The organism is Ruegeria sp. CG4 (assembly GCF_056537185.1).
On sequence record NZ_JBQFRB010000003.1, the window covers coordinates 394,201 to 509,134 of the forward strand.

At 59.5% G+C, this 114,934-nt stretch carries 109 protein-coding genes and 1 riboswitch (2 of these 110 running past the window's edge); of the genes, 64 read left to right on the forward strand and 45 right to left on the reverse strand.

All coding sequences use genetic code 11. The annotated features are described in order from the left end of the window. From miaB to trmB, 8 genes are all read left to right on the forward strand, one after another. On the forward strand, window positions 1-177 hold the final stretch of the coding sequence (gene miaB, locus ACR0J2_RS11360; protein ID WP_170678591.1) for a tRNA (N6-isopentenyl adenosine(37)-C2)-methylthiotransferase MiaB. It extends 1,143 nt beyond the left edge of the window; 177 of the gene's 1,320 nt are visible here — the last part of the coding sequence; the start codon falls outside the window, past its left edge; it ends in the stop codon at window positions 175-177. Between the two features lie 181 nt (window positions 178-358). Then, window positions 359-1,123, forward strand: a complete 765-nt coding sequence (locus tag ACR0J2_RS11365) for an outer membrane protein (RefSeq protein WP_480524926.1) — start codon at window positions 359-361, stop codon at window positions 1,121-1,123. 148 nt (window positions 1,124-1,271) lie between these two features. Further along, window positions 1,272-2,294 (forward strand): PhoH family protein, encoded by a 1,023-nt coding sequence (locus tag ACR0J2_RS11370; protein ID WP_170678305.1) that lies wholly within the window; start codon window positions 1,272-1,274, stop codon window positions 2,292-2,294. Between the two features lie 36 nt (window positions 2,295-2,330). Further along, a complete protein-coding gene (ybeY, locus tag ACR0J2_RS11375) occupies window positions 2,331-2,825 on the forward strand; it encodes an rRNA maturation RNase YbeY (RefSeq protein WP_480812622.1) in 495 nt (164 codons plus the stop codon). A 35-nt stretch (window positions 2,826-2,860) separates the two neighbouring features. Beyond that, window positions 2,861-3,748, forward strand: a complete 888-nt coding sequence (locus tag ACR0J2_RS11380) for a hemolysin family protein (RefSeq protein WP_170613450.1) — start codon at window positions 2,861-2,863, stop codon at window positions 3,746-3,748. Further along, window positions 3,745-5,250, forward strand: coding sequence for an apolipoprotein N-acyltransferase (lnt, locus tag ACR0J2_RS11385; protein WP_480812623.1), 1,506 nt, complete (start codon window positions 3,745-3,747; stop codon window positions 5,248-5,250). Before ACR0J2_RS11380 ends, lnt begins: the two co-directional genes overlap by 4 nt. A gap of 42 nt (window positions 5,251-5,292) precedes the next feature. Continuing rightward, window positions 5,293-5,341, forward strand: a riboswitch (SAM-SAH riboswitch). Between the two features lie 5 nt (window positions 5,342-5,346). Further along, on the forward strand, window positions 5,347-6,528 hold the full coding sequence (gene metK, locus ACR0J2_RS11390; RefSeq protein ID WP_170807696.1) for a methionine adenosyltransferase: 1,182 nt from the start codon (window positions 5,347-5,349) through the stop codon (window positions 6,526-6,528). 130 nt (window positions 6,529-6,658) lie between these two features. Continuing rightward, entirely contained in the window at window positions 6,659-7,366 is a 708-nt protein-coding gene (gene trmB, locus ACR0J2_RS11395; protein WP_480812624.1) for a tRNA (guanine(46)-N(7))-methyltransferase TrmB, read from the forward strand. Between the two features lie 3 nt (window positions 7,367-7,369). Here trmB and ACR0J2_RS11400 read toward each other — a convergent pair whose 3' ends face one another. Continuing rightward, complete coding sequence (locus tag ACR0J2_RS11400) at window positions 7,370-8,179, reverse strand: hypothetical protein (protein WP_480812625.1); 810 nt, start codon at window positions 8,177-8,179, stop codon at window positions 7,370-7,372. A gap of 178 nt (window positions 8,180-8,357) precedes the next feature. Between ACR0J2_RS11400 and aroA the strand changes: the two genes are divergently transcribed. Beyond that, window positions 8,358-9,704, forward strand: a complete 1,347-nt coding sequence (gene aroA, locus ACR0J2_RS11405; protein ID WP_480812626.1) for a 3-phosphoshikimate 1-carboxyvinyltransferase — start codon at window positions 8,358-8,360, stop codon at window positions 9,702-9,704. Beyond that, window positions 9,701-10,318: a (d)CMP kinase gene (gene cmk, locus ACR0J2_RS11410; protein WP_480812627.1), complete on the forward strand. Its 618-nt coding sequence runs from the start codon at window positions 9,701-9,703 to the stop codon at window positions 10,316-10,318. The genes aroA and cmk overlap by 4 nt, the downstream gene beginning before the upstream one ends. Window positions 10,319-10,335: 17 nt before the next feature. Here the strand turns inward: cmk and ACR0J2_RS11415 are convergent, their stop codons facing one another. Continuing rightward, window positions 10,336-10,815: a YHS domain-containing (seleno)protein gene (locus tag ACR0J2_RS11415; protein ID WP_480812628.1), complete on the reverse strand. Its 480-nt coding sequence runs from the start codon at window positions 10,813-10,815 to the stop codon at window positions 10,336-10,338. 216 nt (window positions 10,816-11,031) lie between these two features. Between ACR0J2_RS11415 and ACR0J2_RS11420 the strand changes: the two genes are divergently transcribed. Both ACR0J2_RS11420 and ACR0J2_RS11425 read left to right on the forward strand, forming a co-directional pair. Next, a complete protein-coding gene (locus ACR0J2_RS11420) occupies window positions 11,032-11,556 on the forward strand; it encodes a hypothetical protein (RefSeq protein WP_170807701.1) in 525 nt (174 codons plus the stop codon). Between the two features lie 314 nt (window positions 11,557-11,870). Beyond that, entirely contained in the window at window positions 11,871-13,556 is a 1,686-nt protein-coding gene (locus tag ACR0J2_RS11425) for a tryptophan halogenase family protein (RefSeq protein ID WP_170678278.1), read from the forward strand. Window positions 13,557-13,690: 134 nt separating this feature from the next. Here ACR0J2_RS11425 and ACR0J2_RS11430 read toward each other — a convergent pair whose 3' ends face one another. Continuing rightward, entirely contained in the window at window positions 13,691-15,169 is a 1,479-nt protein-coding gene (locus ACR0J2_RS11430) for a sulfatase-like hydrolase/transferase (RefSeq protein WP_480812629.1), read from the reverse strand. Window positions 15,170-15,329: 160 nt separating this feature from the next. Between ACR0J2_RS11430 and ACR0J2_RS11435 the strand changes: the two genes are divergently transcribed. The 8 genes from ACR0J2_RS11435 to ACR0J2_RS11470 all read left to right on the forward strand — a co-directional run bounded on the left by ACR0J2_RS11435 (window position 15,330) and on the right by ACR0J2_RS11470 (window position 23,002). Continuing rightward, a complete protein-coding gene (locus tag ACR0J2_RS11435) occupies window positions 15,330-15,656 on the forward strand; it encodes a DUF6525 family protein (RefSeq protein ID WP_480812630.1) in 327 nt (108 codons plus the stop codon). Window positions 15,657-15,900: 244 nt separating this feature from the next. After that, the gene (gene rpsA / locus ACR0J2_RS11440) at window positions 15,901-17,577 is read left to right on the forward strand and encodes a 30S ribosomal protein S1 (protein ID WP_170613425.1); all 1,677 of its coding nucleotides are present in this window, start codon (window positions 15,901-15,903) and stop codon (window positions 17,575-17,577) included. Between the two features lie 272 nt (window positions 17,578-17,849). After that, window positions 17,850-18,134 (forward strand): integration host factor subunit beta, encoded by a 285-nt coding sequence (gene ihfB, locus ACR0J2_RS11445; RefSeq protein ID WP_037310872.1) that lies wholly within the window; start codon window positions 17,850-17,852, stop codon window positions 18,132-18,134. A 7-nt stretch (window positions 18,135-18,141) separates the two neighbouring features. After that, window positions 18,142-18,492 carry a LapA family protein gene (locus ACR0J2_RS11450; RefSeq protein WP_170613423.1) on the forward strand — a complete coding sequence of 117 codons (351 nt, stop codon included), beginning with the start codon at window positions 18,142-18,144 and terminating at the stop codon, window positions 18,490-18,492. A gap of 5 nt (window positions 18,493-18,497) precedes the next feature. Beyond that, a complete protein-coding gene (locus ACR0J2_RS11455; protein ID WP_170613421.1) occupies window positions 18,498-19,142 on the forward strand; it encodes a phosphoribosylanthranilate isomerase in 645 nt (214 codons plus the stop codon). 47 nt (window positions 19,143-19,189) lie between these two features. Further along, the gene (locus ACR0J2_RS11460; RefSeq protein ID WP_480812631.1) at window positions 19,190-19,525 is read left to right on the forward strand and encodes a hypothetical protein; all 336 of its coding nucleotides are present in this window, start codon (window positions 19,190-19,192) and stop codon (window positions 19,523-19,525) included. Between the two features lie 67 nt (window positions 19,526-19,592). Further along, window positions 19,593-20,840 carry a tryptophan synthase subunit beta gene (trpB, locus tag ACR0J2_RS11465; RefSeq protein WP_170613418.1) on the forward strand — a complete coding sequence of 416 codons (1,248 nt, stop codon included), beginning with the start codon at window positions 19,593-19,595 and terminating at the stop codon, window positions 20,838-20,840. 506 nt (window positions 20,841-21,346) lie between these two features. After that, window positions 21,347-23,002, forward strand: a complete 1,656-nt coding sequence (locus ACR0J2_RS11470) for an Ig-like domain-containing protein (RefSeq protein WP_321251383.1) — start codon at window positions 21,347-21,349, stop codon at window positions 23,000-23,002. A gap of 87 nt (window positions 23,003-23,089) precedes the next feature. On the opposite strand, the gene ACR0J2_RS11475 is transcribed toward ACR0J2_RS11470, so the two are convergent. The 7 genes from ACR0J2_RS11475 to ACR0J2_RS11505 all read right to left on the reverse strand — a co-directional run bounded on the left by ACR0J2_RS11475 (window position 23,090) and on the right by ACR0J2_RS11505 (window position 29,110). Next, entirely contained in the window at window positions 23,090-23,464 is a 375-nt protein-coding gene (locus ACR0J2_RS11475; protein WP_170613412.1) for a DUF2237 family protein, read from the reverse strand. Window positions 23,465-23,473: 9 nt separating this feature from the next. Then, window positions 23,474-24,637 (reverse strand): serine hydrolase domain-containing protein, encoded by a 1,164-nt coding sequence (locus ACR0J2_RS11480; RefSeq protein ID WP_480812632.1) that lies wholly within the window; start codon window positions 24,635-24,637, stop codon window positions 23,474-23,476. Between the two features lie 79 nt (window positions 24,638-24,716). Beyond that, entirely contained in the window at window positions 24,717-25,400 is a 684-nt protein-coding gene (pth, locus tag ACR0J2_RS11485) for an aminoacyl-tRNA hydrolase (RefSeq protein ID WP_480812633.1), read from the reverse strand. A 151-nt stretch (window positions 25,401-25,551) separates the two neighbouring features. Then, window positions 25,552-26,202: a 50S ribosomal protein L25/general stress protein Ctc gene (locus tag ACR0J2_RS11490; protein ID WP_480812634.1), complete on the reverse strand. Its 651-nt coding sequence runs from the start codon at window positions 26,200-26,202 to the stop codon at window positions 25,552-25,554. A gap of 247 nt (window positions 26,203-26,449) precedes the next feature. Further along, window positions 26,450-27,616 carry an alpha-hydroxy acid oxidase gene (locus ACR0J2_RS11495; RefSeq protein ID WP_480812635.1) on the reverse strand — a complete coding sequence of 389 codons (1,167 nt, stop codon included), beginning with the start codon at window positions 27,614-27,616 and terminating at the stop codon, window positions 26,450-26,452. 138 nt (window positions 27,617-27,754) lie between these two features. Then, entirely contained in the window at window positions 27,755-28,546 is a 792-nt protein-coding gene (gene trpA, locus ACR0J2_RS11500) for a tryptophan synthase subunit alpha (protein WP_480812636.1), read from the reverse strand. 78 nt (window positions 28,547-28,624) lie between these two features. Further along, a complete protein-coding gene (locus tag ACR0J2_RS11505; protein WP_170613401.1) occupies window positions 28,625-29,110 on the reverse strand; it encodes an acyloxyacyl hydrolase in 486 nt (161 codons plus the stop codon). 198 nt (window positions 29,111-29,308) lie between these two features. Here ACR0J2_RS11505 and ychF point away from each other — a divergent pair, with 198 nt between their 5' ends. Next, a complete protein-coding gene (gene ychF, locus ACR0J2_RS11510) occupies window positions 29,309-30,406 on the forward strand; it encodes a redox-regulated ATPase YchF (RefSeq protein ID WP_480812637.1) in 1,098 nt (365 codons plus the stop codon). A 23-nt stretch (window positions 30,407-30,429) separates the two neighbouring features. Here the strand turns inward: ychF and ACR0J2_RS11515 are convergent, their stop codons facing one another. Continuing rightward, a complete protein-coding gene (locus tag ACR0J2_RS11515) occupies window positions 30,430-30,786 on the reverse strand; it encodes a YybH family protein (RefSeq protein ID WP_480812638.1) in 357 nt (118 codons plus the stop codon). 156 nt (window positions 30,787-30,942) lie between these two features. Between ACR0J2_RS11515 and ACR0J2_RS11520 the strand changes: the two genes are divergently transcribed. The 3 genes from ACR0J2_RS11520 to fdhF all read left to right on the forward strand — a co-directional run bounded on the left by ACR0J2_RS11520 (window position 30,943) and on the right by fdhF (window position 36,410). Continuing rightward, window positions 30,943-31,824, forward strand: a complete 882-nt coding sequence (locus tag ACR0J2_RS11520; RefSeq protein ID WP_480812639.1) for a LysR family transcriptional regulator — start codon at window positions 30,943-30,945, stop codon at window positions 31,822-31,824. Window positions 31,825-31,909: 85 nt separating this feature from the next. Further along, window positions 31,910-33,613, forward strand: coding sequence for an NAD(P)H-dependent oxidoreductase subunit E (locus tag ACR0J2_RS11525; RefSeq protein WP_480812640.1), 1,704 nt, complete (start codon window positions 31,910-31,912; stop codon window positions 33,611-33,613). Between the two features lie 13 nt (window positions 33,614-33,626). Further along, complete coding sequence (fdhF, locus tag ACR0J2_RS11530) at window positions 33,627-36,410, forward strand: formate dehydrogenase subunit alpha (protein ID WP_480812641.1); 2,784 nt, start codon at window positions 33,627-33,629, stop codon at window positions 36,408-36,410. Between the two features lie 218 nt (window positions 36,411-36,628). On the opposite strand, the gene ACR0J2_RS11535 is transcribed toward fdhF, so the two are convergent. From ACR0J2_RS11535 to ACR0J2_RS11545, 3 genes are all read right to left on the reverse strand, one after another. Beyond that, window positions 36,629-40,714, reverse strand: a complete 4,086-nt coding sequence (locus ACR0J2_RS11535) for a translocation/assembly module TamB domain-containing protein (protein WP_480812642.1) — start codon at window positions 40,712-40,714, stop codon at window positions 36,629-36,631. Next, a complete protein-coding gene (locus tag ACR0J2_RS11540; protein ID WP_480812643.1) occupies window positions 40,711-42,516 on the reverse strand; it encodes an autotransporter assembly complex protein TamA in 1,806 nt (601 codons plus the stop codon). The genes ACR0J2_RS11535 and ACR0J2_RS11540 overlap by 4 nt, the downstream gene beginning before the upstream one ends. Window positions 42,517-42,663: 147 nt before the next feature. Then, a complete protein-coding gene (locus ACR0J2_RS11545; RefSeq protein WP_480812644.1) occupies window positions 42,664-43,887 on the reverse strand; it encodes a urate hydroxylase PuuD in 1,224 nt (407 codons plus the stop codon). Between the two features lie 96 nt (window positions 43,888-43,983). On the opposite strand from ACR0J2_RS11545, the gene ACR0J2_RS11550 reads away from it, so the two are divergent. Beyond that, complete coding sequence (locus ACR0J2_RS11550; RefSeq protein ID WP_170807720.1) at window positions 43,984-44,904, forward strand: LysR family transcriptional regulator; 921 nt, start codon at window positions 43,984-43,986, stop codon at window positions 44,902-44,904. Window positions 44,905-45,116: 212 nt separating this feature from the next. Here ACR0J2_RS11550 and uraH read toward each other — a convergent pair whose 3' ends face one another. Further along, window positions 45,117-45,473 (reverse strand): hydroxyisourate hydrolase, encoded by a 357-nt coding sequence (gene uraH, locus ACR0J2_RS11555; protein WP_170678585.1) that lies wholly within the window; start codon window positions 45,471-45,473, stop codon window positions 45,117-45,119. A 169-nt stretch (window positions 45,474-45,642) separates the two neighbouring features. Here uraH and puuE point away from each other — a divergent pair, with 169 nt between their 5' ends. From puuE to ACR0J2_RS11570, 3 genes are all read left to right on the forward strand, one after another. Next, complete coding sequence (puuE, locus tag ACR0J2_RS11560; protein WP_480812645.1) at window positions 45,643-47,061, forward strand: allantoinase PuuE; 1,419 nt, start codon at window positions 45,643-45,645, stop codon at window positions 47,059-47,061. Beyond that, entirely contained in the window at window positions 47,058-47,543 is a 486-nt protein-coding gene (locus ACR0J2_RS11565) for an ureidoglycolate lyase (protein WP_480812646.1), read from the forward strand. Before puuE ends, ACR0J2_RS11565 begins: the two co-directional genes overlap by 4 nt. Window positions 47,544-47,606: 63 nt before the next feature. Continuing rightward, the gene (locus tag ACR0J2_RS11570) at window positions 47,607-49,034 is read left to right on the forward strand and encodes a uracil-xanthine permease family protein (protein WP_480812647.1); all 1,428 of its coding nucleotides are present in this window, start codon (window positions 47,607-47,609) and stop codon (window positions 49,032-49,034) included. 41 nt (window positions 49,035-49,075) lie between these two features. Here the strand turns inward: ACR0J2_RS11570 and ACR0J2_RS11575 are convergent, their stop codons facing one another. The 3 genes from ACR0J2_RS11575 to ACR0J2_RS11585 all read right to left on the reverse strand — a co-directional run bounded on the left by ACR0J2_RS11575 (window position 49,076) and on the right by ACR0J2_RS11585 (window position 51,365). Next, window positions 49,076-50,062, reverse strand: coding sequence for a type I glyceraldehyde-3-phosphate dehydrogenase (locus tag ACR0J2_RS11575; protein ID WP_480812648.1), 987 nt, complete (start codon window positions 50,060-50,062; stop codon window positions 49,076-49,078). Between the two features lie 54 nt (window positions 50,063-50,116). Further along, window positions 50,117-50,440 (reverse strand): hypothetical protein, encoded by a 324-nt coding sequence (locus ACR0J2_RS11580; RefSeq protein WP_170613375.1) that lies wholly within the window; start codon window positions 50,438-50,440, stop codon window positions 50,117-50,119. Between the two features lie 91 nt (window positions 50,441-50,531). Then, window positions 50,532-51,365 (reverse strand): bifunctional allantoicase/(S)-ureidoglycine aminohydrolase, encoded by an 834-nt coding sequence (locus ACR0J2_RS11585; protein ID WP_321251420.1) that lies wholly within the window; start codon window positions 51,363-51,365, stop codon window positions 50,532-50,534. Window positions 51,366-51,543: 178 nt separating this feature from the next. Between ACR0J2_RS11585 and ACR0J2_RS11590 the strand changes: the two genes are divergently transcribed. Beyond that, window positions 51,544-51,897 carry a hypothetical protein gene (locus ACR0J2_RS11590; RefSeq protein ID WP_170807724.1) on the forward strand — a complete coding sequence of 118 codons (354 nt, stop codon included), beginning with the start codon at window positions 51,544-51,546 and terminating at the stop codon, window positions 51,895-51,897. A gap of 14 nt (window positions 51,898-51,911) precedes the next feature. On the opposite strand, the gene ACR0J2_RS11595 is transcribed toward ACR0J2_RS11590, so the two are convergent. After that, window positions 51,912-52,847 (reverse strand): 2-hydroxyacid dehydrogenase, encoded by a 936-nt coding sequence (locus tag ACR0J2_RS11595; protein ID WP_480812649.1) that lies wholly within the window; start codon window positions 52,845-52,847, stop codon window positions 51,912-51,914. 167 nt (window positions 52,848-53,014) lie between these two features. Here ACR0J2_RS11595 and ACR0J2_RS11600 point away from each other — a divergent pair, with 167 nt between their 5' ends. From ACR0J2_RS11600 to ACR0J2_RS11610, 3 genes are all read left to right on the forward strand, one after another. Then, a complete protein-coding gene (locus ACR0J2_RS11600) occupies window positions 53,015-53,806 on the forward strand; it encodes a thioesterase family protein (protein ID WP_480812650.1) in 792 nt (263 codons plus the stop codon). Window positions 53,807-53,881: 75 nt separating this feature from the next. Further along, window positions 53,882-54,529 (forward strand): DUF1007 family protein, encoded by a 648-nt coding sequence (locus tag ACR0J2_RS11605; RefSeq protein WP_170807727.1) that lies wholly within the window; start codon window positions 53,882-53,884, stop codon window positions 54,527-54,529. Continuing rightward, window positions 54,514-55,443, forward strand: coding sequence for a nickel/cobalt transporter (locus ACR0J2_RS11610; RefSeq protein WP_480812651.1), 930 nt, complete (start codon window positions 54,514-54,516; stop codon window positions 55,441-55,443). Before ACR0J2_RS11605 ends, ACR0J2_RS11610 begins: the two co-directional genes overlap by 16 nt. Window position 55,444: 1 nt before the next feature. Here the strand turns inward: ACR0J2_RS11610 and truA are convergent, their stop codons facing one another. Continuing rightward, window positions 55,445-56,212, reverse strand: a complete 768-nt coding sequence (gene truA / locus ACR0J2_RS11615; RefSeq protein ID WP_480812652.1) for a tRNA pseudouridine(38-40) synthase TruA — start codon at window positions 56,210-56,212, stop codon at window positions 55,445-55,447. Between the two features lie 113 nt (window positions 56,213-56,325). On the opposite strand from truA, the gene ACR0J2_RS11620 reads away from it, so the two are divergent. The 7 genes from ACR0J2_RS11620 to ACR0J2_RS11650 all read left to right on the forward strand — a co-directional run bounded on the left by ACR0J2_RS11620 (window position 56,326) and on the right by ACR0J2_RS11650 (window position 64,388). Continuing rightward, a complete protein-coding gene (locus ACR0J2_RS11620) occupies window positions 56,326-57,741 on the forward strand; it encodes a YcjX family GTP-binding protein (protein ID WP_170613780.1) in 1,416 nt (471 codons plus the stop codon). After that, a complete protein-coding gene (locus tag ACR0J2_RS11625; RefSeq protein ID WP_480812653.1) occupies window positions 57,738-58,193 on the forward strand; it encodes an N-acetyltransferase family protein in 456 nt (151 codons plus the stop codon). Before ACR0J2_RS11620 ends, ACR0J2_RS11625 begins: the two co-directional genes overlap by 4 nt. After that, entirely contained in the window at window positions 58,186-59,175 is a 990-nt protein-coding gene (locus tag ACR0J2_RS11630) for a YcjF family protein (RefSeq protein WP_480812654.1), read from the forward strand. The genes ACR0J2_RS11625 and ACR0J2_RS11630 overlap by 8 nt, the downstream gene beginning before the upstream one ends. Before the next feature lie 59 nt (window positions 59,176-59,234). Then, window positions 59,235-59,945, forward strand: coding sequence for a VIT1/CCC1 transporter family protein (locus tag ACR0J2_RS11635; RefSeq protein WP_480812655.1), 711 nt, complete (start codon window positions 59,235-59,237; stop codon window positions 59,943-59,945). 249 nt (window positions 59,946-60,194) lie between these two features. Further along, complete coding sequence (ileS, locus tag ACR0J2_RS11640) at window positions 60,195-63,251, forward strand: isoleucine--tRNA ligase (RefSeq protein ID WP_480812656.1); 3,057 nt, start codon at window positions 60,195-60,197, stop codon at window positions 63,249-63,251. 134 nt (window positions 63,252-63,385) lie between these two features. Beyond that, the gene (locus ACR0J2_RS11645) at window positions 63,386-63,844 is read left to right on the forward strand and encodes a methylated-DNA--[protein]-cysteine S-methyltransferase (protein WP_480812657.1); all 459 of its coding nucleotides are present in this window, start codon (window positions 63,386-63,388) and stop codon (window positions 63,842-63,844) included. A 76-nt stretch (window positions 63,845-63,920) separates the two neighbouring features. Further along, the gene (locus ACR0J2_RS11650; protein WP_170613349.1) at window positions 63,921-64,388 is read left to right on the forward strand and encodes a hypothetical protein; all 468 of its coding nucleotides are present in this window, start codon (window positions 63,921-63,923) and stop codon (window positions 64,386-64,388) included. A gap of 2 nt (window positions 64,389-64,390) precedes the next feature. On the opposite strand, the gene ACR0J2_RS11655 is transcribed toward ACR0J2_RS11650, so the two are convergent. The 4 genes from ACR0J2_RS11655 to fsa form a co-directional block, all read right to left on the reverse strand. Further along, on the reverse strand, window positions 64,391-65,086 hold the full coding sequence (locus ACR0J2_RS11655) for a CDP-alcohol phosphatidyltransferase family protein (protein WP_170807735.1): 696 nt from the start codon (window positions 65,084-65,086) through the stop codon (window positions 64,391-64,393). 87 nt (window positions 65,087-65,173) lie between these two features. Continuing rightward, on the reverse strand, window positions 65,174-66,094 hold the full coding sequence (locus tag ACR0J2_RS11660) for a tyrosine recombinase XerC (RefSeq protein WP_480812658.1): 921 nt from the start codon (window positions 66,092-66,094) through the stop codon (window positions 65,174-65,176). After that, entirely contained in the window at window positions 66,091-66,798 is a 708-nt protein-coding gene (locus tag ACR0J2_RS11665; protein WP_480812659.1) for a DUF484 family protein, read from the reverse strand. The genes ACR0J2_RS11660 and ACR0J2_RS11665 overlap by 4 nt, the downstream gene beginning before the upstream one ends. Window positions 66,799-66,992: 194 nt before the next feature. Beyond that, a complete protein-coding gene (fsa, locus tag ACR0J2_RS11670; protein ID WP_170613342.1) occupies window positions 66,993-67,646 on the reverse strand; it encodes a fructose-6-phosphate aldolase in 654 nt (217 codons plus the stop codon). Between the two features lie 88 nt (window positions 67,647-67,734). Here fsa and ACR0J2_RS11675 point away from each other — a divergent pair, with 88 nt between their 5' ends. The 4 genes from ACR0J2_RS11675 to ACR0J2_RS11690 all read left to right on the forward strand — a co-directional run bounded on the left by ACR0J2_RS11675 (window position 67,735) and on the right by ACR0J2_RS11690 (window position 72,630). Continuing rightward, window positions 67,735-69,930, forward strand: a complete 2,196-nt coding sequence (locus ACR0J2_RS11675; protein WP_480812660.1) for a primosomal protein N' — start codon at window positions 67,735-67,737, stop codon at window positions 69,928-69,930. An 80-nt stretch (window positions 69,931-70,010) separates the two neighbouring features. Next, a complete protein-coding gene (locus ACR0J2_RS11680) occupies window positions 70,011-71,243 on the forward strand; it encodes an MFS transporter (RefSeq protein ID WP_170807739.1) in 1,233 nt (410 codons plus the stop codon). 66 nt (window positions 71,244-71,309) lie between these two features. After that, window positions 71,310-72,182 carry a 50S ribosomal protein L11 methyltransferase gene (locus tag ACR0J2_RS11685; protein WP_170807740.1) on the forward strand — a complete coding sequence of 291 codons (873 nt, stop codon included), beginning with the start codon at window positions 71,310-71,312 and terminating at the stop codon, window positions 72,180-72,182. A gap of 103 nt (window positions 72,183-72,285) precedes the next feature. Then, entirely contained in the window at window positions 72,286-72,630 is a 345-nt protein-coding gene (locus ACR0J2_RS11690) for a hypothetical protein (protein ID WP_170678184.1), read from the forward strand. Window positions 72,631-72,719: 89 nt separating this feature from the next. Here the strand turns inward: ACR0J2_RS11690 and ACR0J2_RS11695 are convergent, their stop codons facing one another. Beyond that, window positions 72,720-72,932: a DUF1127 domain-containing protein gene (locus ACR0J2_RS11695; protein ID WP_170613332.1), complete on the reverse strand. Its 213-nt coding sequence runs from the start codon at window positions 72,930-72,932 to the stop codon at window positions 72,720-72,722. 333 nt (window positions 72,933-73,265) lie between these two features. On the opposite strand from ACR0J2_RS11695, the gene ruvC reads away from it, so the two are divergent. The 18 genes from ruvC to ACR0J2_RS11785 all read left to right on the forward strand — a co-directional run bounded on the left by ruvC (window position 73,266) and on the right by ACR0J2_RS11785 (window position 89,687). Then, the gene (ruvC, locus tag ACR0J2_RS11700; protein WP_170613330.1) at window positions 73,266-73,763 is read left to right on the forward strand and encodes a crossover junction endodeoxyribonuclease RuvC; all 498 of its coding nucleotides are present in this window, start codon (window positions 73,266-73,268) and stop codon (window positions 73,761-73,763) included. After that, on the forward strand, window positions 73,760-74,437 hold the full coding sequence (ruvA, locus tag ACR0J2_RS11705; RefSeq protein ID WP_480524830.1) for a Holliday junction branch migration protein RuvA: 678 nt from the start codon (window positions 73,760-73,762) through the stop codon (window positions 74,435-74,437). The genes ruvC and ruvA overlap by 4 nt, the downstream gene beginning before the upstream one ends. A 4-nt stretch (window positions 74,438-74,441) precedes the next feature. Next, the gene (ruvB, locus tag ACR0J2_RS11710; protein WP_480812661.1) at window positions 74,442-75,461 is read left to right on the forward strand and encodes a Holliday junction branch migration DNA helicase RuvB; all 1,020 of its coding nucleotides are present in this window, start codon (window positions 74,442-74,444) and stop codon (window positions 75,459-75,461) included. 63 nt (window positions 75,462-75,524) lie between these two features. Next, the gene (locus ACR0J2_RS11715; protein ID WP_480812662.1) at window positions 75,525-76,148 is read left to right on the forward strand and encodes a hypothetical protein; all 624 of its coding nucleotides are present in this window, start codon (window positions 75,525-75,527) and stop codon (window positions 76,146-76,148) included. Beyond that, window positions 76,145-76,528, forward strand: coding sequence for a tol-pal system-associated acyl-CoA thioesterase (gene ybgC / locus ACR0J2_RS11720; RefSeq protein ID WP_480812663.1), 384 nt, complete (start codon window positions 76,145-76,147; stop codon window positions 76,526-76,528). The genes ACR0J2_RS11715 and ybgC overlap by 4 nt, the downstream gene beginning before the upstream one ends. A 105-nt stretch (window positions 76,529-76,633) precedes the next feature. Beyond that, window positions 76,634-77,329 carry a protein TolQ gene (tolQ, locus tag ACR0J2_RS11725; protein WP_170807745.1) on the forward strand — a complete coding sequence of 232 codons (696 nt, stop codon included), beginning with the start codon at window positions 76,634-76,636 and terminating at the stop codon, window positions 77,327-77,329. Between the two features lies 1 nt (window position 77,330). Then, window positions 77,331-77,807, forward strand: coding sequence for a protein TolR (gene tolR, locus ACR0J2_RS11730; protein ID WP_170807746.1), 477 nt, complete (start codon window positions 77,331-77,333; stop codon window positions 77,805-77,807). A gap of 9 nt (window positions 77,808-77,816) precedes the next feature. Further along, window positions 77,817-78,911 carry an energy transducer TonB gene (locus tag ACR0J2_RS11735; protein ID WP_480812664.1) on the forward strand — a complete coding sequence of 365 codons (1,095 nt, stop codon included), beginning with the start codon at window positions 77,817-77,819 and terminating at the stop codon, window positions 78,909-78,911. Continuing rightward, a complete protein-coding gene (gene tolB, locus ACR0J2_RS11740) occupies window positions 78,908-80,227 on the forward strand; it encodes a Tol-Pal system beta propeller repeat protein TolB (protein WP_170613314.1) in 1,320 nt (439 codons plus the stop codon). The genes ACR0J2_RS11735 and tolB overlap by 4 nt, the downstream gene beginning before the upstream one ends. 88 nt (window positions 80,228-80,315) lie before the next feature. Then, a complete protein-coding gene (gene pal, locus ACR0J2_RS11745) occupies window positions 80,316-80,819 on the forward strand; it encodes a peptidoglycan-associated lipoprotein Pal (protein WP_170678166.1) in 504 nt (167 codons plus the stop codon). 4 nt (window positions 80,820-80,823) lie between these two features. Next, entirely contained in the window at window positions 80,824-81,648 is an 825-nt protein-coding gene (ybgF, locus tag ACR0J2_RS11750) for a tol-pal system protein YbgF (RefSeq protein WP_170807817.1), read from the forward strand. After that, window positions 81,645-82,898, forward strand: coding sequence for a tRNA lysidine(34) synthetase TilS (gene tilS / locus ACR0J2_RS11755; RefSeq protein WP_480812665.1), 1,254 nt, complete (start codon window positions 81,645-81,647; stop codon window positions 82,896-82,898). Before ybgF ends, tilS begins: the two co-directional genes overlap by 4 nt. Before the next feature lie 75 nt (window positions 82,899-82,973). After that, entirely contained in the window at window positions 82,974-84,890 is a 1,917-nt protein-coding gene (gene ftsH, locus ACR0J2_RS11760; protein ID WP_170613308.1) for an ATP-dependent zinc metalloprotease FtsH, read from the forward strand. A 98-nt stretch (window positions 84,891-84,988) separates the two neighbouring features. Continuing rightward, complete coding sequence (locus tag ACR0J2_RS11765) at window positions 84,989-85,585, forward strand: MOSC domain-containing protein (RefSeq protein ID WP_480812666.1); 597 nt, start codon at window positions 84,989-84,991, stop codon at window positions 85,583-85,585. A gap of 144 nt (window positions 85,586-85,729) precedes the next feature. Beyond that, entirely contained in the window at window positions 85,730-87,406 is a 1,677-nt protein-coding gene (locus ACR0J2_RS11770; RefSeq protein WP_321251477.1) for a formate--tetrahydrofolate ligase, read from the forward strand. A 57-nt stretch (window positions 87,407-87,463) separates the two neighbouring features. After that, window positions 87,464-87,769: a chorismate mutase gene (locus ACR0J2_RS11775; RefSeq protein ID WP_480812667.1), complete on the forward strand. Its 306-nt coding sequence runs from the start codon at window positions 87,464-87,466 to the stop codon at window positions 87,767-87,769. A 52-nt stretch (window positions 87,770-87,821) separates the two neighbouring features. Then, the gene (gene folD / locus ACR0J2_RS11780) at window positions 87,822-88,712 is read left to right on the forward strand and encodes a bifunctional methylenetetrahydrofolate dehydrogenase/methenyltetrahydrofolate cyclohydrolase FolD (RefSeq protein WP_170678158.1); all 891 of its coding nucleotides are present in this window, start codon (window positions 87,822-87,824) and stop codon (window positions 88,710-88,712) included. A gap of 228 nt (window positions 88,713-88,940) precedes the next feature. Continuing rightward, the gene (locus ACR0J2_RS11785; protein ID WP_170613298.1) at window positions 88,941-89,687 is read left to right on the forward strand and encodes a LytTR family DNA-binding domain-containing protein; all 747 of its coding nucleotides are present in this window, start codon (window positions 88,941-88,943) and stop codon (window positions 89,685-89,687) included. A gap of 1 nt (window position 89,688) precedes the next feature. Here ACR0J2_RS11785 and pdeM read toward each other — a convergent pair whose 3' ends face one another. The 15 genes from pdeM to ACR0J2_RS11860 form a co-directional block, all read right to left on the reverse strand. Beyond that, window positions 89,689-90,351 (reverse strand): ligase-associated DNA damage response endonuclease PdeM, encoded by a 663-nt coding sequence (gene pdeM / locus ACR0J2_RS11790; RefSeq protein ID WP_480524812.1) that lies wholly within the window; start codon window positions 90,349-90,351, stop codon window positions 89,689-89,691. Window positions 90,352-90,391: 40 nt separating this feature from the next. Continuing rightward, complete coding sequence (locus tag ACR0J2_RS11795) at window positions 90,392-92,803, reverse strand: ligase-associated DNA damage response DEXH box helicase (protein ID WP_480812668.1); 2,412 nt, start codon at window positions 92,801-92,803, stop codon at window positions 90,392-90,394. 40 nt (window positions 92,804-92,843) lie between these two features. Then, window positions 92,844-94,151 carry an ATPase gene (locus ACR0J2_RS11800; RefSeq protein WP_170613292.1) on the reverse strand — a complete coding sequence of 436 codons (1,308 nt, stop codon included), beginning with the start codon at window positions 94,149-94,151 and terminating at the stop codon, window positions 92,844-92,846. A 117-nt stretch (window positions 94,152-94,268) separates the two neighbouring features. Continuing rightward, on the reverse strand, window positions 94,269-94,814 hold the full coding sequence (locus ACR0J2_RS11805) for a prepilin peptidase (RefSeq protein WP_170613776.1): 546 nt from the start codon (window positions 94,812-94,814) through the stop codon (window positions 94,269-94,271). Between the two features lie 3 nt (window positions 94,815-94,817). Then, the gene (locus tag ACR0J2_RS11810; protein ID WP_170678150.1) at window positions 94,818-95,669 is read right to left on the reverse strand and encodes a tetratricopeptide repeat protein; all 852 of its coding nucleotides are present in this window, start codon (window positions 95,667-95,669) and stop codon (window positions 94,818-94,820) included. 30 nt (window positions 95,670-95,699) lie between these two features. Further along, on the reverse strand, window positions 95,700-96,281 hold the full coding sequence (locus ACR0J2_RS11815; protein WP_170613288.1) for a tetratricopeptide repeat protein: 582 nt from the start codon (window positions 96,279-96,281) through the stop codon (window positions 95,700-95,702). Window positions 96,282-96,288: 7 nt separating this feature from the next. Next, window positions 96,289-97,263, reverse strand: coding sequence for a type II secretion system F family protein (locus ACR0J2_RS11820; protein WP_170807758.1), 975 nt, complete (start codon window positions 97,261-97,263; stop codon window positions 96,289-96,291). A 10-nt stretch (window positions 97,264-97,273) separates the two neighbouring features. Further along, entirely contained in the window at window positions 97,274-98,242 is a 969-nt protein-coding gene (locus ACR0J2_RS11825; protein ID WP_170613284.1) for a type II secretion system F family protein, read from the reverse strand. 12 nt (window positions 98,243-98,254) lie between these two features. Next, window positions 98,255-99,700: a TadA family conjugal transfer-associated ATPase gene (locus tag ACR0J2_RS11830; protein ID WP_170613282.1), complete on the reverse strand. Its 1,446-nt coding sequence runs from the start codon at window positions 99,698-99,700 to the stop codon at window positions 98,255-98,257. A gap of 24 nt (window positions 99,701-99,724) precedes the next feature. Then, complete coding sequence (locus tag ACR0J2_RS11835) at window positions 99,725-100,960, reverse strand: CpaE/TadZ family protein (RefSeq protein ID WP_480812669.1); 1,236 nt, start codon at window positions 100,958-100,960, stop codon at window positions 99,725-99,727. Window positions 100,961-101,157: 197 nt separating this feature from the next. Next, window positions 101,158-101,787, reverse strand: a complete 630-nt coding sequence (locus tag ACR0J2_RS11840) for an OmpA family protein (protein ID WP_170807759.1) — start codon at window positions 101,785-101,787, stop codon at window positions 101,158-101,160. A gap of 17 nt (window positions 101,788-101,804) precedes the next feature. Beyond that, window positions 101,805-103,211 (reverse strand): type II and III secretion system protein family protein, encoded by a 1,407-nt coding sequence (locus ACR0J2_RS11845; RefSeq protein ID WP_170613276.1) that lies wholly within the window; start codon window positions 103,209-103,211, stop codon window positions 101,805-101,807. 192 nt (window positions 103,212-103,403) lie between these two features. Next, window positions 103,404-104,285 (reverse strand): Flp pilus assembly protein CpaB, encoded by an 882-nt coding sequence (gene cpaB, locus ACR0J2_RS11850; RefSeq protein ID WP_170613274.1) that lies wholly within the window; start codon window positions 104,283-104,285, stop codon window positions 103,404-103,406. 251 nt (window positions 104,286-104,536) lie between these two features. Next, the gene (locus ACR0J2_RS11855) at window positions 104,537-104,776 is read right to left on the reverse strand and encodes a hypothetical protein (RefSeq protein WP_170678132.1); all 240 of its coding nucleotides are present in this window, start codon (window positions 104,774-104,776) and stop codon (window positions 104,537-104,539) included. A 302-nt stretch (window positions 104,777-105,078) separates the two neighbouring features. Next, window positions 105,079-105,312, reverse strand: a complete 234-nt coding sequence (locus ACR0J2_RS11860) for a hypothetical protein (protein WP_321251503.1) — start codon at window positions 105,310-105,312, stop codon at window positions 105,079-105,081. Between the two features lie 350 nt (window positions 105,313-105,662). Here ACR0J2_RS11860 and ACR0J2_RS11865 point away from each other — a divergent pair, with 350 nt between their 5' ends. Beyond that, window positions 105,663-106,529: a lytic transglycosylase domain-containing protein gene (locus tag ACR0J2_RS11865; protein ID WP_170613266.1), complete on the forward strand. Its 867-nt coding sequence runs from the start codon at window positions 105,663-105,665 to the stop codon at window positions 106,527-106,529. A gap of 41 nt (window positions 106,530-106,570) precedes the next feature. Here ACR0J2_RS11865 and ACR0J2_RS11870 read toward each other — a convergent pair whose 3' ends face one another. The 5 genes from ACR0J2_RS11870 to tldD form a co-directional block, all read right to left on the reverse strand. Further along, window positions 106,571-107,197, reverse strand: coding sequence for a 3-oxoacid CoA-transferase subunit B (locus tag ACR0J2_RS11870; protein ID WP_480812670.1), 627 nt, complete (start codon window positions 107,195-107,197; stop codon window positions 106,571-106,573). Then, window positions 107,197-107,901, reverse strand: a complete 705-nt coding sequence (locus tag ACR0J2_RS11875; RefSeq protein ID WP_170613262.1) for a CoA transferase subunit A — start codon at window positions 107,899-107,901, stop codon at window positions 107,197-107,199. The genes ACR0J2_RS11870 and ACR0J2_RS11875 overlap by 1 nt, the downstream gene beginning before the upstream one ends. Before the next feature lie 102 nt (window positions 107,902-108,003). Further along, complete coding sequence (topA, locus tag ACR0J2_RS11880; RefSeq protein ID WP_170807763.1) at window positions 108,004-110,625, reverse strand: type I DNA topoisomerase; 2,622 nt, start codon at window positions 110,623-110,625, stop codon at window positions 108,004-108,006. Between the two features lie 172 nt (window positions 110,626-110,797). Beyond that, a complete protein-coding gene (gene dprA / locus ACR0J2_RS11885) occupies window positions 110,798-111,940 on the reverse strand; it encodes a DNA-processing protein DprA (protein ID WP_170825134.1) in 1,143 nt (380 codons plus the stop codon). Between the two features lie 240 nt (window positions 111,941-112,180). Beyond that, window positions 112,181-113,602, reverse strand: coding sequence for a metalloprotease TldD (gene tldD / locus ACR0J2_RS11890; protein WP_480812671.1), 1,422 nt, complete (start codon window positions 113,600-113,602; stop codon window positions 112,181-112,183). 176 nt (window positions 113,603-113,778) lie between these two features. Here tldD and coxB point away from each other — a divergent pair, with 176 nt between their 5' ends. Then, a complete protein-coding gene (gene coxB / locus ACR0J2_RS11895) occupies window positions 113,779-114,690 on the forward strand; it encodes a cytochrome c oxidase subunit II (RefSeq protein ID WP_480812672.1) in 912 nt (303 codons plus the stop codon). Window positions 114,691-114,774: 84 nt separating this feature from the next. Beyond that, window positions 114,775-114,934, forward strand: partial view of a heme o synthase gene (cyoE, locus tag ACR0J2_RS11900; RefSeq protein ID WP_170807767.1) — the beginning only. Its footprint extends 797 nt past the window's final position; the window shows 160 of its 957 coding nt (coding positions 1-160); it begins with the start codon at window positions 114,775-114,777; its stop codon lies off the right edge, out of view.

Consider the following 114,934-nt stretch of genomic DNA (forward strand, 5'->3'; position numbering starts at 1 on the left):
GGCAGAAAAGTACGGGTTTTGTTTGAAAAACCAGGGCGTTTGCCGGGCCAGATGGTCGGAAAATCCGAGTATCTGCATTCGGTTCACGTTACGGGCACCGATATTGTGGCGGGCGATCTGAGGGACGTGCTGATCACCGAATCCGGCGCAAACTCGCTTGCGGGCGAACTGATCTGAGGCTGTCGTTATCCATGGCGCAGACACCATAACTGGTGTTTGTTTCCAAAATTTACCCTTGATTTATCGTTGCGAACTATGGTCGAGGAAACCCAGTCTTTCCTTGGGGCGGGTCCCACGCGCCTTTTTGGAGCGGATATGCGTTGGTCCGATGGTCCGTTCGGCGCAAAGGAGGGTACGAGTGAAAAAGCGAGCACATTCGGTTTCACCCAGGTTTTGGGCAGCATTGCCTTTGGCCCTTTTGATGGTGTTTCAAGCCGGTTCCAGCCCCGCCAGCGATCGCAACGGCGATGTTGCTGATGCTGAAGTGATCAGCGCAAAACGGTACGGCGATGATGTCAGCGCGTTCTACCTCGGGCTCAGCGCCGGATACGGGGGCGAGGGGGATGACAGGTTTGGCCTCAGAACTCCTGCTGGCACCACGACTGTCGGCGATCTCACCCTGAGCGGTTCTTATGGCGGAATTCGGGGCGGGTGGCGCGGCAGCCTGCCTATCAGCGGTCGGCGCAACTATGTCTACGGGTTAGAGCTTGGGTACGATTTCGGATCATTGGAAGACAGTGTTTCCACTCAAGTTGGGTCCGTTGCCGTCACGGGCAGCTCCGAAATTTCCGATATCCTGTCAGTCCGGTTTCGTAATGGCGTGACAAACCGGGGCGGAAATATTCTGTATTTTGTGTCCCTCGGGTACGTGCAGGGCGATGTGACCACCTCCAACAGCTTTGGCCCCGTATCCCGCATTCAGTCCTTTGAGGAAAGCGACCAGCGCGGCGGGTTCTCGGTCAGTGTCGGTGCAGAGCACTTCCTGTCCGATAACTGGTCGATTACCGGTGAATATGAATTTGTTCAGTTCCAGTCGAAAGACGTGACGTTCGACTCGGGCTTTTCCACAAAATCCACGCCCAAGTACCAGGGGCTTCGGTTCGGTCTGAATTACCGGTTCTGAGGGCGCATTCCACCAAACGCGACCCAAGGCGCAAGGGGACGGTCGGCGGCGCTTTTGCAATGCGTGGGGGAAAATTTGAAACTCTGTCTTGCGCCCGACAAGAATTGTTGTCTACGCTGATTTTGAAACGCCAAGACAGGAGAACGGATTGGCCATCGGTGCCCTGAACCCACCGCAAAATGACATGCCCCGTAACGAGGCGCTTGTTGAATTTCCCGACAACCGACTGTTGATTGATCTTTGCGGCGAATATGACCGCAATCTGGCCGATATCGAACAGAAGCTTTCTGTTCAGATCGTGCGCCGGGGAAATCAATTGGTCGTAATGGGCGATGAAGATGCGCAAAAGCAAGCCCTGGAGGTGCTGCAGGCCCTGTACACCCGGCTGGAGGGCGGGCGCGAGGTCATGCCGGCCGATGTCGACAGGGAACTGCGGATGGGCAATTCCGAGGCCGAGACCGGAACGCGCGACGGCGATCAGCTTGAAATGTTCAAAGGCGGCACTGTCGAGATCAAGACGCGCAAAAAGCTGGTCGAACCGCGCACTGATGCCCAAAAAGCCTATGTCCGCTCGTTGTTCAACAACGAACTGGCCTTTGGAATCGGGCCTGCGGGAACCGGCAAGACATACCTTGCTGTCGCCGCCGGGGTGTCGATGTTCATCGGTGGGCAGGTGGACCGGATCATCCTCAGCCGACCCGCAGTCGAGGCCGGTGAAAAGCTGGGCTATCTGCCGGGCGACATGAAGGACAAGGTAGATCCTTACATGCAGCCTCTGTACGACGCGCTGAATGATTTCCTGCCCGGCAAGCAACTGGCCAAGCTGATCGAGGAAAAGCGAATCGAAATCGCACCGCTGGCGTTCATGCGGGGGCGTACCTTGGCCAATGCCTTTGTAGTGCTGGACGAGGCGCAAAACGCGACCACCATGCAGATGAAGATGTTTTTGACCCGACTGGGCGAAGGCAGCCGCATGGTTATCACCGGGGACCGGTCTCAGGTGGACCTGCCGCGCGGTGTTCAGTCGGGTTTGCGGGATGCGGAACGGCTGCTCAAGTCGATTCCCAACATCAGTTTCAACTATTTCACTTCCAAGGACGTTGTTCGCCACCCGCTTGTCGCCGCCATCATCGAAGCGTATGAGGCCGACGCGGGCCGGGACACAGAGTGACCTAGGCGCCCGCTGCACAGGCATTGGGTGAAAGGCATGAACCTGGAAATAACGGTCGAAGACGCACGCTGGTCAGGGCTGGAGCCTTTGGCCCAAAGGGCGATCATTGGCACTCTGACCCATTGCGGGCTTGAGTCCGATGAGTGTGAAATCAGCCTGCTGGGTTGTGATGACGCCCGAATTGCCGATCTGAATTCGGAATTTCGGGGAAAGCCGGTGCCGACAAACGTGCTGAGCTGGCCCGCCGAGGATCTTTCACCGGAGGACCCAGGCGGAATCCCCGCGAAACCAAGTCCGGACTTTACGGGTGAGATCGTGCTGGGGGATATCGCCATAGCCTTCGAGACCTGCGAGCGTGAGGCCGCAGAGGCGGGCAAATCCATGGGCGATCACGTGACACATCTGATCGTTCACGGTGTGTTGCATTTGCTGGGGTATGATCACATTCGTGACCCTGACGCCACTTTGATGGAGGCGGTCGAGGTCGAGATACTTGGCAAAATGGGTATTGATGACCCATATAATGTATAAATGGGGCCTCGGGCCCGCACAGTTGGAACAGGATAATGGGCGATACAGACGGCAGTTCTATGGCGGCGCAAAGCGCGCAACCAGAGGATGGCAACATTGAAAGTAAAGATAAATCCGGACTTTTTTCCCGGATCGTTGATGCATTTACATCGCAGAGTGACGACACCGCTAGCGTGGCCAACGGACATGACACCGACATGATTCAGCCCCGCGGCATGATCAACCTTCGCCGTATGCGAGTCGAGGATGTTGCAATCCCGTCGGCGGATATCGTCGCGGTCCCGTCAACGATCAGCAAGGATGAACTGGCGCAGCTGTTTCGTGACAGCGGCTTGTCACGGATACCGGTTTACGACGGGACCCTGGATACGCCCTTGGGGTTTGTGCACCTCAAGGATTTTGCTCTGACCCACGGGTTCAATGGCGGATCGGCTGAATTTGACCTTGTTTCGATGCTGCGCACGCTTCTTTTTGTGCCGCCATCGATGCCGATCGGTGTTCTGCTGACAAAGATGCAGACAGAAAGACGCCATATGGCGCTGGTGATCGACGAATACGGTGGGGTTGATGGCCTGCTGACCATCGAAGACCTGATCGAACAGGTTGTGGGTGAGATCGCCGACGAACATGATGCCGATGAAAGCCAGTTGTGGGTTCAGGAGAAGCCCGGCTGCTATGTCGTTCAGGCCAAAGTCCCGCTTGAGGATTTCGAGGCCGAAATCGGACGCTCGCTGACCAGCCACGAAGATGTCGATGAAGAAGAGATCGATACGCTGGGTGGTCTTGTCTTCATGTTGTCCGGGCGTGTACCGACGAGGGGAGAGGTCGTACTGCACCCCGAAGGCCCCGAATTCGAAGTCATCGACGCCGATCCCCGGCGCATCAAGCGTTTGCGTGTCATGTTGCCGGATCAGGTTGCATGAACCCTGCCAAAGGCTGGCCCTTCCTTTTGAGGGTGGTGCTGGCCGGGTTGCTTGGGGCGCTGGCCGCGTTTGGCCTGGCGCCGTTCGGATATTGGCTGGCAACTCTGGTTGCCCTGATATTGATCGCGCCTTTGTTTCTGACAACAGAAACAAAGGCGCGCGCCTGTTGGATGGGATGGGCCTTTGGCACCGGCTATTTCGCGCACGCGCTGTCCTGGATTGTCGAGCCGTTTCAGGTTGACGCCGCGAGCCACGCCTGGATGGCGCCCTTTGCGCTGGTATTCCTGGCCGGCGGGCTGGCGTTGTTCTGGGCTTTGGCGTTTCGTGTCTCGCGGCACCCCGGCGCTCCGGCGATTATGCAGGCGTGTTTGCTGGCGACCGCAATTTCATTGGTGGAACTGGCACGCGGATATGTGCTCACAGGTTTTCCGTGGGCGGGGCTGGCGCAGATCTGGGTCGGTACACCTGTGGCGCAACTGCTGTCGCTGATCGGGCCTTACGGCTTGGGCGCGATGACTCTTTTTGCCACCCTGCCTTTGGGCGCGGGCCTGGCCAAGCGCGAAGACACTCGGGACCTGGCAGTGCCAATCGCGATGACGGCTGGGCTTGCGATTCTGGCCGGGGTATATGCGCTCAGCAGGCCCAATGTGACTGACACCGATCACGTCGTGCGTTTGGTGCAGCCCAATGCACCGCAACACCAGAAATGGGATCCGGATTTCACGCAGCTGTTTTTTGCGCGGCAGGTAGAATTTACCGCCGCTGAACCGCGCCCCGATCTGATTGTCTGGCCCGAAACATCCGTACCGGCGTGGCTGAGCGGGGCGCAACCTTATCTGAACGCCGTCGCAGATGCCGCCCAGGGTGTCCCGGTTGTTCTGGGTATCCAGCGCAGTGATGGTGCCCTTATCTACAATTCCATGATCTTGCTGGATCAGGATGGCCAGCAGCAGGGGTTGTATGACAAGCATCACCTTGCGCCATTCGGGGAATATGTGCCTTTCGGGAATCTGATGGCTCGTTTCGGAATTTACGGCATGGCCACGACTACGGGCAACGGTTTCAGTTCCGGACCCGGGCCAGCCCTGATGGATACGGGCATGCTCGGCCGGGCGTTGCCGCTTATCTGTTACGAGGCGGTGTTTACTCAGGACGTCCTGTCGGCCCCCGGGCGCGCGGATTACCTGCTGCAAATCACCAACGACGCGTGGTTCGGAACACGATCCGGACCTTACCAGCATCTGGCGCAGGCCCAGATGCGCGCGATTGAGACGGGCCTGCCGATGATGCGGTCAGCCAACACCGGAGTATCGGCCATGATTGACCCGCTGGGACGCATCACAAGCGCATTGCCCCTGGGGAAGGCAGGCTACGTGGATGCACGGCTACCGGCCCCCCTGACGGAAACTTTTTATTCGCGCATTGGGGATAGTCCGGTGCTTTTGGCTTTATTGGCCATGTTTTCGGTGTCCTGGCTGCTTGCCAGGCGGGCCGGATCATAAATGCGGATTGACCCTTCTGGCCGGGCGATTTATGCATCCTGATGCCTGTCACAACGGCTTCCTGGCGTGATGGGGAAATCTTAATGGAGCACTTTCATGTCCCGACAAAACTATACCTTTACTTCGGAGTCTGTTTCCGAAGGGCACCCGGACAAGGTCTGCGACCGCATCTCCGATGCTGTGCTTGATGCATTTCTGAACGAAGAACCCGAAGCGCGTGTCGCCTGCGAGACATTCGCGACGACCAATCGCGTTGTAATCGGAGGCGAGGTCGGTCTTTCAGATCAGGACCGTTTGCACGAATATATGGGCCGTATCGACGAGATCGCGCGCGCCTGCGTAAAGGATATCGGGTACGAGCAGGACAAGTTTCACCACGAAACGGTCGAAGTCACCAACCTGCTGCACGAACAATCCGCGCATATCGCACAAGGAGTGGATGCGTCGGGCAACAAGGATGAAGGCGCCGGTGATCAGGGGATCATGTTCGGTTATGCCACCACCGAAACGCCTGCGCTGATGCCTGCACCGATCCAGTACTCGCACGCGATCCTGCGTCGTCTTGCGGAGGTTCGCAAAAATGGCACCGAGCCTGCGCTTGGGCCGGATGCAAAATCACAACTGTCGGTGATTTATCGCGACGGCCAGCCGGTCGGCGTCAGTTCCATCGTATTGTCGACACAGCACCTGGACGAGGCGCTGTCTTCGAACGACATCCGCGCCATTGTCGAACCTTACATCCGGGAAACCCTGCCCGAAGGCTGGTTGTCGGCTGACACAGAATGGCACGTTAACCCCACGGGTAAATTCGTCATTGGCGGACCGGACGGTGATGCGGGGCTGACGGGTCGCAAGATTATTGTGGACACCTATGGCGGCGCCGCGCCGCATGGGGGCGGGGCGTTTTCGGGCAAGGATCCGACCAAGGTCGACCGCTCGGCAGCCTATGCCGCGCGCTATCTGGCCAAAAACGTCGTTGCCGCCGGAATGGCCGAGCGCTGCACAATCCAGTTGAGCTATGCGATCGGTGTTTCAAAACCCCTGTCTATCTATGCCGATACTCACGGCACTGGCGAGATCGAGGATGCAGTGATCGAAAATGCCGTCGGGCAGGTCATGGACCTGACGCCACGCGGTATCCGGACGCATCTGGAACTGAACAAACCGATCTACCAGCGCACCGCGGCCTACGGTCATTTCGGGCGCGAGCCGGAAGCGGATGGCGGTTTCAGTTGGGAGCGCACCGACCTGGTGGATGCGCTGAAAGCCGCGGTCTGACCGGAGATTACTGAGGGACGCGCCCATCAGGGCGCGTTCTTTTTTGTTTGAAGACACCTCGGGGGTGTAGGGTCTGGCCTTCGCCCTCTGACCCTTGCAATGCCCGGGCACGGGCAGTATGGGCACGGCCATGAGCACCGAGACCCCGCAACGCCCGCGCAGAAACTTCTATGGCCGCTTCAAGGGCAAGACCCTGAAGCCCAGCCAAAAGACCTATCTGAATGAAGACCTCGCAGCATTGTCACCTGGTGCGGTTGACTGGGACACCAACCCCGAACGGAACCCTCTGGACTTGCAGGCGCTGTTTGGCGGCCGGGATGTCTGGCTAGAAGTCGGATTTGGCGGCGGTGAACACTTGGTTCATCAGGCCCAAAACAACCCCGGTGTCGGCATCATCGGGGCCGAACCCTACATTAACGGCGTTGCCATGCTGTTGGGGAAAATTCGCCGGGCCGAAGTTGAGAATCTCGCGATCCATCCCGGCGATGCGCGTGATCTGTTCGATGTGCTGCCCGAGGCAAGCATCTCGCGCGCCTTTCTGCTTTACCCGGACCCGTGGCCGAAAACCCGGCACCATCGTCGCCGCTTCGTCACGCATGAACATCTGGAACCCTTGGCGCGCACCCTCAAGCCGGGGTCGATTTTTCGCGTGGCGACTGACATTCCGGACTATGTGCGGCAGACACTCGAGGAAGTTCCGCGCGCCGGTTTCGAATGGCTGGCGGAACGCCCGCAGGACTGGCGTATGCCATGGGACGACTGGATTTCCACCCGGTATGAACAAAAAGCCCTGCGCGAGGGGCGTACACCGCATTATTTGACGTTCCGCAAGACCTGAGCGCTAAGGCGCGGGGTCCCGCAGGTTGGGAAAGGCCCTGCCTTTGGCAAACCACGCCAGCCCGAACGCCCAAAGCGCGATGGATTCCACAAAGAAGGTCAGATTGTGGGACTTCCACCCTCTCTGGGCGCCTTCGCCGGAAAACGCGACGATTCCCAGCACCAGAACACACAACAGGATCGTGATGCCGCACAACGTATACAACGTGTTGCGTCGTCTTTTTGTCTCGATCAATTGACCGTTTTTGATGTGACGCTCGGGAACCACGCGGCGCAGAACAAACAGACAATAAAGGCCCAGATAGATAAACAAGATACCGGCAGACCAGGCATGCAAATGCGGGGCACCGGAAAACAGCGTGAAAAATGCTTCGGGATCGGGGTCAGACAAGACCGGTGGCGGTGTTTGGTTCACATCGGCAAAAATACGCGACTGGAAGCTGACCCGTTCTTCGCAGCCAGACCCGCTTGTCGGGAATACCGCAACAAAGCAGGCACCTAATCCGGCAATAAAGGACCCAAGATCCTCAAGCCAGTGGTCACCGGTATAAGCGATCAGAAAACCACCGATGAATATCAGTAATCCGACAAAAATCGCCCCCAGAAACTGGGCGTAATAAAAGTGGCTGATGCTGTCACGAAAACAGCTGCCGCCAAATATTGCGCCACTGGCAAGAATTATTGGCAGGCCGAAGGCGACCAACCCGACCAGAAAGGCCAGGCGCATCTGCAGAACACTGTCAGTCTTCAAGGGGTCTTCGGGCTGAAAGTAGGTTTCGGTTCCCTTGGAAAGCATGGATCGAAGTTGTGACATGATTAGACCTCGGAGTGATTTGTGTGAATCAAAACGAATGCGTCCTAAATGTCGCCATAATAGCCTGAAACCTGCTGATGCCCCAAATTCTGTTCAATCTTGCGGTCGCATTGCCGCTGGACCAACCGGCCCCAATTCGCTAATCGGCTTGAGCACTGATAGCGCAAAAGGAGCCCCCATGTCCGGACACGGAACGCCCATCCCGATGACGTCGCATCCCTGCGGCCCGCTGACCGGCACGGCAGAGGTGCCCGGCGACAAGTCGATCTCGCATCGGTCGCTGATTCTGGGCGCGATGGCGGTTGGCGAAACAAGAATTACGGGTCTGCTTGAGGGCGAGGATGTTCTGGACACCGCCAAGGCCATGCGGGCCTTTGGGGCCGAAGTCACGGATCACGGCGGCGGCGAATGGACCGTGCATGGCGTCGGGGTTGGCGGCTTTGCCGAGCCCGATCAGGTGATCGACTGTGGCAACTCGGGCACCGGAGTGCGCCTGATCATGGGGGCGATGGCGACGTCGCCTATCACCGCGACCTTTACCGGCGACGCCAGCCTGAACAAACGCCCCATGGCGCGGGTCACCGATCCGCTGGCGCTGTTTGGCACGCAATCTGTCGGTCGTTCCGGCGGGCGTCTGCCGATGACAATCGTGGGCGCGGCCGAGCCAGTGCCGGTTCGCTACGAAGTTCCCGTCCCCTCGGCTCAGGTCAAGTCGGCCGTCCTGCTGGCCGGTCTGAACGCACCGGGCAAGACCGTGGTGATCGAAAAAGAAGCCACCCGCGACCATTCCGAGCGGATGCTGGCCGGTTTCGGAGCGGAGATCACGGTTGAGGACACGGACGAGGGTCGCGTGATCACGCTGACCGGTCGCCCCGAGTTGAAGCCGCAGGTTATTGCCGTTCCGCGGGATCCGTCCAGCGCGGCCTTCCCGGTTTGCGCGGCGCTGATCACGCCCGGTTCTGACGTACTGGTTCCGGGTATCGGTCTGAACCCGACCCGTGCGGGGCTGTTCACGACTTTGCGCGAGATGGGCGCAGACCTGACATATGAGAATGAGCGCGAAGAGGGCGGCGAACCAGTCGCCGATCTGCGCGCCAAATATTCACCCAACATGAAGGGCATCAACGTGCCACCGGAACGCGCGGCATCGATGATCGACGAATACCCGGTGCTGTCTGTGGTAGCGGCCAATGCCACCGGCACCATGATGATGGGCGGCGTCAAGGAACTGCGCGTCAAGGAAAGCGATCGCATCGACGCCATGGCGCGCGGTCTGCGCGCTAATGGCGTGACAGTGGACGAGGGCGACGACTGGTGGTCGGTCGAGGGCCTCGGCATCGGTAACGTCCCAGGCGGCGGCACATGTGAGAGCTTTCTCGACCACCGCATTGCCATGTCCTTTATGGTCATGGGCATGGGTGCGAAATCGCCGGTATCTGTCGATGACGGCGGCCCGATTGCAACTTCGTTCCCTATCTTCGAGCCGCTGATGGCTGCCTTGGGGGCGAAGGTCGAGCGTACATGAGTTTTACGGTCGCCATAGACGGTCCTGCGGCGGCGGGTAAGGGCACGATTTCCAAGGGTGTCGCCGCACATTTCGGCTTTGCGCATCTGGACACGGGGCTGCTGTATCGTGCCGTCGGCAGGCACACGCTGGTTGGTGTGGACCCGGTTGCGGCGGCGCTTGCGTTGACCGCTGAAGAACTGGCTCAGGGTGATCTGCGAACGGCTGAGATTGCACAGGCAGCCTCGAAAGTTGCGGTGATCCCCGAAGTGCGCGCCGCGTTGGTGGATTTCCAGCGCACCTTTGCCCGCCGGGCGGGGGGGGCCGTGCTGGACGGTCGCGATATTGGAACTGTGATATGCCCGGCGGCGGAAGTGAAACTGTTCGTCACCGCCAGTGCCGAGGTGCGCGCAGAGCGTCGCTATCTTGAACTCAGCGCGAAAGGGGCTGATGTCACACGCAATCAGGTCCTGGCGGATGTACGGGAGCGTGACGCGCGGGATGCGGAACGCAGCGCGGCGCCGATGAGGCCCGCAGATGACGCGGTTCTGCTCGATACCTCTGATCTGAGTATCAAAGCTGCATTGGAACAGGCCATAGAGGTCATCAAACAAAAACGACCCGCGACACCTTAGTGCCGCGGGCTGCCTGATTACAGTTCGCCGACGGCAATGCTTTTGATGCTTGCCCACTGGTCGTCAGCTGTTTTTGCCGTGGCGGTGACGTCCTTCAGGAACGCAGCGCGGGTATCGGCGTTCAGGAACAGGTACAGTTTTCCATCAGCCACCAGATACTGATCCGGGTCGCCGTCGAACTTCTTGCCTACGGACACGCCATACGAGCAGAATCCGCCATGCTGCGGAAGATAGGCGGCCGGGTTGGCCTCGAACGCCTCGCGGTTCACGGCGCTGGTGAAGTAGTACGACGCTCCGTCGTAGGTGGCGGAATGGGTTGCAAAACCCTCTACCGGGTTGCCGTCATTGACCAGCGCGACCAGATCGACGCCATGGGCCGCCAAAGGTGCGCCCGCCGCCGAGATGCCGTTCGAAACGTTGATTTCATCGGCGGCAAAGGCCGGGGCAGCGATCAGCGGCAGGGTTGCGATCAGAGTGGTCAGGACCAGATTTTTCATTGCATTTCCTTTCGTGTTCAGGTTCGGGCTGGCTGGTGCGCCAACCGCTGAAACAAAGATAGGCGGCTGTTATTGTACGAACTATCGCAGGAAGGCCGTCAGATTGTGCAGATCATTCAAAGATGGGGCTTGCCGGGAATGCTCCTCACCAAGCTTTGTTTGGCCAGTGAGAAGGTGGCTTTCTATTGTGAAGGGATAGTCTGCAGGAGAAGTGCCATGATCCGACTAGCCGTATTGCTGATTTTTCTGGCCGGAGGACTGGCGGCTCAGGAGGGGCAGGCGCCTGAGCCGGCAATGGATTACGAGCGTCTGGGCAAGATCATCTTTGCGCTCGACCCAGAAGCGCAACCGCAGGGCCCCGGGTTTCAGATGACGGTTGCGGATTATCCGATGTTGGTGGTGACAGACATTCATGCCGACCGGATGCGCGCCATGGTCCCGATCCGCAGTGCCGAGGGGCTGTCGGATGATGATCTGCGGCGCATGATGCAGGCCAATTTCGACAGTACGCTGGATGCGCGTTACGCGATCGCCAATGGCACTTTGTGGGCTGCGTTCATCCACCCGTTGTCTTCACTGAGAAAAGACCAGTTGATCTCGGGGCTGGCCCAGACCGTGAACATCGCCGCGACCTACGGCACCCTTTATACCGGTGGTGCGGCAGAGTTCGGAGGCGGCGACAGTACCGACCTGCAGCGCGCCCTGATCGAAGAGCTTTTGAAGAAGGGTGAGGAAATCTGATCCGCGCCCGAAACTGGGGTTTTTCCTGATACTGCCCTGTTTCGCAGGGACCCAAGTTCTGAAGACGATGTGAAGCACCCTGGCGACTGGTGCGCCATGGTTTCATGTGCTGCCGGGAGCAAAGCGATGAGTGTTTTCTGTTGCGATTTCGGACGCATGGACGGGTCTGAATGCCATATTTTCATAGGCTCTAGCTGAAAGCAGGAAAACTGCTATAGTTTCCCACAGCGAAAAGGGAAGGCTGCCACACAAGCCCAAAAACAAAAAAGGGCAGGCAGCTAAAAAATCCCCCAAGCCAACAGGGACAGAAATACATGAATAATCGTTTGAGCAAAATCACCATCGTAGGTGGTGGTACGGCTGGTTGGATGACCGCCTTGATTCTGGAAATGGTGCTTTCACGCACGTCAGCACCCAAGGATCGCCCGCGTATCTGCCTGATCGAAAGCCCGAATATCGCCACCGTTGGAGTTGGCGAAGCCACGGTTCCGCGCATGCCCGTCACGCTCCGGCAGGCAGGCATATCAGAGCGGGATTTTTTCCGCGAGACCAACGCATCGTTCAAGCTGGGTGTGAAATTCTGCAACTGGAACAAGGACGCCAAGGGCAATCGCATCGACTACGTGAACCCTTTTGCCCATGGCCAGATGCTGGAGGGGTTGGAGGCCGCCGAATATTTCCTGCGCTTTGGCAATGGGGATCGGGACTTTACGCAATCAATCTCGCCACACGATGATCTGGCGCGATTGTGTAAAGGCGCACGGCAACTGGGTCAGCCGGAATTTGAGCAGCGCTTTGGCTATGCGTATCATCTGGATGCCGTGAAGTTTGCAGGTATGCTGACCAAGGTCTGCACCAAGCGTGGTGTGGAGCATATCCAGGATGAAGTGCAGTCAGTAGAGCTGGATGAACAGGGCAATGTCAGCCACCTGATGTTGGACCGCAAAGGCCGCCATGACGTCGAGATGGTCGTCGATTGCACCGGTTTTCGCGGGTTGATCATCAACAAGGCACTTGGCGAGCCGTTTATGGATTATTCGGATTATCTGCCAAACGACCGTGCCATGGCGTTGCAGATCGAGCATCCCAACCCGGAAAAGATCGAAAGCGTTACGCGGTCTACCGCACTGGGCGCAGGGTGGACATGGCGGGTGCCGCTTTATAACCGTGTGGGCACCGGCTATGTGTTCTCGTCGGCACACCGCACGGATGATCAGGCGGCGGATGAATACCTTGAATGGCTGGGGGACAGCGGCAAGGGGGCGACGCCGCGCGTGATCCCTATGCGCATCGGTCGTGTGCGCAACGCCTGGGTCAAGAACTGTGTGGCGATCGGTCTTTCCGGTGGTTTTATTGAGCCTTTGGAAAGTACCGCGATCCATATGATTGATCATGCAGTGCGCTGGTTCGCCGAACACCTGCCTACACGCGACATGGAGCCGTCCTTGCGCGCCAGATATAACCGGCAGATGGATAAGCTTTATGGCGAAGTTCTGGAATTCATCTGTCTGCATTACCAACTGGGCAACCGCACGGACGACCAATACTGGATCGATGCACGCACCGAGATGAAAGTACCGGATCGGTTGGCCGAGAACCTGGAGTTGTGGCAGCACCGGCTTCCGATGCAGCACGATGTCGAGTTTGCAACGCTGTTTGACCACCGGGTCTATCAGACGGTTCTTTTGGGCAAGCAGGTCTATGATACGGGCTATGGTGAAGGCATCCGTGATCGGCTGCGACCGTTGAACCGACCGATTTGGTTCCAGTGGTGGAAGGGCGCGAAGGGGCACCTTGCGCAGATCCTCAAAACGATGCCGGATCACAAAACGCTGCTACGCGATATCCGGGGAGAACTGGAGAGACCAGCCTTTGGTAAGGCCGCCGCAGTGAAGCCTACAGTGGCCATGCCGGGTGCCGTCCCGGCTCCGGCGGTGATCCACAACATGCCCAATTTTGCCGAAATCCAAAGCGGCGCGAAGGATTTGCAGCTGTTCTAAATTTCCCCGCCTCTCAGAAAGAGGGGTTGGAGGGACTTATGAGGGGCAGAGCTTCGAAACTCTGCCCCTGTTGTGGTCACTCGGGTGATATGAGGACCGCCATTGTCGGAGCCGCCGAGCGAAGTGATCTGACGCTATAGCGCGGATCCCTCGCGCATTTCGTCCTGTTCGGTCGGCGTCGGCGTATGGTTGAAGACGAAGGCCGTGCGGCAAGCGTCTTCCCCTCCCAGCGCTTCGATCTTGCGGCGCTGGTCGGCAAAAGCGCGGGCGTTGATCTCCTCCGGATCGCAGATTTCGCGCAAGCGGCGCTCACCCTCAGCCAGCGCGGCGGCAACGTCGGGTTCGTTTACCCGATCCACCGCGCGGTTCACCAGTTCGTGCGGGTCGGTTTCCAGATCGAATAACTGCGGTGGTTGACCGACGTAGTGGACATATTTCCAGCGGCCCCAGCGCACCATGAAACTGCCGGTTTTTGAACCGCCATCATGGTACTCGCTGAAACCGGTGCGGTCCGGGTCGTCTGGCGCATTGGCGATGGTACGCAGCGACAGGCCGGGCTGGCCGGCGTTCCCTTGGTCATCAGCTACACCACAGACCTCGCGGGCGGTGGCGGCTATATCGGTCAGGTTTGTGCAGGTCGAAACGGTGCGGCCTGCGGGAATACCGGGACCGGCAGCAATCATAGGCACACCGGCGCTGGCTTCGTACATGACCATCTTGGTCCAGAATCCCTGATCCCCCATCATGTCGCCATGGTCCGACACATAAAGGATAACGGTATTGTCCAATTGTCCGCCGGCATCCAACGCGGCAACCACGCGGCCGACGCAATGATCCATGAACGAGGTCAGGCCGTAATAGGCAACCTTTGCCTCGCGCATCTTCCGTTCATCGAAATAGTCCTCGTAGTTGAAGAAGGCGGCGATATTGCGCAGCTCTTCATGTTCGGGCAGGCCTTCGCCGTAACCGACCGGCAGGTCCATGTCGGCGGGGTCGTAAAGGCTGTACCATTCCTCAGGGCAGGTCAGCGGGTAATGCGGGCTGACCAGCGAGACAAAGGCGGCCCAGGGCTGCTCGCGGCGCTTGGGATCCGCCAGCCAAGCCTCGGCGGCGTTTGTGACGCCCCTGTCGTATTCGGTATAGGTGCTGCTGCCGGCACCTACGTCGCCTGCCAGTTCAGCGGCTGAATCGTAAGGCGGTGGGTTTTCCCGTAGCAGACCGACGGGCCATCCGACGCCGCCGACCACGTGCATTGGAATGATTTCTTCCGAAAACCCGTTGTCATCGTCGGCCGACCGAAAATGAAGTTTGCCGATGGAAACCACTTCGCGCCCGGCGTCGCGCAGCTGCCGCATCCAGCTGCGAGGCTCTCCAGCGTAGGGCGAGGCGCTGTCCCAATTGCCGGTGCGGTGCACCCATTCACCTGTGGCCAGCGCTGCGCGGGTTGGGACACACATTGGCGACGGCGTGTAGGCGGCCCGGAACATCGTGCCCCGTGCGGCCAGCGCATCCAGATGCGGAGTTTTCACGATCGGGTGCCCTGCGCAACCCATGGCATCCTTGCGATGTTCGTCCGAAATGATGACAAGAAAATTCGTATTTTGCCGAGTCATGGGGTCCTCCGCCTCACTTCATACCGTCGGGTCGGGCCTGGTCGCAGGTTTGATTGCGACATTCCGGGAAAGTGATTTGGTGTCATTTGCACGGTTGTGTCCTTCTGTACGAAATGTAATGTCATAACATATCGATCTGTTTTTGAGCAAAGGCGGAAATATGGGCGCGACTTCCTCTGGGGGTGTCAGCCGGGGCAGGCACAGGCGGCGAAATCAAAACACCAGTCTCCATCGCAGGATAAGAGGCGGTTCAGCAATGCGGGCTTACGACGCGCTGCCGCCTGAATTGCGTCAGTGGCTTTCAGCCGCCTGCCTTCCGTGGAGCCCGGCGTCCGCAAAGCGAATCTGGATTCGGGCAGGCGGAACCCATAATCCGGAAGCTGCGAAAACCCGGCTGGACGCAATTGAACGGGCAATGCTGAAGCGGGACGCCCGGATCTGGAAGCCAAAATTCGATCAGCCGGAGCAGCAGGATCGCGCCCAATAGGCCATTTACCTTGGAAATATGGGCTTTCCACTTGCGCCGGCCAGCAAATCCGCCTATACGCGCGCTGTCTGAACAAGGGCGGTCAACGTCCGGATGACGTATCTGAGCAGGGCCGGGTCACCTCGGCCCTTTGTGTTTGTGTAATCGGATGCGCCCCGGATCACGTCCGAAGACGTCATGAAACAAGACCGGCGGAGACAACCGCTCGGCCAGTAAAAACGTATGTAAAGGAAAACAACGCCACATGGCTAACGCATCCATGGAGGAATTCGAAGCCCTCCTTAATGAAAGCTTCGAAATGGACACACCCGAAGAGGGTTCTGTTGTCAAAGGCAAGATTCTGGCGATTGAAGCCGGTCAGGCCATCATCGACGTCGGCTACAAAATGGAAGGCCGCGTTGATCTGAAAGAATTCGCAAATCCCGGCGAAGCTCCTGAAATCGCTGTTGGTGACGAGGTAGAAGTTTACCTGCGCGCTGCAGAAAACGCCCGTGGCGAAGCCGTCATCTCGCGCGAGATGGCCCGCCGTGAAGAGGCATGGGACCGTCTGGAAAAAGCATACGCCGACGACCAGCGCGTCGAAGGTGCAATCTTTGGCCGCGTCAAAGGTGGTTTCACTGTCGATTTGGGTGGCGCAGTTGCGTTCCTGCCCGGCTCGCAGGTTGATGTTCGCCCAGTGCGCGACGCTGGCCCGCTGATGGGTCTGAAGCAGCCGTTCCAGATCCTGAAAATGGACCGCCGCCGTGGCAACATCGTTGTATCGCGCCGTGCAATCCTGGAAGAATCGCGTGCCGAGCAGCGTGCCGAAGTGATCGGCAACCTGTCCGAAGGTCAGACCGTCGAGGGTGTTGTCAAGAACATCACCGAATACGGTGCATTCGTTGACCTGGGCGGCGTTGATGGCCTGCTGCACGTCACCGACATGGCATGGCGCCGTGTGAACCACCCGTCCGAGATCCTGACGATCGGCGAAACCATCAAGGTTCAGGTCATCAAGATCAACAAAGAGACCCACCGCATCAGCCTGGGCATGAAGCAGCTGCAAGAAGATCCGTGGGATCTGGTTGCTGCCAAGTACCCGCTGGGCTCGGTTCATCAGGGTCGCGTCACCAACATCACCGACTACGGCGCGTTCGTCGAGCTGGAAGCTGGTGTCGAAGGTCTGGTGCACGTGTCCGAGATGTCCTGGACCAAGAAAAACGTCCACCCCGGCAAGATCGTTTCGACCAGCCAGGAAGTCGACGTCATGGTTCTGGAAATCGACGGCGCCAAGCGTCGCGTGTCTCTGGGCCTGAAGCAGACTCAGCGCAACCCATGGGAAGTGTTTGCAGAAACACACCCCGAGGGCACCGAGGTCGAAGGCGAAGTCAAGAACATCACCGAATTCGGTCTGTTCATTGGCCTCGAAGGCGACATCGACGGCATGGTTCACCTCAGCGACCTGTCCTGGGACGAGCGTGGCGAGGATGCGATCCAGAACTACCGCAAAGGCGACATGGTTTCGGCCGTCGTTTCGGAAGTTGACGTGGAAAAAGAGCGTATCTCGCTGTCGATCAAAGCCCTGGGCGGTGACAAGTTCGCCGAAGCCGTGGGCGGCGTGAAGCGTGGCTCGGTCATCACCGTTGAAGTCACCGCGATCGAAGATGGCGGCATCGAGGTGGAATATGAGGGCATGAAGTCCTTCATCCGCCGTTCGGATCTGTCGCGTGACCGTGCCGAGCAGCGCCCCGAGCGTTTCTCGACCGGTGACAAGGTCGACGTCCGCGTCACCAACGTCGACAGCAAGACTCGCCGTCTGGGCCTGTCGATCAAAGCACGCGAGATTGCCGAAGAGAAAGAGGCCGTGGAACAGTACGGTTCCTCCGACTCGGGCGCATCGCTGGGCGATATCCTGGGTGCAGCGCTGAAATCCGGCGACTAAACCTCAGGCTGTTCGAAGCAGTCGAATTTCGGCCCCGCACGTCAGTGCGGGGCCGTTTTTGTTGCGAATCAATATGTTCTGATTTCCAGGCCCAACTCGGGCAACAGGCGTTCTTTGGAGCCCGGAATCAGGCTCGCAGGCAAAAAATTGCGTGAGAATATGGCAAAATGATGCCTCGGCACGCGGAGTTTGCGTTCCCCCGTTCCGCGTTTTTTCTTATACTGTCCAAAACAATAGACATGGTAATCCGGTCGCCTGGGAGGGTAATGCCTATGATCCGTTCAGAATTGATTCAGAAAATCGCCGACGAGAACCCGCATCTTTATCAGCGTGACGTTGAACGGATCGTGAATACCGTTTTCGAGGAAGTGACCGATGCTATGGCCCGCGGCGACCGGGTCGAACTGCGCGGATTTGGCGCTTTTTCTGTCAAACAGCGGGATGCACGCGTCGGCCGCAATCCCAGAACCGGTGAGACCGTGCAGGTCGAGGAAAAATGTGTACCGTTTTTCAAGACAGGCAAGTTGCTAAGGGATCGTTTGAACGGTAAAGCCTGACCTTATGATGCGCTACATTCGATATGCTTTTCTTGCGGTCCTCGGGATCACCCTGATCTCGATTTCGCTAGCCAATCGCGAAATGGTTGAACTCAAGCTTATGCCGGATGCCTTGTCCGAGCTGGCTGGCTTCAACCTCAGCACCTCGTTGCCGCTGTTCCTAGTTGTTCTTGGGGGCGTGGTTGCCGGGCTGGTCATAGGCTTTCTTTGGGAGTGGCTGCGCGAACACAAGCACCGCCGCGACGCGACGGCCAGCAAAGGCGAAGTGCGCAAACTTGAGCGTGAGGTCAAGAAGCTCAAGAAAAAGCAGAATCAAGGCCAGGATGAGGTTCTGGCTCTGCTGGACGAGGCCAGCTAAGCGGCATGTCTACTGAAATTAGTGTGAAAATCTGCGGCTTGACCGCCCCGGCTCAGGTGCGCGCGGCCGTAGATGCTGGTGCACGATACCTGGGATTCAACTTCTTTCCCAAGTCACCCCGGTATGTCACGCCCGAACAGGCGGCTGCGTTGATGGCTGACGTGCCGGTTGGCGTGGCCAAGGTGGCCCTGGTCGTGAACCCCTCTGACGATTTGCTGGACAGTATCACTCAGGCCGCGCCCTTCGATATGTTGCAATTGCACGGCAGCGAAAGTGCCGAGCGTGTGCGCGAGGTCAAGGAACGTTACGGCTTGCCGGTGATGAAGGTCATCGGTGTGGCAGATGCCGAAGATCTGGCCGCCATCGACATCTACAGCGACGTCGCGGACCAGCTTCTGATTGATGCCAAAGCCCCCAAGAACGCGGTCTTGCCGGGCGGTAACGGGCTGGCGTTTGACTGGCGGTTGCTGGCTGGGCGCAAATACTGGCGTAAGCCATGGATGCTGGCCGGCGGCTTGAACCCGGAAAACGTGGCCGAGGCCATTCGGATGACGGGAGCACGGCAGGTAGATGTCGCCTCAGGTGTTGAAAGTGCTCCGGGGATCAAGGATTCGGGCCTGATCAACGCCTTTATCGAAGCCACCCGGTGATCTGATCGGGCCGCCATCGCGTATCTCCTGTTAAGGAGTATGAATGGATGCTGGCCGCAATCGGTGGAGTTGCCCTGAGAAACTGGTATCACGCGCCCGAGTTTTTCTGGCGCGCGCGCCAGGCTTATTTGCAGGCCCGTGACGATCCGCTGTGCCTGCGGGTGGAACTGTTCCCACATCAGGGCCTGTATTTTTCGCTGAGCGTCTGGCACGACGCCGAGGCCATGCTGACATTCGCCCAGTCCGGCCCGCATCGGCGCGTTGTGCAGGCGGCCTACCGGTTGGCGGAGGTGCATGAGTTCCATCATTTCAACTGTATTGCCGTGCCAAGCAGAGACCAGGCGCTGCGGGTTTGGTCTCAGCATGTTCATGCGGCTGAATGATACGTTTTGCCATGGCAAATCCTGCCGCCACCTCCTATGAACAACGGGTACGACGAGGGAGACATCCATGGCCAACGATCTTTTCAATTCCTTCATGTCCGGCCCCGACGAACAGGGCCGTTTCGGCATCTTCGGCGGACGGTTCGTCAGCGAAACGCTGATGCCCCTGATCCTGTCGCTGGAAGAGGAATATGAGAAGGCCAAGGACGATGCGACCTTCTGGGCCGAGATGGACGATCTGTGGGCCAACTATGTTGGCCGCCCGTCGCCGCTGTACTTCGCGGAACGCCTGACCGAACATCTGGGTGGTGCAAAGATATACCTGAAGCGTGACGAGCTGAACCACACCGGCGCGCATAAGATCAACAACGTGCTGGGCCAGATCATTCTGGCGCGGCGCATGGGCAAGACCCGGATCATCGCGGAAACCGGGGCAGGGCAGCACGGCGTGGCCACCGCCACCGTCTGCGCCAAGTTCGGATTGAAGTGCGTGGTCTACATGGGGGCCCATGACGTGCAGCGTCAGGCCCCGAACGTGTTCCGCATGCGCCTGCTGGGGGCCGAGGTGATCCCTGTGACTTCGGGTCGCGGGACACTGAAAGATGCAATGAACGACGCGCTGCGCGACTGGGTGACCAATGTGCGCGATACGTTCTACTGCATTGGAACGGTTGCTGGTCCGCACCCGTACCCGGCGATGGTGCGCGATTTTCAGTCGATCATCGGCAAGGAAGCCAAGGAACAGATGATGAAGGCCGAAGGCCGTCTGCCCGATACGATCATCGCCGCCATCGGTGGTGGGTCGAACGCGATGGGCCTGTTCTACCCATTCCTCGACGACAAGTCCGTGAATATCATCGGCGTCGAGGCGGGCGGTAAAGGCGTGAACGAAAAGATGGAGCATTGCGCCTCGCTGACCGGTGGTCGTCCGGGCGTTTTGCATGGCAACCGAACCTATCTGCTGCAGGATGACGACGGCCAGATTCTTGAAGGCTATTCCATTTCCGCTGGTCTGGACTACCCAGGCATCGGGCCAGAACATTCATGGCTGCACGAGGTAGGGCGTGCGCAATATGTCTCGATCACGGACAAGGAGGCGCTGGAAGCGTTCCAGCTGTGCTGCGCAACCGAAGGCATCATCCCGGCGCTGGAACCCAGCCACGCACTGGCCCATGTGATGAAGATCGCCCCGGAACTGCCCAACGATCACCTGATCTGCATGAACATGTGCGGACGCGGCGACAAGGATGTTCAGACGGTTGCGAAATACCTGAACTTTGACATGTCCGATACCGAAGGCCGCGAGGCAATCTAAGCCTCTGATTTCGTCAGCGTAAGTCAGACAGATGTTGCACGGCGGTGGGTCCGAGAATCATTGGACCTGCCCCGGTCGCCATACTGCTTTCACTGTCTCGCAATTGCGGAAAATGAAGCGCTTTGGTGCGGATTGTCTGGCTTTTACCGGGTTAGCTTGCAGTGCCGAAACAGCCCTCCTGTAAGGTCTGGTTAGAAAGCTGCTGTGTTTTCCCAGGATTTTTCTTCCAACCCTCAGAATTATTTGTCAAATAGGTGCCGGGATGACCCTCGCCGCAAGCGCCAGATTCGGCGCATCTGGCAAATTCGATACACGCGAAATAATTGAGATTTGGTGAATCTGTACAGCGTTTTGAATTTGAATAAACTCACTGTCAATTCGCAACTTCTGGTTGCTAATCATAATGTGCCCCGGACGGTGTCAGAACTCAGTTGCGCGTTCGGAATGGCATGTCATAAGGCGCATATCCATGTGTTATGCCCCTATCGGGTTTGTTGGAGGTTGGGATGGTTAACTCCTTTTTTCGCAGGCTGCTTGGCCTTGTCTGTTTGGTTTCAGTCGTTCTGTTCGGCAGCAGTAAGGAAGGCGCGGCCTTTGGTGGGGCTACCTTCTTCAATACACCCATTGCGTCACCTAATGGCGGTTCCGTCCAGTTTACCAACATCCCCGGCGCAACGACTGCATTTGTCGCCCTCAGCGGCAGCGGCCAGGCACCGGGCGGTGCGATTTACTTTGGTGGCGGGATCACGCCGTCTCCGATCATCACTCCGGCCGGATTGACCAACCTCGGGTGGCTGAACCCAACCATTCTCAGTCAGGACGGCGCAGACAGCACATATGCCGCCGACGGTTACATGGGGATCATTTTCACGGCTCAGGAAGCGCCCGGTGGGCCGCTTTACAGATACGAACTGGCCCTGTCGGGTGTGACGAACACGCAGATCATCAGCACCCGGACGCTGGTGGATACGACCCAGCCCACGGCTTCGGTCGGGGCGCTGACTGCGACCGGGAACGGCACCTTTACCGCGACAATCACCCTCAGCGAACCCAGCACCGACTTTGTTGCCAGTGATCTCTTGGTGGTGAACGCAACCGCGACCATGACCGGTTCGGGTGTGGATTACGTTGCTACGCTGACCCCGCAGAACAACGGTACAATCGAGCTTTCCGTTCCGGCCGGAGTTTTCACCGACGCCGCAGGCAATCTCAATCTGGCGTCGAACACTGTTACAACCGTGCAGGCCGCAACAAACACGCAGCGTTTGATTCAGGCCTTTCAGAATGCCCGCGCGAACAGCCTAGTCTCAAACCAGCCCAACCTGACGCGGTTTCTGCAACAGTCCGGCGCGGGAGCGTTCGATGCGTCCGTATCTCAGGGCGCCGGGTTTCTGAACTTTGCCAGCGATCCGACCTTGCCCATCTGGCTGAACGTTACAGGCAACTGGAGTTCGCAGGACGACTTTGACAGCAGCTATGCTTTGGCGGTTCTCGGGGCGCACCATCAGGTTAATCAGAACCTGTTGGTCGGTGCGATGCTGCAGTTGGACTATGCCGAAACCGAAAACGGCGCGTCCGAGATTGACGGCACCGGGTGGTTTGTTGGCCCGTATGTCGTGGCGAAACTGCCCGAGCATCCGATCTATTTCGAAGGACGTGCGCTTTACGGGAAAGCTGACAATGAGGTTTCGCCTCTGGGCACATACTCGGACAAATTCGACAGTGACCGCTGGCTGGTGCAGTCGCGGGTCACAGGCGAAATCCAGCGCGGGGCGCTGACCCTGATGCCGCTTCTGGATCTGAGCTATGTCAGCGATGATGCCGAGGCCTATACGGACAGTCTGGGCAATCCGATTTCGGCCCAGGATTTCAGCCTGACGACCGTTCAGTTGGGAATGGATTTCAGCCACCCGATCTCCGTCGCACGTGGCAGCATGATTCTGACGGGCGGTCTGTCCGGCGTCTGGAGCAGCACATCAGGCACCGGCACCGTGCCGGGCGTCGCCCCGATCGGGGACACCACACGCGGCAGGGTCGATCTGGGTCTTGATTACAGGTTGCAGAACAACAGCCTGCTTGCGGCAGGTGTGTTTTACGACGGCATCGGCGAAAGCGGATTTGAAAGCTACAGCGTCGATCTGACGTGGCAGATCAACTTCTGACCGACACATTCCTTAAAGTCCCGGATCCGTCCGGGACTTCTTTTTCTAAAAAATAAGCCGAAACGGATTCTAAAGACCGACGAAGGGTCAGGACCCGACTTTGTGCTGCTGCAGGATGTCCAGCGGCACAATGTCCAATGCGCGTTGATGCGTGGCCTCAAGATGAACCCTCGGGGCGCAGCCCTCGTCATGGGCCTGAAGGAACCGACCCGCACACAGACACCAGCTATCGCCGGGCTTGAGGCCCGCGAAATCGAATTCGGGGCGTGGGGTGCTCAGGTCATTTCCGACATATTTGGAATAGGCGAGGAATTCGGCTGTCATAACAGCACAAACCGTATGGCTGCCCTGGTCTTCGGGGCAGGTATTGCAGGCCCCGTCCCGGAAGAACCCGGTCAGCGGATCACGCGAACAGGGGGCAAGGACACCCCCCAGCACATTGATGCTGTCCTGTTTTTGCATAGAGGCATCCTACAGGGTTTGGGCGATCTTGCGGAACATTTCTATATTCTGATCGCTGACACCGGGTTCGCGGAATTTGCGATCGGCTCCGGTGGTGACAATCAGGACATCCCGCGGCCGATCGAAATAGATGTATTGCCCATAGACACCGCGCGCCAGAAATTCGCCCTCATGCGCGTTTTTGGGGATCCACCATTGATATCCATAGCCGATCTTGCCGGTTTCGGTCGGGGCACTTGGCCATGTCGACTCGGCAATCCAGTCGGCGGGAACAATCTGCTCGCCGCTTCGGGAACCGTCTTGCAGTATCATCTGTCCGAACCGGGCAAAGTCGCGGGTTGTAAAGTTCAACCCGCCAAGAACAAACGCGACACCGGCCCCATCCGTGATGTAGTACCCATCGCGTTCCAGCCCCAAAGGCTGAATGATCCTTTCGGTCAACAGCTCGGTAACACTGCGCCCGGTCGCGCCGCGAATGACCATACCTATCACATGCGTGTCGATTGATACATATTGCCAGGTGTCACCCGGCGCGGCAAAGCTGTCCTTCAGGGACGCGGCGAAGTCGTCCAACTCCCCCCCCAGCGCCACGACACGGCCCATCCGATTGATGTCCGAGTTGTAATCCAGATAGTCCTCGTCAAATGTCACGCCGCTGGCCATGTTCAGGACATTGCGGATCGTGGCGCCGTCATAAGCGCTGCCGGCCAGTTTGGGCGCATATTTCACCACGGGATCGTCCAGCGAGTCGATTGCCCCCTCGGCCAACAGAATGCCGAACAGGGCGGACAGATAGCTTTTGGCGACGGACCACGATATCCGCTGATCGTCCGGGCCGGTGTCCAGATAGTATTCTTCGAACCGGATCTGGCCTTTCTGCATCACCAGCAGGGATGTCACAGCGCGCTCCCCGATCCATTGATCGGTTCCCTCAGGCAGATCAAAGCCCGGTCCATAGGGCAGTTCCCATGTCGGGCCGCTCCCGCGCGGCAGATCGACCGTCAGAAAGGCGTCGCTCATGTGCGAGAAATTGTGAACGATCCGCTCTTCCGAGAACAGGGAATTGACCGCCAGAAGCCGCTCGAGCTCTTCCCGTTTCCACAGGCCAACGACGACGGCCGCCAAAACCAGCGCCAGAACAATGCGCAACAGCCATCTGAATACAGTTCTCATTCGTCCCCTCCACCTGATCAACACAATAGAAAAGAGGTCCGGGACCTTTCGCAATCCGAACGTTGCGGCAGCAGGTGATTTACCGAAACTTGTCCAACAGCTTTTGCATCGGTGACCGGTCATCCGGATCCGGAATAGGCTCAGGGTCGGTCGCAGCTTTTGGTGTGGGCCTTTCCGGTGTTTTTGACGACCGCGCAGGCACCGTCCGCAAAGCGACGGCATTCATGAATTTCCCGCTTTCCCCTTCGGCAAGATATTGGGCCCCGTCCGAAACGCCCCGCAGGACGTCATCCAGCCAGTTGGCGTCAGCCTTGGCAAAATCGCTTAGCACATAGGCCGAGACCATTTCCTTGCGCCCCGGATGGCCAATCCCTAGCCGTACCCGGTCATAGGCAGGACTGATGTATTCGTGGATGGATCGCAGCCCGTTATGCCCCGCGTGACCACCGCCGGCCTTGACCCGCACCTTTCCGGGGGCCAGGTCCAGTTCATCATGAAAGACGGTCACGTCAACCGACTCGAGCTTGTAAAACCGCATCGCTTCACCAACGGACTGGCCGGATCGGTTCATGAAGGTTTGCGGTTTCAGCAGCAGAATTTTGTCCGTGCCGAGACGACCTTCGCAGACCTCGGCCTGAAACTTTGAACGCCAGGGACCAAACCCGTGATCCTCGGCGATGCGGTCCAGTGCCATGAAGCCGATGTTGTGACGGTTTCCAGAGTATTTTGAACCGGGATTCCCCAGGCCGACAAACAGCTTCATCATTTCGTCCTTACATGTCGCGGGCCAATACCTGAATACGTATCAGGTTCATCGCACGGTTCGCCACCGCCTTTCCAGTCCCGCCCGGCCAAAAGAAAAACGGGGCTCTGAAAGAACCCCGTTTCATATCCAGAACCAAAAGGTTCCGAAATTATTCTTCAGCGCCGATTACTTCGACTTCGTCGGCTGCAACTTCGCCCTCTTCGCCGTCTTCATCGTCGCTGGACGTCAGACCGGTCGGAGCCGAAATGTTCGCGATCACGAAGTCACGGTCGATGGTCGGCTTGGTGCCGGCCGGCAGGTCAACCGACGAAATCGTCACAACGTCGTTGATGTTCAGACCGGTCAGATCGACGGTGATCTTTTCAGGAATGTCACCGGCGGTGCACATCAGTTCGACTTCCGGACGAACAACGGTCAGAACGCCGCCCTTCTTGATGCCGGGCGCTTCTTCTTCGTTGATGAACTCAACCGGAATGAACAGAGCGATCTTGGTGGTCCGGCGCAGGCGCATCAGGTCCAGGTGTGTCGGCAGGTCTTTGACGACGTCCCGCTGAACGTCGCGGCAGATGACGCGGACGTCTTCGTGGCCTTCAACCTTCAGGTTCCACAGGGTCGACTTGAACCGGCCGGCTTTCAGACGCTTGAACAGGACGTTGAACGGGATCTGGATCGGCAGCGGCTCTTTGTCACCACCAAAAACAATGCCCGGAACCATGCCGTCGCGGCGTGCCTGACGAGCGGCGCCCTTGCCTGTCCCCGTCCGTTCCAGAGCTACGAGATCAGGAATCTCTCCAGCCATGATAATTCTCCAATGTTAGGGCGGGCATCCTCCAAGGCTGTATGCCCGCGTGAAGCCGCGTCCTTAGCTTGATTCATTGGGTTTGGAAAGAGGTTTTTGACGGATTGTCATTTTGCGAGGCTCTGCCTCGCGCTCCGGGATATTTGGGGCCAGATGAAAAACGGATCCGGTCTTCATCTGGCCAAAAATATCCCGGGGGGACGCCCGTAGGGCGGCGGGGGCAGAGCCCCTGACAACAGCGGCCCTCTCAGTTCTGCCAGCGACCACCGAAGTCTTCTGGAACCAGCAGGTTGTGGCGCCCCAGATCTCCAACATTGCGTTCGCCGCACAGCGCCATGGTGGTGTCCAGTTCCTTGTGGATGACGTCCAGCGCCGTGGTTACGCCTTTCTGACCCATCGCCCCAAGGCCATAGACAAAGGCGCGGCCGATATATGTACCCTTGGCCCCCAGCGCCAGTGCCTTCAGAACGTCCTGACCTGAACGGATTCCACTGTCCAGATGTACCTCAACGTCTCCACCAACGGCGTCCATGATCTGCGGCAGCATTCGGATGGAACTGAGCGCACCATCCAACTGGCGACCGCCGTGGTTCGAGACCACAATGGCATCCGCCCCGAGCTTTGCGGCCATCTTCGCATCTTCGGCATCCAGAATACCTTTCAGGATAACCTTACCGCCCCATTGCTCTATCAGCTTTTCGACCTTGCCCCAATCAAGGCTTGGGTCGAATTGTTCGGCAGTCCAGGCCCCCAGCGAGGATGCGTCAGAAACGCCATGCGCATGTCCGACGATATTGCCGAACTCGCGTCGGCTGGCACCCAGCATCTCGATTCCCCAGGCCCATTTCGTCATCAGGTTGGCGATTGTTTTGGCCGTCAATTTCGGCGGGGCGGACAACCCGTTCTTGAGGTCCTTGTGCCGCTGGCCGAGGATTTGCAGGTCGAGTGTGATCACCAATGCCGAACATTTGGCGTCCTTGGCCCGCTGGATCAGGCGATTGATGTAGTCCTGATCCTTCATCGTATAAAGCTGGAACCAGAACGGCTTGCCCGTGTTCTCGGCCACATCTTCGATAGAATTGATTGACATTGTCGACAGGGTGAAGGGTACGCCGAAATCTTCCGCTGCCCTGGCCGCTTTTATCTCGCCATCTGCGTGTTGCATGCCGGTCAGCCCCACGGGCGCCAGCGCGACCGGCATCGCTACGTCTTGCCCGATCATCTGCGACGCGGTCGAACGCCCGGACATGTCTACTGCAACCCGTTGGCGCAGGCGGATGTCCTCGAAATCCGAGGTGTTTTCGCGAAAGGTCTGCTCGGTCCAGCTGCCGCTTTCAGCGTAGTCGTAGAACATCCGTGGCACGCGGCGTTCATAGATGCGTCTGAGGTCTTCAATCGTTGTAATGACTGGCATGATTCCGGGCCCCGGTAGCTTTGGTTAATTTTCTTTACCAATTTTCCCTGCGCTCTGCAACGTATCTCTGGCAACAAAAAAACCGCAGCTCGCAAAGGCGGGCTGCGGTTGACGCATGAGACGAGTTTTGTCGGCGGATCAGGCCGAATGTGCACCGTCGGCCAGTGACCGGACGAAGCTCAGGATCTGGCCGACCGGCTTTCCCTCGGCAATCTGGCTGACAATGGCTGAACCGACCACGGCGCCATCAGCTATGCTTGCGATTGCCTTCGACTTTTCGGGTGTATTGATGCCAAAGCCCACGATAACCGGCAGATCGGTCTCCGACTTGATCCGAGCTACCTCCGGGCCGACATTGGTGGCCTGCGCCTCGGCAGCGCCGGTGATGCCGGTGATCGAGACGTAATACACAAAGCCCGATGTATTCTGAAGGACGCGGGGCAGGCGCTTATCGTCGGTTGTGGGCGTTGCAAGCCGGATAAAGTTCAGGCCGGCGGCCTGCGCGGGCAGGCACAGTTCGGCATCCTCTTCCGGGGGCAGGTCTACAACGATCAGGCCATCGATTCCGGCGGATTTAGCCTCGGCCAGAAAGTCGTCGACACCTCGGCTGTAGATCGGGTTGTAGTATCCCATCAGGACAATCGGGGTCGTATCATTTGTTTCCCGGAAAGCCCGCGCCAGATCCAGAGTGCGCTGCAGGGTCATTCCCCCGTCCAGCGCGCGCTGGCCCGCAGCTTGAATCGTAGGGCCATCAGCCATCGGGTCCGTGAAGGGCAGGCCCAGTTCGATCACGTCGACACCGGCGCCCGGCAGACCTTTCACGATCTCAAGCGAGGTGTCGAAATCGGGATCCCCGGCCATGACGTAGGAAACAAAGGCCTTCCTGCCTTCGGCCTTGAGGGCGGCGAACTTGGCGTCGATACGGGTCATCTTCTGTCCTTGCATTCAGGTTTGAACCTGATGTGCAGAAACTTTGCCCGGAAATCAATCCCGCCAAGGCTGAATGGTTCAGAACGCGTAATGATATCTGACCAGGGCCGAGTTGACTCCCGGGTTGTCGTCCTGGGTGCTGGCGTTGGATTTGTGGGTAATCGCGAATGACAGTTTGTTGCCATTGTTCAACGTATATCCAAGGCCAACAAGGCTGCGGATCTGGAACTCCCCGCCCAGATCGTTCAATGAGTCGCCTTCGGAAAAGTACCCGGGCATGACGCTGCCTTCGACGAACCATCGGTCAGCGAAGGTGTAGAACCCGATCAACCCGATCCCGATATGAACATCACCAGCGGTATCCACCGTCAGGGCGCTGCCCCAGGTCGCGGACACGCGGGTGGCTTCGTAAAAGGGGCGGTGCTGGTACTCGAGCGAGAAAGCGGCTTCATCGTCTGCGTCGCTGTCGGAGAAATCCGAATACCCAGCGCCAAAGATGATGGTTTGAGCGTACGCTGCCGGAGCGGCCATTATCAGCACAAGTGCTGCAACAAAACTCTTCATAACTGTTGATCACTATCTGGTTGTTTGCAACGTCTTACATGGTGAGCTTAGAGCGCAGGATTCAATGCGGGCAAGATCACGGATGTCGAACGATTTCGTGATGTTGCATTTTGGACCAGGCCGCCATCTTTCGCTCTGGCTTGCGCATTGACCCGGACCTGCATAGAAGCACCCCTCGAATGGCATCAGGAGACCGTCATGGGCTTTAAAATGGGAATCGTGGGTTTGCCGAATGTGGGTAAGTCGACCCTCTTCAACGCGCTGACCAAAACCGCGGCTGCACAGGCTGCGAATTTCCCGTTCTGCACGATCGAACCCAACGTGGGTGATGTGGCCGTGCCCGATGATCGGCTGGACAAGCTGGCGGCGATTGCAAGTTCGAAACAGATCATTCCCACGCGGATGACGTTCGTTGATATCGCCGGTCTGGTTAAAGGTGCCTCGAAAGGTGAGGGGCTAGGCAATCAGTTTCTAGCTAACATTCGCGAGACCGACGCCATTGCCCATGTGCTGCGCTGTTTCGAAGATGGTGACGTGACCCATGTGGATGGCCGTGTCGATCCGGTAGCTGATGCCGACACCATCGAAACCGAACTGATGCTGGCCGATCTGGAAAGCATCGAAAAGCGCCGCGCCAATCTGGTGCGCAAGTTGAAGGGCAACGACAAGGAAGCCCAACAGCAGGACCGTCTGTTGGCCGAGGCGCAGGCGATGTTGGAAAATGGCAAACCCGCGCGTCTGGTTGAAGTGTCCGATGAGGATTCGAAAGCCTGGAGGATGCTGCAACTGCTGACCACCAAGCCGGTGCTTTATGTCTGCAACGTGTCCGAGGAAGAAGCCGCCGAGGGCAACGAGTATTCGGCCAAGGTGGCCGAGATGGCCGCAGCGCAAGGCAATGCGCATGTCATCATCAGCGCCAAGATCGAAGAAGAGATCAGCCTGCTCGAAGACGAAGAGGCACAGATGTTCCTTGAGGAAATGGGTCTGGAAGAACCCGGCCTCGACCGACTGATCCGCGCCGGTTATGACCTGCTCAAACTGGAGACCTACTTCACCGTCGGCCCGAAAGAGGCCCGTGCTTGGACCATCCGTACAGGTACCGCCGCGCCGCAGGCCGCTGGTGTGATCCATGGGGATTTCGAAAAAGGCTTCATCCGTGCCGAGACCATCGCCTATGACGACTACATCGCTGCCAATGGCGAACAGGGTGCGAAAGAAGCAGGCAAGATGCGGGCCGAGGGCAAGGGCTACATCGTCAAGGACGGCGATGTGATGCACTTCTTGTTCAACACGTAAATCAATCAGGCTGCGGCAAGTTTTCAGAGCGCTTCGTTTAAGCTGCACTGGGTAATCAGCCACCTGCCGTCAGCCTGCTTATATAGGATATTCAAAGAGGTACCCTGGCCGGTCGTGCCTTCGCTATAACGTGCGAGGCACCAACCGATATTGTCATTGATATCTGCGTGCACAATTTCGATGACTTTGTCTTCGCCGCCTTCCTCAACCCACTCCGAATGGATATCTTCTATGGCTTGTCGCCCGATCGCTGCTGGGCCATAGGGTGAAAACAACTCTGCGTTTTCTGTAAAGTACGACGCGCATCCGGCGGCGTCATTTGATCGATATCTATCGACGTATCCGTCATACAACTCTTGAAAAACGTCCTTTGCCGTCATTATGCGCTCCGTGCATCCGTACGCTCGTTTGATTAAAGGCAAGTTGACCAGGCGAGGCAAGAACTCCGTATTGCCGGGTCGCAGGCAGAGACGGCGCTTTTCCTTTGTAAAAATGCGGTTAGAGTGTCACTTTGCCCGACGTTGGAATGCTTAAGCATGATCGAAATCCGCGACCTTCAACTCCTCAGCGCTTTGGCGCGGCAACGCCATTTCGCCAAAGCGGCCGAGGAATGCGGGATTTCACAACCCGCGTTTTCCATGCGCATCCGCAATCTCGAAGATCGGTTGGGCGTTTCAATTGTCCGCCGGGCCAACCGGTTTCAGGGCCTGACCGAAGAGGGCGAGATGATCGTCCGCCGCGCGCGGCGTATCCTCGATGACGCAAAGGCGCTGGAACAGCAGGTGCTGGCCGCGCGGGGTGAGATTACGGGGACGTTGATTCTGGGCGTGATCCCCACCGCGATTGCCTTTACCGGACGCCTGATCAAACGCCTCCAGCAAGCTCATCCACGCATTTTGTCGCGGATCGAAACCATGTCGGCCTCGGCCATTCAGCACCGGCTGGACGAAGGCAGTCTGGATGCGGGCATCACCTACGGCGACAGTATCGGCACCGACTTGCGGCAGGTTCAGCCGCTGTATGAAGAAACCTATGTGCTGCTGGTCCCGTCCCACATGACAGAGGAAACCGGCCCTATTCCGTGGGCTCGGGTGGCTGAATTTCCGATCAGCCTCCTGGAGCCGCAGATGCAGAACCGACGTATTCTAGACCGGATTTTCGCCGAACAGGGCCTGCATCCCCACGTCGTCGCCGAAACCAGCGGCTTTACCGCATCGATGGTGATGGCGCGCGAGGGGCTGGCAGCTACGGTTGTGCCTCGGGTTCTGGTCCGGGCGTTGGGTGATCTGAAGGGAACCAAAGTGCTGCCCTTGGTCGATCCCGTTGTCAGCAAACCGATTTGTCTGGCGACCCTCAGTCGTGACCCGGAATTGCCAACGGTCGAGGCTTTGCGTGCCGTGGTGACGTCTTTACGGTGATAAACTGTCGTTATCGTGCGATTGAATTTGGCGATTTGACGATATGCTATTCTGATGAGACACGGAGCCTCAATCGGAGGGCATCATGGCACCATTAGACACCAAGCCATCAGGCGCACCCAAGGGCGTCTGGAAGTCAGGTAAAGGCAAAGGGCGGCACACGCCCAAAGGCCGTCAGTTCACGGATGAGGCGCAGGCGGAGATTCATCGCCTGCTGGGCGATCGCCCGCGCCGCCGCGACCTGCTGATCGAATTTCTGCATTTGATTCAGGACGAACACGGCCATATCAGCGCCGACCACATCGCCGCGCTTGCGGTTGAGATGCGGATCGGACAGGCCGAGATCTACGAGACGGCGACCTTCTACGCCCATTTCGATGTTGTGAAAGAAGGCGAGACCCCTCCGCCTGCGCTGACGATCCGTGTCTGTGATTCCCTGTCCTGTGAAATGGCCGGTGCCCAGCAGCTGCAGAAGGCGCTGGAAGACGGTCTGGACCCGGCAGAGGTGCGTGTGGTGCGCGCGCCGTGCATGGGCCGTTGTGATACCGCGCCGGTACTTGAAATTGGCCACAACCATATCGACCATGCGACCCCCGAAAAGGTTCAGGCTGCGATTGCTGCGGGCGACACTCACGCCCATCTGCCCGACTACGAAGCCTTCGCTGCTTATGAGGCAAACGGCGGTTACGCCAAGCTGAAAGAGCTGCGCGACGGTGGTGACTGGGAGAAAGTGCAGGAAGACATCCTGTCCTCGGGCTTGCGCGGCCTGGGTGGTGCTGGCTTCCCATCCGGCAAAAAGTGGGGCTTTGTTCGAATGAACGAGGGCACACGCTATCTGGCCGTGAACGGGGACGAGGGCGAGCCTGGCACGTTCAAAGACCGCTACTATCTGGAACGCACGCCGCATGTCTTCCTTGAGGGCATGCTGATTGCCGCCTGGGCGGTCGAGGCCGAGACCTGCTTCATCTACATGCGCGACGAGTATCCGGCGGTACTGGAAATCCTGGCCCGTGAGATTGCCGCGCTGGAACAGGCCGGGATCGTCGAAAAAGGTTACATCGACCTGCGCCGGGGTGCCGGCGCATACATCTGCGGTGAAGAATCCGCGATGATCGAGTCGATCGAAGGCAAAAAGGGCTTGCCACGTCACCGTCCTCCGTTCGTGGCGCAGGTTGGGGTCTTTAACCGCCCAACGCTCGTGCACAATGTTGAGACACTCTATTGGGTCTCGAAGATCTGCCGCGAGGGGCCGCAGATTCTGAATTCAGTTGAAAAGAATGGTCGCAAGGGCTTGCGCAGCTACTCGGTCTCGGGCCGGGTTGCGAAGCCGGGTGTTTACCTGCTGCCCGCGGGTTCGACCATTCTTGACGTGATTGATGCTGCCGGCGGCATGGCCGAAGGTCATGCGTTCAAGGCGTATCAACCGGGCGGGCCGTCGTCAGGTCTTCTCCCCTCCAGTATCGACGACGTCCCGCTCGACTTTGACACCCTGCAGCCGCTGGGCACCTTCATCGGGTCTGCCGCGGTGGTGGTTCTGTCCGATCAGGACACCGCCCGCGATGCGGCGCTGAACATGCTGCGGTTCTTCGAGGATGAAAGCTGTGGTCAGTGCACGCCCTGCCGGGCGGGCTGCGAAAAGGCGGTGAAGCTGATGCAGGCCGACAAATGGGAACAGGACTTGCTCGAAGATCTGTGCCAGGTCATGGGCGACGCGTCCATCTGCGGCTTGGGGCAAGCGGCCCCGAACCCGATCCGCCTTGTCATGAAACATTTCGCTGACGAAATCTGAGGGAGACAGAGCCATGCTTGATGCAAGCCCAACTAAGACCGTCACCTTCAACCTGAACGGCGAAGACGTTACCGTCCCCGAGGGCTGGACCATCTGGGAAGCCGCCAAGGGGCAGGGGTTCACTATCCCGCACCTGTGCCACAAGCCGCAGCCGGGCTATCGCCCGGACGGCAACTGCCGCGCCTGTATGGTCGAGGTGGAAGGCGAGCGCACGCTGGTCGCCTCGTGCATCCGCCCTGCGGCGGATGGGATGGTCGTTAAGACCGACTCGGAGCGTGCCGAGAAATCGCGCGCCATGGTTATGGAGCTGCTGGTCGCCGACCAGCCCGAGGAAGCGCACGACAAATCGAGCCACTTTTGGGACATGGCCAAGCTGAACGACGTCAGCGACAGCCGTTTCCCGGCGAAAGAGGTCGATAAAATCCCGCTGCTGGATGACAGCCACGTTGCGATGCGCGTCAATCTGGATGCCTGCATCAACTGCAACCTCTGCGTCCGGGCCTGTCGCGAAGTGCAGGTCAATGACGTGATCGGCATGGCCGGTCGTGGCCATACGGCGCAGGTGGTTTTCGACCAGAACGACCCGATGGGCGCGTCGACCTGTGTGGCTTGTGGCGAATGCGTTCAGGCCTGCCCAACCGGGGCGCTGATGCCCGCGACCGTGCTGGACGATCAGCAGCACGGCGACAGTAAAGACTACGATAGCGAAACCGAAAGCGTCTGCCCGTTCTGCGGTGTGGGCTGTAAAGTCTCGCTGAAGGTCAAGGACGGTAAGGTCAAATATGTCGAGGGCATCAACGGCCCCGCCAACGAAGGCCGTTTGTGCGTCAAAGGGCGGTTCGGCTTTGACTATATCCACCACCCGCACCGCCTGACCAAGCCGCTGATCCGGCGCGAGGATGCGCCTGCCAAAGGTCTGAACGTCGATCCGGGCAACCTGTCGACCCATTTCCGCGAAGCGACATGGGAAGAGGCGATGGATCTGGCCGCCACCAAGCTGAAAACACTGCGCGAAGAAGATCCGCGCAGTGTTGCAGGCTTTGGTTCGGCCAAGTGCACCAACGAAGAAGCGTATCTGTTCCAGAAGTTCATCCGTCAGGGCTTTAAGCACAACAACGTCGACCACTGCACCCGCCTGTGCCATGCGTCGTCGGTGGCTGCACTGATCGAGAACGTGGGTTCAGGCGCCGTGACAGCGACCTTTAACGAGATCGAAAACGCGGATGTGGCGATCATCATCGGCTCGAACCCGATCGAGAACCACCCTGTCGCGGCAACCTACTTCAAACAGTTCGCCAAGCGCGGCGGCAAGCTGATCGTGATGGACCCGCGCGGCGTCGGTATGCGCAAGTTTGCCGACGAAATGCTGCAGTTCCGTCCGGGTGCTGATGTCTCGATGCTGAACGCGATCATGAACGTGATCGTCGAGGAAGAGCTGTATGACAGCCAGTACATCCACCGCTGGACCGAGAACTGGGAAGCCGAGAAAGAGCATCTGCGCCAGTTCACGCCCGAGGCGATGTCGCCGATCTGCGGCATCGAACCGGATCAGCTGCGCCGTGTCGCGCGCACCTTTGCGCAAGCCAAGGCTGGACTGATTTTCTGGGGCATGGGCGTCAGCCAGCACATCCACGGCACCGACAACTCGCGTTGCCTGATCTCGTTGGCTCTGATGACCGGCAACGTCGGTAAACCCGGCGCGGGTCTGCACCCGCTGCGTGGTCAGAACAACGTGCAGGGTGCATCCGATGCGGGCCTGATCCCGATGTTCCTGCCGGATTACCAGACCGTGACGGACGATGGCATTCGCGCCAAGTTCAACGAGGTCTGGAACTCGGACGACTTCTCGAACGAGAAGGGCCTGACCGTGACCGAGATCATCGACCAGATTTATGCGCGCAACATCAAGGGCATGTATATTCTGGGCGAAAACCCGGCCATGTCCGACCCGGATGTGAATCACGCGCGTGACGCGCTGGCCAAGCTGGACCTGATGATCGTGCAGGACATCTTCCTGACCGAAACGGCGAACTATGCTGACATCATCCTGCCCGCCTCGGCGCTGTATGAAAAGAACGGCACGGTGTCGAACACCAACCGTCAGGTGCAGCGGGTGCGGCCGGCTGTGACCCCTCCGGGTGAGGCGCGCGAGGACTGGAGGATCACCGTTGATCTGGCGCAGCGGATCGGGCTGAACTGGGACTACACGGACGTGTCTCAGGTGTTTAATGAGATGAAGCTGACCATGGCGTCGCTTGACAACATCACGTGGGAGAGGCTTGAGACCGAAACCATCACCTACCCGTCGCTCAGCGAGACCGATCCGGGGCAGGCGATTGTATTCGGTGACGGATTCCCGCGCGCGGATGGCCGGGCCCGGTTTACCCCGGCCAGCGTCATCCCGCCGGATGAAGCGCCGGATGACGAGTACCCGATGATCGCCACCACCGGCCGTCAGTTGGAACACTGGCACACCGGGTCGATGACTCGTCGGTCGAATGTTCTTGACGCTGTTGAGCCGGAAGCGAACTGTTCGATGAATCCCCGCACGCTCAAGCTGATGGGGATCGAGCCGGGTGAGATGATCCGGCTGACCACCCGGCGCGGGACGATTGACATCATGGTTCGAGCCGATCGGGCGATCGCCGAAGACATGGTCTTCATTCCGTTTGCCTATGTTGAGGCGGCGGCGAACATTCTGACCAACTCGGCCATCGACCCCTATGGGAAAATCCCCGAGTTCAAATTCTCGGCCATTCGCGTTGAAAAGATTGGGGATGCCATCGCAGCGGAGTAGGCGCCGCGCACGACAAAAATTCAAGGGCGGTTCTGATCAGAGCCGCCCTTTCGCGTTTCACACCATCCTGTGCCGGTCATGCCTGTCCAAAACTGTGCAGCGTCAGTTGCGCCTCAACGCGCCGCAGTCGCCAAGGAGCAAGGCAAAAAAAAGCGCTTTGGCACAGGACAAAACAAACTTACACACTTGTCCCGATGGTTCTGGAACCGCACCTGGCCCTAGTAGTCGCGTTCGAAAAAGACGCCCAAACCTGTTTCACCACGCCCGTCGACCGTGCCACGCACGGTGAAACTGTCAGAAACATCCAGATTCAGGTTCACTTCGGTGTCGCCTTCGGTGTTGACCGTGAAATCAGTGTAGAGGTTGTCGCTCAGATAAGCGCCTGCGCCCAGACGGCCCGCACCGCCCTCCGAGGCGCCAATGTCGACGGTATCCACGCCCGTCGCATCGCGCAGCCCTTTGGTTGCGTCCCCGCCTGCACCGCTGAGTTGCGCCAGCGACGCTGCCATTTGCGCGATCACAAAGGGTGAAAGTTCGGAAAAGCGATTGCCGAACAACAATATCGCCAGGGCCTCTTCCGCAGGGCGTTCAGGGTCGGAAAATATGTCGACCTGAGGCGCATCCAGTGGCCCCGCAATTTCAATTGTGGCAGTGCCGTCCGACGTGCTGGTTGAGGATTCGAACTCGATATAGGGTGTCAGGTCGCCCTGAAGTGTCACGACACCCTTGGTCAGCGCCAGCCTGCGCCCCAGAATGTCGAAGTTGCCCCGGATCAGCTCAATCTGACCGGACGGCACGATGGATGCCGTGGTTCCACCGATGTTGATTCTGCCCCCAAGTTCAGCGTTCACACCGCGGCCCCGCACAAACACGGCTTTGGGGGCCAGCAGGCTGACGTCCAGCGTAATCCGCGAATCGCTTTTGGCTTTGTCCCCGGTCACGACCAGCTGCGCGCGTTCCCGGGTCAGGAAGCCAGCCGCGCTTTCGTTGACATGCGTGATGTTGGGAATGGGTGCCGCGCCCACCGCGCCGGAGGCTGCGGCGAGATTGATATTGGTCTCGTCGAATGTGATCTGCCCGGCAACCGAGCTGTTGCCCGCCAAAGCGCCGGTCATGGCGACCTGGCCGTTCAGCGTCGTTTCATATAGCAGCCTGTCCGTCAGCACGAGGCTGTTGAGAACGGTCGTGATGTTGGCATTGATGGGTGGCGTCAGGTCTATTGGGCCGTTGACCGTAAAGGACCCGCCAGCCTGCATCCCACCGTTCAGCGCGACGGTAGCGCGGCTTTGCGCCAGGTCGACCGAACCGCTGATCCCCGTCACGGTCTGTCCAGCCGCAGGAATGGCCAGAGCTGTACCGGAGGTTGTAACCGTTCCGCTTAAGGCCGCCAGTGACGGAGCGCCTTTCAGCGAAAGATCAAACCGCGCCTGACCATCGATCTTGTTGGGTGTGATAAACACATTGGCGATGCCAAGGTTCAAACCACCTTGCGCGGTCAGGTCGGCCTGACCGGTGGTCTCGCTAAATGTCCCCGAGACATCGCCGCTGATTTCCGCAGGTCCATCGGCCTTGGCGCTGATGGTCCAGACGCCGTTGTCTCGTTTTGCCGTACCCTTGGCCGCAATTGTCCCCGGAAACTCGGGCACAAACCGTTCGATTTTGTTGAACCGGGCGTCAAATTCCAGATCGGCGTTTCCGTCCAGTCCAACATTGCCGTCCAGACTGGCATAGGAGCTGTCAGGGCCTCGCAGGCTAACGGTGCCTTCCAGCCCTGAACCGTCGGGTGCCACATTTCCGGTCAGGGTCAAAGGACCGGAGAGGGTGCTTGCCAACCTGGCCAGGTCATCCAGTCTGACGTTGAAGGTCAATCCCCCGTTTTCGCGGTTTAGTTCACCGGACGCGTCCGCGGACAAGGCCGTTCCCTGCAGACGGAATGCCCGGATATCGACGGTTTCTTCGGTTTTCTCGGCGTCCACCGTCAAAGTCGTGCGGCCCTGAATCAGCTTGTCCAGCGCTTCGATACCGGTCTGGATGTCGCGCGCATCCAGATCGCCCTTGATGTCAAAAGTCCGGTTGGCCAGCGCGGCGGTCCCATTGGCGTCGGCCTGCACCGAACCCGCCAGATCGCGTTTTGCCAGGCCGGAGAACAGCGACAGATCCGGCGCGTTCAATTGCGCCTGTCCATCAACGGACAGATCCCCTGTCGGATTCTGAACAATCGCCGAGACCTGCGCGTTCAGTGCGGTGCCGTTTACCGTGGCGTTACGGATATCAATTTTGTCGGCGGTCCGGGCGCCATCCCACTCGATAGTGGTCCGACCGGTCAAAAGCGGATCGATGTCCGAAAGCCCGGTTGTGATGTCTTGTCCGATTACGCTGGCTGTTCCGTCAAACTCCAGCGTTTGCACGGTTCCCTGCCCGTCGAGGGTGGCCTGAACTGCGCCGCTCAGTTCGCGCTTTGCCAGACCCGAAAAGACGGAAAGATCCTGCGCGTTGACGCTGGCCTGACCGTCGATGGTCAGGTTTCCGTCCGGTGTCGTGACCTCACCGCTGGCCGCCGCCTGCAAGGTTTCGCCGTTTACTGTAAGGTCACGGATGGTGACGCCGTCCGTGTCGCGCTTTGCATCCACCACAATGGTCGTTTCGCCGGCAATCACCGGATCGATATCGTCCCGGCCCGTCAACAGATCGCGGGCCTCGACGTTCAGCTTACCGTCAAAGCTGCCTTCCAGCGGTGATCCATTACCCTCGACCCGGGCCGAGACCTGTCCGCCCAGATCAAGCTTGGCCAGTTCCGAGAACCGGGACAGGTCCGTTGCGTCTAGGGTCGCCGTTCCGTCAATCGTCAGACCGCTGGCCAAACCGCTGATCAATGCGTCCGCCCCAAGCGTATAGTCCGAACCCACCAGTTCCACCCCTGACAGGGTCAACGACTGATCACTACCGTAGCTGAACAATCCGTCCAGTGTGATGCGATCGCCGAGTGCCGCGTTCAGCCCGGCATCCGCCAGATCGATCCCGTCCAGCGCGGCCTGAATGTCACCTTCGAATTGTAAGGATGCACCTTGTTCCAGTGTTCCCTGGCCGGTGATCTGCGCCCGCTGCAACCCGATTTGCGGCGATTTGAAAGCGTTTGTTGTCAGGCTCAAATCCCACAGGTTGCCGTTCTTCTGATCGAACAGCGCTGAAATCTGAGCCGCTTCGATAGATGTCTGACCGCCCGAAATCGGCAGCACGACAGTTTCGCCATCCGGCGGCGTGATCCGCCCTTGAAGGGCCGCCAGTTGCAGTACACCGCCAGGGGCAAGCTGCAGCTCTCCCTTCAGCTTCAGCGCCTGCGAGGAAAACTCGAGATCGGAAATGTCCAGCGCGCCGTCCGGCTGCGTCCGGCCATCGACAAACAGACGCGTGTCAGGGCCAAAGAACGTGTCCATGTTTTGCGCCAGAAATGGCGTCAGGTCGCCTTTCAGATCGGTTGTAAAGGCGATGCCGTCACCTGACGCGCCACCTGCCTCCGTGGCCGACCGCAACCGGACCTGTCCTGCGACACGCTGCTGGTTGTCACTGCTCAGGCCGATATCCGCTGTGAAATCCGTAAGGGGACCTGACCCGGTGGCGGTCAGACCGATCGGTGGGCTGTCGGGTATCTTCAGCGCTGTCGAGATCAGTCCGCCCGAATCCTCGACCACTTTCAGATCCAGACGGATTTCACTGCTCGCGTTCTCAAACCCGGCGGACAGGCTGATCTGGTCGCCGGCCCGGTCCAGTCGCGTGACATCCAGTTTGGTATCCAGAGTGCCGTCTGCCAACGACAGATTTCCGTTCACGGCAAGCTCGGCCGCGACGCCGATCAGCGGTTGGCCCAGTGACAGCTCGTCTACCCGGATTTCGCTGATTTGGATGGCAACGGGCAATTCAGGCAGCTGAAACGGCTTGGTTTCAGCCGAAGGCGCGGGGGTGTCCTTGGTGGTCGCCCCGGGCGCGCGGGCGATGTCGATTTCCTGCGCGGTCAGGGCGTTGACCGAAAAGCGACCGCGGATCAAAGCAAGCCGGTTCCAGTCCAGCACTGCATCCTTGATGGTCAGCCAGACGCCTTCGTCATCGGCCACGGTGATTTCTTCGATGGTCGCCCGTGAACTCAGCGCGCCCTGAAGACCCTTGACCCGGACGTTCTGGTCGTCGCCGGACAGGGTGTCCTGCAGGAAATTCTCCAGCATGCTGCCGCCGCCATCTTCCTGCGCAGTCACGGGCGATGTGATCAGCACCGCGCCGATCAGAACCGGATATGAAAGCCGCCGGATCAAAATGCCTGTCCAATCCCGATATAGAACTGCAGCCCGCTGCCGGTGTCGCCCTGAACCGGCCATGCCAGATCAACGCGCAACGGGCCGAACCCACCCAGATCGTATCTGGCACCGATGCCGGCACCAGCATGATACTCGGCACCGCTGCCGATGAAGGATGACGTGTCGACCGTGCCGTAGTCGTAGAACCCGACCAGAGAAAGGGAGTCGGTAATCTTGCCGCGCACCTCTCCGGACAGGCCGAGAAAGGACTTGCCGCCCGCCACACCGGTTCCCACCGGGATGCCGAGGCTTTCAAATGGTTGTCCGCGCACGGTTCCGGCACCGCCCGAGAAGAACAGAAAATCCGGTGTCACCCCGTCTGGTGACGGCCCCAGAACCGACCCCAGCTGCACACGGCCCGCAAGCACCAGCCTGCCGCCGGTTCCGAAACTGGTATAGCCGCGCCCGTCCAGAAAAATGCGCAGGCCGGACTCGGTCTCGGACAGTCCGGCAAAAGGCATGGCATTCGCATCCAGATAGAACCCTCGCGTGGCGCTGACCTTGCTGTCGCGCTGGTCCCATTCCGACCGGAAGGGGAGGATGAAATACCTGAATTTGCGCCCGGAGCCGTAGGCATCATCCGCATCCGAATACTGGAACCCTGCTGATGCCTCGGCATAGAGCTGGTCCGAGAAGGTGCGCCGCGCACCATATGCCACTGAGGCCACGGTAACGTTGTAGTTTTCGGTATCCCGCCGCTCCAGCAGTGCGCTCCAAAAGGTGCTGTCGTCGGGGCCCAGCCTGTCTGGCTGATCCAGTCGCAGGCCAATCCGCCCATCGATATTCTCGGCCCCGCCAATGTTGCGGATCGCGGCCTCGAACCTCAGCCGCTGCGCGCGCCTGAACACATTTCGATGGGTCCAGGTCGCGGTCAGATCAAGTCCATCGCGCGAGGCAAGCTCGCCCCCGAGTGTTATGCGACGCGGGGGCAGGTCCTCGAACGTGGCATCAAAATCAAGCGAGCCATCAGGGTTGGGTTCTTCCCGCTCCTTGATCGAGACAACATTGAACGTCCCGGTGCGGCGCAGACGGGTGCCGACTTTCTGCACTTTTTGCGGGGAGTAGACTTCGCCCGTGGGAAAACCCGCGATCTTTTCGATCGATCTGTGCCGCACGGTGGTGTCGCCATCAATGAACATCCTTCCGAATGTCAGGCGCGGGCCGGGCGCCAGATCGATCTCGGCATCCAGCTTGGATTGTTTGTGCCGGGCGACGACCTTTTGTCCAGCAACGTCCGCCTTTGCGTGCCCAGCGTCTTTCCATGCCTGAACACCTGTGGACGTGGCCTGCTGGATCGCGCCTGTTGTCGCACGTTTGCCGGTGGCAAATTCCTGGGGCAATACGGTCAGCGGGGCCAACGGCTGCACAAGCGCTGTTCCGAAGGTAAAGACCGGGCCCGTGTTCACAGTGATGACAGCGCGCTTGATCTGGCTTGGAACGCTCAGCGAACTGAGATCGGCCGCTTCCTGACCATCCAGTTTGATGCTGACGACCGGGCTGAAATACCCCTCGTCATACAGGATCTGAACGATGGTGCGGTAATCCGAAAGCGCGGCGGACAGAATTTCCAGCGGAGTGTCCAGCCCGCGCGATTCTGCGGTTGTTACCGAAGAGTTTTCCTTGAGGCGGTCCACCACTTCTTTCGGCGCTCCGGGCGCCGTCAACGTGGTTTCCAGCGCCGCCAATGTGGTCGGCGCGATGGCCACGACAACGCCAAACAGCCAGCACTTAAGAATGGCGCGCGGCCTTCTTCCCTGCATCAAATGGCTCCAACTGCCCCAACTCGAAATCACTTTGGCCGCCTTGTACGGTTCGGCGGCTGTTCAACTTCATGTTAGACCATCTGATGGGGTGCAGGAAAAGGGAAATGACGTGCGAATTGCGATTTGAGGCAATCTTTTGTGCGGTCAAAGACCCGCATTGCGGAACCAGCGGATCAGGGCGTCGCGGTCCTCGGGCTCCATGAAGGTGACATTTGCAGGCGGCATCGCATGACTGACGCCTGCCTGCAGATAGATCTGCTTTGCGTTTCTTGCGATGTCGCCTTCGGTTTCCAATAGCACGCCCTTGGGTGCCCACAGGATACCCTCCCAGACTGGTTCGCGAGCGTGGCACATGGAACAGCGGCCCAGCACGATGTCATGCGCCTCTTCGAACCCGTCTGCGGCGGCGAATTTTTGTTCATAAGGCGTCAGCGGCTGCGCTTCGGCCTCTTCCAGCGGCTTGTACATCGGCGCGGTGGAGAGCCACATGATGGCGATGAACAGCAGGGCGGTGACCAGCCAGGTCCAGGTCGGGTTACCGGCACGGGCATGGCGGGTGTTGAAATAGTGCCGGATGGTGACACCCATCAGAAAGACCAGCGCCGCGATGATCCAGTTGTATTCGGTCGCAAAGGCCAGCGGATAGTGGTTCGACAGCATCAGGAACACGACCGGCAGCGTCAGGTAGTTGTTGTGTGTGGACCGCAGCTTGGCGATTTTGCCGTATTTCGGGTCCGGTGTGCGCCCGTTCTTCAGGTCATCCACCACGATGCGCTGGTTGGGCATGATTATGAAGAACACGTTCGCCGTCATGATTGTGGCCGTGAAGGCCCCCAGATGCAGCATCATTGCACGGCCGGTGAAGATATGGTTGTACCCCCAACCCATTGCCACCAGCAGCACGAACAGCAGCACCATCAAAAGGGTGGGGCGTTCGCCAAGACCGGATTTGCACAAGTAGTCATAGGCCAGCCAGCCCACGGTCAGCGAGGCGGCCGAGATCAAAATTCCCTGCCACAGCGCCAGATCGGCCTTTTGCGCGTCGATCAGATACAGCTCGCCGCCGACCCAATAGACGATCATCAGAAGCGTCGCCCCGCTGAGCCAGGTCGCATAGCTTTCCCATTTAAACCAGGTCAGGTGGTCCGGCATCCGCTCGGGCGCGACCAGGTATTTCTGAATGTGGTAGAAGCCACCGCCATGCACCTGCCATTCCTCGCCATCGGCGGGGCCGGGGATGTCGCGGTTCAGTCCAAGATCCAACGCTATGAAATAAAAGGATGATCCGATCCACGCGATGGCAGTGATCACGTGCAGCCAGCGCACAGCAAAGGCCATCCAGTCCCAGAACACGGCGAGGTCATACATGCAAGAAGTCTCCGATTGCTTGCCGTCACACTAGGCAAAAGGGATTTTCTTCGGTATTCCCGTATATTGTCAAACTGTATCAAAAAAATCGATAAGATGTCCTATCTCGAGAACATCCGTACCTTTGTCCGTGTCTATGATCTGGGCAGCATGTCCGCTGCCGGCCGAGACCTGCGGATCTCCCCTGCCGTAACCTCGGCCCGGATTTCCCAACTTGAGGATCATCTGGGCGTGCGTCTGTTTCAACGCACCACGCGAAACCTCAGTCCGACCGAACAGGGTCGCGCCTTTTATCCCGGTGCGGTCGCGGTTCTGGATGCGGTGGATGAGGCCGAGGCGCAAGTTGTCCATCTGACCGAAGCGCCAAGGGGATCGCTATTCGTTGCGGCGCCGTTGGGGGTTGGCCGCCGGTTGCTGGCTCCGCATGTGCCTGATTTTCTGTTGGAATACCCTGAGATTGACGTGCGCCTGCGGCTGACGGACAGGTCGGTTGATCTTACCACAGAAGGCCTGGATCTGGCATTTTTCATTGGCCAGCCCGAGGACAGCACCCTGCGGATCAGAAAGATCGCGGATTGCCAGCGGGTACTATGCGCCGCGCCGGATTATGTGGAACGCAGGGGCATGCCGCAGACCGGCGCGGACCTGGTTTCGGACAAGCATGAATGTCTGAACCTTCGTTTCCCCGGCGCGACAGAGTTCCAATGGCTGCTGGAAACACCCGAGGGCCCGAAGCGATACGCTGTATCAGGTCGCTTCGAATGCGATGACGGCGATGTTTTGACCGATTGGGCGTTGTCCGGGCAGGGGATTGCGATGAAACCCGCCTTTGAAGTGGCGGAGCATCTGAAAGCGGGCCGTTTGGTGGCCGTTGCGACGCAGACGCCGCCGGTGCCTGTGCAGATGGCATGCCTCTATACCCATCGCCGCCATCAGGACCCCAAGGCGCGGTTGTTCATGGATTTCATGATCTCGCGTATCGGAAAGGTCGTGCGCAGCTCGCAAGCGACGGGATGAGCCGATGCTCCCGCCACGGTTTGCGCCTTGCAGGCGCTGCACAGCGTTGGGCGTGGCGCCGCGGCAAGGCCGCGGCGCGGTTGCGACCCCTACCAAGTCGGGTAACAGTTTTTCAGGGCTAGTCCGCGCTGCGCCTGCAAGGGGCAGTGCCCGGCCCAACGGAAGGCGACCCTGAAAGGGTCGGTGACGGGCGGCAGGTGCGCGGCAAGAGGTCAACTGCCCCGGTAGGTCGAATACCCGTAAGGAGAAAGCAGCAGCGGTACGTGATAATGTGCCTCGGCATCGGACATGCCGAACCGAATAGGAACCTGATCCAGAAACAGCGGATCCTCTGCCGCCTGCCCGGTTGCGCGCAGGTAGTCACCGGCAAAAAAGATCAGCTCGTAAGTTCCGGTTTCAAAGTCTTCCTGCGGCAGGATGGGGCTGTTGGTGCGCCCGTCGGAATTTGTCTCCATCTCGACCAGTTTGCGATGGGAGTTTCCCGACACCTGATACAGTGCGATTTTCAGACCTTCCGCCGGGCACCCGCGCGCCGTGTCCAGAACATGGGTTGTCAGGTAGCCTGCCACAGTGATCTCCTTTGACTGTTTCATCGGGTTTGCCACAGTGTGGCGCAAACATCAAAATGGTGGAAATGCCGAAACAACCGGAAACAGCGTTCGGATTGATTTGATAATCGGATACGAATTTTTAGGCTATTGCATTAATCAGGAAGTTAAACCCGAAACGGAAGACGACATGCAGCCCCCTCGTTACCCCCGCGATATGATCGGATACGGAGCCACCCCGCCCAATGCCAATTGGCCCGGTGGTGCAAGGATCGCGGTGCAGATCGTGCTCAACTACGAAGAGGGCGGCGAGAACTGCGTATTGCACGGCGACAGCGCGTCCGAGGCCTTCCTGTCCGAGATCGTCGGCGCTGCGCAATGGCCAGGGCAACGTCACTGGAACATGGAATCGATCTATGAATACGGATCACGGGCCGGGTTCTGGCGCTTGCACCGATTGATGAAAGATCTGCCGATCACGGTTTACGGGGTCGCCACCGCACTGGCCCGCTCACCCGATCAGGTGGCCGCGATGAAGTCGGCAGGGTGGGAGATCGCGAGCCACGGATTGAAATGGGTGGAACACAAGGACATGCCCGAGGCCGAGGAACGGGCCCAGATTGCCGAAGCCGTGCGCCTGCATACCGAAGTCGTGGGTGAGCGCCCGCGCGGCTGGTACACCGGTCGGTGCTCGGAAAACACAGTAAGGCTGGCGGCAGAAGAGGGCGGGATGGCCTATGTCGCGGATACCTATGCCGATGACCTGCCGTACTGGGTTCGGTTCGGTGATCGGCATCAGTTGATCGTGCCTTACACTCTGGACTGCAACGATATGCGCTTTGCAACGCCGCAAGGGTTCAATTCAGGCGATCAGTTCTTCTCCTACCTCAAGGACAGTTTTGATGCGCTTTATGCCGAAGGCGGGGCCGGGGCGCCAAAAATGCTGTCGATTGGGCTGCACTGCCGGTTGATCGGGCGTCCGGGTCGGGTGATGGCCCTTAAACGGTTCCTGGATTACGCGCGCGGGTTTTCGGATGTGTGGTTCGCCACGCGCCTGCAGATCGCAGAACACTGGGCCGCGCATTACCCACCCATACCGCGCGCAAGGCCGACCGAGTTGAGCCGGGAGGACTTTGTGGCCAGCTATGGCGGCATTTTCGAACACTCAGCCTGGATCGCCGAGCGCGCCTTTGATCTGGAACTGGGTCCGGCGCATGACACGGCGGGCGGCCTGCACAATGCCCTGGCCCGCATGTTTCGCTCGGCCACTGAAACGGAAAGGCTTGGCGTGCTGACAGCGCATCCCGATCTCGCGGGCAAGCTTGCGCAGGCTAAACGTCTGACCCAGGAAAGCACGTCCGAGCAGGCCTCGGCCGGGCTGGATGCGTTGACCGACGATGAACGCGCGACTTTCACGGATCTGAATCAGACCTACACGGACAAATTCGGATTTCCGTTCATCATCGCGGTTCGGGATCACGACAAGGCATCGATTCTGGAAGCGTTCAAACGGCGGATCGGGCAGGACCGGGACACTGAATTTGCGGAAGCCTGTCGACAAGTCGAACGGATCGCCGAATTCCGCCTGCGGGATGTGTTGCCGTCATGAGCAATCGGATCGGCCTTCAGCCGCTGACCGCTGATGCGTTTGCCCCATACGGCGATGTGATCGACGTTGCGGGTGAGCCGGACAAGATCATAAATCAGGGCCAATGCGGCCGGTATCACGACCGGGCGGATCTGGATTTTGCCGACGGGCGCGCCGGGATCAGCCTGTTCAACGCCAACCCACGGGCACTTCCCTATACGCTCGACATGGTCGAACGGCACCCCGAGGGCAGCCAGGCCTTTATCCCGATGACCCACCAGCCCTTTCTGGTGATCGTCGCGCCGGACGCCGATGGCAAGCCCGGGCGACCGCTGGCTTTTGTGACCCGGCCGGGGCAGGCGGTGAATTACCATCGCGGCACCTGGCACGGGGTCCTGACGCCGCTCCACGCCCCCGGCCTGTTTGCCGTCGTCGACAGGATCGGCGCAGGCGCAAATCTTGAAGAATTCTGGTTCGACACGCCCTATCAGGTCGTGCCGTAGCCAGTTGAAGCCGCAGGATAAGCGGTAAGACCCCCATGAAATCTGACAGGGAGGACAGTACTCATGGCCGACACTTCGATCGGTACGCCCGAACAGCTTCGGGATCCGAACTATACACCCGCATTACACAAGGCGGTTCCCCTTGGGATACAGCACGTTCTGGCGATGTTCGTGTCCAATGTGACGCCCGCGATCATCGTCGCGGGCGCGGCGGGATTCGGATTTGGATCAAATTCGCCCGATTTCCCGGAACTTCTTTATCTGATCCAGATGTCCATGCTGTTTGCCGGGGTCGCAACCCTGCTGCAGACGGTGACCTTGGGTCCGGTCGGGGCGGCCTTGCCGATTGTTCAGGGCACGAGCTTTGCCTTTCTGCCCATCATGATCCCGCTTGTGGCCGGTAAGGGCGTCGATGGGCTGGCTGCCCTGTTCGGCGGCGTTCTGATCGGTGGCCTGTTTCACGCCAGCCTCGGGGCGGTGATCGGTAAGATCCGGTTTGCGCTGCCGCCTCTGGTGACCGGGCTGGTCGTAACCATGATAGGTCTGGCGCTGGTCAAGGTAGGTATTCAATACGCGGCTGGCGGCGTTCCGGCGATTGGCACGCCGGAGTTCGGCTCGGCCCTGAACTGGTCGGCGGCTCTGGTCGTGATCTTCGTGACCCTTGCGCTCAAGTTCTTTACACGCGGGATGCTGTCGGTTTCGGCGGTGCTGATCGGTCTGGCTGCCGGCTACGTATACGCGCTGATGGTTGGCATGGTGACATTTGAGGCAATCGGTTCAAGCTGGAGCCGCGCCTCGGCCTTCGCATTGCCGATGCCGTTCAAATACGGGTTCGAGTTTTCGTTCGCTGCCGTGATCGGGTTCTGTCTGATGGCCTTTGTTTCGGCCATCGAAACCGTGGGCGATGTGTCCGGTGTGACCAAGGGCGGTGCCGGACGTGAAGCCACCGACAAGGAGATTGCCGGTGCAACCTATGCGGATGGTCTTGGCTCGGCGGTTGCCGGTGTGTTCGGCGGGTTGCCCAACACGTCGTTCAGCCAGAATGTCGGCCTGATCGCCATGACCGGTGTCATGAGCCGCAATGTCGTGACCATTGGTGCGCTGTTTCTGATCCTGTGCGGGCTGGTCCCCAAAGTCGGGGCCATCATCCGCACCGTTCCGATCGAAGTGCTGGGCGGCGGTGTGATCGTCATGTTCGGGATGGTTGTGGCCGCCGGTATATCCATGTTGTCCGATGTGGACTGGAACCGGCGCAATATGGTGATCTTTGCCATCTCGTTGTCCATCGGGTTTGGGCTGCAACTGGAACCGGATGCGGTCCAGCACTTGCCGGAAACTTTGGGCATCTTGATGAAAAGTGGCCTTTTGCCTGCTGCGGTCATCGCAATTGTGCTGAATCTGATCCTGCCCGAAGAACTGGCGGATGAGGCCACCGAAGAGGTGTCAGGCGGAATGGCCGGGCATGGCTCGGGCAGCTTGCCCCACGACTGATCCGTGAATCGCAGCCCGCCGTTTGGCGGGCTGCGTCGACTTCAGTTTGCCGCCATCAGGCGCGCGACATCCAGCATTCGGGCCGAAAAGCCCCATTCATTGTCATACCAGCCAAACACCCTGACCTGCCTGTTTCCCACCATGCGAGTTTCGGGGCCCGCGATCACAAGCGACTCGGGTCGCGTGCGCAGATCGGATGAGACCAGAGGCAGGTCCGTCCAGCCCAGAACAGGCGAGTTTTCGGCCGCTGCGCGCAGCTTTGCGTCAAACACCTCGGGGCTCATCTCGTTTTCCAGGGTCACGATCAGGTCTACGGCCGAAACGCTGGCGGTGGGTACGCGCACCGCGGCGCCCGAGATGCGACCGGCCAGATGAGGCATGACTTCGTCAATCAGATGCGTGGCACTGGTTGTGGTTGGAACCATGGACAGCGCACCCGCACGCGAGCGCGCAAGATCGCCGCGCGGCGCGTCCACCATCGGCTGGCTGTTTGTGTAGCAATGGATCGTTGTCATATGGGCCGCGGTGATGCCGCCGATCCCATCCAATACCCGCACCAGCGGAGCCAGCCCGTTGGTGGTACAGGACGCGTTCGAAACGATCCGGGCGTTGCCCAGCTGGTCTTCGTTTGCGCCCAGTACGATCGTGACTTCGGTCGCGGGCGAGGGGCCGGAGATCAGCACCTTGCTGGCCCCGGCAGTCAATCCTCGGCTGGCAACATCGGACGTGCGTGCGATGCCTGTGCAGTCCAGCAGGACATCGACCCCGGATAGATCCACACGGGTCAGATCCTCGCTGTGGGTCATCGGAACCCGGTGCCCGTTCACGATCAGGGTGTCACCTTCAGCCAGGACCGTTCCGGCGTAAGGGCCAAAGGTGCTGTCGTATTTGAACAGATAGGCGCAGGTCTCAAGCGGGGCGATATCGTTGATCAGCACCAGCTCGACATTGCTGTCTTCCGGCAAGGCCAGAACCTGCCGCAGAATTGTGCGGCCGATACGGCCGAATCCGTTGATCGCGAGTTTCATGGGCAAGCTATGGCAGGCTGACCGGGCGATCTCAATGCCCGTTTCGATACCGTTCTAACCGCAGGAGACCTGCGAGAAAAACTGGCCCGAGATGTTCTGATACATGCTTGAGCGGATAACCTTGCAACCCGTTGCCTGCTGGATCGCCGCTATGGCTTGTATCGTCCGCAGGCGCGGCGGCGGACCAAAGGGGTTCAGATTGTTGTTGTCCCGTGTGGCGCGGTAAATGACCGGAGCGTCTGAAACCTGTGTCACAGCCCATGTACGGCTCATGACAAATACGGATTTGGTTTCTTCCCTGGCCGCAACAGGTGCGGCATCGAACGCCGTCAGGCCGATAACGGCCGCAAGCGCAAACATCGTTCCGCGAAATAACATGGTGCAATCTCCAGTACTATAACCCGAGGATATTTCACCAGATTCAGACGCTTCTGTGAACCCCTGACAGGCAAATGACCATTCTACCCGTTTAACGCCGCGACAGGTTCAGCGGCATGTGCCGGTTAACGTCCTTGTAAAGCAGATAGCGGAACCGCCCCGGGCCGCCTGCGTAACAGGCTTGCGGGCAGAAAGCGCGCAGCCACATGTAATCTCCGGCCTCGACCTCGACCCAGTCTTGGTTGAGCCTGTAGACGGCCTTGCCCTCCAACACGTAAAGCCCGTGCTCCATCACGTGGGTTTCGGCAAAGGGGATCACGCCGCCGGGTTCGAAGTTGACGATGTTGACATGCATGTCGTGGCGCAGATCCTGCGGGTCGGCAAAGCGGGTCGTCGACCAGCGCCCTTCGGTGCCGGGCATTTCGATGGGGACCACGTCGCGTTCATTGGTGATGATTGGATCGGGCACGGGCAGGCCGGGGACGGCCTCGTAAGCCTTGCGGACCCAGTGGAATCTGGTCACTTCATCTGCTCGGTTGTGCAGCGTCCAGTCCGAACCCGGCGGGATGTAGGCGTAGCCACCGGTTTCAAGGACATGAACATCGCCGCCAAGGGTCAGTGTGACCGTGCCCTCGACCACAAAGATCACCCCCTGGGCCTGCGCGTCGGTTTCGGGGCGATCAGATCCGCCGCCGGGCTGAACCTCCATAATATACTGCGAAAAGGTCTCGGCAAATCCGCTGAGCGGGCGCGAGAGCACCCATAGACGCGTGCCTTCCCAGAATGGCAGGTAACTGGTGACGATGTCGCGCATGGTGCCCTTGGGGATCACCGCGTATGCGTCGGTGAACATGGCGCGGTCTGTCAGAATCTGGTCCTGGCCGGGATGCCCGCCGGATGGGGCGTAATAAGTCGGATGTGCCATCGAATGCCTCTGGTTCGTATCGGTCGCACTATGCTGGCAATAAACCGGCGGTCCTAGCGCCTGTGTTGCGATAGGTTTGTTCGGGATAATTTGAAGGTGCGCGCCGTGGGGGGCTTGGCCACGGACCAGCGCGAGTATAGTCTTGGGACTAAATCTATTTCAGAACGGTGAGGCGAATATGAAGCCCAGGAAATTGGCAACCTTCGCAGCGGTAATGAGTTTTGGTCTGGGCGTTGCCGCAGACGCCAAACCGCTGTCCCGCATCATATCGGAGATGGGGCTGACCCCTGCGGATTTTGAAGTGGTAAATGCCACGGCGGACCAGTTGCTGACAGGCAGCGCGCGGGCCGGAGATGAACGCAGCTGGGTCAATGACGCCACGGGATCAAAGGGAACGATCCGGGTCCGGGATGTTCGCGGCAACTGCGTACATCTGCAGCATTTTATTCAGCCCGAAGGCGCCGAGAGTTCGCGCGAGGTCAGAACGCGCAGATGCAAGGACGCCAGCGGCAACTGGATTCTGACGCCCTGAGAGTCACCGACTATTCAGTAACCGCGCGCCCTGTCGACTTCGTGCAGCAGAGGCTGACCGCTGGTCAGGCGCCGGAAATTCTCGGCCACATCGGACAATGCGTTGCCCAGATGCCAGCCCGACACATGCGGGGTGATCGTCACTTGGGGATGCCGCCATAACGGGTTGTCCGAAGGCAGGGGTTCTTGCGAGGTGACGTCCAGAACTGCATGACCCGGTGTGCCGCGATCCAGCGCCGCCATCAGCGCGGTTTCGTCGATCAGATCACCGCGTCCGGCATTCAGCAACTGGCTTCCGGGTTTCATCGCATCCAGAAGCGCGGCATCGAACAATCCGATTGTCTGAGGTGTCGATGGCAGAATGGCACAGACATGATCGCACTGGCTCAGCAGGTCGGGCAGCATGTTCTCGCCATGCAGGCAGGTCACACCCTCAATCTGCTTGGGCGAACGGCTCCATCCCATGACCTGGAACCCGACATCGCGCAGCATCCGGGCGGTTCGCGCACCGATATGGCCCAGCCCCAATACCCCGACCACCGTATCAGGGCTGAAGCCGGGCGCGCGCGGTGTCCATTCGGCTCGGCGCTGGGCGGCTTCATAGATTGCCATGTGCCGCTGCCGGCGCAACACATACGCCAGAAACCATTCGGCTATGCCCTGCGCGGGAGCGTCGGGTTTCAGGCGGGTAATGCGGACATGCTCGGGCAGGCCAGGATTGCTGACGATTGTCTCGACCCCGGCGCCGAGTTTCTGCACGAGTTTCAGGTTCGGATAGCGCTTCGGCTGATCTTGGCGCAGGCCGACAAGCGCGATCATCGTGATGTCTGCGGCATCGCCAATCGAATCCGGGGTGCGCACGTCCGCGTCCGGATCGTGTCGCCGGATTTCGCGCGCAATATCATCATCGCTGATCCAGTCGGACAATCCGGTTTCAACCAACAATGCCATTTCGCACCCCCATGTGTTTCGATTTGAACGAATGACGTTCCGTCACCCAACTGGACATCTTTCGGGCAGCTAAGTCATTCTCGGTCCAAAGGTAAAGCCCGGTCCGTCGTCGGATCGCGGAAACATGATCGACAAATGACCCGTGGGATCCGACACCGATGACTGCCATGCCCAGCCAAAAGGCTTTCTTTGACGTTGACCCGGATGGCGTGTTTGTCGGCAACGACCCGGCGCGCGGACCGTGGTCCGCCGATCATTGTCATGCCGGCCCCGTTGCCGGCCTGATCGTCCGCGCGGCCGAGGCTGAAACAGGCCCCGAAAAGATGCTGACCCGGCTGACGGTGGACCTGATCCGGCCATTGCCGCTGGCGGGATTGCGGGTTGCCGCCGAGACCACCCGGCACACACGCACATTGGCGACAACATGGGTCACGGTGCATGATCTGGACAACACGCTGTGCGCAACGGCAACAACAATGCATCTTGTGCGCAAAGATCTGGGCCAGGTTCCCACGGCTGAGGTTCTCGCACCTGCATTTCATGATCTCGTGACCGGGGATTTTCCCTTGATGGAGTTGCGGCATGACCTGCATTGTTTTGCGCAGGCCGTGGACGTGGCCTATCCAAAAGGTGGCAATCAGGGCCTTGGTCCCAAGACGATCTGGTTGCGAACGCCGCATTTGCTTGGCACCGAACGGCCTTCGCCCATTCAGTCGCTGTGTCCGCTGGCCGATTGCGGCAACGGTATCTCGTGCAACGTGCAACCGTCCGGCATGGGGTTTATGAACACGGACCTGACGCTGCACATCCACCGCGAACCTGTCTCGGACTGGTTGGCGGCCGAGTCGGCCTCGCACTGGCAGCCGAACGGAATCGGAATGTCGCAAGCGATCCTGTATGACACGCAGGGGCCAGTGGGTACGGCGTTGCAGACACTCGTTCTGCTTCCACCGCGCTAGCGCATACCCTTCGGATGTTTCGATCCGTGTTGGAAGTGCATTGCCGCAGCGGCCTTCGGCCCCTATGTTCTGGCCATGCGCTGGCTGATTACATTGTTAACCTGTTGCCTGCCGGTTTCGGCAATTCCGCACCCGCATGTCTATATCGACACCGGGCTGGAATTCATTGTCGATGAGACGGGCCAATTGACTCATGTCCGCGTGACCTGGGTCTATGACGAATTCTATTCCCTTCTGGTTCTGGAAGACCTGAAACTCGATCAGGATGCAGACGGCGTGCTGTCCGAGGCCGAGCAGAAAGTTCTGACCGGTTTCGACATGCAATGGGTCGCAGGCTACAACGGCGATCTTGTAATCGCCGCAGGTGGAACGCCGGTTTCATTGACGGGGCCGTCAGAGCCGTCCGCGACCACCGAAGACGGGCGTATCGTGACAACTCATTTGCGCGAGGTCGAATCTGGCGGCGTATCGGCGGCTGACCTGTCCGCCAAACCTTTCGATGAAACCTTCTACACGGCTTACGAGGTCACGCGCCCGGTGACGATTTCCGGGCCGGATGGCTGCCAGATCGATCGCCGGGAACCCGATATCGACGGACAACTGGCGCAGATGCAGGCCTTTCTTCTGACATTGGATGCAGATGTCGACCTTGAAGAAAATGATATCCCCCTTGTCGGGGAAAGCTTTGCGACCGAGATCCGCGTTTCATGTCCAAATTCCTGATCATTCCGGTCGCGCTGGCCTGTGCCTTGCTGTTGTGGTTCTGGGGCAGCGGCGGATTCGATCATCTTGCTGCCTGGGCTGCGGGTGAACAACGGGACTTCCAGAACCAGATCGCGCGTTCCCTGCGCGCCGCGCGCGCGGAACAGCCGGAAGCTGTCGCGACCCTGCTGACGGTTTGTTTCGCCTATGGGTTTTTCCACGCGATCGGCCCGGGACACGGCAAGGTTCTGATCGGCGGCTACGGGCTGGGCCGTCAGGTCGCTTTCTGGCGTTTGTCCGCCATCAGTGTTCTGTCCAGTCTGGGGCAGGCGGTAACGGCGATCGTTCTGGTCTATGCCGGGGTGCTGGTGTTTCAGATGTCGCGCGAGTCTCTGATCGGGACAACAGAACAGGTGATGGCTCCGATCAGTTATGGGGCCATTGCGGCGATCGGGATATGGCTTGTCCTGCGTGCGGTTCGCAGTTTCGCCCGACAGCATCGAAACTCACAGTCTTCCGCGCGCCATCATCATGACCACCATGATCACCACCACCACGATCACGGGGAGTGTTCCGAGTGCGGTCACCGCCATGGCCCAAGCCCCGAGGAAGTGGCGAATGTTGGCAGCCTGCGCGAGGCGTTGGTGCTGATCGCGGGGATTGCTGCGCGTCCCTGCACCGGCGCGCTGTTCGTGCTGATCCTGACTTGGCAGATGGGTATCGCAATGGTCGGCATCGCCGGGGCATTTGCCATGGCGCTGGGCACTGCGACGGTCACAACCTTTGTGGGCTGGACATCCTTCGGCTTGCGCGGGGGGCTTCTGGCCTCGGCCTCGGCCACGCGGTTCGTTTCTGTGCTGGCCCCGACTATCGAACTGGTTGCGGGTCTGATTATTGCAGTGATCGCAAGCGGGTTGCTGATGCGCGCGCTATAGGTCAGTCGAACACCGGTTCAGGGTATCCGACTCGCGCTAGGTAAAGGCCTTGCGGCGGGCAGACCGGGCCACAGGCAGCACGGTCAGCGGCCTGCAGCGCATCGCGCACATCTTCTGGTGTCCACGATCCCGCGCCGACCCGTTCCAGCGTGCCCACAAAGCTGCGCACCTGATTGTGCAGGAACGACCGCGCGCGCACGTGGAAGTGCACTTCGGGCCCTGAAAAGCCCTGAACCCGTTCAACCCGCAACTCATCCAGAGTTTTGACCGGGCTGACCGCCTGACAGATCGACGAGCGGAAGGTCGTGAAATCATGCCGCCCGATCAGCATGTCCGCACCGGCTTGCATCGCGTCGACATCCAGCTGGTGGTTGATCTGCCAGACCTGCCCGCTGTCATGGGTGGCGGGGGCGCGGCGCATCAGAATGCGGAACAGGTATTGCCGTTCGAGTGCTGAAAACCGGGCATGCCAATCGTCATCCACCCGCGCAGCCTTTACGATGGCCACGGGTTGAGGCTTGAGGTGATAGTTCAGCGCCTCGGACAGGCGAAACGAATCCCAGTCTTTCACCAGATCGCAATGCGCCACCTGTCCCAACGCATGAACGCCCGCGTCTGTCCGCCCGGCGGCGGCAATTGTGTGCTCACCCGGCTGGATACGCGACAGTGCGGTCTCGATTGCGCCCTGCACGGACGGCAGGTCCTTTTGCCGCTGCCATCCGGCAAACGGTTCCCCCTGATATTCGACTTTCAGCGCGTATCTTGGCATGTGGCGCTGGTATCGCGCCGCGCCGGTCCGGGCAAGAGCCGGATTGGGAAAAGCTCTGGCAACCTCGGGGCTTGCTACCTATCTTGAGCAAAACAACCATGCGGGGCGGCGGATTGGTCATCTCATCACTGGCAGACAGTCTTGTGCGCGGTGTCGAATCCGTGGGCGACCGCGTGTCTGAAACCCTGTTCGAGCCTGTCATACGTCTGGGCGTCACCGGGCTGGCGCGGTCCGGCAAAACGGTGTTCATCACCTCGCTTGTGGCCAATCTTCTGGATCGGGGCCGCATGACGGGGCTTGTCGCCCAGCAGGAGGGGCGGATCAACGCCGCCTATCTGCAACCACAGCCTGATGACACGGTGCCCCGGTTCGACTTTGAATCTCATCTGTCCGACCTGACCGGCCCCGCGCCGCACTGGCCCGAGAGCACGCGCGCGGTGTCCGAACTGCGCCTGTCATTCAAGGCGCGCCCCGCCGGTTTGCTGGCCGGGTTGCAGGGACCGCGCACCGTTCATCTTGATATCGTGGACTATCCGGGGGAATGGCTGCTGGATCTGGCCCTGTTGGAGAAATCCTATGCGGAATGGTCGCAGGACACGCTGACTCGCATCGAAGACCGGTCCGAAGCAGCGGTTTTCCTGTCACAGATCGGGGCAACCGATCACACTGAGAACCACGATGAGCCGACGGCTCAGGCACTGTCGGCGGCGTTCACGGATTATCTGAACAGGGCGCGGGACAGCGGGTATTACGACTGCACACCGGGGCGGTTCCTGTTGCCGGGCGACCTGGCCGGATCACCGGTTCTGACCTTTGCGCCGTTGCCGGTTGACGGCCCGTCGCGCAGGCGCTCGCTGCACCGCGAGATGGAACGGCGGTTCGAGGCGTACAAGTCGCAGGTGGTCAAACCGTTCTTCCGTGATCATTTCTCGCGCATCGACCGGCAGGTTGTGTTGGTCGACGCGCTGGGCGCAATTCACAAGGGCCCGAAGGCGGTCGAGGACATGCGCCGCGCGATGGCAGATATCCTGTCGGCTTTCCGTCCCGGCCGAAATGCGTGGCTCAGCCAGCTGCTGCTGGGCAAACGGGTCGAGCGTATTCTCTTTGCTGCCACCAAGGCCGATCATCTGCACCACTTGCAACACCCACGCCTGACCGCGATCATGGAGGCGCTGACGCGCGAAGCGCAGGACAGGGCCAAATTCGCCGGAGCCGAGACCGCCGCCCTGTCGCTGGCGTCGCTGCGTGCCACGACGGAAGAAATGCGCAATCACAACGGGTCGGAACTGCCCTGCGTGCGTGGCACTCTGTTGGATACCGGGAACCAGGCTGCCTTTTATGCCGGGGATCTGCCGTCAGATCCCGCTCATCTGCTGGGCCCGGCCCGCGACGGGGCTGAGAACTGGCTGAACGATGATTTCGGTTTCATGACATTTGCCCCGGCGCATCTGACCCTTCGCCCCGGGGACGGGCCGCCGCACATCCGGCTGGACCGGGCCGCCCAGTTTTTGATCGGAGACCGCCTGTGACCGTAAAACTCCGCCCCGCCCGCAGTACGGATGCCGGCGCGACCGGTGAAATCCTGCATGGATTCGCGCGCGAGAACGACTGGATGCCCGAGCTGCATTCCTGCGCTGAAACCATCGCGTTTTGCGGCAGGATGATCGATCAGGGTTGGGTCACTGTGGCCGAGACGGACAAGGGCGTCGTGGGGTTTCTGGCGCGTCATGGTGACGAGGTTCATTCCCTCTATCTTGCCGCTGCGGCGCGGGGGCAGGGGATTGGGCGGAAATTGCTGGACCGAGCCAAAACCGAACGATCTCAGCTGTCGCTGTACGCGTTCGAGGCAAACGGGCCCGCGCGCAGGTTTTATGCGCGTCACGGATTTGTCGAGGTCGCGCGCGGCAACGGATCGGACAACGATGAAAACCTGCCGGATATCAGGTTTGTCTGGAATGCGGAGGGCGGCAACAATGGCTAAAGGCCCGGTTCTGATTGATCTGGAAGCGGATGAACCCGCTGCCGACGTAGCACAGGCGCCACCCGTTCCCGATGTTGCGCAGCCGCAAGGTCAGGCAATGCAGGCCGCGGCCCGGCTTGCGGCCCGAAAGCCTTCTACCCTGTCCCGGTGGTTCTGGGGGCTGGCGCTGGCCGTTGTGGGCGCGGCGGTTTCGATTGCAGCGTGGGATTTTGCAACGTCGCTGGTGGCGCGTTCGCCTGTTTTGGGGTGGATCGTCACCGGGCTGATTGCGGCGCTGGTACTGGTGACGCTGATCATCGTGATCCGTGAACTGGCGGCTATTGGACGGCTGTCGCGCGTGGATGGAATGCGCCGCGCCGCCGATGCCGCGCTGGCCGAAGCTGATCTGGAGCAGGCGCGGTCGGTCACGAACCGGCTGGTCGCGTTCTACAAGGGCCGCGAAGACACGAGATGGGGCCGCGACAGGCTGGCCGAGCGCATGGGCGAGCAATTCGATGCCAGCGGTCTGCTGTCCCTTGCCGAGGACGAATTGCTTGCCCCGCTCGACGCTGCCGCCAGCCGTGAGGTCGAAGCGGCGGCCAGGCAGGTGGCCACCGTGACCGCGCTTGTACCGCTGGCGCTGGCGGATGTCGCAACGGCGATGCTGGCGTCCCTGCGGATGATCCGGCGCATTGCCGAAATCTACGGAGGCCGCGCCGGTTTTTTTGGCGGATGGCGTCTGACGCGGGCCGTCTTTGTGCATCTGGTCGCCACGGGCGCCGTCGCTGTGGGTGATGATCTGCTGGAGCCGGTTCTGGGCGGCTCAGTCCTCAGCAAACTGTCCCGCCGTTTTGGTGAGGGTCTGGTAAACGGCGCGCTGAGCGCCCGTGTTGGCGTGGCGGCGATGGAAGTCTGCCGCCCGTTGCCTTTTTCCAAACGGCACAAGCCGTCGACCCGCGGCATGATCCGGCGTGCACTGAGCGGCCTGTTCTCGAAAGATTGATCTGACGCAAGGCCATAGTGCTATCCTTCCGCCAAGCTAATGGCGACGGAGGGCCAGCCATGATCGACCACGGTCACAGCCAGAAAGAGATTTCCGCCCGGATCAATGCCCCGCCCGGTCGCGGCGTCCTGCGGGATCTTGTCTATGGCGGGCTGGACGGGTCGGTCACGACCTTTGCCATTGTGTCCGGTGTCGCCGGGGCGGGTCTGTCGCCCTTTGTCATTGTGGCGCTTGGCCTTGCGAACGTGCTGGCCGACGGGTTTTCGATGGCGGCCGGGAACTATTCGGGCACCAAGGCCGAACTGGACAATATCCGCCGCATTCGCGCGGTCGAGGAACGCCATATCGACCTTTATCCCGAAGGCGAGCGCGGCGAAGTGCGTGAGATTCTGGCTCAGAAAGGACTTTCGGGCCGCGTTCTGAACGAGGCGACGGATGCCATCACCGATAATCGGGAAAACTGGATCAACCTGATGATCGAAGGCGAATACGGTCTGGGCAGTGTCGAGCCTCATCCGCTCAAGGCTGCAACGGCGACGTTCTTCGCGTTTCTGGTGGCCGGGATGGTTCCGCTGGTTCCGTTTCTGGTGTCCGTCCAGAATGCCTTTGCGGTCTCGGTCTCACTGACACTTGCGGTTTTCTTCGCCATCGGTGCTATGAAAAGCCGGTGGTCGCTGGCCCCTTGGTGGCGGTCGGGGATTGAGACCTTGTTGATCGGCGGAACGGCGGCGTTGATTGCCTACCTTGTCGGGTCCCTGTTTCACCCCTGACAGCCCGTTTGGCCGTTTTGAATTGGTGTTGAAAATGACACGTTCGCCGCTCTTCACCCCGGGCGGCAGAACCTCTGGACCATTGCGGGAAGGCGTCTTATAAGCCTGCCATGCATGACCGTCTGGCCATCATTATTCGAATTATATCCCCGGCGCTCTGACCCTCTGAGACGCCGGGCAAAGGTGTTTGAGACTTCGCACCGAACGCTTCGATCCTAGTAAGACCAGATCATCCAAGGGACGCCCCAAATGTGCGCCGATACGATCCAGACACCTGACTACAAAGACACGCTGAACCTGCCCAAAACCGAGTTCCCGATGCGCGCCGGCCTGCCCAAGCGCGAGCCCGCATGGCTGGAGCGGTGGGAAACCATCGGCGTCTATGACCGCCTGCGTGAAAAAGAGGGCCGCACGCCCTTTACGCTGCATGATGGCCCTCCTTACGCGAACGGTCACCTGCATATCGGTCACGCGCTGAACAAAACGATCAAGGACATGATCGTGCGGTCCCATCAGATGATGGGCCATGATGCGCGCTATGTGCCCGGTTGGGACTGCCACGGCCTGCCGATCGAATGGAAGATCGAGGAACAGTACCGCAAGAAGGGCAAGAACAAGGATGAGGTGAACATCGTCGACTTCCGTCAGGAATGCCGCAAGTTCGCCGAAGGTTGGATCGACGTCCAGCGCGAAGAGTTCAAGCGCCTTGGCATCACAGGCAACTGGCCCGATCCCTACATCACCATGGACTATCATGCCGAGGCCGTGATCGCCGACGAGTTCATGAAGTTCCTGATGAACGGCACGCTCTATCAGGGCTCCAAACCCGTGATGTGGTCGCCCATCGAGAAAACTGCGCTGGCCGAGGCCGAGGTCGAATATCACGACAAGGAAAGCTTCACCATCTGGGTGAAGTTCAAGGTTTCTGAAACAGATACTTCGCGACCCGAGTTTAAGTTCGAAGTCGGTAAAGAAGCCGCCGCGAAAATTTACGAACATGGGACCGACCATCAGCCCGCGCCGATAACTGCGGATGAATTGGAAGCTCAGATCGCTGCTTCGAGGAAATTATTGGCCGAGCAATTGGTTGGGGCGCATGTCGTAATCTGGACTACAACACCTTGGACAATGCCATCCAACAAGGCAGTCGTGTACGGTAGAGACATCTCCTATGGTCTGTACGAAGTTACCGGGACGCCGGATGAGTGTTGGGCTAATGTGGGCGACAAGTTTCTGCTGGCCGATAACCTTGCTGCTGACGTGCTGGGCCGCGCACGCCTCAATGACGATCAGTGGACACGAGTGCGCGACATTTCCGCTGCGGAACTTAGTGCTCTTTGCTTGTCTCACCCATTGGCCGATGCCCCTGGCGGTAATGGTGAATGGGACGACATCCGTGACTTCCGCGCCGCTGAGTTCGTAACCGACACCGAAGGCACAGGTTTCGTTCACTGTGCACCGTCCCACGGGATGGAAGAATTCGAGCTGTACCGCGATCTGGGGATGCTGGAACAGGTCATCACCTACAACGTGATGGACGATGGCTCATTCCGCGCTGACCTGCCGTTCTTTGGTGGCAAATACATCCTGTCCCGCAAGGGCGGTGAGGGTGACGCGAACAAGGCCGTGATCGACAAGCTGGTCGAGGTCGGCGGCCTGCTGGCGCGTGGCAAGATCAAGCACAGCTATCCTCATTCGTGGCGCTCGAAGGCTCCGATCATCTACCGCAACACGCCGCAGTGGTTTGCCTCGGTCGACCGCAAGCTGGATGACGGTATGGGCGAGATGGGCGACACCATCCGCGAACGGGCCCTGCGCTCGATCGACGAGCTGGTGAAGTGGACCCCGCAGACCGGTCGAAACCGCCTGTATTCGATGATCGAAGCGCGCCCGGACTGGGTTCTGTCCCGCCAGCGCGCCTGGGGCGTGCCGCTGACCTGCTTCACCAAAAAGGGTGCTCTGCCGACCGACGCAGATTATCTGCTGCGCAACGCAGACCTGAACGCGCGTATCAAAGCGGCGTTCGAGGCAGATGGTGCGGACGTCTGGTACACCGAGGGCTTCAAAGAGAAGATTCTGAACGGCATCGCCAACCCCGATGACTACGATCAGGTGTTTGACGTGCTGGACGTGTGGTTCGACTCGGGCTCGACCCACGCTTTCGTTCTGCGTGATCGAGAGGACGGCACCGAAGACGGCATCGCCGATGTCTACATGGAAGGGACCGACCAGCACCGCGGGTGGTTCCATTCTTCCATGCTGCAGGCCTGCGGCACCAAAGGCCGCGCGCCTTATCGCAACGTTGTGACCCACGGTTTCACGCTGGATGCCAAGGGCAACAAGATGTCCAAATCGCTGGGCAACACCATCGTGCCGGAAGAGGTCATCAAGCAATACGGCGCCGACATCCTGCGTCTGTGGGTGGCTCAGACCGACTATACCGCCGACCAGCGGATCGGGCCGGAAATCCTGAAAGGCACCGCCGACAGCTATCGCCGCCTGCGCAACACCATGCGGTTCATGCTGGGTTCGCTGGCTGACTTCTCCGAGGCGGATCGCGTCGCGCCCGAGGATATGCCGCGACTGGAGCGTTGGGTTCTCAGCCGTCTTGCCGATCTGGATAGCCAAGTGCGCAAAGGCTACGCCGCGTTCGACTTCCAGGGCGTGTTCAGTGCCGTTTTCACCTTTGCGACCGTCGATCTGTCATCGTTCTATTTCGATATTCGCAAGGATGCGCTGTATTGCGATGGCGACACGCTGCGCCGCCGGTCCGCGCGCACCGTGCTGGATACCCTGTTCCACCGCCTGACCACCTGGCTGGCGCCGGTCCTGGTCTTCACCATGGAGGAAGTCTGGCTGGAACGGTTCCCGGGCGACGACAGTTCAGTCCATCTGGTGGACTTCCCCAAGACGCCTGCCGACTGGCGCAACGCCGAGCTTGAGACAGCCATGGCCAAGATCCGCCGGGTGCGCCGTGCCGTAACCGCTGCGTTGGAAGTGCAGCGCCAGGACAAGGTCATCGGCTCCAGCCTGGAGGCGGCGCCGATCGTGTATATCGAAGACTCCGAAACGCGCGATCTGCTGGCAACGTTTGATGTGGATGACATGTGCATCACCTCTGGCCTGTCGGTGACCGGCGATCCGGCCCCGGCCGAGGCGTTCCGCGTGCCTGAGATTGAAGGCGTCGGAGTGGTGTTCGAAAAGGCGGAAGGCGCGAAGTGCCAGCGGTGCTGGAAGATCCTGCCTGACGTGGGCCGACACGCGCATGACGACGTCTGCGGGCGCTGCGACGAAGCGCTGGGCTGATCCGTTACCGGCGGCTATGGGGCAGGGCCTTTAGTGAGGCTCTGCCTTTCTCCGAAAGGTATTTTGAACAAAAGACGGGCGAATTGTCTGGATTCGGGTTGCGGTGGCTGTGACCTGTCTGTCAGCATGACCGAATGGGAACGATTGCGGTAGACACACGGTTTGGACGCCTCGGCATCGTCGAGGAAGACGAGGCAATCACGGGGCTGATTTGGGACGGGTCCGACGATGCCCCTGATACGCCGTTGCTCCGCGAGGCGGCGGCGCAGATGCAGGCCTACGACCAGAAGCGCCTGCAAAGGTTCGATCTGCCCTATCGTATAAAGGGAACAGAGTTTCAGCGCCGGGTCTGCGACGCAATGTTCGCGATCCCGCTGGGTGAGACCCGGACTTATGGCCAGTTGGCGGCGGAGCTGGGCTATTCGGCGCAGGCGGTTGGGCGCGGCTGTGGCGGCAATCCGATCCCGGTGATCATCCCGTGCCACCGCGTTTTGGGGGCAAATGGAAGGATGGTCGGGTTTTCCGGGTGCGGGGGTGTCGAGACCAAGGTTGCCCTGTTGCGCCATGAAGGAGCCGCCAGCCTGCTTATCTGAACAGTGGAAACCTGTTGCAATCGCCCGGATTGCGGCCCAACTTATATTCGATACTGAATTTGAAGGACCGCATTGAATGACCACTGAAGCAGACCTTGCAGCCCGCAAGAAGGCAATTATCGACCGGCTGATGTCGCTTGAAGCGCAGGAGCTTGCCACGGCGCAGGCGCATTATGATGCGTTTCTGAAAGATTCGCAGCTGGATGACCGTGAAGGACATGACAAGGACGACATCGCTGCCTCGCGCGAGAATGCAGATCTCGCGGCAGCTTTCGACGCGCCGGTCCATGCCCATCATGCCAAGATCGACGTGATCGAAAACACTGATTTCAGCCTGACCGACACGGTGCAGCCCGGCGCGGTGATCAAATTCAACAACCGGCGGTTTGTTGTGTGTGTTTCAACGACGCGGTTTGACGTCGACGGCAACACCTACATGGGCATTTCCATGCAAAGCCCGATCTACCTAGCCATGGCCGGCCTGCAGGAGGGTGATGTGTTCACCCATAATGGCACCGAATTCGAAGTGCAGGAGGTCCTGTAATTTCAGCTATCGCGCGCGGGTACCATCTGCTGAGCGATGCCCGCGAAGGTCAGGTACAGGCTGGTGACGACCAGCCCCCAGTGCGCCCAGCTTTCGGGATGGAAATCGACCCAGGCTGCCCATCCGGCAAAGAACGTCCAGGCCAGGGCCATTGGCAAAGTCAGGTTGCGCCAGCGTTCGGTCCGGACCGGGTGAACGAATTTCAATGGCAGAAACATTGCCAGCGATAGCAGTGTCACCAGCAGCAGAATTACCCAGAAATTCGGTTCGAGCGCGAAGATCACGATAACGAACATGTTCCAGCAGCCGGGAAAGCCGGAAAAGGAGTTGTCCTTGGTCTTCATTCGGGTGTCGGCAAAGTACATCGCGCTGGCAAATGTGATGACAATGATTGCGAACCAGCCGGTCCAGCCATCCATCAGCCCCGATTTGAAAAGTGCAAAGGCGGGAATGAACACGTAAGTCAGGTAGTCGATTATCAGGTCTAGCAGGACGCCATCGAACTCGGGCGCGTTTTTCTTGACGTGGTAGTGGCGGGCAAGCGGGCCGTCGATACCGTCCACGATGAACGAGACCACAAGCCAGAGATACATCAGGCTCCATTTTTCTTCGACGGCGGCCAGCATGGCCAGCATTGCGAAAACGGCACCGGTGGCGGTGAACAGATGAACGCTAAGGGCTTTGAATCTCAATGTCATGGGGGTGTCATGGACGATGCGGCCACGAGATGCAAAGCAAAAAGTCTCCAATGACCAAACGCCGGCGAATGGCTGTGGTGATCCGGTTCAGGCTTTGGGATGAGCCCGGTTGTAGACTTCCATCAGGCGCGCGCTGTCGACTGCCGTGTAGGTCTGCGTGGTTGAAAGCGACGCATGCCCCAGCAACTCCTGAATTGCGCGCAGATCACCACCCGCCGACAGAAGATGTGTGGCAAAGCTGTGCCTGAGCGCATGTGGGGTGGCTGTGGCAGGCAGGCCCAGCTGCATCCGTGCCTTCGCCATGACGCCCTGGATTGCGCGTGGGTTCAGCGGTCCGCCCCGCACACCGCGAAACAGCGCTTCCGAGGGCAACAGGGAATGAGGACAAAGCGACGTGTACCGTTCCACGGCCTGCCGGGCGACTGGCAGAACTGGCACGATCCTCTCCTTCCCGCCCTTGCCCAGAATCCGCAGTGTTGCTGGCAGAGGCACATCCCTACCCGTCAGGGACAGGGCTTCGGATATTCGCAATCCGCACCCGTAGAGCAGTATCACCACCGCCATGTCCCTGGCCGCGACCCAATCCGAGCTGGATTGTAGTTCGACCGTATCAATCATCGCGCGCGCCGCATCTTCGGCAAGCGGGCGGGGCAGTTTTTGGGTGTATTTGGGCGCGCGGGTCGACAGAACGGCGGTGGGTTCAAAGCCTTCGCGCTCGGCCAGCCAGCGATAAAAGCTTTTGACGGCCGACAATTTGCGCGCCAGCGACCGTGCCCCCACGCCGCTACCGCGCTGATCCGCCATCCAGGCCCGCATGTCCGAAACCGTGATCCGTTCAAGCGCGGCCAGCCCCTGCTGCCCGTTATGGTGCAGGGTCATGAAGGACAAAAAGTCGGTGACATCGCCGCGATAGGCGGATTGCGTGTTCTCCGACCGTCCGGCCAGCGCGGCAAGCCCGTCAAGCCATTGCTGCAGCGCATCGCGGCAGGCCGGAGAAATCAGGCTCACGACAGCCAGTGGCGCATGGAGCGTTCAAATACGCCGGCAAAGAAGGTCAGAAGGTCGGTGCCCAGTTGTGGAGAGAAATGTCGCGGATCCCGGGCCCCCATTACGATCATTCCCGGCAGGCGACCCGTGCCCAGGTTCAGCCGTAGGCAGGCTTCGGACCGCAAATGCCCCGCCTGCGCACCATAGATCCTGCGGCTGTGTTGCCGGGTTTCGCGCAAAATGACATCCCGCGTGGATCTGCTGCGATCACTGTTGAGGTACTCGTCGACAAAGCCGGGCTCGACCACGGCCAGAACGCCCCCCAGCTTTTCGATGGCGGGATCGTTTTGTTCGATTGTGGTTTCCAGAACCAAGGTGATCTGATCCACGCGCAAAATATCGGCCACGTCACTGCCCAGGGCGCGCAGGAATTCTTCGAACTCGACGGGCTCCAGCAGGCGCAGAATGGCGCGGTGTACCTGATTTGTGCCCGCAAGGTTCTCGTAAGCCGCCGCGATGACCGATCGGTGGGTGTCTTCCAGCCGGTCCAGCCGCGCCTCAAGCCGCTGCATGGCGATGCCGCGCAGGTCGATGACATTTTCGCCACGCGCCTGTTCGTTCGCGGCCACCAGGGCCTGCATCAGGTCCTTGTCATCCAGCACAGCGTCTGGTTCAGCCAGAATCGCGGCGCGAAGGCTATCCTCGAGTTTGGGGTTACTGCTCATATCCCGTCCGGTCTTTTTTTGTTGTGCCGGACTATAACATGGCTTGCCGCGATTGCCTTGGAAAAAATGCAGCTTTGACGGGTTTTCTCAGGTCTGATGCGGCGGCTCCCGCCTGCCTGCGCCTGATCGGGGATCAGGCCTCGGCCGTTGGGCCGGGCGCGGCGCCAGACGGCGCCGCGCGGTTGTGCAATGGATCAGAGGATTTTCTGGCCGGTCTTGGCCCAATCGGCCAGGAAGGTCTCGAGACCCTTGTCGGTCAGCGGGTGATCGGCCAGTTTCTTGATGACGGCGGGTGGCGCTGTGATCACGTCGGCACCGATGCGCGCGCTGTCGGTCACATGGTTCACGGTGCGGATCGAGGCGGCCAGAATTTCAGTTTCGAACCCGTAATTGTCATAAACCTGGCGGATGTCGGCGATCAGATCCATGCCATCAAGGTTGATGTCGTCCAGACGTCCGATGAAGGGCGAGATGAAAGTCGCACCAGCCTTGGCTGCCAGAATGGCCTGGTTGGTGGAGAAGCAGAGAGTCACGTTGACCATCTGGCCTTCGTCGGTCAGCGTTTTGCATGTTTTCAGACCGGCCCATGTCAGCGGTACTTTTACGGCGATGTTGGGGGCGATCTTGGCCAGCTTGCGGCCTTCGGCGATCATGTCGTCGGCTTCGGTTGCGACCACTTCGGCAGACACAGGCCCGTCGACCAGATCGCAGATTTCCTTGGTCACTTCCAGAATGTCGCGGCCCGACTTCAGGATCAGCGACGGGTTGGTGGTTACGCCGTCCACCATGCCCAGATCGTTCAGTTCGGCGATGGCATCGATCTCGGCGGTGTCTACAAAGAATTTCATGAGGGCAGTCCTTTGATGGGTTGGCCTTGGTTGCGGATGGCTTTACCTCAAAGAGACCCATGCTGGAACCCCCTGCGAAGGATATGCCGTGAGCGCTAACGGATTTTTCGACGAAGGAGACCTGGTTGCGGTGCTGACAACGCAGCCGCTGGACCGGACGTTGGACTATAAGGCGCCCGAGGGTGGGTGCTTTCTGGGGGCGTTTGTCGAAGTACCATTGGGGCCGCGCAAGGTTCTTGGCGTGGTCTGGGGGCCGGGGCTGGGGGGCTTTGACCTTGCCAAGGCGCGGTCGGTCATACGTGTGCTCGAGGTTGCGCCGATGCGAGAGGAGATGCGCGTGTTTCTGGGGCGGGTGGCCGATTATACGCTGACGCCGATGCCCGCGATGCTGCGTCTGGCGACCCGCGCGCCGGGGCTGGGTGATCCGCCGTCTATGCGCAAGATATATCGCCTTGGCGAAGGTCAACCTGACCGGATGACGGATGCACGTACCCGCGTGCTGGAAGTGTTGCGCGACTATGGCGGGTTGGCCTTTACGCTGAAGGAACTGGCTGAACAGGCAGGGGTGACGTCCTCGGTCGTCAAGGGCTTGGTCAAGCAAGGCGCGGTTCGGGAAGAGGACAGCCCGCGAGATCTGCCCTATCCGCGTCTGGACCCGGATTTGCCCGGAAAGGAGCTGACAGAAGATCAGGCGGAGGCCGTCACGCGGCTGCACGCCGGGCAGCGGACGGGGAGCTATGGCACGACCTTGCTGAAGGGTGTGACCGGGTCCGGCAAAACCGAGGTGTATCTGGAAGCGGTGGCCGAGACTTTGCGGCAAGGGCGGCAGGCGCTGGTCTTGCTGCCAGAGATTGCCCTGACTGCCGAGTTTCTGACCCGGGTCGAGGCAAGGTTTGGCGCGCGTCCGGCCGAATGGCACTCGGGCGCGACCATGACCGAACGCCGCCGGGTCTGGCGGATGGTCGGGCAGGGGGATGCGCAACTGGTGGTCGGCGCCCGGTCGGCGCTATTCCTGCCGTTCCGCAATCTGGGCCTGGTTGTTGTAGATGAGGAACATGATACCTCTTACAAGCAAGAGGATGGCGTGCATTACAGCGCCCGCGACATGGCGGTCCTGCGCGCGGCCATCTGTGGCGCGCGGGTGATTCTGGCCAGTGCCACGCCCTCATTGGAAAGCTGGGCCAACGCCGAGGCCGGGAAATACGAGCGTCTCGATCTGACGTCGCGGTTCGGGGCGGCGGTCCTGCCCGAGATGAAGCCCATCGACATGCGCGCCGAACAGATGCAGGCGGGAACGTGGATTTCGCCGTCCCTGCGGCAGGCAGTGAGGCAGCGGATCGAGAAGGGTGAGCAATCGCTGCTGTTCATCAACCGCCGTGGCTACGCGCCGGTGACGCTCTGCCGCGCTTGCGGTGAACAGATTGCCTGTGATCACTGTGACGCGCGGATGGTCGAGCATCGCTTTTTGAAACGCCTTATGTGCCATCAATGCGGCGAAACCAAACCGATGCCCGAGACCTGTCCGTCCTGCGGGGTCGAAGGCAAACTGGCCCCGGTCGGGCCGGGAATCGAGCGGCTGGCGGAAGAGGCCGAAGCGACCTTTCCCGAGGCGACGATCGCGATGCTCAGTTCTGACCTGTTCGGCTCGGCGCGGGCGCTGAAGGCCAAGATTGAAGAGATTGCCGAAGGCGACGCGGATCTCATCATCGGGACACAGCTGGTGGCCAAAGGGCACAACTTTCCAAAGCTGACGCTGGTCGGAGTTATCGACGCGGATCTCAGCCTGCATGGCGCAGACCTGCGGGCTGCCGAGCGGACCTTCCAGTTGATGCGGCAGGTTGCGGGTCGAGCCGGTCGGGCCGACAAGCCCGGGCAGGCGCTGTTGCAGACCTTTCAACCGGAACATCCTGTCATCCGCGCCATTCTGTCCGGCGATGAAGAAGGTTTCTGGAAGGCCGAGGCCGCCGGGCGGCAGGCGGCAGGCGTGCCGCCTTATGGCCGCATGGCTGGAATTGTTCTGTCGGGCCCCGAGGTCGGCCCGGTTTTCGACATCGGCAATGCCATGGCCCGCAATGACGCGCCGCTTCGTGACGTGGGCGCGCAGGTGTTTGGTCCGGCCCCGGCGCCCATCGCCCGCATCCGTGGCCGCCACAGGGTGCGGCTGCTGGTCAAAGCGCCGAAGGGCGCGCCCATTCAGGACGCGATCGCGCGCTGGATCGCGCCTTTGCGCCTGAAAGGCGATATCCGACTTTCCGTGGATATCGACCCGCAAAGCTTCTACTGACGTCTGCATCTGCGCAGGCCTGCTGTGCGCATGCCGCTTCCCTCTCGCCAAACTGTTCAAATGGGCGTAGAGGGAGTCCCATGCTGAAACCCATGCCGCTTTCTGAGGCGCAGAGCCTTCCGTTCTGGCGCCGTCCGGTCACGCTCCTTTTCGTGATGGCATTGACCATGCCCATCGCGTTCAACGCGTGGAGCGCGCTGTTGAACAACTTTGTCATCGAGGTGGCGAATTTCGACGGGGCGGATATCGGTCTGCTGCATACGGTGCGGGAAATTCCGGGCTTTCTGGCCGTCGGCGTGATTGCCGTGATCCTGTTCATTCGCGAGCAGGTGCTGGCGATGATCTCGTTGATGCTGCTGGGTGTTGCAACGGCCGTCACTGCTTGGTTTCCCAGCCTTGGCGGGTTGCTGTTTGTGACGCTGTTCAGTTCGATCGGCTTTCACTACTACGAAACGGTAAACCAGTCGCTGCAACTGCAATGGTTGCCCAAGGACCGCGCGCCGCAAGTGCTGGGATGGTTGGTGGCGATTGGGTCTGCATCGACTCTGGTGGTCTACGGCCTGATCGTCCTGACATGGGACCGGTTCGATCTGTCCTACAACACGGTATTCATGGCGGCCGGGGGGCTGACGGCGTTGCTCGGCCTGTTGTGCCTGATCGCTTACCCGCAGTTTGATGCGCCGACGCCGCAAACAAAGAAAATCATACTCCGCCGCCGGTATTGGCTTTACTATGCGCTGCAATTCATGGCCGGCGCCCGGCGGCAGATCTTCATTGTTTTCGCCGGTTTCATGATGGTCGAGAAGTTCGGTTTTGACGTGCACGAACTGACAGGGCTGTATCTGATCAATCTGCTGATCAACATGACCGCTGCGCCCATGTTGGGCAAAGCGGTGGCGATGTTCGGCGAACGCCGCACGCTGATCTTTGAATATACCGGTCTGGCGATCGTGTTCGCGGCCTATGGCGGCATCTACTGGTTTGGCTGGGGCGTGCTGCTGGCCGCAATCCTATACGTGATCGACCACGTGCTGTTCGCGCTCGCGCTGGCACTGAAGACCTACTTCCAGAAGATCGCCGACCCGGCGGATATTGCGCCCACGGCGGCGGTGGCTTTCACGATCAACCATATCGCGGCTGTGTTCCTGCCTGCATTGCTGGGGCTCCTGTGGGTTGTCTCGCCCGGCGCCGTTTTCGGGCTGGCTGCTGCCATGGCGCTGGTCTCGCTGGGTCTGTCCCTGCTTATCCCGCGTCACCCGGAACCGGGCAACGAAACCATCCTGTCGAAATACGCACCCGCCCCCGCCGAATAGGCGCCAGCGCTTGACCTTGGCGGCCGGTGGCCCTAGGCGCAGTGCGAGATTGGACAGGAGGCCCCGATGCCCACATTCACTGCGCTCACGACACTGAACGGGAAGAAAGCCGCCGAAAGCCTGGGCGAAGCGATGGAGCGTCTGGACCCGGAACCAACCGGTGTGGGCGTGTTCGAGGTCGAAGACGACTCGGGCCTGTGGGAGGTTGGCGGTTACTTCACCGAAGCCCCCGATGAAACCGCGCTGGCCGTTCTGGCCGCTGCGTTCGGGGCGAAGCCCTTTGTCGTTTCGGAACTGCCCGAAACCGACTGGGTCGCGCATGTCCGCCGGGAACTGGCGCCGGTCGAGGCGGGGCGGTTCTTTGTCTATGGCAGCCATGATGCGGACAAGTTGCCCGAAGGCCGTATCCCTCTGCTGATCGAGGCCGCGATGGCGTTTGGCACGGGGCACCATGGCACGACCCTTGGATGCCTCAAGGCGTTGGATCGGTTGCTTGACGAAGGGTTCTCGGCGGCGAAAGTGGCAGATATCGGCTGTGGCACCGCTGTTCTGGCAATGGCCGCCGCGCGGGTCTGGGACGGGCAGTTTCTGGCCAGCGATATTGACCAGGTCGCGGTTGACGTGGCCGAGGCCAACCTGAAGGCAAACGGGATGTCCGGTCAGGTGCTCTGTATCGAGGCGGCGGGCTTCGATCACCCCGATCTGCAATCGCATGCGCCCTATGACCTGATCTTTGCGAATATTCTGAAAGGTCCGCTGGTGGCTCTGGCACCGGAAATTTCAGCGAATCTGCGCTCTGGAGGCTACGCGATTCTGTCAGGGATTCTGAACGAACAGGCCGATGACGTCGTTTCCGTTTATTTACAAAATGGGTTCAATACCCATCATCGCGGCCAGATTGGTGACTGGACGACGCTGATCTTAAGCAAACAGGGCTAATTCAGGGCCATTTGCAGGAGTTTTGTGGTTTTTTGCCTCTTTTTTGTCGCAATCTGTTTCTACCGTCATTCAAGTCAGCGGGGGGCGGTTTTAGGAGGCTGCCATGACGGTAAAACAACTGGAGTTCGATCAGCGCGTCAATCGCCTGAACAAGAAGCACAGCAAGATGAGCCACGGCTATCGTGCGACGATGCGCAAGGATGGTCTGGTGGTGATGAAACCACAGCGCGTCAGATCGGCGATCCCTGCAAAGGTTCTGCTGTTCTGCATCTGCGGGTTCTTTGCCTTCAAGGCGTTTCTGCTGTCCAGCCTTGGTCCGACCGGTTATGACCACCGCATTGACACCCTAAGCCAGGGCACCTCGGTTGAGCAGGCAGGAGCCTGGATCATGCAGGTAGACCCGATGACAGAGTTTCTCTCGGTTCAGCTTAACAAAGTCCTCTACTGACTTTGCCTGAATCAAAAAACACCGCGCTGCTTCTGGCTGCGCGGTGTTTTTTTGCTCCGTAAAGAAGCTGTGAGTGGGCGGTTGCCGTCTTAGCGGCGGCCTTCGGCAACGACGTCGATGTCGCCACGGCACAGGCCGATATCTTCCAGTTCACGGTCGGTCAGACCGCTCAGCGCGTTGCGGGTAACGCGGGCGTCATTCCATTCGACAACGGCGTTGACGACCGCTGCGAAAGTTTCACCGATACGGCCAACGAGGCCGAACGAGCCAGTGGCGGTGCGGGTTGTGTCCAGTGCAGCCATATCCTGTTTCCTTCTGGTTTGTGTTACTGTCTGATCTTGCGATCTGCCGGGCATCTAGTGATGTCATATCGCCGGCACAAGAGCGGAATTTGCATGTGTCCTATGCAATTTCTGCAGAGCTCGAGTTTCCTTAAATTCCCTTAAATCATTGATGAATTTCCCTTTCATTAGGTGGCGGAAACAGGACATTCCGGGTCGCAAAAAGGGTCCATCCGTCGCCGTTGAGACAGGTCTGTCGTTTTTGGCCTTTGGGTCAATTCGCTTGGAAAATGTTCTTGCTTCGTGCTAGTTGATAAAAAAATCACACGAACCCGAGCAGGCCAAAGGCACAACATGCGAATTCTAGGCATTGATCCGGGGCTGAGAACCCTGGGATGGGGCATCATCGAATCGCATGGCAGCCGTCTGAGCCATGTCGCCAACGGGTTGTGCAAGTCGGACGGGGACGATCTGGGTGAACGCCTTTTGTCCCTGCACAACCAGATCGTCGAGGTCATAGCCGAGTATCGACCGGATCAGGCCGCGATCGAGCAGACATTCGTCAACAAGGACGGGGCCGGAACGCTGAAACTGGGTCAGGCGCGCGGCGTGGCGTTGCTGACGCTGGCGAAGGCCGGTTTGACGGTCGGGGAATACGCGCCCAACCGGGTCAAGAAAACCGTGGTCGGTGTGGGTCACGCCGAAAAAGAGCAGGTGCTGCATATGGTCAAGCTGCAACTGCCGGGGTGTCAGCCCAAAGGAGCGGACGCGGCAGATGCGCTGGCGATTGCTATCTGTCATTCCTATTACGGCGCGGCGCCTCAGGCGCGGATGAAAGAGGTGCGGGCATGATCGGAAAACTGACCGGGCGGCTGGACTATCGCGCGGCAGACCACGTGCTGATTGATGTGCGCGGGGTCGGCTATATCGTCTACTGTTCGGACCGGACCATGGCGGCACTACCGGGTGTTGGTGAGGGCGTCTCGATCTACACCGACATGGTCGTGCGCGAGGACCTCATGCAGCTTTACGGGTTTCTGTCGCTGGTCGAAAAGGAATGGCATCGCCTGCTGTGTTCGGTGCAGGGCGTTGGGGCCAAGGTCTCGCTCGCCATTCTGTCCGCACTGGGACCGGACGGGGTCAGCCGCGCCATTGCGTTGGGTGACTGGGGCGCTGTCAAAGCGGCCAAGGGCGTCGGACCGAAGACGGCGCAGCGGATTGTGCTGGACCTCAAGGACAAGGCACCGGGCGTGATGGCAATGGGCGGCACGGTGACAGAGGCGATGAGTGGTCCCGAACTGGAAGTGGTCGAATCGTCCGAACCTGCACCAGTCGCCAAACCGACGGTCAGGCCAGTCTCGGGTTCGGCGGCTGCTACTGCGGGGGCTTTGTCGGCCTTGTCCAATCTGGGGTATGGACCGTCCGAGGCAGCATCGGCCGTGGCCGAAGCCGCAGCCAACCTGCCCGACGCGGATGAGGCGGAACTGATCCGGGCCGCTTTGAAACTGCTTGCTCCGAAAGGGTGAATGAATGGTAGACGCCGATCCCGCCCTGCGCCCCGATCCGTTGCCGGAAGACAATGACCGCGCGCTGCGTCCGCAGGGGCTGGACGAATTTATCGGTCAGGCCGAGGCAAGAGCCAATCTGCGCATCTTCATCCAGTCAGCCCGCCAGCGGGGCGAGGCGATGGATCACACGTTGTTCCATGGCCCGCCGGGGCTTGGGAAAACCACGCTGGCGCAGATCATGGCGCGCGAGCTGGGGGTGAATTTCCGCATGACTTCGGGCCCCGTGCTGGCCAAGGCGGGCGATCTGGCGGCGATCCTGACCAATCTGGAATCGCGGGACGTGTTGTTCATCGACGAAATCCACCGTCTGAACCCGGCTGTCGAAGAGGTGTTGTACCCTGCGATGGAGGATTTCGAGCTGGATCTGGTGATCGGTGAAGGTCCTGCGGCGCGCACCGTCCGGATCGAATTGCAGCCGTTCACTCTGGTGGGCGCTACGACCCGCATGGGGCTGCTGACCACGCCCTTGCGCGACCGGTTTGGTATTCCAACGCGGTTGCAGTTCTACACGGTCGACGAACTGCATGAGATAGTCACCCGCAACGCGCGCAAGCTGGGTGCTCCGGCTGATGATGAAGGCGCGCGCGAGATCGCCCGGCGTTCGCGTGGAACCCCCCGGATCGCCGGGCGGCTGCTGCGGCGCGTGGTCGATTTTGCCATTGTCGAGGGCGATGGACGAATTTCACGCGATCTGGCCGATGGTGCCCTGACGCGTCTGGGTGTGGACAACCTGGGGCTGGATGGCGCGGACCGGCGTTATCTGAAGCTGATCGCCGAGAATTACGAGGGCGGCCCTGTGGGAATCGAAACCTTGTCAGCAGCGCTGTCAGAAAGCCGGGATTCGCTTGAAGAAGTGATTGAGCCCTATTTGTTGCAGCAGGGACTGATACAGCGCACTCCGCGTGGACGGATGCTGGCGCAAAAGGCATGGACCCATTTGGGAATGGCGGCGCCCCGTGGGCAGAGCGATCTGTTTGGTTGATGCGGTGCGCCATGGGTTTTATGCCTTCGGCGAGAGTATTTTTGAAAAGATGAAGGGTCGGCCGTGACACCGGAAGAAATCGAAGCACTTTTTACGCGTGAAAGCGGCGAGTTCCTGTTCGCGCGTTGGGGGCGACCGATCGTGCCGATCGTCTTTGGCGTCGAAGATGATACGCTTTCCGTGATCAAGGGTGCGTTCGAGGCGGTTGTCGCGCTAGCTGGCCACAAGATGGCCGAGACCGATCCGGAACTGGGCGCGAACTGCATGGTCTTCTTTTTTCGCGACTGGCAGGAATTGCTGGAGGTGCCCGATCTGGACCGTCTGATCCCTGATCTGACCCCTCTGGTCGGGCGGCTGATGGACGCGGACGCCAACCAGTACCGCATATTCCGGTTCGAGGAGGACGGGACCATCCGGGCGGCGTTCGTGTTTTTGAAGATGGATGGCGAATTGTCCAAAATTCCTGCCGAAACGCTTGCGCTGGGGCAGGTGGTACAGACCGTTTTGTTGTGGTCCGATGCTGCGTTCCGGTCGCAGTCTCCGCTGGCCGTAGCTGGCGGAACGACAATTCTGCGCCCTGAAATCGCTGCGCTGATCCGGGCCGCCTATGATCCGGTTTTGCCGGGAATGGCGCAGGATGCGTCCCACGCATTACGATTGTTTGCGCGTTTGGAGCAGCCACAATGAAGCACGTCTTTCCCATCCGGGTCTATTACGAAGACACCGACATGGGCGGTGTTGTCTATCATGCGAATTACCTGCGTTTTATTGAACGGGCACGGTCGGACTGGGTGCGCAACCTCGGCAATGACCAGAACGCGATGCGGGATCAGGGGATTGTCTGGGTCGTGCGCCGGATCGAGGCGGATTATCTGTCGCCGGCCAAGTTTGATGATGAACTGATCGTCGAAACCGAGATGGTTTCGATTTCAGGAGTGCGCCTGACCATGGCGCAGCTTGTCCGGCGCGGCGAAACCGAGATTTTCCGCGCCACCGTGACCGCCGTTTGCATCAATAGCGAGGGCAGGCCGATCCGTCTTCCGGCAGAGATTCGCGCATTGATGTAACAATTTACTCAGCCGGGGTGGTTCTGTTGGCTTTTCGATACCAACTGCGTTAGCGTTTGGCAAAACAAGGCCAAATGGCTGTCAGGCAAAACAAAGAGCAGGTTCATGGAAGCTGAAACGCTGGCGCTGGCGCAGGAGATCGACTTCTCCATGTGGGGGCTGTTTGCCCGCGCGACATTTATCGTCAAACTGGTGATGCTGATACTGGTCGTCGCATCGTTCTGGTCCTGGGCGATCATCATTCAGAAACTGATCAATTACCGCGCAGCGCGACGCGAAGCGCAGGTTTTTGATGAATCCTTCTGGTCCGGCAATCCGCTGGATGAGCTGTTCGAACAGATCGGGACGCGACCGGACGGCAGTTCCGAGAAGATATTCGCCGCCGGCATGATCGAGTGGCGCAGGTCACACCGAAATGACGGCGGCTTGATTGCCGGCGCGACGGCACGGATTGACCGGTCGATGGATGTGGCCATCGCAAAAGAGGCGGAAACACTGCAAAAAGGTCTGCCCATTTTGGCCACGGTCGGCTCGACCGCGCCATTTATCGGTTTGTTCGGCACCGTATGGGGCATCATGAACGCCTTTATCGAGATCGCCGAGCAGCAGAACACCAACCTTGCCGTTGTTGCGCCCGGTATTGCCGAAGCGCTTCTGGCCACCGGTCTGGGCCTGCTGGCCGCGATCCCGGCGGTGATTTTCTACAACAAGCTCAGCGCGGACAGTGATCGGATCGTTGGCGGGTATGAAGCCTTTGCCGACGAATTCGCCACCATCCTGTCGCGGCAGTTGGACAGCTGAGATGGGTGCGGCGGTTCAGCAACCCTCGGGCGGAAACGGCCGCAGGCGGGGGCGGCGGCGTGGTCGCGCCCAGCCGATGGCTGAGATCAACGTGACGCCATTTGTAGATGTCATGCTTGTGCTGCTCATCATCTTCATGGTGGCGGCCCCGCTGCTGACCGTGGGGGTGCCCGTGGACCTGCCCAAAACGGCGGCCAGTGCTCTGCCGGGGGACAATGAGGAACCGCTGACCGTCACACTGACAGCGGACGGGCGGGTGCAGATCCAGACCACGGACGTCGCGCGTGCCGATCTGATCGGAAAACTCAGGGCCATTGCGGTTGAGCGTACCAGTGACCGGGTGTTCCTGCGGGCGGACGGCGCAATTCCCTACGCGCAGGTGATGCAGGTGATGGGGGCGCTGAATGCCGGCGGGTTTTCGAATGTGGGCCTTGTGACCGATACTGGCGGGCCGACATTTGACGAAGGTGGAGAGTGAGGCCGCGCGGTGGATACCGGCACCAAGATCTCGGCGATTGCCCACATAGGTCTGATCGGATGGGCGCTGTTTGGCGGCACGTTCCGGTCCGAGCCTTTGCCTATGGCCGTTCAGGAGGTATCTGTGGTCACGGCTGAACAGTTTGCTGCGATGACCGCGCAACGCGACGCGCCCCAGGTTCCGTCGCCGCCCGCTGATTTGCAGCAGCCTGAAGAGCCCGAAGAGGCCAACGCCCCTGAACCGACACCCGAAGAACAACCAGAACCCGAGCCGATTGTCCCGTCCGAGCCCGAGCCTGATCCTTTGCCCGAGCCGGTGGAAGCCCCGCCCGAGCCGGAAGTGATCGAACAACCCCCGACGCTGGACCAGCCTGATACGGAAGTCGCTGCGTTGCCGACGCCGGGTCCGGAATCCCTGCCCAATTCCGCTGACAAGGTTGCGCCCGAGCCGGTGGCCCCGCCGCCGCCTGAGGCAAAACCGGATGACATCGAAACCCCCGCCGTATCCCTGGATGAAGGGGCCGAGACCCAGCAGGAGCAACAGGATCAGACCGCGCCCGAGGAAGCCACGGATCAGATCGTGACCGAGGCGGAAGAGACGCAGGAATTGTCGCCCCAGACTTCCCCGCGCCCCCGAACGCGGCCCAGCCGCCCGCAACCTCCGGCCGAACCCGTGGTGGCCGAAGTCCCGGAAGCCCCCGAAGAACCGGCGCAAAGCGACCAGCAGGCCATCGAGGATGCGCTGGCCGATGCATTGGGACAGGATGACGCGCCTTCGGGTCCACCGCTGACCAGTGGTGAAAAGGACGCGATGCGGCTGGCGGTATCGAAATGCTGGAATGTCGGATCGTTGTCGACGGACGCCTTGCAGACCGTCGTTGTGGTCGGCTTTTCTCTGACCCCGGATGGTAAGGTTGTTGGCGGCAGCTTGCAGTTGCTCGACAGCTCAGACGGCTCTTCAGGGGCTGCAAAACAGGCCTACGAGGCCGCGCGGCGCGCTATTTTGCGTTGCGGAGCCAAAGGATACGACCTGCCTGCTGACAAATACGCGCAGTGGCAGGATATTGAGATTACATTCAATCCCGAGAGGATGCGGATCAAATGATGAAACTTCTGACCAGCCTCTTTATTGGCCTGACGCTTCTGTCGGCGCCGGTTTTTGCACAAAGTGGGCCGCTGCGGTTGGAACTGGATCAGGGTATTATCGAACCCTTGCCCTTTGCCGTTCCAAATTTCGTACCGGACAGTCCTACCGCGGCGCAATACGCGCAGGACATCTCGCGCGTAGTTGCGGCGGATCTGACCGGCACCGGGCTGTTTCGCGAAATCTCGTCGGATGCGTTCATCAGTCAGGTGACAAGCTTCGAGGCCCCGCTTCAGTTTGCGGACTGGAAGGCCATCAATGCCGAAGCGCTGGTGACGGGCGCGGTCAACGTGTCAGGCAAAAAGCTGACCGTCCGTTTCCGGGTCTGGGATGTATTCTCGGGTCAGGAACTGGGCAGCGGGTTGCAGTTTGCAGGCACCACCGATGGCTGGCGGCGCATGGCGCATAAAGTGGCCGATCAGGTTTATAGCCGGGTGACAGGCGAGGGCGGGTATTTCGACAGCCGGGTTGCGTTTGTGTCGGAAAGCGGCCCCAAGGACCAGCGCCTGAAACGGCTGGCGATCATGGATTACGACGGAGCCAATGTTCAGTATCTGACCGACAGCTCGGCCATCGTTCTGGCTCCGCGCTTTTCCCCTACCGGCGAGCAGTTGCTTTACACAAGTTATGAAAGCGGCAGCCCCCGGATTTACGTTCTGGACGTGGGCCGGGTCAAACGGCGTGAACTCAAGACGCAGGACGGCACGATGAGTTTCTCGCCGCGCTTCTCGCCGGATGGGCGCTCGATCGTCTATTCGCTGATTCAGGGCGGTAATACCGACCTTTGGAAGATGGACCTTGCGTCGGGCCAAAGCGTCCGCCTGACGAACACGCCCGCAATCGAAACCGCACCTAGTTATTCACCGGACGGTTCGCAGATCGTGTTCGAAAGCGACCGCTCGGGCACGCCGCAACTCTACATCATGCCCGCCGGCGGGGGTGAGCCGACGCGCATCAGTTTCGGACAGGGCCGGTATGGCACGCCGGTCTGGTCGCCGCGTGGTGATCTGATTGCCTTCACCAAGCAGAACAAGGGCCGTTTCCACATCGGTGTCATGCGTACGGACGGCAGTGAAGAACGCTTGCTGACCTCGTCCTTCCTGGACGAAGGCCCCACGTGGTCGCCCAATGGTCGCGTGATCATGTTCACCCGCGAGACCCAGGGCGCAAGCGGACGGGCGACGCTGTATTCGGTGGATATTTCGGGCCGGAACCTGCGCCCGGTCCGCACGCCGGATGGCGGTAGCGACCCGTCCTGGGGGCCTTTGCAGAATTGATCGGGACAGCAGATCGGCAAAGTTCACATGAAACTCTGGCTGTGCTAAAGAGACGGCAATAAACAAACAAATCCACGAGGCACCTGAAATGAACGTATTGGGCAAAATCCTGGCCTTGGGCGCGCTGAGCGTGATCGCGGCCTGTACCAACAATGATCCATCGGCACTGGGCGGCGGCGCAGGCGGCAGCGGTTCGATCCTGCCGGGATCGCCAAGCGACCCACGCTCGCCTGCCTATTTCCAGCAAACGGTCGGGGACCGGGTGCTGTTCGAGGTCGACCAATCCACCCTGACCACGCAGGCGCAGACCGTTCTGCAGGGGCAGGCCGACTGGCTGATGGCAAACCCGGATTTTGTGGCGATGATCGAAGGTCACGCCGACGAACAGGGCACACGCGAATACAACCTTGCGCTGGGCGCGCGCCGGGCGAACGCCGCGCGTGAATATCTGATCTCGCGGGGGGTTGCGGGTAGCCGTCTGACCACGGTCAGCTATGGCAAGGAACGCCCGATCGAGATTTGCAGCACCGAGGATTGCTATTCCAAGAACCGCCGCGCGGTGACGGTGCTGACCGGCTCAACACTGGGGTAAGATGATGCGAATTGCAGGATGGGTTCTGGCGGCGGTCGTGCTGAGCGCCGGCGTGGCAAAGGCGCAGGATCAGCAGACGCTGGCGGATATCCGGCAGGAACTGACAGTGCTGCACGTGGAAATCCAGCGCCTAAAGCGCGAGTTTTCGACCACCGGCTCCCCGGCTCCGAACCTGTCCGGCAGTTCCGTACTGGAACGCGTTGACGCCATCGAGGCCGAGTTACAGCGCCTGACCCGGCAGACCGAACAGCTGAACCAACGTATCCAGAGCGTTGTGACCGATGGCACCAATCGAATTGGTGACCTGGAATTCCGGCTGGTCGAACTGGAAGGGGGCGATCTCAGCACGTTGGGCGAAACGTCGACCCTAGGCGGGGAAACCGCGACCGATGTCGCCGTCGCTCCTGCGCCAATTGAGCCGACCAATTCGGGTCAGGGTGAACTTGCCGTGGGTGAACGCGCTGATTTTGATGCAGCGTCGCAGGCGCTGGCTGATGGTGACTTTCAGTCTGCCGCAGATGGATTCGCGCAATTCGACACCTCGTATCCCGGCAGCCCGCTTGCACCCGAGGCGCATCTGAAACGCGGCCAGGCGCTGGAAGGTCTGGGCGATACCCGTGAAGCCGCCCGGGCATTCCTGGCGAGCTTTACCGGTGATTCCGAAGGGGCCTTTGCCCCCGAAGCGCTGTTTGAACTGGGGGCCGCGCTGGGGCGATTGGGACAAACCGATCAGGCCTGTATCACGTTGGGCGAGGTTGGGGTGCGTTTCCCATCCTCCAGCACGGTCTCGGACGCCACGCAGGAAATGGCGTCTCTGGGTTGTTCTTGACCCGAAGTGCAGCTTCTCTGACAGCTCAGATCCGCGAGCGACTGCCGAAAACACTGCCGCGCCGTATCGGTGTGGCGGTTTCGGGCGGCGGCGACTCGGTTGCGCTGATGCATCTTCTGCATGGCATAGCACAGGCAGAAGGGGTGACAGTTCTGGCAGCAACCGTGAATCATGGCCTGCGGCCTGAAGCAGCGGCCGAGGCAGAAACGGTGGCCGCGCAGGCAGGAAGCCTTGGGCTGTCGCATGATACTCTGCTCTGGCAAGGGTGGGATGGCAGCGGAAACCTGCAGGATCAGGCCCGTCAGGCGCGTTACGCGTTGCTGACGGAATGGGCCGGTCGCAATGGGGTGGAGGCCATTGCCCTTGGGCACACGGCAGACGATCAGGCCGAAACCGTTCTGATGAGGCTGGCGCGCGCGGCCGGCGTCACCGGCCTGTCATCGATGCCGTCTGTTCGCGCACGAGACGGGGTTTTGCTGCTTCGACCGATGCTGGATATCTCGCGTCAGGAACTGCGCACTTATCTACGCGAGATCGGCGCTGATTGGATCGAGGACCCGTCGAATCACGATACGCGATTTGACCGGATCAAGGTGCGGCAGGCTCTGGCAAGCCTTGAACCGATTGGCATCACCGCGCAGTCTCTGGCCCGAGTGGCAGAAAATCTTGCACAAGCCCGTGATGCTTTGGCGCGGTATACGCAGGAATCCGCCCGCAAGATCACCGAAGTGAAAGACGGCGCTGTCTGCATTGATCCCGCAGGCTTTGCGGCGTTGCCGCGCGAGATCCAGCGCCGCCTTCTGGTCACGACGATCAACTGGATCGCGGGAGAGGGGTATCCGCCGCGCCAGTCAAATGTGGATCAGGCGCTGGAAGCATTATTGAATCGCCGGACCAGCACCATTGGAGGCTGTCTGGTCTTCACAGAACGCGATAATGCGTGGATTTGCAGGGAACTAAAGGCGGTTCAGGGTGTATCAGCCGCGTGTAACCAGCCTTGGGACCGACGCTGGGTGGTGTCCGGCCCCACCATTCCAGATGCCGAAATCCGCGCGCTGGGCGAGGACGGGCTGAAACAATTACCGGATTGGCGTGAAGCACGCTTGCCCCGGCGCGCACTGATGTCCACGCCTGCGGTCTGGACAGGCGATACGGTCGTGTCTGCCCCGCTTTCCGGATCCCCAAATGCCTGGCATGCCGAAATGATGCCAAATTGGCCCGAGTTTTATGCTATGATTTTATCGCATTGAACCTGCCACAATCCTCTCTATTTTAAGGAGCAAGCGGCGGATCCTCACCTGCCGAAATCTGTTGGGAGATTTTTCTTGGGCAACGCTCGTAATATCGCTTTCTGGGTCGTTCTTTTTCTGCTGATCCTGGCATTGTTTAATCTGTTCAGCGGTCCTGGCGGATCGCTTCAGAATAACGAAAGAACCTATTCCGACTTTGTCAGCGCAGTTGAGGGCGGCGAAGTCAAGAATGTGACACTGGACGGCGAGCAGATTCGCTATACCACTCAAAGCGGTGCCAGCTATGTCACCATCAAGCCCGGCGATGCCGAGGTCACCAAACTGCTGATCGACAAGAACATCCCCGTGCGCGCTGAAAAGCAGCAACAGTCGGGTTTCCAGTCGTTCCTGATCACACTGCTGCCCTTCCTGCTGCTGATCGGTGTCTGGGTCTATTTCATGAACCGGATGCAGGGCGGCGGCAAAGGCGGCGCGATGGGCTTTGGCAAGTCGAAGGCCAAGATGCTGACAGAAAAGCATGGCCGCGTTACATTTGACGACGTGGCGGGCATCGATGAAGCCAAGGAAGAGCTGGAAGAGATCGTCGAGTTCCTGCGCAATCCGCAGAAATTCTCACGTCTTGGCGGCAAGATCCCGAAAGGCGCGCTGCTGGTTGGCCCTCCGGGTACCGGTAAAACGCTGTTGGCCCGTGCGATTGCAGGTGAGGCTGGCGTGCCGTTCTTCACCATCTCAGGTTCAGACTTTGTTGAAATGTTCGTGGGTGTCGGCGCGTCCCGTGTGCGCGACATGTTCGAGCAGGCCAAGAAGAACGCGCCCTGTATCGTCTTCATTGATGAAATCGACGCCGTGGGTCGCCACCGTGGCGCCGGTTATGGCGGCGGTAACGACGAACGCGAACAAACCCTCAACCAGTTGCTGGTCGAGATGGACGGGTTCGAGGCCAACGAAGGCGTGATCATTCTTGCGGCCACCAACCGTAAAGACGTTCTGGACCCCGCGCTGCTGCGTCCGGGCCGTTTCGACCGTCAGGTCACTGTGGGTAATCCGGACATCAAGGGTCGTGAGAAGATCCTGGGTGTCCACGCCCGCAAGACTCCTCTGGGCCCCGATGTCGACCTGCGTATCATTGCACGCGGTACGCCGGGCTTCTCGGGTGCTGATCTGGCGAACCTTGTGAACGAGGCGGCCCTGATGGCTGCCCGTGTGGGCCGCCGCTTTGTCACCATGGAAGATTTCGAGAACGCGAAAGACAAGGTGATGATGGGGGCCGAGCGCCGCTCGATGGTTCTGACACAGGACCAGAAGGAAAAGACCGCCTATCACGAGGCCGGTCACGCCGTGGTCGGCCTGACCCTGCCGCTGTGCGATCCGGTCTACAAGGCGACGATCATCCCGCGCGGTGGTGCGCTGGGTATGGTGGTTTCGCTGCCGGAAATGGACCGCCTGAACTATCACCGCGATGAGTGTGAGCAGAAGCTGGCCATGACCATGGCGGGCAAAGCCGCCGAGGTGATCAAATACGGTGAAGACCATGTGTCGAACGGTCCGGCCGGTGACATCATGCAGGCCAGCCAGCTGGCGCGCGCCATGGTGATGCGCTGGGGCATGTCCGACAAGGTCGGCAATATCGACTATGCCGAGGCGCATGAGGGGTATTCAGGCAACACGGCCGGATTCTCGGTTTCCGCCCACACCAAGGAACTGATCGAGGAAGAAGTGAAGCGCCTGATTCAGCAGGGTTATGAGCGTGCACTCGAAATCCTGCACGAGAACGGTGAAAGCTGGGAACGCCTGGCACAGGGCTTGCTGGAATACGAAACGCTGACAGGTGACGAGATCAAGCGCGTCATGAACGGCGAATCGCCCGGCGAGGGGGATGACGAAGGCGACAACACCGACGAGGGTAGCGCGCCCAGTGTCACAGCGATCCCGAAAACCAAGGTCAAGAAGTCTCCGCCCGAAGGCGGGATGGAGCCGGAACCCTCGGCATAACAAACGGACCCGGGCAATGTCCCGGGTCTTTTTTCTTTCCAATCACCTAAAACTGGGTTTCTGTGCCGTGTTACCGCACACAGCCTGAAAGGGGTGGCATGCCCGTATTGCGCCAAACCGAATACACCGCCGAAGTTACCTGGCTGGGGCACGTTCCTGCCGGCAATAGTATTCGGGCCAAGTCGGTCCAGACGCTGGATCTGGATTTCGCGGGTGATCCCGGCGCGCGGCACGAAGGTGTGAACCGGGCCTCCTGCGTTCGCATGACAAACCTGTATCCGAAGGGAACGGAAATTCGAAATGTCCGGCAGTTGTCGGTATTGTCAGCCGAGCAACTGGACGAGATTGCCGCCGAGATGAGCCTCACCCGGCTGGACCCGTCCTATCTGGGCGCCAGCCTGGTGTTGCGCGGAATTCCCGATTTTACCCATGTGCCGCCAAGTTCCCGTCTGCAGGCCGCGAATGGCCTGACTCTAACGATTGATATGGAAAACCGTCCCTGCATCATTCCGGGACGCGAGGTGGAAGCCGACCTGCCGGGACATGGCCCTGCCTTCAAACCGGCGGCGCAGGGGCGCAGGGGCGTGACCGCCTGGGTCGAACGTCCGGGTCAATTGAAGCTGGGTGACAGAATGAAACTGTTCGTGCCGGATCAGCGGGCCTGGGCACCTTCAGGTACCGGCGTTTCCGATTAGAAACGCGGTAAACACCCCGACGCCGTTTCGCGGCACAATTATGTCGGAATCCATAGCCATCCGTTTTGTACACGACGGTATGGATTGCACAGCGCCGACGCTCAGCGTCGGTTTTGCACGGCATTCAACCAGGGACCCTGCCCAATGAGCTACAAATCCGACATCGAAATCGCCCGCGAAGCGAACAAGAAGCCGATTCAGGAAATCGGCGCTAAAATCGGCATCGAGTCCGCAGACCTGCTGCCATACGGTCACGACAAAGCAAAGGTCAGCCAGGACTTCATCAACTCGGTGCAGGACCGTGAAGATGGCAAGCTGATCCTGGTGACCGCGATCAACCCGACCCCGGCAGGTGAAGGCAAAACCACCACCACCGTTGGTCTGGGCGACGGCCTGAACCGCATCGGCAAGAATGCGATGATCTGCATCCGCGAAGCCTCGCTGGGTCCGAACTTCGGGATGAAGGGCGGCGCTGCAGGTGGCGGTTACGCGCAGGTTGTTCCCATGGAGGAGATGAATCTGCACTTCACCGGTGACTTCCACGCCATCACCTCTGCCCACTCGCTGCTGTCGGCCATGATCGACAACCACATCTACTGGGGCAACGAGCAGGCCATCGACATGCGCCGCGTCGTGTGGCGCCGCGTGGTCGACATGAACGACCGTGCCCTGCGTCAGATCACCTGCTCGCTGGGCGGTGTCTCGAACGGTTTCCCGCGTGAAGCAGGCTATGACATCACCGTGGCATCTGAAGTCATGGCGATCCTGTGCCTGGCAAACGATCTGAAGGACCTGGAGAAACGCCTGGGCGACATCATCGTCGCTTACCGTCGCGACAAGACGCCGGTCTACTGCCGCGACATCAAGGCTGAGGGCGCGATGACCGTTCTGCTGAAGGACGCCATGCAGCCGAACCTGGTGCAGACGCTGGAAAACAACCCGGCCTTCGTTCACGGCGGTCCTTTCGCGAACATCGCGCATGGCTGTAACTCGGTCATCGCCACCAAGACCGCTCTGAAAGTCGCCGACTATGTCGTGACCGAAGCGGGCTTTGGTGCCGATCTGGGTGCCGAAAAGTTCATGAACATCAAATGCCGCAAGGCGGGCATCGCGCCGTCTGCCGTGGTGCTGGTTGCCACCGTGCGCGCGATGAAGATGAACGGCGGCGTTGCCAAGGCCGATCTGGGTGCCGAGAATGTTGATGCCGTGAAGTCGGGCTGCGCCAACCTGGGCCGCCATATCGAGAACGTGAAGTCTTTCGGTGTGCCGGTAGTCGTTGCCGTCAACCACTTCGTCACCGACACCGACGCTGAAGTGCAGGCCGTCAAGGACTATTGTGCCGAGCACGGGGTTGAGGCGGTTCTGTCCCGTCACTGGGAACTGGGCTCGGAGGGATCCGAGGATCTGGCCAAAAAGGTTGTGGAAATCGCCGATGCCGGTACTGCGAACTTCTCGCCGATCTATCCGGACGACATGCCGCTGTTCGAAAAAGTCGAGACCATCGCCAAGCGCATCTACCGCGCTGACGAGGTGCTGGCGGATTCCAAGATCCGCAATCAGCTGAAAGAGTGGGAAGCCGCCGGTTATGGCAACCTGCCGGTCTGCATGGCAAAAACTCAGTATTCGTTCTCGACCGATCCGTCCCTGCGTGGCGCACCCACTGGCCACTCAGTTCCGGTGCGCGAGGTTCGCCTGTCCGCGGGTGCCGGTTTCATCGTGGTTGTCTGTGGTGAGATCATGACCATGCCCGGTCTGCCGCGCAAACCCGCCGCAGAAACCATCTGCCTCAATGACGCAGGTGAGATCGAGGGCTTGTTCTAAGCCGCTGAATGAGACATCTCGTGGTCCGGGGAATCCCCGGGCCATGAGGAGATTGCGATGCCCACTCTGACACTGCCGCAAGACTGTCTTTCCATGCAGGAATTGCGGGTTCAGATCGACAAGCTGGACCGCCAACTGATTGAGATGTTGGTGACGCGCGCAACTTACATTGACCGCGCGTCCGAGCTGAAACCGGGCGAGGGTCTTCCGGCCCGAATTCCTGAGCGAGTTGAAGATGTGGTGCAAAAGGTACGTGTGAGCTCGGACAGACTGGGTATGGACCCTGATCTTGCCGAAAATCTGTGGCGTATCTTGATTGATTGGTCGATTGCACGCGAAGAATGTGTGCTCGGCCCTGATTGAATGACCGGGCGCTTCTGGCGCCCGATCCGCTTTTGAAAGAAGGGATCAAAGGATGGTAGCTCAAGTCATCGACGGCAAGGCCTTTGCGGCCAAAGTCCGCGCGCAGGTGGCCGATCAGGTTGCAAAGCTGAAAGAGGAAAACGGCATCACGCCCGGCCTGGCCGTGGTTCTGGTGGGCGAGGATCCGGCCAGTCAGGTCTATGTCCGTTCAAAGGGCAAAATGACCGTCGAGGTCGGCATGAACTCGTACGAGCACAAGCTGGATGTCGAGACCTCCGAGGCAGACCTGCTGGCGTTGATCGACAAGCTGAACAACGATCCCGCCGTGCACGGGATTCTGGTTCAGCTTCCGCTACCCAAGCATCTGAACGAGGATCTGGTGATCAACTCGATCGACCCGGCCAAGGACGTGGATGGGTTCCATATCTCGAATGTGGGCCTGTTGGGCACCGGTCAGAAGTCGATGGTGCCCTGCACCCCGCTGGGTTGCCTGATGATGCTGCGCGACCACCATGGGTCACTGTCGGGTATGGATGCTGTTGTGATCGGCCGGTCGAACATCGTCGGCAAGCCGATGGCGCAACTGTTGCTGGGTGACAGCTGCACCGTGACCATCGCGCATTCGCGCACCAAGGACCTGCCGGACGTCGTGCGCCGCGCCGATATCGTGGTTGCCGCCGTGGGCCGCCCCGAGATGGTACCGGGCGACTGGATCAAGGAAGGCGCGACCGTCATCGACGTGGGTATCAACCGGATCGAGCGCGACGGCAAGAACAAGCTGGTCGGAGACGTCGACTATGCCAGCGCGGCCGAACGCGCCGGTGCGATCACACCGGTTCCGGGCGGCGTTGGCCCGATGACCATCGCTTGCTTGCTGGCCAACACGCTGACAGCGTGCTGCCGCGCGAACGGTTTACCTGAACCCGAGGGCCTGACCGCTTGATCGCGGAAGATTGCGCGCAATTTCAGCGCTCAACCGATGCTTTGGAACGGCCGGGCAGGGGAAACCTTCCCGGCCGTTTCCTCATTGAGAGACAACATTAATTTTGAATAAACGGGTTTGAATGTGATCAAATCGGTGATAAGTTATTAAATCCAGTTGGTTAAATGCGAAATGCATGCCGCTCGAAGTGATTGTAACGGACCTCAGCGGATTGCCCGTCGGAACAATATGAAGTCAAAACTGAACCTGATCATAGCCGCTTGCACCCTTCAACGCGTGGTGGCTGGATTGGTTTTCGTTCCGCTGCTGGCTTACACATTTCCACCTTTTCTGGACGTCGCATTGCCGTTCGGCATGCGATTGACATTCTGGGCCGGTGTCATGGCACTGGCAATCGCCGCGACATGGCTTTCCAGAAAGTTCATCTATGAACATCTGTCTCAGGACTATCTTTCGGCCCGAGACGTTGTCTTCTCTGCCGTCATCCTGATCCTGTTTACACCGGCATTGTGGCTTTTGGCCTGGCTGCTGTTCACGATTGGCGGACAGGAAGCCCCAGGTGCGCTGGCGGTCTTACCTTACGGGGTGCTGTTCTCGACCGGCCTGATTCTGGTCGGCCGGACGGAACCCGGACATCCAAAGCCGACCGGAGTGCCAGAGCAGATGCCGCGTCTGGTCAGACGTCTTCCGGCGGGTTTTCAGGGCCGGATCTATCGTCTGACGGTTCGGGATCACAATGTGGATGTCGTCACCTCTGAGGGTACGTTTACCATTCGATCGCGTTTTACGGATGCGATCGACGAGATGGAGCCGATCCCCGGTCATTGCACACACCGATCCCATTGGGTGACTGATGATGCAATTGTCAGCACCGAACGGACCGACGGAAAGACTTTCGTCCGGCTGCGTAACGGCGACCTTGTGCCGGTCAGCCGAAAATACAGACCCATGTTGGAACAGGACGGGCTGATCTGAACTAGCGCGGCATGGGAATAATCTGCGGCTGTGGCCCGGTCAGAATGGCTTTGGCCTGCTTGTCCATCAAGCCGGCCAAGGCCGCGTCGGTACTGCGCAGACCGCCCGTAAACGTACCGTAGGCCGGCATTATCAAACGCGCCTGATCCAGCAGGAACGCCGGCCGGGTGATGGACCGGCCACGCACGCGTAAGCTCGCCTTGGGGTGGTAGTGGCCCGAAACCTCGGCCCGGCCAGAGGGTTCGGCGATGTGGCGGAATACCAACGGTCCAAAGGAGCACTCGGACAAATGCGTTCCGCCCAGTTCGACAGGTCCGGGATCGTGGTTGCCTTCGATCCAGATCCAGTCCCGGCCGGCCTGCAGGGTGACGATCTGCAATTGATGGTCCGGGATCAATGACTGTGCGGCGTCCAGATCGTCGAAGCTGTCACCCAGGCAAATGACCGTCTCGGCGCGGGTGTGGTGCAGGTCCGCCGCCAGCCGCGTCAGCGTGTCCTGTGTATCATAGGGCGGCAGCGCGGCCCCGCCGCGCCGGGCCATGCGCTCGGACTTGCCCAGATGCAGGTCGGACACGCACAGCAAATTCCGATCGGGCCACCACAACGCCCCGGACCCCAAAGCGTGCAGGGATAGACCGGCAAAGGTAAACAATAGGCTGTTCATGATCCGTTCTTTGCCTTTTTCCCGATCCAAGGCAAGCGGATTAGCCGCTCTCTAATCCCGCAGCCTGCAAAAGCCGCGCGCTTTCCTCGGCCAATAGCCGTTCTTCGGCGGCCCCTTTGACGGGCACTTTGCCGACCTCAAGAAACAGCGGCGCGGCCAGGGGGGAAACTCTGTCCAGCCGAAGAAGATCGATGCGGTCGCCGATGCGCGCAATCATTTCCTCGATCCGTCCGAAATCTACCAGACCACGCATGGCCTCTTCGCGTGTGATCTGCATCAGCAGGTGGTCCGGGTCATATTTCAAAAGGGTGTCATACAGTATGTCAGACGAGAACGTTGCTTGCCGCCCGCTCTTGCGCTGGCCGCCGGTGTTCCGTTCGATCAGCCCCGCGATTGTCGCCGAGGCGCGAAAGGTACGCTTCATCACCGCGTTGCCCGCCAGCCATGTCTCGAGCCCCGCCCGCAATGCTCTGTGTTCGAACAGGGGGCGCGGATCGGTCACCGCATCCAGTCCCCAGATCAGCGTGGCATAGTCGGTGGCGACAAAGCCCAATGGTGCCAGCCCGGTTTCCTCCATCCGTTTGGTAAGCAGCAGGCCCAGCGTTTGTTGTGCGTTTCGCCCGGCAAATCCGTAGACACACAGGTTTTCGCGCCCGTCATTGGGAAAACTTTCGATCAGCAGCCGGTCGCGTTGGGGCAGACGGGACATGTTGCGTTGCAGGGCCAGCCACTCGGCGGTGTGCGGCGGCAATTGCGGCCAGTTGTCCTGGGCAAACATCCGCAGGATGCGGTCGCTCAACTGCGTGGAAGTGGCAAATTTCGTGCCGGAAAACGTGGCGATCTTGGGTTTGCGATCAGCGCGGCGACTGACCTCGACAACCATTTCGCGCAGGCCTTCATAGCGGACGATTTGCCCGCCGATCAGAAAGGTATCACCCTGCGTCAGCGAAGCGGCAAAGCCCTCTTCGACCTCACCCAGGGGTTTGCCGCCCCGGTTGCGTTTCAGGCGCACTTTCAGTGTGTCGGTATCCTGAATCGTGCCCAGATTCATACGGATGCGCTGCGCCGCGCGCGGGTCGCGCAGTTGCCAACGGCCATCGGGGCGCTGCTGCAGTCGTTGCCAGCGGTCATAGGCGCGCAGGGCGTATCCCCCAGTGGCACAGAACTCCAGACAGGCGTCGAACTCCGGGCGCGACAGTTGGGCAAAAGGCCCTGCCATCGTCATTTCCGCATAAAGGTCGTCCGCATCGAACGGCCCTGCGGCGGCGGCAATCAGAATGTGCTGGCACAACACGTCCCTTGGGCCGCGCCCGCGCGGTTCGCCATCCAGATCATGCGCCTGGACGGCTTCAAGCGCTGCAACGCATTCAACAACCTCGAACCGGTTGGCGGGCACCAGCAAAGCCTTGGAGGGGGCGTTGTATCGATGATTGGCGCGACCAATGCGCTGCACCAATCGCTTGACGTTCTTGGGCGCGCCGATCTGGATCACCAGATCCACATCACCCCAGTCGATGCCCAGATCCAGACTGCCGGTACAGACAATGGCGCGCAACTCTCCGCGCACCATTGCGGCTTCGACCCTTTCGCGTTGCTGCCGGTCCAGACTGCCATGATGAATGCCGATGGGCAGACCCTCGTCATTGGCGAGCCACAGGTTGTGAAAAAAGATCTCGGCCTGTGCGCGAGTGTTGTGAAAGATCAGTGTCGTCTTGTGTTGCCGGACCTGCTCCAGCACGGCCGGAATGGCATAGGCCGCGCCGCCGCCGGACCATGGTGGCATCTCGGTTGTTTCCAGCATCGAGATATCCGGGTCAGGGCCGGGGTCGGCCTGAATGATCCGGCAGGTGTCAGGGTGGCGGGCAAGAAACCGGGCGATGGCATCGGGGTCTTCGACAGTTGCTGACAGGCCCACGCGGCGTAGGGCAGGGCACAGGCTTTGCAGTCGTGCCAGTGCCAGCATCAACTGATCGCCGCGTTTGCTTTCGGAAAGGGCGTGGATCTCGTCAACGATCACCCGCTGCACGCCTTTGAACATGCGGGGCGCGTCTTCGTACGAGGTCAGCAGCGCCAGACTTTCGGGCGTCGTCAGCAGGATATGCGGCGGATCCACGCGCTGGCGTTTTTTTTGCGTGGCCGAGGTGTCGCCGGTCCGGTCTTCGATCCGGATCGGAAGGCCGATTTCGTCTGCCGGGCCGCGCAGATTGCGCCGGATATCGGCTGCCAGCGCCTTGAGCGGCGAGACATAGAGTGTGTGCAGGCCCTCATGCGCGCCATCGGCCAGTTCCGCCAGCGTCGGCAGGAAGCCGGCCATGGTCTTGCCGCCACCTGTGGGTGCGATCAGCAATGTCGCCGGGTCCTGTGCCCGGTCGAACATGTCCTGCTGATGCGGATGGATGGACCAGCCTTTGGCTGAAAACCAGTCGGTGATCCGGGCGGGAATCTGCGTCATTTGTGCAGATTAACCGCCCTCGCGCCTGATTGGCACGGCGTTATTTGACGATTTTCTCGTCCTTGACGAACATGTTTGCCCAGGCCCGGTCGATCAGGTCGGGGCTCATCTGATAAGGAATACCTTCGAATTCGCAGATTGCGATCATCTGATCGATCAGGAAGATCGGCTGATAGTTCGCATAGATGTTATTGATCGTCGGGTATTTGACTTTCAACAGATGCACCAGCGCGGCCTCGTCCAGCGGCATGCCGCGTTTGCGGGCGACCATGGCGAAGATTTTCAGGAAGTTTTCCTGGTTCGGACCGTCGATCTTGATCTTGAAGAAGATCCGGCGCAGGGCGGCCTGGTCAAAGATCTCGTTCGGGTGGAAGTTGGTCGAGAAGATGACCAGTGTGTCAAAGGGAACTTCAAACTTTTCACCCGATTGAAGGCCAAGGATGTCCTTGTTTTCTTCCAGCGGAACGATCCAGCGGTTGACCAGCGCCTGAGGCGGTTCCGCCTGACGGCCAAGGTCGTCGACAATGAAGATGCCGCCCGTCGATTTCAACTGCAGCGGCGCCTGATAGGTGCGCGCGGTCGGATTGTAGACCAGATCAAGCATGCTGAGAGACAGTTCGCCCCCGGTCACAACCGTCGGGCGCTCGCACTGAACATAGCGCGAGTCGAACCGTTTGCGGCGGCGCAGGCTGTTGGGGTCATCGGGTTCCTGTTCGATCGCGGTATGCACGATCGGGTCATAGACGGTGATCACCTGCCCGGCATATTCGATGGCCCAGGGCACATAGACATTGTCCCCCAGCGCGTCGCGGATACCGTTCGAGATCGAGGATTTACCATTGCCCGGCGGGCCATACATCAGGATCGACCGGCCGGCGCTGACCGCCGGGCCCAAATGGTCAAGCAGGCTGTCGGGCAGAACCAGATGACCCATCGCACCGGTCAGTTGCTCACGCGTGACCTGAATGTTGCGAATCGACTGGCGCTTGACCTGCTCGCGATACACGTCCAGCGGTACTGGCATGGCGCCGAAATACTCCGACTGGCTCAACGCGTCCAGCGCACGCGCCTTTCCCGCATCGGTCAGTTGGTACCCCATTTCGTTGCCGCTGTTGGCGTTCAGGGTACCGGTCGCCTCAAGCAGTTTCTGATCGCGGGTGATATCGACCAGTTCCTGCGTAACGGAACCCGGAAGACAGATGGCTGCGGCGATCTCGGACACGGTGTCGACGTTCTTGCGAAAGATCGTCTTGAGCAAAATGTCCCGCATCATCACCAGCGGAAGCTGCATTTCACCCAGCCCCTTTGGGGCAGGGGGGGCCATAACGGAAGTGGTCTGCATATTCATGAGCGTGGCTCGTCTATCCCGGTTTCACGTCAATCGGCCCTGATCGGGCCGCTTGCGGAAAATTTGGCCCGCCTTTGTGGCAGGACCAAGGCAGGGGCAAGGCGTGCTGATGATAGTTCACGAACCGTAAACAGTTCCCAAAATCAGATACATGGCCAAAGCGCCTGCCAGAGCCAGACCCATTGGAAATTGCCGGCCACGGTCCCAGCTTTCCCAATGCGGTGCGATGCTGCGCAGACGGGTGTTCTTGGCCAGACGATGGGTTGCCACGGCGGCCAGAAGGGTCGCTGTCAGAACGGCCAACAGGATAAAAGCGTCGGCAAACCAGACGAAAGGAGAGGCCGCAGCCAGGAACTTGGCGTCTCCCGCACCCATGACCCCTGCCGCGTTCAGGACGATGCCAACAAGCAGAACAATGACAATATGCAGCAGCTGCCACAGATAGAGGGGCAAAGTGACGGATAGGGGGCCAATATTCCCGCTTAACCACTCCTGCGACCACGGCGGCAGGACAAACAGACCGATGACGACATAAACAATCGCCAGCGCCAGAACCGCGTGATTCTTGATCCGCATTTCACGCATATCAGTGAAAGCGACGTAAAAGCAGATTGGCAGCACAAATGGCAGGAACCACGCAGCCGCAACCGCAGGGATATGCATCAATCAGGCTTCCTCGAGCGCACGCAGCGAACGGACGGCTTCGTCGAAATGTTGCGGGTGGGTGGCAATGGCTTCGCGGAACAGGTTCTTGGCCGTGTTCACATCCCCTTGCTTGACCGCCGAGATCCCCATCGTATTCAGCAACTGGGCGCGCTCGACCTGGGTCATTGGAATGACCGGCATGGTGTAGTTTCTCTGGGCCGATCTGGCCAGGACAAGGTTGTTCTTGGCGGTGAACAGGGATTTGTCGTGCCGGATCGCTTCAGTAAACAGGCGTTCGGCCTCGGCATACTGGCCGCGTGTCAGCTTTGAATAACCCCAGTTGTTCATCACACTGCCCGGGCGCGTCGTCAGGCCCACGGCGGTTTCGTAGAAATGATCTGCCCGCTTCCAGCTTTCCTGCGAATCCGCCACCAACGCCTCAAGACGATAGCGCTTGAATGTCTCAAATGTGGGTGGGACTGAATCCAGCACAGCCTCGGCCTCTTTCCAGTTGCCGCCGCGAACCAGAGCGTCTGCATACTCGACCTTGTCCGCGTTGGTCGAGCCTTTCATGCCTGTGACCTTCTTCCAGGCGGCAGAAGCTTCGGTTGTGCGTTTGGCGCGTGACAGAGATATCGCCAGACCCCGCTGCAGGTCGATGCGATCAGGGTTCTTGGTGGCCGCATTGTGGAAATATGTGACCGCCTCGTTCGGGTCGGCCGCACTCAGCAACACGTCATTCAGATTGGTTTCATCTATGACGTTTACTTCCTGAAATGTACGCTCGACCTTTTCTTCTTCGGTCTCTTTGGCGCATGCCGATACAATCAATCCGCATATGACGATCGACGGAATCAAGAATTGTTGGCGCATTTTTGCGTCCTTTACTGCTCTTGTCTCTGGTTACGGGAGCTTGCGAAGCGTAAATTGCCCGTCGCCTTGCTGCTCCAGCGTATATTCTTGTTCTTGTGAGGTATTATTATCAGGATTTTCCATTTTTGCGAGTGCTAACCGCAGATTGTCGCGGATTGCGTCACTTTCGCCATTGTCCAGCGCATAGGCGCGCTGAAACACCTGGGCCGCTTCGGGATATTGCCCGGTTTCCATCAGCAGAACGCCCAGATTGTTCCAGGCCACCGGCCAATCGGTATCATCCTTGACGGCTCGTCTCAGCAGGGTTTCGGCTTGGCCAAGGCGCTTCAGGCCCAGATTTGCCGTGCCCATCGATGTCAGGATTTGCGGCGTCATCCCCTGTTCCAGAGCGGCGCGGGTAAAGGACTTGAGCGCCAGTTCGTACTCGCCGGCGGCCATCAAGCGGTTTCCAACCTCAATTTCGTCTTCGGCCTGTCCCCCGGCGTCAATGCCCGGAGCCTCCAGATCGCCGGAACGATCGGTCTCTGTGCAAGAGGCCACCATGGCGAAAACCAGGGTGACCTGAAAGATGCGGCGGAGCCCGGTCCGGGCGCAGCAGCGAAATGGGTTCATCAGGTTACTACCGGCCGAAATTCGAAATGACGTTTGCCGAAGGCCCGACAAGAATAACCAGCAAAGGCGGAACTGTCAGTCCCATTGTGACAAGCGTCATTTTGGTCGGCAGCTTGTTCGCAGCCTCCTCAGCGCGCATGACGCGCTTGTCGCGCATCTCGCCCGCATACACCCGCAGAGCTTCAGCAATTGATGTACCGAAGGTTGCCGACTGGATCATCACCGTGACGAACGAGTTGACGTCCTGCACGCCACAACGGGTGCCAAAGTCACGCAGGACGGTATCCTTGTCCTTACCCGCTTTCATTTCGTAAGCGACGATCTCGAACTCCTGCGAAATGTCGGGGTACGAGGCTTTCATTTCGTTTGACACCCGGACTATGGCCTGATCGAGGGACTGACCGGCCTCCACACAAACCAGCATCAGGTCAAGCGTGTCGGGAAAGGCTTGCGTAATCTTCTCTTTCCGCTCTTCGATGCGGCGCGTGATCCAGTATTTGGGGATCATGTAGCCGACACCGCCGGGCACCAGCACGCGCACCAGAATTTGCTGGGTGGTGAATTCCTGCGTTCCCGCGAACACCGTTACCAGCAGAACGCCGACAATGATGCCGATGATCCCAAGGGAGAACTGTGCAAAGTGGAAAAACCGCACCGCGTCCTTGGTCTGGTACCCTGCCTGCCGCAGCTTGAGCTGCATTGCCGACAGTTCTTCCTGATCTTTCGGTTCCAGAAAGGTCGCGAATTTTTCAAGCTGCTCGTTCCGACCGGCGTTCCGCAACTGGTCTTTCTTGGCCTTCTTTTCCTTCTTGGGCGCGGCATTCGAACGCTGCAGCTTTTTGAGCGGATCCTCGGGCTGGTTCAGCATCAGAGGGATAGTGACCAGGATCATGAACAACCCCAGAACACCGACCACGATCAGTGGTCCGAACTCGCCCAGATGCTCGGTCAGCAAGTCATTGATGCGGGTCAGGAATTCCATTGCCGTGCCCTCAAACCTTGATGTTGGTGATGATTTTCATGACGATCAAGTTCAGCGTCAGCGTGATGCCAACAAAGAAACACATCGGAATGAACCAGGGATGGTCGAGAACGCCGTCATAATAACCGGGATCCTTGACCAGTATGAAAGCCAGACAGCCCAGCGGGAAGGCCGACAGGAATTTACCGGACCACTGTGCCTCGGCCGTGATCGCCTTGACGCGGCGAAACAGGCGGAATCGGGCACGGATAACCTGTGCAAGACCGGCCAGAATCTCTGCGAGGTTACCGCCGGATTGCTGCTGGATGCCCACGGCAACCGCCAAAAACCGCAAATCCTGCATGTCCAGACGTTCGGCCATGTCTTTCAAGGCTTCGCCAACGTCGCGGCCATAGGCGCATTCATCGGCGATGACGCCAAACTCGGTTCCCAGCGGGTCCTGAACCTCGGAAGCAACAACCTGAATCGTTGAGACGAAGGGGTTGCCGACACGCAGCGAGCGAACCATCAGTTCCACGGCTTCGGGCAATTGTTCTTCGATCATGCCCATGCGTTTCTTGGCCTTTTGGTTCACCCACGCATAAACGCTGCCAACACCGATTGCGACGGAAATGGCCGCCCGTAAGGCGGTATCGGTGGCTGTGCCGATGCTAAGCCCCATGAACGCGACCCCGGATACAAGGCACATGATCATGATCAATTGCCGGGGCGAAAACGCAATCGCCGCCTTCTGCGCCTTGTCGGCCAGAAGGGAATAGAGCGGGATGCTCTGCGATTTCATATGCTGCTGCATTTCCTTGCGCAGCTGTTCCAGAACCTGTTCACGCCCGACACCTTTGTCGAGCATGTCGAGGCGGCGGTTTACCCGGCTGTTAAGGCTGATGGATTTGCCGAACGCGACCAGGTAGATACCTTCGACCAGGGCCAGAACGCCCACGAAGATCGCGACATAGATCAATGCCTCCATAGGCAGTTGCATATCCTTGATCTCCTACATTGTGGTTGGGTCGTAAATGGACGCGGGCAGGTCAAAGCCCCACAGGCGGAAGCGCTCGGAGTAGTGGCTGCGCACGCCGGTTGCGGTGAAGTGACCGATAATCTTGTTGTCAGGTGTCAGGCCAACACGTTGAAAACGAAAGATTTCCTGCATGGAAATCACATCGCCTTCCATCCCGGTGATCTCGGTGATCGATGTCATGCGGCGCGAACCGTCCTGCAAGCGGCTGGCCTGTACGATCAGGTTCACAGCGCTGGCAATCTGGCTGCGCACGGCCTTGATCGGCATCTCGATCCCGGCCATCGCGATCATGTTTTCCAGACGCGAGATCCCGTCGCGGGCCGAGTTGGCGTGGATCGTAGTCATTGACCCGTCGTGGCCAGTGTTCATGGCCTGCAACATGTCGATCACCTCGGCACCACGCGTCTCACCCACGATGATACGGTCGGGGCGCATCCGCAGGGCGTTTTTGAGACAGTCGCGCGGGCTGACTTCGCCTTTGCCTTCCACGTTGGGCGGACGACTTTCCATCCGGCCCACATGGGTCTGCTGCAGCTGAAGTTCCGCTGTATCTTCGATCGTCAGGATGCGTTCGGCGTCGTCAATGAAGCTGGACAGGGCGTTCAGGGTGGTCGTTTTACCGGAACCAGTACCGCCCGAGACGATAACGTTCAGGCGCGTAGACACCGCAGCTTGAAGATAGGCAGCCATTTCTTCGCTGAACGCACCGAAATTGACCAGATCATCGATGCCCAGCTTGTCCTTTTTGAACTTACGAATGGATACCAGAGATCCGTCCACCGCAATCGGCGGCACCATGGCGTTGAAACGCGATCCGTCAGCAAGACGGGCGTCAACATAAGGGTTGGATTCATCGACCCGGCGACCCACGGCGGACACGATCTTGTCGATGATCCGCATCAGGTGCTTTTCGTCCTTGAAGGTGATGTCGCTGAGTTGCAGCTTGCCGTCGCGTTCCACGAAGATCTGCTGCGGACCGTTCACCAGAATATCGTTGACCGTGTCATCCTGCAGCAAGGTCTCCAAAGGCCCAAGCCCTGTGACCTCGTCATAAAGTTCCTTGTTGAGCTGCGAACGGTCTTCGCGGTTCAGAACGATGTTGCGCGATTCGAGAACTTCGCTGGCAATGGCGCTGATCTCAGCCCGAAGCTCAGCCTCGGCGGCTGATTCCAGCGCCGAGAGGTTCAGGTTTTCAAGCAATTCGCGATGCAGATCGATCTTGATTTCACTCAAGCGTTCCTTGCGCTTGCGGTCACGGTCGGAAGATGAGGCCTCGGCGGCCTTTTTTTGCACCGGTTTGCGGACAACCGCCGTTGTGGCAGAGGCAGGAGCGTTTGCCGCGGCCGGGGCGGCCTCGGGGGCTTTGGCCGCTGTCTTGACCGGCTGCGCATCAGGCTGCTTCTTGTATCTCGAAAACATGACGGCTGTCCCCTTGAGAAGTTGTTACGCGGCTTCCGCGTTGCTCGAGCCCAGGCTGTGAAGCGACTTGGCCAGTTTGGCGATTTCCCGCCGCAGTGGGTTCTTGGCGGCAGATTTTGCAAGCGGCAGGCCGTGATCGCCAGCTTGCAGAACCGGTTTGCCACCTTCGGGCAGTTGCAGATCGATGGAGATTCCCAGGCTTTCGCCCATGCGCTTGACCCGGCCTTTGCCGTTCAAATCCGTGAATTTTGGTGCCCGGTTCAATGCAAAGCGCAGCTTGTTGAACGGCAGTTCCTCGGCCTGCAGCGCGCGCTTCAGACGCAGCGCGTTCTGGGCGGACCGCATATCCAACTCGATCAGTGCAAAATAGACATGCGCCGCCGCCAGCACCGTTTCGGACCAGTGCACCAGCGTTTTTGGCATATCCACGACCACATAGTCGAAATGCTTGCGCGCGGTGTCGATGACGCGCTGAATATCCTCAGGCGTAATCAGGTCCAGCGGTACAATGTCGGAAGGCGAGGTCAGAACCTGCAGTTTTTCTTCATATGTCTGCAGCGCCTGGGAAAAAACATCGTCGTCCATGGACGCCGTGTCCGACAGCATTTCGAACACTGTCTCGCGACGCGGCAGGTCCAGATAGGTGGAAACTGTGCCAAATTGCAGATCCAGGTCAATCAGGCAGACGGTCGGTGCTTCTTTGTCCGAAACCGTAGCCAGTTCCCAGGCAAGATTGACCGCCAGAGTGGTCGAGCCTACGCCTCCGGCCAGGCCGTGCACCACAAACAGCGCGCCTTCTTTTGATTCGCCCTGGGTCAGCGGAACTGCCGCCGCCTGGGGCGCGGCAACCGGATCGGGCTGTTTCATGCGCTCGATGGCTTCCTGCAACTCGCCTTCGGGCAGCGGGTAGGGGACAAATTCATCGGCACCCTTGCGCAGCAGCTGATGCAGCGACGCAGGTGTGACATCTTCGGCGATCAGAACAACTTTGATTTTCTTGTCCTTGGCGCGGGTGATGATTTCACCCATCAGCGTCAGGTTGTCTTCGTCTTCCCCGTCGATTGCAAGTGCCACAAATTCAAGAGAATCTGCCTCGGGCTGGCTGAAAAAAGCCAGTGCCTCAGCAAATCCAAGATCGCCCCAGCGTTCACCCAGCGCAACTTCCATGTCTTCGATCAACAGATCGAAATTCTGGACATCACGGCTGATTGTGCAGGCCAGAATGGCGGTATTTTCGTCTTGCGGCGTGGCGCTTGTCATTAACACAATCCTCGTAGTGAGGGCTTGGCAAATCTGACAAACACAAGCGGTCTGGTCGGATTGGCTGTCGCCCCGATGCGGTCAAATCTGGCCGCAGGTCACCCAATTGTTGACAACGTCTCTTGGAAGTTGGGCGAGAATTGGGCGTAAAAGAACAAATTGTAGGGAATTGGGCGACGATGCCGCCCAATTGCGCTTTATTGTTCTGATGTGGTGCCAACACTCGTCTCGGATGCCAGGCCCGAGGGTGGAATGGCGCTTTCCACGTAGCTGCGATAGATAACCTCGGCGTATTTGCCGTCCAGCAGGTTGGGGTGGTTATCTACAAATCCGGACACTTCGGTCACGGTACGCCGGTTGCGGCGGTCGCGATTCGGCGTATCGATCAAAGGACGTGACTTGCCGAAAGAGACCACTGCTTCAAGCCGGGACCGGGAAACGCCCTGATTGACCAGGAATGCAACCGCTGAGTTTGCGCGGCGCTGTCCCAGGCTTTGGTTATAGGAAGCGGAACCGACCCTGTCGGTGTGACCATAGACCCGGAACCGGGCTTCGGGGAATTGCTTGATCCAGGCCGCCTGCTGCGCCAGGATCCGCTGCGCCGAAGCATCCAGTTGCGAACTGTTGAAGGCAAAGTTGATCTGGGTTGGAACCTCTGCCGCAAATCGCTGAGCCAGGATCTGGGCATAGGACAACTCACCGTTCATCACCTGGATATTGTTGAGAGTTGCGTTGCCGAAAGCGCCCGAATCAATTTCGTATCCCGCTTCCCGTGTACAGCCTGCGACAGCGACCGACAGACATAGTGTCATCATCCACTTTTGCATGGGTCCTATCCTCCTCATCAATCCAGGACGTAGCCGTAAGAGCTGCCATAGCCCTGTTTGGCCACTTCTGTTGCGGCACCTGCACCGGCACGTGTTGTCCGGGCGGTCTTGCCATTCACGAACAGATCGAATTCGCTGGGCGGTTTGACCCGATCGGTGGGCAGAGCCAGGGCTTCACCTCGCGTCGGCGACACAAGATGTGCAGTGATGATAATAACCAGTTCGCTTTGTTCGCGCTGATATTCGGCGCTGCGGAACAGGGCGCCCAGGACCGGTACGTCGCCAAGCCACGGGATCTGGTTGTTCAGGTCGGCAAAGTTGTCCTGGATCAGCCCGGCGATGGCAAAGCTCTCTCCGTCGCGCAGTTCAACCGTCGTGCTGGTCTGGCGTGTGATAAAGCTTGGAACGTTGTCGCCATTGATCGTGAAGTTCGAGCTGTTGTCGATCGCCGAGACAGACGCGGCCATCTCCAGATTGATCAGCTCGCCGTCGACAACACGTGGGATGAAGTCGATTTCAACACCGAAGGCCTTGTATTCAATGGTAACGACACCATCGTCCTGCGGAACCGGGATAGGCACTTCACCGCCGGCCAGGAATGTCGCTTCTTGCCCGGACAGTGCAGACAGGTTGGGTTCAGCCAGGCTGCGGGCTAGGCCTTTGGCCTCAAGGGCCTCCAGCAACAGGCGAACCTGGGTCGAACCTGCGCCAAATCCAAACAGGATGGCACCCGTGTTGGACTGCACGGCGGGAATGTTGTTGCTCAGTGCGTTCTGCAATGCCAACGAGTTGTTCAGCGTGTTGATACCACCGGTCACATCGCCGCCTCCGAAGCCCAGCGATGCTGACAGGCTCTTGGCGACCGAGCGGTTCATCTCTGCAAAGCGGACTTTCAGCATGACCTGCTGCACGCCGCCAACGCTCATAAGGTTCGAAACGCGATCCGGGGCATAACGTTCTGCCAGTTCCAGCGCGCGGGCCAGCTTTGCCGAGCTGGACACGGTGCCGGACAGCACGATGCCGTCATTTGCCGTACGCACCTCGACCCGCTCATCGGGCAGGATCTGGCGCAGCCTTTCCTTGAATTCGGTCACATCCGGTGCCACACGAACGCGAACGTTCGTGATCAGATTGCCGACGCCATCGAACAACGTCAGCGTTGTGATGCCAGGAGCCTTACCAAGAACATAGATCGTGCGGTCCGAAAGCGACGAGATGTCGGCGATACCCGCGTTGGCGATGCTCAGTTCTGCGAACGGCTCTTCACTCTCAACAACAATTGCGCGATTCATAGGGACATCCAGCGTTTCCGCCGTGCCCTTTTTCACCACGCGAAGATTCTGTGCCCAGGCGGCATCGCCGACCGGGCTCACAACAAGCGCCAACCCCAGCAGGGTTGCGCTGATCCAGGAACGTATTGTCATGTGACCTGCCTCTCCGATCACGCCTCGTTTTTGGGTCTATCGCCCTCTGATACGAAACACTGCGCGAATTCAGAATTTATTGCAATAATCAATGGTTTCCGGATTGTTCCTTATGTGGGGAATGGGCAACAATCAAAATAGAAAGAGCCGCGCAGACTGCGCGGCTCAAGTCCGTAACGCTCTGATTTAACGTCAGTTTGTGCAGGGAATTGGGGTTTCGACGATCTCTCCGCCGCGGCGGGTCCGGATCGTACACACTCTTTCCTGGGCTTTCTTCGGAGCGGGAGCCGCCTCTTTAATACCCAACAGTTTTCGCTGGTCGACTTCGATTGCCGCGGTGATGGCCTCGTCCTCGACCCCAACCAGGGCGAGGGACAGGCGGCCGGTGCTCTGGGCCTGGGCCAGCGAGATCGCCTGTTCCGGTGTAACGGCAACCGTAACTGTACGTGCAATTGTTGTGCCTGTGACGTCCGAGCCTGCGGACTGATCAATGGCAACCAGTCTGATACTGGGAAGAATCAAACGCGTGAGTTCACCGCTGGCACCCTCGACCGCGCCCCGCAACGAGCCGGTCCAGATAATGTCGACGTCGTCTCCCGGGCGCAGAAACCCGGACACGCCGGACGCAACATCAACGCTGATGGCAAAGGCCCGCTTGCCTTTTTCCAGGCGCGAGGTCAGACCCGCGGCTTCGCCCGGCCGGGTAATCTTGACCTCCATGATCGCTTCGTCTTTTTCCATGGCCCTCATGACATAACGCTCATTGTCTCCGGTCTCGGGGAACAGGACGGTCATTTCCGTGAATGTGCCCTCGGGGATCGCGTTTTCCGGCCAATCGACGATACGCACATCTTCTTCCTTCACGCGTTCGCCATACTTCAGCGAACGGTTGGACACGATGACGCTGACGGTCGGAATTACATTGACGTTCGCGTTTGCCAAAGCTTCCTGGGCTGCCAAACGCTCGCGTGCGAGAGCATCCTGATAGGCGGTGATATAGTTGCGCGCCATGTAAACCGCGCCGCCGGCCAGAGCCACCCCGACGATCAGAACAAGACCAAACACAGCTCGCATGCGTGCACCTCATATTTTCGATGGCCAGAGTCATTTCGGCCAGTGGGAAACTTTGAAACAGCTTATTTCCTAAACAGGAATTGTGTCGAAATGTAGGACAAAGAAGACATTTCTATCACTGTTCCACGATTGTAGGGCGAGTTGGCAACACACTCAGGTCAAGCGCAGGCCCGGGGGGGGCTACGTTTCAAACGTCCAGCTTGAAGAGCCCAGAGTTGGCTGAACTATGCTTGGAAACCTTAGACAGTAGCTCAGCTACCGCCGCCCGCTGTCCCTGAAACAACGATCCCGCCAGGCGCGTTGTTGGATCCGGTACTGATGGTCGCGCTGGACATCGCCGAGCTGGTGTTCCCGCTCAGGCTGATGGTTGCTGTCTGGATGCCGAAGTAAATCAGTGTCGCAAGCGCAATGATTATGGCAGTCAGAACGACCCAATCGACGGTGACAGCACCGTCTTCAGAGGTGATAAAGGTTTTCGTGAACCTGATCATTCCGGGTCACTCCAGTAAAGCAGAGTCGGGGCAGAACCGACCAATAGAATCTGTTTGTGCACAACCTTTGCTGATGCACTCATTATGTTTTGCCTTGCCGGAGTGGCAGGAATTGGGCAAAACATTGAATTAAAGGACGTATTTGGATTTTTTGAGGTGCGCCTTGCCGTGACCGCGCCTGATTTTCGCTCGGTTGCCAAATCGCCGGTGCCTTGCCTGGCCGGTCCTTGAACTCACGGTTCCAAAAGAAAAGCCGCGCCAATTTTGGCGCGGCCTGTTTCCCGTTCCGGGAACTATTTGGCTTAGTTGGTACCCGAAGTGGTGATACCGCCGGCTTGGGTGCCATCGCTTGTGCCGGTGTTCAGGGTTGCGCTGCTCAGCGCGGTGTTCACGTCGGTTGCCATGCCCTGTGCGCCGTTGGCGATCTGCTGGTAGGCCACGGTGCCCAGACCGATGACTGCTGCGGTCAGAACAACCCAGTCAACTGTTACGGCGCCGTCTTCGTCTTTGCGGAAGTTCTTGATGAACTTGATCATGTTACGTCCCTCCTAAAGGATCTAAGTCAATTAACCTTGGCGTCTTTCAGAGCTTTCTCTCTCAGTCCGCTCATGACCGTCTCGGTATGGATATATGTTTGACTGTTGTGCGTGGCAGGAATTGGGCCAAACACAGTTTTTTTGCGCTTCGTCTTAACTTTTTGGTGACGAATTCTGTATCTCATTGAAAAAGAACAAATAAAATTTTCAAAGTGACGGTGATGACCTTCGCAAGAGATGCAAAATTGCGCCAAATGAGGCGAAATTGCCCCAATTCGCTTTGTTTTTCTGGCCTTGCGGCCGGATTCGAGGTTCAAATTCATCAAAAGAAAACAAGAGGCAGGCAAAAAATGAATCTCCGGTACGCAATCACATGCGCCGGCGTGTCGGCATTTCTGATATCGGGCACGGTTCCGGTGATCGCCGCCGATATCGAGCCGAGAGGCGTCTATAAAAGGATCAAGGCGCCAAAGCCCGGCGCGCGCCCGCGCATCACCGTTCAGATCACGGCTGAAGAACATGCATCCCAGCCTTTTGCCCCCAGCACCGGGGCCGAGCTTGAAACGCCTGAAGTGGTCAAGCGCACCGCGCTTCCGCCTGAGAACCTGCCGGGGTCGAACAGCCCTGAAAAACCCGTCGGTTCCTACACCGCCTTCTGGGACAAGATCTCGCCGGAACTGGCTGAAGCCGGGGCAGGGCGGCTGGATATGGCGATCAATGCGCTTTCATCCACAAATGTTGCTTCACCACGTTTGCAGACCCTTCAAAACATTGCACAGCTGCAGGGGATCGACATTCTGCGCTCGACAGTGGGAACGAAGGTTTCCCCGGCACTTGTCCTTGCGGTGATTTCCGTGGAATCGGCCGGTCGGGCGGATGCTGTCAGTTCAGCCGGTGCGCAAGGGTTGATGCAACTGATGCCCGCTACGGCCGAAAGGTTCGGTGTCGAGGACAGTTTTCAGCCCTCGCAGAATATCGCGGGCGGTGTGAAATACCTGAACTGGCTGATGGGTGAATTCAAAAACGACCCGATTCTGGTTCTGGCCGGATATAATGCGGGCGAAGGGGCCGTTCGCAAACACAGTGGTGTGCCGCCTTATGCGGAAACCCGCGATTACGTGCCAAAAGTGCTTGCAGCGTTTCAGGTGGCGCGCGCGTTGTGCTCGACCCCGCCGGAACTGATCTCGGATGGCTGCGTATTTCAGACGCTAAACTGAAAATGGCCCGCGTGTTGGCGGGCCATTCAATATCAGGTCAATCAGTCGACGATCGTGGCCAGGGTCGAGGCCCGCATATCGTCTTCACTGACACCGTCGGCCAGTTCGACAATCTTCAGGCCGCCTTCAACCACATCCAGAACGCCCAGATTGGTGATGATGCGATCAACGACGCCCTTACCTGTCAGCGGCAAGGTGCATTCCTTCAGCACTTTTGAATCGCCATGTTTGTTGGTGTGATCCATGACCACGATCACACGACCGACGCCGGCGACCAGATCCATCGCGCCGCCCATACCCTTGACCAGCTTGCCCGGGATCATCCAGTTGGCCAGATCGCCCTTTTCGTCCACTTCCATGGCACCCAGAATCGCCGCAGCGATCTTGCCGCCCCGGATCATGGCAAAGGACGTGGCGCTGTCGAAGTAGGACGTGCGGGACAGTTCGGTGATCGTCTGCTTGCCCGCGTTGATCAGGTCGGGGTCTTCTTCACCCTCGAACGGGAATGGACCCATGCCCAGCATGCCGTTCTCGGATTGCAGTGTGATGTCCTTGTCGCCCACGTAGTTCGCCACCAGCGTCGGAATGCCGATGCCGAGGTTCACATACATGCCATCTTCCAGCTCTTCCGCCGCGCGTGCGGCCATCTGATTGCGGTCCCAGGGCATTATGCGTCCTCCTTCTTGCGGGTGGTGCGCTGTTCGATGCGCTTTTCGTGACTACCCTGAATGATGCGGTGCACGTAGATGCCGGGCAGATGGATCCCATCCGGGTCGAGCGAGCCGCGCGGCACGATCTCTTCAACTTCGGCGATGCAGATCTTGCCGCAGGTCGCGGCAGGTACATTGAAGTTGCGTGCAGTCTTGCGGAAAATCAGGTTGCCGGTGTCATCGGCCTTCCAGGCTTTGACGATGGCGAGATCGGCAAAAATGCCTTCCTCCATGATGTAGGTCTCGCCGTTGAAGTCCTTGTGTTCCTTGCCGTCTGCAATCACGGTACCCACGCCGGTCTTGGTATAAAAGCCGGGGATGCCCGCGCCGCCTGCGCGCATACGTTCGGCCAGAGTGCCTTGCGGGTTGAATTCCAGCTCCAACTCGCCGCTCAGATACTGGCGCATGAATTCGGCGTTTTCACCGACATACGAGCTGATCATCTTTTTGACCTGCTTCGTCTGCAGCAGGATGCCGATACCGAAATCGTCGACCCCGGCGTTGTTGCTGGCAAAAGTCAGATCCTTGGCGCCCGATTCCCGGATCGCCTCAAGCAGCAGTTCGGGAATACCGCACAGGCCGAAACCGCCCGCCGCAATCAGCATGCCATCCGACAGCACCCCATCGAGCGCTTCAGTGGCATTGGCATAGATTTTCTTCATGGAAAACTCCCCCAATGACATGGTGATGCGGCAGGTTGTGCCGCCACGTCACGGGGAAGTCAATGAAACCAGAGGGCAATGGTATTTCTACCTAGCCCCGTCTCAGCCCGCCTTCTTGGCTGTCTTCTTGGCAGCGGCCTTCTTCTTTGGCGCAGCTTTTTTCTTGGTGCCCTTCTTGGCCGCACGCTCGTTGACCAGTTCAACGGCCATTTCCTGCGTCACGTCTTCGGGTTTTACGTCCTTGGGAATGGTCGCGTTGACTTTCTCCCATTTCACATACGGCCCGTAGCGCCCGTCCAGAACCTGCATCGCGCCGCCATCGGGATGCTCGCCCAGTTCCTTCAGCGGTTTAGCCGCCGCATTACGGCCCCGACCGGGGTTGGCCCGTTTTTCGGCCAGCAGTTCAACGGCCCGGTTCATCCCGATCTCGAACACGTCATTGGGATCTTTGAGGTTGGCGTAAACCGGTTTGGCTTCATCGGCCAGTTGATGCATCAGGTAAGGCCCGAAGCGACCGAAATTCGCGCTGATCATTCCACCTTCGGGGTGTTCGCCGATCTGGCGGGGCAGGCTGAGAAGGGTCAGCGCCTTGTCCAGATCCATGTCATCCTTGCTCCAGCCACGCGGCAGCGACGCACGGGGGGGTTTCTTGTTCTCCGGCGTCGGCTCGCCACGCTGGACATAAGGACCAAAGCGGCCGGATTTCAGCCAGATCTCATCACCCGCATCCTCGCCCAGAAGACGTTCGTCGCCTTCCGCGCCTTCACCGGCGATCGGACGGGTATACGTGCATTCCGGGTAGTTGCCGCACCCGACGAACCCGCCGGTGCGCGACGTCTTCAGATGTAATTGCCCCACGCCGCATTTCGGGCAGATACGCGGATCCGACCCGTCCTCGCGCGGCGGATAAAGCTGCGGCGCCAGCGCTTCGTCCAGCTTGTCCAGCACTTCCGAAATGCGCAGCTCCGAGGTCTCGCCGATTGCAGCCGAAAACTCGCGCCAAAACTTGCCCAACAGATCCTTGTAGTCGCGATCCCCGGCGCTGACGTCGTCCAGCTGTTCTTCCAGATTGGCGGTGAACTCATAGCCCACGTACTGACGGAAGAAATTCAGCAGGAAGATGGTGACGATGCGACCCTTTTCTTCAGGGATCAGCCGGTTCTTGTCCTTGCGCACATATTCCCGGTCCTGGATCGTCGTGACAATGCTGGCGTAGGTTGAAGGGCGCCCGATCCCCAGCTCCTCCATCCGCTTCACAAGGGTAGCCTCGGTATAGCGCGGGGGCGGCTGGGTGTGATGTTGCAGGGCCAGAACGGCTTCATTCTCGGACAGGATGGCGGCCTTGTCATCGCTCGTGGCCTTGGTGTGCTGATCCCGCAATGAGGTCTTGGCAAACGGGGCAGGGTCCCCCTTCATGATCTGAGGCAGGCGTTTTTCGTCGTCATCCGTGACGTCATCGCGGCCCTCTTCATAGACGCGCATGAACCCGTCGAACAAAACCACCTGCCCGGTGGCGCGCAGACCGACCTGACCGTCGGCGCTGCCAATCTCGACCGTGGTCCGCTCCAGCCGGGCGGCGGCCATCTGGCAGGCGATTGTACGTTTCCAGATCAGATCATAAAGCTTGCGCTGATCCTCATCCGTGACCTTCAGCGCCTTGGCATCGCGGGTCATATCCGTCGGGCGGATACATTCATGCGCTTCCTGAGCGTTCTTGGCCTTGTTCTTATACATGCGCGGGCTGTCTGGCACGTATTCTGCGCCATATCGGTCGGCGATGGCGTCGCGGGTGGCAGTCACAGCTTCTGGCGCCATGTCGATGCCGTCAGTCCGCATATATGTAATGTAACCCGCCTCATACAGCCGCTGCGCCACCTGCATCGCGTGGCGGGCTCCCATGCCGAACTTGCGGCTGGCTTCCTGCTGCAGCGTGGATGTCATGAACGGCGCGCTTGGGTTGCGGGCGGCAGGCTTGGCCTCGACTGATGTCACGCTCAACGCGCGGCTGGTGATGGCCTGAACTGCCAATTCGGCTTGTGTCGAATTGGTCAGGTCGTGCTTGTCCAGCTTTTTTCCGGCCAGCGTGACCAGCCGGGCCTCGTAGGTCTGGCCGCGGGGTGTTTCGAACAAGGCCCGCACCGACCAGTATTCGACCGGTTTGAACGCCTCGATCTCCATCTCGCGCTCGACGATCAGGCGCAGGCAGACCGACTGCACCCGGCCAGCCGACCGCGCGCCGGGCAGCTTGCGCCACAGAACGGGTGACAGGTTGAACCCCACCAGGTAATCCAGCGCACGGCGGGCCAGATAAGCCTCGACCAGCGGCATGTCCACCTGACGTGGGTTCTGCATCGCCTGCGTCACAGCCTCTTTGGTGATGGCGTTGAATGTAACCCGGCTGACCGGAGTGTCTTTCTTGATCGAGCGCCGCTTGGTCAGCGCTTCCTGCAGGTGCCAGCTGATTGCTTCGCCCTCGCGATCGGGGTCAGTGGCCAGGATCAGCGCATTGTCGTCCTTAAGTGCGTCGGCGATGGCCTTGACGTGCTTGCGGCTGTCATTGCCGACTTCCCATTTCATCGAGAATTCATGCTCTGGATCAACCGATCCGTCCTTCGGCGGCAAGTCGCGTACATGGCCGTACGAGGCCAGAACGGTGTAGTCGGGGCCCAGATATTTGTTGATTGTTTTTGCTTTGGCCGGAGATTCTACAACAACTACAGGCATTTAAGATGAATCCTTGCTCGACAGGCTTTGCGCTTTGTATGGCGGTGCAAAATGTGTGCGGCAAGATCGAATTGTCAATGCGTACCTTGCCGCATCTTGTTTTTCCCGCAATTTCAGCGCTCTGGCCGGGCCAAATTTCTTCAAACAGACGGGGCCGCGCAAAAGCCGGTGATCAGGCTACTCGCGAAAGCAGGCCGCCCGCCTGCCGCTGGATTCGTCCGTCCAGTTCCAGATCCAGCAAGGCCGGGGCGATGGCCTCGGCCGAGGCGGCAATGTCCCGGATCAACTGGTCTTCGGCCACCGGCGAAGGACCCAGCCGCGCCAAAATTTCGGCCTGCAAGACTGACGCCTCTGGCATTGCAGGGGCGTCAGACGAAGGTTGAAGGCTTAGCGGAAGTTCCGGCGCCTCTGCCACAGATTGTTGCGGCGGCAGTGCGTCAATCACGTCTTGCGCAGAACGGACCAGCGTGGCGCCATCGCGGATCAGCAGGTTGCACCCGGCGGCGCGGGCATCGAACGGGTGGCCGGGTACGGCCAGAACCTCGCGCCCCTGATCCAGCGCGTCCCGCGCCGTGATCAGACTGCCGGATTTTGCCGCCGCCTCGACCACCACAACCGCCTGCGCGAGGCCCGAGATGATGCGGTTGCGCCGCGGGAAATGCCGTGCCTGCGGCGTCACCCCCATCGGCTGTTCGGACAATCGCAGGCCCTTGCGTGCAATATCGTTCGCAAGATCGGTATTTTCCGCCGGATAAACAACGTCGACCCCGCCTGCCAGAACAGCCACCGTTCCGGTGTCCAGCGATGCGATGTGCGCGGATGTGTCGATGCCGCGCGCCATGCCTGAGACGACCGTATAACCGCACGCCCCAAGCTCTTTCGCCAGGTTCCGGGCCATGCGCCCCCCGAGGGACGAGCAGTTGCGCGCGCCGACCAAAGCAATTGCCGGTTTTGCCAGTACGCTGATGTCACCGATGGCCCACAGCATCGGGGGTGCGTCAGACAGGGTCGACAGGGAAGCGGGGAAGTCAGCGGCCCCAAGGCACAGAAGCCGCGCTTTTGCGGCTTTTGCAGCCCTGAGCTCCGCCTCAATCACGCCGGGTGGGCATATTTCATAGTCTTCGATCCCGGCGGCGCGTGCCATTTCCGGCAACGCGGCCAGCGCATTCTGCGCTGAGCCATGTTCGCGCAACAGTCGCCGGAATGTTGCCGGGCCAACCTTGCGTGAGCGCAACAGACGGAGCCAGGAAAACCGGTCCTCTTCCGTGGTGGGTGGGAGTGGGGGGTGATAGGAAGAAAGCTGCTCTTCAGTCATCCGTTGCTCCGCCTGATTGCAGAACTGGTTTACGGGATGCGGGGTTAACAGCCTGTGAATCGTTGAAAATTAGATGCTATTTGCACAGGTGGTGTGATTTGATTGCAGGATAACCAATGGAAAGTAAAAAGAAAAACCGCGATAGCTTTCCTTGCGCAGTTTGCGGTCATTCCAATGCAGAAGTCAAAAAATCAGGCGCAGTGTTAACCCTGCGCCCTTGAGTCTCCAATTGATTCCCGCTCAGGCGGCCGATCCGCCCACGGTCAGGCCATCCATCAGAACGGTTGGTTGGCCGACCCCCACAGGCACCCATTGCCCGTCCTTGCCGCAGGTGCCCATGCCCGGGTCCAGCTCCATGTCATTTCCAAGCCCGCGAATGCGCTTCAGGGCGGAAGGGCCATCCCCGATCAGCGTCGCGCCCTTGACTGGTGCACCGATCTTGCCGTTCTCGACCCGATACGCCTCGGTGCAGGAGAAAACAAACTTGCCGTTGGTGATATCCACCTGACCACCGCCAAAGCCTACGGCCCAGATACCGTCCTTGATGTCCGCAACCAGGGCCGCAGGGTCCGCATCGCCTCCCAGCATGATCGTGTTGGTCATGCGTGGCATTGGCTTGTGCGCATAGCTTTGCCGCCGCCCGTTGCCGGTGGGCGCAACATTCATCAGCCGTGCGTTCTGGCGGTCCTGCATATATCCCGTCAGTATTCCGTCTTCGATCAGAACTGTGCGGGAACTGGGCGTGCCTTCGTCGTCCACCGTGATCGAGCCACGCCGGTCCGCGATGGTGCCGTCATCGACCACAGTTACCCCCCTGGACGCGATCTGCTGCCCCATTAGCCCGGCAAAAGCCGAACTGCCCTTGCGGTTGAAATCCCCTTCAAGCCCGTGCCCAATCGCCTCGTGCAGCAGGATACCGGGCCAGCCGGGGCCGAGGGCCACTTCCATCACACCGGCCGGGGCAGGGACTGCGTCCAGGTTGACCAGAGCGATCCGCAATGCCTCGCGCGCCTTGTCCTGCCAGTCCGCCGGATCGATCAGCCCATCCAGACCGATACGGCCACCGCCACCGGCTGAACCGCTTTCGCGGCGTCCGTTCTGCTCCACGATGACCGAGATGTTCAGACGGGTCATCGGGCGCACGTCTCGCACCAGAACGCCATCAGGGCGCAGAATCTCAACCTCCTGTACTGCGGCTGCGATGGTTGCGCTGACCTGAACCACCCGGGGGTCGAGATCGCGGGAAAACGCATCAATCTCGCGCAGCGTCTCGATTTTGACCGGAAAGCTGGCGGTTTCGATCGGATCCTCATCTGTGTAAAGCCGCTTGTTGGTCGCCCGCGGCGCCTCGGCCAGCGTGCCACCGCCATCCCCGACCGCCAGCCGCGCGGTCTCGGCCGCCCGTTTCAGCGCGGGGATCGAAACGTCCGTGGAATGCGCATATCCGGCAACTTCGCCCTGCACGGCGCGCAGTCCAAATCCTTCGGACGCATCATAAGACGCGGTCCGCAGTCGACCGTCATCAAAGACCAGAGATTCGGATTTACGGCGTTCCACGAACAGCTCGCCATCCTCGGCGCCCGCCGTTGCCGATTGCAGCACCGCAAGCGCTTCATCATGCGGAATTGCGGTTTCAAAGGGGCGAAACGGGTCGTTTGACATGGCTTGGGACCTTTCCGGTTTGATCCAGATCAAAAATAGCGTCTGTTTGACGCAAGCATTTTGCTTTATCTACCCGCAGGAATATGGTTTTTAACGCGGCCAAAGACAACGGGAGAGGTGTGGCCGATTCACACCTTTTCGCCAGGGACGCAAAGATCAAACGATCAGGACAGAAAATGAAGAATGCTTTGATGCTTTCGGGGTTTATGACAGCCCTCTCCAGCCTTCCCGCCATGGCTCAGGAGCTTGAGATTATCGGCAAGCCGGTCGATGGTGGCATGGGTTTCCAGCCCCCCGCCACCAGCCTGGCCGAAGGGATTCGGGATCTGGATGGGATGATTCTGGTCATCATCACCGCCGTTTGTTTGCTGGTTGGTGGCCTGCTGCTTTATTGCATCGTGCGCTACAATCAGCGCGTTAACCCGAAGCCAGCCGGTTTCTCTCACTACACCCCGGTCGAGATCGCCTGGACGCTTGGCCCGATCCTGATTCTGGTCTTCATTGGCGCCTTCTCGTTGCCGGTTCTGTTCAAGCAGCAGGAGATTCCCGAAGGCGACGTGGTGATCAAGGTTGTCGGCAACCAGTGGTACTGGACCTATGAATACGTCGATCACGACTTTGCGTTCGACAGCTACCTGCTGGGCCACCCGGCCACCCTGGACGAAGGTGCCCGCCCAGCTGACGCTGACGTGACGCCGTTTGTTTTGGACGACGCGATGCGCGCCAAGCTGGCCGATTCCGGATACAGCGACGATGAATGGCTGTTGGCCACCGACACTGCGGTTGTCGTACCGGTGAACAAGGTCGTCGTCATGCAGGTGACCGCATCCGATGTGATCCACTCGTGGACGATCCCGTCCTTCGGCGTGAAGCAGGACGGTGTACCCGGTCGTCTGGCCGAGCTGTGGTTCGAGGCCGACAAGGAAGGCATCTATTTCGGCCAGTGTTCGGAACTGTGTGGCAAAGACCACGCCTATATGCCGATCACCGTCAAGGTCGTCAGCCAGGAAGCCTATGATGAATGGCTGAAGAGTGCGATCGACGAATACGCAGGCCTGCCGCAATCCTATCAGATTGCTGCCAAGTAAACGCGACAGGGCGGGCTGGCCCCGCCTGAAACAACATGCAGGCTGCGCGTTAATCGCGCAGCTTTCGCCCACAAAGGACCGGAAATGAGCGACGCAAGCTTCAATGCCAGCACCGTGACCGCGAAGGGATACGCGGACGAGGCCAGCTTTGGCGATTATTTCGCCCTACTGAAGCCGCGTGTGATGTCTCTGGTCGTGTTCACCGCGCTGGTCGGTCTGCTGGCGGCTCCGGTTTCCGTGAATC

Coding starts and splice junctions, on each gene's coding strand:
- ACR0J2_RS11800 (WP_170613292.1), bottom strand. CDS start 94,151: ATGAATATGCAGACCACTTCCGTTATGGCCCCCCCTGCCCCAAAGGGG.
- cpaB (WP_170613274.1), bottom strand. CDS start 104,285: ATGCGAGCTGTGTTTGGTCTTGTTCTGATCGTCGGGGTGGCTCTGGCC.
- cmk (WP_480812627.1), top strand. CDS start 9,701: ATGAGTTTTACGGTCGCCATAGACGGTCCTGCGGCGGCGGGTAAGGGC.
- ACR0J2_RS11380 (WP_170613450.1), top strand. CDS start 2,861: ATGGGCGATACAGACGGCAGTTCTATGGCGGCGCAAAGCGCGCAACCA.
- ACR0J2_RS11820 (WP_170807758.1), bottom strand. CDS start 97,263: ATGGAATTCCTGACCCGCATCAATGACTTGCTGACCGAGCATCTGGGC.
- ACR0J2_RS11520 (WP_480812639.1), top strand. CDS start 30,943: ATGATCGAAATCCGCGACCTTCAACTCCTCAGCGCTTTGGCGCGGCAA.
- ACR0J2_RS11770 (WP_321251477.1), top strand. CDS start 85,730: ATGAGCTACAAATCCGACATCGAAATCGCCCGCGAAGCGAACAAGAAG.
- ACR0J2_RS11505 (WP_170613401.1), bottom strand. CDS start 29,110: ATGAAGAGTTTTGTTGCAGCACTTGTGCTGATAATGGCCGCTCCGGCA.
- metK (WP_170807696.1), top strand. CDS start 5,347: ATGTCCCGACAAAACTATACCTTTACTTCGGAGTCTGTTTCCGAAGGG.
- ybeY (WP_480812622.1), top strand. CDS start 2,331: ATGAACCTGGAAATAACGGTCGAAGACGCACGCTGGTCAGGGCTGGAG.
- ACR0J2_RS11525 (WP_480812640.1), top strand. CDS start 31,910: ATGGCACCATTAGACACCAAGCCATCAGGCGCACCCAAGGGCGTCTGG.
- ACR0J2_RS11540 (WP_480812643.1), bottom strand. CDS start 42,516: ATGCAGGGAAGAAGGCCGCGCGCCATTCTTAAGTGCTGGCTGTTTGGC.
- ACR0J2_RS11835 (WP_480812669.1), bottom strand. CDS start 100,960: ATGACAAGCGCCACGCCGCAAGACGAAAATACCGCCATTCTGGCCTGC.
- ACR0J2_RS11585 (WP_321251420.1), bottom strand. CDS start 51,365: ATGGCACATCCGACTTATTACGCCCCATCCGGCGGGCATCCCGGCCAG.
- ACR0J2_RS11595 (WP_480812649.1), bottom strand. CDS start 52,847: ATGGCATTGTTGGTTGAAACCGGATTGTCCGACTGGATCAGCGATGAT.
- ACR0J2_RS11695 (WP_170613332.1), bottom strand. CDS start 72,932: ATGGCTGCACTGGACACAACCCGCACCGCCACTGGCTCGTTCGGCCTC.
- ACR0J2_RS11650 (WP_170613349.1), top strand. CDS start 63,921: ATGACCACTGAAGCAGACCTTGCAGCCCGCAAGAAGGCAATTATCGAC.
- ACR0J2_RS11855 (WP_170678132.1), bottom strand. CDS start 104,776: ATGATCAGGTTCACGAAAACCTTTATCACCTCTGAAGACGGTGCTGTC.
- pal (WP_170678166.1), top strand. CDS start 80,316: ATGAACGTATTGGGCAAAATCCTGGCCTTGGGCGCGCTGAGCGTGATC.
- ACR0J2_RS11475 (WP_170613412.1), bottom strand. CDS start 23,464: ATGCAAAAACAGGACAGCATCAATGTGCTGGGGGGTGTCCTTGCCCCC.
- ruvC (WP_170613330.1), top strand. CDS start 73,266: ATGCGAATTCTAGGCATTGATCCGGGGCTGAGAACCCTGGGATGGGGC.
- ACR0J2_RS11875 (WP_170613262.1), bottom strand. CDS start 107,901: ATGAAGAAAATCTATGCCAATGCCACTGAAGCGCTCGATGGGGTGCTG.
- trpA (WP_480812636.1), bottom strand. CDS start 28,546: ATGACCCGTATCGACGCCAAGTTCGCCGCCCTCAAGGCCGAAGGCAGG.
- lnt (WP_480812623.1), top strand. CDS start 3,745: ATGAACCCTGCCAAAGGCTGGCCCTTCCTTTTGAGGGTGGTGCTGGCC.
- ACR0J2_RS11575 (WP_480812648.1), bottom strand. CDS start 50,062: ATGAAACTCGCGATCAACGGATTCGGCCGTATCGGCCGCACAATTCTG.
- ACR0J2_RS11810 (WP_170678150.1), bottom strand. CDS start 95,669: ATGCGCCAACAATTCTTGATTCCGTCGATCGTCATATGCGGATTGATT.
- ACR0J2_RS11600 (WP_480812650.1), top strand. CDS start 53,015: ATGCCCAGCCAAAAGGCTTTCTTTGACGTTGACCCGGATGGCGTGTTT.
- tolQ (WP_170807745.1), top strand. CDS start 76,634: ATGGAAGCTGAAACGCTGGCGCTGGCGCAGGAGATCGACTTCTCCATG.
- ACR0J2_RS11590 (WP_170807724.1), top strand. CDS start 51,544: ATGAAGCCCAGGAAATTGGCAACCTTCGCAGCGGTAATGAGTTTTGGT.
- ybgF (WP_170807817.1), top strand. CDS start 80,824: ATGCGAATTGCAGGATGGGTTCTGGCGGCGGTCGTGCTGAGCGCCGGC.
- ACR0J2_RS11460 (WP_480812631.1), top strand. CDS start 19,190: ATGCTGGCCGCAATCGGTGGAGTTGCCCTGAGAAACTGGTATCACGCG.
- ACR0J2_RS11425 (WP_170678278.1), top strand. CDS start 11,871: ATGAATAATCGTTTGAGCAAAATCACCATCGTAGGTGGTGGTACGGCT.
- ACR0J2_RS11610 (WP_480812651.1), top strand. CDS start 54,514: ATGTCCAAATTCCTGATCATTCCGGTCGCGCTGGCCTGTGCCTTGCTG.
- ACR0J2_RS11635 (WP_480812655.1), top strand. CDS start 59,235: ATGATCGACCACGGTCACAGCCAGAAAGAGATTTCCGCCCGGATCAAT.
- fdhF (WP_480812641.1), top strand. CDS start 33,627: ATGCTTGATGCAAGCCCAACTAAGACCGTCACCTTCAACCTGAACGGC.
- ACR0J2_RS11545 (WP_480812644.1), bottom strand. CDS start 43,887: ATGTATGACCTCGCCGTGTTCTGGGACTGGATGGCCTTTGCTGTGCGC.
- tolR (WP_170807746.1), top strand. CDS start 77,331: ATGGGTGCGGCGGTTCAGCAACCCTCGGGCGGAAACGGCCGCAGGCGG.
- truA (WP_480812652.1), bottom strand. CDS start 56,212: ATGCCAAGATACGCGCTGAAAGTCGAATATCAGGGGGAACCGTTTGCC.
- ihfB (WP_037310872.1), top strand. CDS start 17,850: ATGATCCGTTCAGAATTGATTCAGAAAATCGCCGACGAGAACCCGCAT.
- ybgC (WP_480812663.1), top strand. CDS start 76,145: ATGAAGCACGTCTTTCCCATCCGGGTCTATTACGAAGACACCGACATG.
- ACR0J2_RS11655 (WP_170807735.1), bottom strand. CDS start 65,086: ATGACATTGAGATTCAAAGCCCTTAGCGTTCATCTGTTCACCGCCACC.
- folD (WP_170678158.1), top strand. CDS start 87,822: ATGGTAGCTCAAGTCATCGACGGCAAGGCCTTTGCGGCCAAAGTCCGC.
- aroA (WP_480812626.1), top strand. CDS start 8,358: ATGTCCGGACACGGAACGCCCATCCCGATGACGTCGCATCCCTGCGGC.
- ACR0J2_RS11860 (WP_321251503.1), bottom strand. CDS start 105,312: ATGATCAAGTTCATCAAGAACTTCCGCAAAGACGAAGACGGCGCCGTA.
- ACR0J2_RS11805 (WP_170613776.1), bottom strand. CDS start 94,814: ATGCATATCCCTGCGGTTGCGGCTGCGTGGTTCCTGCCATTTGTGCTG.
- ACR0J2_RS11430 (WP_480812629.1), bottom strand. CDS start 15,169: ATGACTCGGCAAAATACGAATTTTCTTGTCATCATTTCGGACGAACAT.
- ACR0J2_RS11645 (WP_480812657.1), top strand. CDS start 63,386: ATGGGAACGATTGCGGTAGACACACGGTTTGGACGCCTCGGCATCGTC.
- ACR0J2_RS11785 (WP_170613298.1), top strand. CDS start 88,941: ATGAAGTCAAAACTGAACCTGATCATAGCCGCTTGCACCCTTCAACGC.
- ACR0J2_RS11565 (WP_480812646.1), top strand. CDS start 47,058: ATGAGCAATCGGATCGGCCTTCAGCCGCTGACCGCTGATGCGTTTGCC.
- ACR0J2_RS11685 (WP_170807740.1), top strand. CDS start 71,310: ATGCCCACATTCACTGCGCTCACGACACTGAACGGGAAGAAAGCCGCC.
- ychF (WP_480812637.1), top strand. CDS start 29,309: ATGGGCTTTAAAATGGGAATCGTGGGTTTGCCGAATGTGGGTAAGTCG.
- tolB (WP_170613314.1), top strand. CDS start 78,908: ATGATGAAACTTCTGACCAGCCTCTTTATTGGCCTGACGCTTCTGTCG.
- ACR0J2_RS11400 (WP_480812625.1), bottom strand. CDS start 8,179: ATGTCACAACTTCGATCCATGCTTTCCAAGGGAACCGAAACCTACTTT.
- puuE (WP_480812645.1), top strand. CDS start 45,643: ATGCAGCCCCCTCGTTACCCCCGCGATATGATCGGATACGGAGCCACC.
- rpsA (WP_170613425.1), top strand. CDS start 15,901: ATGGCTAACGCATCCATGGAGGAATTCGAAGCCCTCCTTAATGAAAGC.
- ACR0J2_RS11775 (WP_480812667.1), top strand. CDS start 87,464: ATGCCCACTCTGACACTGCCGCAAGACTGTCTTTCCATGCAGGAATTG.
- ACR0J2_RS11840 (WP_170807759.1), bottom strand. CDS start 101,787: ATGCAAAAGTGGATGATGACACTATGTCTGTCGGTCGCTGTCGCAGGC.
- fsa (WP_170613342.1), bottom strand. CDS start 67,646: ATGAAATTCTTTGTAGACACCGCCGAGATCGATGCCATCGCCGAACTG.
- ACR0J2_RS11480 (WP_480812632.1), bottom strand. CDS start 24,637: ATGAGAACTGTATTCAGATGGCTGTTGCGCATTGTTCTGGCGCTGGTT.
- ACR0J2_RS11450 (WP_170613423.1), top strand. CDS start 18,142: ATGCGCTACATTCGATATGCTTTTCTTGCGGTCCTCGGGATCACCCTG.
- ACR0J2_RS11765 (WP_480812666.1), top strand. CDS start 84,989: ATGCCCGTATTGCGCCAAACCGAATACACCGCCGAAGTTACCTGGCTG.
- ACR0J2_RS11630 (WP_480812654.1), top strand. CDS start 58,186: ATGGCTAAAGGCCCGGTTCTGATTGATCTGGAAGCGGATGAACCCGCT.
- ACR0J2_RS11550 (WP_170807720.1), top strand. CDS start 43,984: ATGTCCTATCTCGAGAACATCCGTACCTTTGTCCGTGTCTATGATCTG.
- ACR0J2_RS11865 (WP_170613266.1), top strand. CDS start 105,663: ATGAATCTCCGGTACGCAATCACATGCGCCGGCGTGTCGGCATTTCTG.
- ACR0J2_RS11870 (WP_480812670.1), bottom strand. CDS start 107,197: ATGCCCTGGGACCGCAATCAGATGGCCGCACGCGCGGCGGAAGAGCTG.
- ileS (WP_480812656.1), top strand. CDS start 60,195: ATGTGCGCCGATACGATCCAGACACCTGACTACAAAGACACGCTGAAC.
- ACR0J2_RS11490 (WP_480812634.1), bottom strand. CDS start 26,202: ATGGCTGGAGAGATTCCTGATCTCGTAGCTCTGGAACGGACGGGGACA.
- ACR0J2_RS11470 (WP_321251383.1), top strand. CDS start 21,347: ATGGTTAACTCCTTTTTTCGCAGGCTGCTTGGCCTTGTCTGTTTGGTT.
- ACR0J2_RS11690 (WP_170678184.1), top strand. CDS start 72,286: ATGACGGTAAAACAACTGGAGTTCGATCAGCGCGTCAATCGCCTGAAC.
- tldD (WP_480812671.1), bottom strand. CDS start 113,602: ATGTCAAACGACCCGTTTCGCCCCTTTGAAACCGCAATTCCGCATGAT.
- trpB (WP_170613418.1), top strand. CDS start 19,593: ATGGCCAACGATCTTTTCAATTCCTTCATGTCCGGCCCCGACGAACAG.
- ruvA (WP_480524830.1), top strand. CDS start 73,760: ATGATCGGAAAACTGACCGGGCGGCTGGACTATCGCGCGGCAGACCAC.
- ACR0J2_RS11580 (WP_170613375.1), bottom strand. CDS start 50,440: ATGTTATTTCGCGGAACGATGTTTGCGCTTGCGGCCGTTATCGGCCTG.
- ACR0J2_RS11665 (WP_480812659.1), bottom strand. CDS start 66,798: ATGAGCAGTAACCCCAAACTCGAGGATAGCCTTCGCGCCGCGATTCTG.
- ACR0J2_RS11420 (WP_170807701.1), top strand. CDS start 11,032: ATGATCCGACTAGCCGTATTGCTGATTTTTCTGGCCGGAGGACTGGCG.
- ACR0J2_RS11495 (WP_480812635.1), bottom strand. CDS start 27,616: ATGCCAGTCATTACAACGATTGAAGACCTCAGACGCATCTATGAACGC.
- ACR0J2_RS11415 (WP_480812628.1), bottom strand. CDS start 10,815: ATGAAAAATCTGGTCCTGACCACTCTGATCGCAACCCTGCCGCTGATC.
- ACR0J2_RS11795 (WP_480812668.1), bottom strand. CDS start 92,803: ATGACGCAGATTCCCGCCCGGATCACCGACTGGTTTTCAGCCAAAGGC.
- dprA (WP_170825134.1), bottom strand. CDS start 111,940: ATGACTGAAGAGCAGCTTTCTTCCTATCACCCCCCACTCCCACCCACC.
- ACR0J2_RS11455 (WP_170613421.1), top strand. CDS start 18,498: ATGTCTACTGAAATTAGTGTGAAAATCTGCGGCTTGACCGCCCCGGCT.
- trmB (WP_480812624.1), top strand. CDS start 6,659: ATGAGCACCGAGACCCCGCAACGCCCGCGCAGAAACTTCTATGGCCGC.
- ACR0J2_RS11825 (WP_170613284.1), bottom strand. CDS start 98,242: ATGCAACTGCCTATGGAGGCATTGATCTATGTCGCGATCTTCGTGGGC.
- ACR0J2_RS11830 (WP_170613282.1), bottom strand. CDS start 99,700: ATGTTTTCGAGATACAAGAAGCAGCCTGATGCGCAGCCGGTCAAGACA.
- ACR0J2_RS11845 (WP_170613276.1), bottom strand. CDS start 103,211: ATGACAATACGTTCCTGGATCAGCGCAACCCTGCTGGGGTTGGCGCTT.
- ruvB (WP_480812661.1), top strand. CDS start 74,442: ATGGTAGACGCCGATCCCGCCCTGCGCCCCGATCCGTTGCCGGAAGAC.
- topA (WP_170807763.1), bottom strand. CDS start 110,625: ATGCCTGTAGTTGTTGTAGAATCTCCGGCCAAAGCAAAAACAATCAAC.
- ACR0J2_RS11680 (WP_170807739.1), top strand. CDS start 70,011: ATGCTGAAACCCATGCCGCTTTCTGAGGCGCAGAGCCTTCCGTTCTGG.
- ACR0J2_RS11515 (WP_480812638.1), bottom strand. CDS start 30,786: ATGACGGCAAAGGACGTTTTTCAAGAGTTGTATGACGGATACGTCGAT.
- ACR0J2_RS11435 (WP_480812630.1), top strand. CDS start 15,330: ATGGGCGCGACTTCCTCTGGGGGTGTCAGCCGGGGCAGGCACAGGCGG.
- pth (WP_480812633.1), bottom strand. CDS start 25,400: ATGAAGCTGTTTGTCGGCCTGGGGAATCCCGGTTCAAAATACTCTGGA.
- ACR0J2_RS11605 (WP_170807727.1), top strand. CDS start 53,882: ATGCGCTGGCTGATTACATTGTTAACCTGTTGCCTGCCGGTTTCGGCA.
- coxB (WP_480812672.1), top strand. CDS start 113,779: ATGAAGAATGCTTTGATGCTTTCGGGGTTTATGACAGCCCTCTCCAGC.
- pdeM (WP_480524812.1), bottom strand. CDS start 90,351: ATGAACAGCCTATTGTTTACCTTTGCCGGTCTATCCCTGCACGCTTTG.
- ACR0J2_RS11815 (WP_170613288.1), bottom strand. CDS start 96,281: ATGAACCCATTTCGCTGCTGCGCCCGGACCGGGCTCCGCCGCATCTTT.
- ACR0J2_RS11570 (WP_480812647.1), top strand. CDS start 47,607: ATGGCCGACACTTCGATCGGTACGCCCGAACAGCTTCGGGATCCGAAC.